Source organism: Variovorax sp. OK605, from assembly GCF_900115445.1.
Lineage (GTDB): Bacteria > Pseudomonadota > Gammaproteobacteria > Burkholderiales > Burkholderiaceae_C > Variovorax.
On the sequence record NZ_FOWL01000004.1, the window covers coordinates 283800 to 396737 of the forward strand.

Sequence of the window (112938 nt, forward strand, 5' to 3'; positions counted from 1 at the left end):
GCCCAGCGGCACACCGAACACCACGCCCAGCACGATGCCCAGCGTGGCCAGCTCCAGCGTGGCCGGAAAGTACTGGCGCAGGTCTTCCAGCACCGGGCGACCGGTCGAGGTCGAGCGGCCCAGGTCGCCCTGCGCCGCGTCGCTCACGTAGCGCACGAACTGCGTGGCGATCGGCCGGTCGAGCCCCATGCGCTGCCTGGCCTCCTGGTAGGCCTCGGGCGAGGCGCGGTCGCCGACCACCTGCAGCACGGGGTCGATGGGCGCGGCCTTGCCGATCAGGAAGGTGACCAGCAGCAGCACCAGCAGCATCAGGACGAAGGACAGGCCAGACCGCAACAGGGTGGCCGGAGCGACCGGAGCGACGCGCTTGCGCATGGCCGTGCTACTTGGTGACGCCGTCGTACTTGATCAGGTCGGCCACCGTGCCCTGCACGTAGCCCTTGACGTTGCTGCGCAGGGCCACCCGGTTCTGCTCCTGGAAGGTGATGATGAACGGCGACTTCGCCTGCACCTCGCGCTGCAGCCCCTGGTAGGCCACGGCGCGCTTGGCCGGATCGACCTCTTTCAGCGCCGCCATGGTCTTGGCCGACAGATCGGGAATGAGCCAGCCGTTGCGCCATGTCGTGGTGCTCTGGTAGGCGCTGTCGCTGTTGTCCACGTTGTACGCGAACGACTTCGCATTGGAATGCGGGTCGAAGAAGTCGGGGCCCCAGTACAGCAGGATGGCCTCGTGCTTGCGGGCTCGGTAGCGGGTGAGCACCTGGGCGCCGGTGCCGGGCAGCAGGTTGAGCTTGATGCCCGCCTTGGCCATGGTGGCCTGCATCGACTGCGCCATGTCCATGAAGCGCTGGGTGTTGATCAGGTCCATGTCGATTTCGAGGCCGCCGATGCCGGCCTTGGCGAGGATGGCCTTGGCGCGCTCCGGGTCGGCCTTGTAGGGGTTGGTGGTCAGCGCACCCGCGAAGCCCACCGGCAGGAAGGCCTGGTGCGTGCGCATCTGGCCCTTGAGCAGCTGCGTCGAGATGCCGTCGTAGTCCACCAGGTAGCGCATGGCCTCCCACAGCGCGGGGTTGCGCAGCTTCTCGTTCTTGAGGTTGAGCGCAATGAAGTGCACGGCGGCCGCGGGGAAGTCCTCGATGCGCACGTCGGTGCGCGCCTTCAGCGCGTCGAGCTGGTCGGCCGCGAGGTCGCGCGCGATGTCGGCGTCGCCGGACTCCAGCAGCAGGCGCTGCGTGGCGGACTCGGCCACGCTCTTGATCAGCACGTTGGCGGTCTTGGGCAGGTTGAAGGCCTTCTTGTTGGCTTCGAGCAGCAGCACTTCCTTGGGCTTGTACAGCTTCAGCTTGTACGGGCCGCTGCCGGCGGAGTTGCGGTTGAGCCACTGGTTGCCCAGGTCGCCCGCCTTCTCGTTGGCCAGCACCAGCTTCTCGTCGACGATGGCGCCGGGCCGCGCGGCCAGCACGCTCAGCACGTAGGCCGGACCGAACTCGCCGCTCCAGCCGAGCACCAGCGTGTCGGCCGCACCCTTGCGCGCCATCTGCTCGATGTTGTCGGCGGTCCAGCCCAGCTGGCTCAGGATGAAGGCCGGCGCCTTGTTCAGCTTGAGCACGCGCTTGAAGGAGAACACCACGTCCTCCGGGCGCACCGGGTTGCCGCTTTCGAAGGCGGCGCCCTTGCGCAGCGTGAACTCGATGCTCTTGCCGTCGGCCGCCGGCTTCCAGCTCGCGGCCAGGCCCGGCTTCAGCTGGGTCGGGTCCGCGGCGTCGTACTGCACCAGGCGCTCGTAGATGTTGGTCACCACCTCGCCGCTGGAGAACTCGAAGGCCTCGGCGGGGTCGAGGCTCACGATGTCATCGATGTTCTTGACCACCACCAGCGTGTCCTTCGGCGTGGCGGCCCACGCGGACAACGAGAAGAAGACGCCTGCAACTGCCGCGCAAATTCGAGGGTTCAAGGTTCACTCCGGGTGAGGATGAGAAGAGGCAAGGAAGGGGATCGGGCGAATCAGGCCGCGCGCCGCGCGAGCCATTGCTCGTACAGCACGAAGCCCCTGGCGGCCAGGCCGCGCGCCTCGAGGCAGGCGTCGAGCACCGGGCCGGTGTAGGCACCGGCGGCGTCCAGCAGGTTCAGGGTGCCCAGCATGCGGGTGCCGTCGAGCACCGGGATGTTGATGACAGCGCCCAGGCCATGCCGCACGATCGTGGGCAGGTCGGAGAAGTGCGGGCCGAAGTCCTCGGGCTGGCTGGCCACGAAGCACTCGCCGCGCTCCATCAGCGCGGTCCACTCGGTGTGGTCGCGCGGCTTCTTGCCGTGCACCGGGTAGGCCTCGGGCTGGGTGGTGTAGATCCGCTCGACGCTGGCCTCGTCGGGCAGCACGCGGCTCACGGTCAGCAGCTTGTGGCCGATGCGCTGCTGGAGCAGGTCGCTCACGGCGGCGAAAGTGACTTCGTGTTCGTACGCAGGGCTGGCGTTCATGCTCGGGTGTCTTTTTTCTTGGAAAGTCGGGCCTTGGCCCTGGCGGGTGCCTTGGCTGGCGCCGTGGCGCCGGACACCCGTGTGGGGGAGCCATGGCTTTGCAGGTCGTGCGCGGCGTGGGGGTCGTCCCCGTCGGCCTTGAACAGCGGCGCGGTACCGACCCACAGCGCCTTGGCGGGCTGGGCGAAGGGGTTTTCCCAGCAATGCGGCGTGGTGGACGGCAGGTGCACCGAGTCGCCCTCGTCCAGCTGCAACTCGCGGCCGCCGAGCGTGTAGCGCAGGCTGCCGCTCAGGATGTAGACCAGCTCTTCGCCGGGGTGGGTGATGGGCGTGGACTTGTGCCCCGCCGGAATCGTCACCACCAGCCCGTTGACCACGCTGCCGGGAAACTGGCCGCTGACGCGGTCGAAGGTCATGTCGCCCGCCTGCAGCTGGAACGGCGAGCGAGCGCTCTGCGGAAAGTGATGGCCGCCGGCATTGCGCGCCTGGAAGAAGTAGTCCAGCTCCAGGCCCAGCACCTCGCCGATGCGCATCAGCGCGGTGAGCGAAGGCGACGCCAGGTTGCGCTCCAGCAGCGAGATGTAGCCGATGCTGAGCTCGCTGCGTTCGGCCACCTCCGCCAGGCTCAGGTGCAGCAGCCGGCGGCGCGCCCGCAGGGCTTCGCCGATGTCGGCGAGAACCCCCGTTTCGCGGCCGGCGGGCGCGGCGCTCGTGGGTTGCGGCTCTTTCGGAGGCTGCGTTTTTTTCATGGTGATGAAAAAGTGTAGCAGTCTCAGTAAAATTGTTTTACTTTTTTAGCGGTACTTTTTAATGGATCGCGCGGCCGGTGGCCGTTCGTGACCGTGAAGGGCGCGGCCGGCGGGTGCGCGTGCCGAAAGTACCGGCAGCGAAGGAGCCGGTGGCTGTCGCGGCCTTGTCAGCCGATTCCCTCCTACCTGCGCTGCGGCTACAGTAGTCGCCCCGATCGGTCATCCAGCCCTTGCGCCAAGAGTCCGCGAAGACTCTGCCAAGGGTCAGGCAAGCGCCAGACCAGGCCACAAACACACATTCAAGGAAACACGCCATGGGCGCCCAATGGAAAGCGAAACACAAGGATCTGGCGGCCAATGCCAAGGGCCGGCTGTTCGGCAAGCTCGCCAAGGAAATCATGATCGCCGCGCGCGCCGGCGCCGATCCGGCCGGCAACTCGCGCCTTCGCCTCGTGGTGGAGCAGGCCCGCAAGGTCTCGATGCCCAAGGAAACGCTGGACCGCGCCATCAAGAAGGGCGCCGGCCTCACCGGCGAGTCGGTGCATTTCGAGCACGTGATCTACGAAGGCTTCGCGCCGCACCGCGTGCCGGTGATGGTCGAGTGCCTGACCGACAACGTGAACCGCACCGCGCCTGAAATGCGCGTGCTGTTCCGCAAGGGCCAGCTGGGCACCTCGGGCTCGGTGTCGTGGGACTTCGACCACGTCGGCATGATCGAGGCCGAACCCGCCAGCCCCGACGCCGACCCCGAAATGGCTGCCATCGAAGCCGGCGCGCAAGACTTCGAGCCCGCCACCGAAGACCACCCCGTGGTGTTCCTCACCGACGCCACCGACCTCGACCTGGTGAGCCGCGCGCTGCCGGCGCAGGGTTTCACCGTGCTGTCGGCCAAGCTGGGCTACAAGCCCAAGAACCCGGTCGACCCGGCGAGCCTGAGCGCCGAAGACCTGGAAGAAGTCGAGACCTTCCTGGCGGCCATCGACGCGAACGACGACGTGCAGAACGTGTTCGTGGGCCTGGCAGGCTGAGCCTTTCGCCCGCATGCTCGCCGGAAAGTGCCTCTGCGGCACCGTCCACTACGCGGTGGCCGACGAATTCGCCTACGCGCTGAACTGCCACTGCTCGGACTGCCGGCGCGCCACCGGCTCGGCGTTCAAGCCCTTCGCGGGCATCGCGCGCGGCAAGCTGGCGATCACGCAGGGCGAAGACCGGCTGTTGGTCTACGGCACCCCGGACGCGGGCGACATCCATTGCGGGCAATGCGGCTCGCTGCTTTGGTCGGTGGTGCGCGACGGGCAGTTCGTGCACGTCACGCTGGGCACGCTGGTCGATGCCCCCGCGATCCGGCCGAGCGCGCACATCTTCGTGGGCTCGAAGGCGCCGTGGTTCACCATCCTGGACGACCTGCCGCAGTACCAGGGGCACGCCGGCGAGGGCTGAACGCCCCGATTTGCCCGCCTCCATGAAAAAAGCCGGCCTCTTTCGAGGCCGGCCTTGCGTCCGGAGCCGGGTTGCCTGGCGATCAGAACGGAATGTCGTCGTCCATGTCGTCGAAGCCCGACGACGACTTGGCCGGAGCCTGGCGCGGCGCCGGTGCCGGCGCGCGGGGTGCTGCCGCCGGTGCGCGCGGGGCGTAGCCGCCACCGCCACCGCCGCCATTGCCGCCCTGCGAATAACCGCCGCCGCCACCGCCGCCGCCGCCTTGCGAGTAGCCGCCATCGTCCTCGGGACCGCCCGACGGGCCGCCCTGGCCCGAACGGCTGCCGAGCATCTGCATCTGGTCGGCGCGGATTTCGGTGGTGTACTTTTCCGCGCCGTCCTTGTCGGTCCACTTGCGCGTGCGCAGGCTGCCTTCGACATAGACCTGCGAGCCCTTGCGCAGGTACTGGCCGGCGATTTCGGCCAGGCGGCCGTTGAAGACGATGCGGTGCCACTCGGTGGCTTCGCGCATTTCGCCGCTTTGCTTGTCTTTCCAACGGTCGGTGGTGGCCACCGTGACGTTCGCGACCTGGTCGCCGCTTGGGAAAGTACGCATTTCGGGGTCGCGCCCCAGGTTGCCGACGACGATGACTTTATTGACCGATGCCATATGCACTGCCCCTGATAAGTAGATGAAGGAGGAGGTTGAAACGAACCCTCGATTGTGCCCGATGCCGCCCCTCCGGCCGAGCCGCCCGCCGCCGCCGCCGTGCCGTCCGGTGGTTCCGTCCCCCTCGCCAGGAAATTCGCCGCGGACTATCATGTCCGGTTGCCCTCGGACGATCGCCCCCTTGAATTCAAAATCCATTGAAAAAGCCGCTGCAGCAGCCCGCGAGGACCAGGCGGACCGCGAACGCGACGCTTACCTCGGCGCGGTGCTGGCGCAGCAGCGCATCAGCATCCGCGGTGCGCGCACCCACAACCTGAAGAACGTCGACCTCGACATTCCGCGCAACAAGCTGGTGGTGATCACCGGCCTGTCGGGCTCGGGCAAGTCGAGCCTGGCCTTCGACACGCTGTATGCCGAGGGGCAGCGCCGCTACGTGGAAAGCCTGTCGGCCTATGCGCGGCAGTTCCTGCAGCTCATGGACAAGCCCGACGTCGACGTGATCGAGGGCCTGTCGCCCGCCATCAGCATCGAGCAGAAGGCCACCAGCCACAACCCGCGCTCCACCGTGGGCACGGTGACCGAGATCCACGACTACCTGCGCCTGCTGTACGCGCGCGCCGGCACGCCCTACTGCCCCGAGCACCACCTGCCGCTGCAGGCGCAGACGGTCTCGCAGATGGTCGACGCCACGCTGGCGCTGCCCGGCGAGCCGCGCCTGATGATCCTGGCGCCGGTGGCGCGCGAGAAGAAGGGCGAGTTCCTCGAGCTCTTCGCCGAGATGCAGGCCGCCGGCTACGTGCGCTTTCGCGTCGACGGGCAGACCTACGAATACAACGACCTGCCCAAGCTCAAGAAGACCGAGAAGCACGACATCGACGTGGTCATCGACCGCCTGCGCGCGCGCGCCGACATGCAGCAGCGCCTGGCCGAGAGCTTCGAGGCCGCGCTGCGCCTGGCCGAGGGCCGCGCCATTGCGCTCGAACTCGGCACGAAGCCGGAGGGCAGCGCCGATGGCGCTGCGGGCGCTCCGGACAAGGAACACCTGTTCAACGCCAAGTTCTCCTGCCCGATCTGCCACTACTCGCTGTCGGAGCTCGAGCCGCGCCTGTTCTCGTTCAACTCGCCCGTGGGCGCCTGCCCCAGCTGCGACGGCCTCGGCCACCGCGAGGTGTTCGACCCGGCGCGCGTGGTGGCGTTTCCGTCGCTGTCGCTGGCCAGCGGCGCCATCAAGGGCTGGGACCGCCGCAACGGCTACTACTTCAGCATGATCGAGAGCGTCGCGAAGCACTACAAGTTCGACGTCGACGCGCCCTTCGAATCGCTGCCGGCGTCGGTGCAGCAGGTGCTGCTGAACGGCTCGGCCGCGGAAGAGATCAAGTTCAACTACGTCATGGAGTCGGGCAACTTCGCGGGCAAGAAGCTCACGAAGAAGCACCCCTTCGAGGGGATCATCCCGAACATGGCGCGGCGCTACCGCGAGACCGACTCGGTCATGGTGCGCGAAGACCTCGCGCGCTTTCGCAACCTGCAGCCCTGCCCCGACTGCGGCGGCTCGCGGCTGCGGCCCGAGGCGCGCAACGTGTTCCTGGTCGACGAGTCGAGCCGCCCCGTCGACGGCAGCGAGCCGCCGCGCATGGCCATCTTCGAGTTGAGCCACCTCACGCTGCGCGACTCGCTGGCCTGGTTCCAGAAACTCCAGCTGCGCGGCGCCAAGGCCGACATCGCCGACAAGGTGGTGCGCGAGATCGGCCTGCGCCTGAAATTCCTGAACGACGTGGGCCTGAACTACCTGAGCCTGGACCGCAGCGCCGAGACGCTGTCGGGCGGCGAGGCGCAGCGCATCCGCCTGGCCTCGCAGATCGGCTCGGGCCTCACGGGCGTGATGTACGTGCTCGACGAGCCCAGCATCGGCCTGCACCAGCGCGACAACGACCGCCTGATCGGCACGCTGAAACACCTGCGCGACATCGGCAACAGCGTGATCGTGGTCGAGCACGACGAGGACATGATCCACGCCGCCGACCATGTGATCGACATGGGCCCCGGCGCCGGCGTGCACGGCGGGCGCGTGATGGCGCAGGGCACCTACGCCGAGGTGTCGGCCAACCCCGACTCGCTCACCGGCCAGTACCTCTCGGGCACGCGCAAGATCGAAGTGCCCAGACGGCGCACCGCATGGCTGCCGGTGGTGAGCAAGCCCGCGTTCAACGAAGGCAAGAAGGCCTCGCGCTTCCCGCCAAGCCCCGCCGCCGAACGCCGCGCCGCGCGCGAGGCCGCGCATCTGGCCACGCAGACCGACCTGCAGGAGATCCGCGTGGTCGGTGCCACCGGCAACAACCTGAAGAACGTGAGCGTGGCCTTCCCGGTCGGCCTGCTGACCTGCGTGACCGGCGTGTCGGGCTCGGGCAAGTCGACGCTGGTGAACGACACCCTCTACACCGCCGTGGCGCGCACGCTGTACCGCGCGCACGACGAGCCGGCCGCGCACGAGTCGGTGGAAGGCATCGAGTACTTCGACAAGGTCATCAACGTCGACCAGAGCCCCATCGGCCGCACGCCGCGCAGCAACCCGGCCACCTACACCGGCCTGTTCACGCCCATCCGCGAGCTGATGGCCGAGACCAACACCGCGCGCGAGCGCGGCTACGGGCCGGGGCGCTTCAGCTTCAACGTGGCGGGCGGGCGCTGCGAGGCCTGCCAGGGCGACGGCGTGGTGAAGGTCGAGATGCACTTCCTGCCCGACGTGTACGTGCCCTGCGAGGTCTGCCACGGCCAGCGCTACAACCGCGAGACGCTCGAGGTGCTCTACAAGGGCAAGAACATCGCGCAGGTGCTGGAGATGACGGTCGAGACCGCGCACGAGTTCCTGAAGGCCGTGCCGACCATCGAGCGCAAGCTGCGCACGCTGCTCGACGTGGGCCTGAGCTACATCAAGCTCGGCCAGTCGGCCACCACGCTGTCGGGCGGCGAGGCGCAGCGCGTGAAGCTCGCGCTGGAGCTCAGCAAGCGCGACACCGGCCGCACGCTGTACATCCTCGACGAGCCGACCACCGGCCTGCACTTTGCCGACATCGAGCTGCTGCTGAAGGTGCTGCACCAGCTGCGCGACGCGGGCAACACCATCGTCGTGATCGAGCACAACCTGGACGTCATCAAGACCGCCGACTGGCTCATCGACATGGGCCCCGAAGGTGGCGCGGGCGGCGGCACGGTGGTGGGCGAAGGCACGCCGGAAGACATCGCGGCGAACGAGGCGAGCCACACGGGGCGGTACCTGAAGCGGTTGCTGTAGCCATGCCTTCTTTCACGCCGCGCCAGCTTGTCCTGCTCGTGCTGTTGACGCTCGTCTGGGGCTTCAACTGGCCCGTGATGAAGCTCGGCGTGGCCGACTATCCGCCGCTCGGATTCCGCGCGATCTCGATCTGGCTGGGCCTTCCGGTGCTGGCGCTTGCGCTGGTGTGGCTCAAGGTGCCGTTTCGCGTGCCGCGCAGCGCGTGGCCCGAGCTGATGTGGCTGGGCGCCACCAACATGTTCGTGTGGCACGCCTGCATCATCCTGGCGGTGAAGGCGCTGTCGGGCGGGCGCGCGGCGATCCTGGGCTACACGATGCCGGTGTTCTCCGCGGTCATCGGCGCGCTGCTGTTCTCGGCCGCGCTCACGCGGCGCGCGTGGCTGGGCGTGGGGGCCTGCGCGCTCGGCGTGGGGCTGCTGCTGTGGCACGAGCTCACCGACTTCGCGGGCCGCCCGGGCTACGTGGCGCTCGCGCTGGTGGCGGCCGCCACCTGGGCGCTGGGCACGCAGCTGCTGCGCCACACGCGCATCGGGCTGCCCACGCTCGCGCTGTCGTTCTGGATGACGGCGCTCACGGCCGTGGTGATGACGGTGCTGTCGCTGCTGTTCGAGCGCGACCAGCTCTACTGGCCGAACCGCGTGACATGGGGATCGATCGGCTACAACGCGGTGCTGATCTTCGGCTTCGCGCACGCCGCGTGGTTCTACCTGGCGCGCGGCCTGCCGCCGATCGCCTCGACGCTGAGCGTGATGTTCATTCCCGTGCTCGGCGTGTTCAGCGGCGCCGTGTGGCTCGGCGAAGTCGTGCACTGGCAGGACGGCGTGGCAGTGGCGCTGATGGTGGTCGCCATCGCCTCGGTGCTGTGGCCTTCGCGCGCCGCGGCGAAAGCCTGAGCCTTCAGGCCTTCAACTGCTTCAGTTGCTTCATTTGCCTCAGGTCGTCGTCTGCACGTGCAGGCGGCTGGTCTTGCAGCGGTGCAGCGCGCGGTAGTGCTCCAGCGGCCGGCCGTTGGCGCCGTAGGCGATCGACTCGATGCGCAGCAGCGGCTCGGGGTGCGGCAGGTTGAGCAGCTGGCAGGTGTCGGCGTCGGGCAGCACGGCATCGATCCAGCGCTCGGCGCGCACCAGCCGCAGGCCGTACTGGCGACGCAGCACGTCGTACAGCGAGCGGTCGTCCAGCCGCGTGCGGTGCAGCCCCGGCGCGAGGTCGGCGGGCACCACGGTTTCCACCAGCAGGCGCAGCTCGCCGTCCACGCTGCGCAGGCGCTTGAGCGCCACCACCTGGGTGTCGTCGGTCAGGCCGAGCGACGCGGCTTCCTGCTCGGTGGGCAGGCGCAGCTCCTGCGTGAGGATCTGCGTGCGCACCGAGCGGCCCTTGCGCTCCATCTCGTCGGAAAAGCCCAGCACGGTGGAGACGAAATCTTCGTCGCGCTCGCGCGCCGACACGAAGGCGCCGCGGCCCTTGATCTTGTAGATGAGGTTGTTGCGCACCAGGTCGGCCAGCGCCTCGCGCACCACGATGCGCGAGATGCCGAACTGCTCGCCGAGCTCGGCCTCGGACGGCAGCTTGGCGCCGATGGGCAACGCGCCCTGCAGGATCTGCAGGCGCAGGGCGTCGCGGAACTGGGCCCACAGGGGGGATTCGGAGCTCCGGTCGAGCACGGTCGAAATATCGTTCGGAGGGTTCACTTTAGGACTGGCCGATGGCCGAGCGGGTCGTCAATGATGCATCGAAAGGTGCGGGCGCATCGGCCGCCACCGGCGAGAGGCGCACGCCATGGCGCTCGCGCAAGGCGCTCGCACAGGCCTGCAGTTCCCTGTGGGCCTGCGCCGCGTCCCAGCCCAGCGCCTCGGCCGCGATGCCCGCCATCTCGGCGAGCGCGGCGTCGGTGACGAGGCCGCGGATCGCCAGCAGCGTGCGGCGGATCACGAGGTCGTCCAGGTGCACCACGCCGGTCTCCAGGCACAGGTAGGACAGCTCGGCGGCCGAGTAGTCGCTCGCATGCCGCAGCGGCACGTCGCCCGAAGCACCCAGGCGCTGCGCCAGCGGCATCGCCTTGGAGCCGTAGCGGCGCAGCAGCGTGTGCGCCCGCGCGCGGTCCACGCCCGAGGACGCCACCATGCGGTCGACGAAGCGCTCCACCGCCTGCGCGTCGGCCGGCAGCTCCGCGCCGCCGCCGATGGGGATCGACTCGGTCGACGCGGTGCGCGGGCGGCCCAGTTGCCGCAGCACCTCGTCAGTGGCTTCCTCGGCCAGCGCGCGAAAGGTCGTCCACTTGCCGCCGACCAGGCCCACGATGGGAATGTCGCGCGTGGCGTTCGGCGCATCGAGCACCACCGAATGGTCGCGCGAGATCTGCCCCGGCTTGTCGGCGTCGGAGCGCGCGAGCGGGCGCACGCCGACGTAGGTGTAGACCACGTCGCCACGGCCGAACGACAGGTTCGGGAACACCTCGCCCAGCACCTCGAGCAGGTAGTCGACCTCGGCCGGCTCGGTGCCGATCTGGTCGGGGTCGTCCACCGGAATGTCGGTGGAGCCCACCAGCACGCGGTCGAGAAAAGGGTAGACGATGCACACGCGCCCGTCGACCGCCTCGAAGTACGCCATGCGGCCTTCCAGCGCGTCGCGCAGCGCGGGGTGGTCGAGCACCAGGTGCGAGCCCTTGGTGCCCATCACGCGCGAGCCCGCGCCGCCCAGCACGGCCGTGCTGCGGTCCAGCCACGCGCCGCTGGCGTTCACCACGGTGTCGGCCGTCACGCGCACCAGCGCGCCGGTGAGCTCGTCGCGCAGCGTGAGGATGTTGCCCGCGCAGCCCATCACGCGGCAGTAGTTGGCCGCGGCCGAGCGCGGCTGGTCGCGGCAGGCGTCGCCGATGAGCTCGAGGACGAGCCACTCGGGGTGGCTGATCCACGCGTCGAAGAAGGTGGCGGTCCAGCGCACGGCGGCGCGGAACAGGCCGCGGTCGGCGGCCGGCACGCGGCTGATGCGGTGGTTGGGCATCACGCGCTGGCGCCGGCCCAGCAGGTCGTACAGCCGCAGGCCCGCGGCCACGGCCAGCAGGCCGCGCGTGCGTTGCGGCGGCGTGCGGCCGAAGAACTTGAGCGCGCTGCTCATCAGCCCGCCGAAGAAGCTCGACAGCGGCACCACCGTCTTCAGCGGCTGCACCAGGTGCGGCGCGTTGCGCAGCAGCAGGTTGCGCTCGCGCGTGGCCTCGGCCACCAGCGAGAAGCTGCCGTTCTCCAGGTAGCGCAGGCCGCCGTGGATCATGCGCGACGGCGCGCTGCTGGCGCCCGCGCTGAAGTCGCCCTTGTCGACGATGAGGCAGTCCACGCGCTGCAGCGACAGGTCGCGGAACACGCCGACGCCGTTGATGCCGGCACCGACGATCACGGTGGAGAAATGGCGGTCGGCCAACGCAGCCGGCCGCACGAAGGGCAGTTGCCAGGCGCTCATCGCACGCCCCCCGCCAGATGGGAAAACACAGGAGACATGGTGTCGATCAGTTCGTTGAAGCCGGCGTTGAAGTCGGCATGGGCGCGCGCCTGCGCGGCGTCGGGTTCGACCGTGTCGCAGGGCGCGAGCAAGGCGCTGCCTTGTCCGGCGCGGTCGATGCCTTGCGACATGGCCGCGTAGAGCGCGGCGCCGCGCGCGCCGGTCTCGTCGTCGGCACAGCGCTCGACCGGGTGGCCGAGCAGGCCGGCCAGCAGGCGCACGAGGCGCGTGTCGCTGGCGCCGCCGCCGAGCACGGTCGAGGCCGACACGGGCAGGCCGCAGGCGGCCAGCCGTGCCGTGTGGCGCGCATGCAATGCCGCCACCGCGTCGACCACCGCGCGCGCCATGTCGCCGCGCGTGTGGTGGCTCTTCAGGCCGACGAAGCCCGCCGTGACGCCACCGCCGCCATTCACGAACGGCAGGAAGCGCAGGCCGCCGGCGCCCAGCGGCACCGACATCGCCAGGTCGACCACGGCGCGCGCATCGGGCAGCCCGAACACGCCGGCCAGCCACGCGATGTTGGCCATCGACGACGGGCTGTTCTCCATGTAGAGCCGCTTGTCCGCGCGGCCGAAATTCACCACCGCCGCCACGCCGGGCTTGGGCTCGAGCACCGGGCCGATCACCGCGTTCACGCACCACGTGCCGAACACCGACACGGCGCGCCCTCGCCCTTCGGCGCAGATGGCGGTCATGGACGCCAGCAGGTCGATGGCGCCCATTGCCACCGGAATGCCGGCGGGCAATCCGCACAGCGCGGCCTCCTTGGGCTGCAGCCGCCCGATCGCCTCGCCGCTCGGCACCAGCGGGCCGAAAGCGCGCGGGCCCAGGTCGGCGATGCCCGAGGCGTCGAAGGCCGCCTGCGACCACGTGCCCGATGCGATCGACACCAGCCCCGCGGTGCTCGCGTCGCTGGCGTCGGTGGCGATCTCGCCGGTCAGCAGAAAGCCGAGGTAGTCCTTGGCGAACAGCAGCCGGCGCACCGCGCCGCGCTGCACGGCGTCGGTGCCCAGCAGCTCGGCCGCGATCACGGTGGGCTGCCCCGGCCACGGCCTGCAGCCGACGTCCGCGAACAGTGCGTCGCCGTGGCTCAGGCCCAGCGAGCGCGCCCGCGCGTCGGCCCGCTGGTCGGTCGAGGCGATGGCCTTCCCGCCCACGAGCTCGTTGCGCGCATCGAGCGCGTAGAGCCCCGCGCCGTGGCCCGTGCAGCCGATGGCGCGGACCTCGGCCACGCGGGCGCCGAGCTGGTGGGCGACGTCGCGCAGCACGTGGGTCAGGGCGGCGCGGATGGCCCCCGCGCCCACCTCGCACCCGCCCCCGGGCAGCCGGTCGTGCGGCAGTGGCATTCGTGACAAGGCGACAGCCCGGCCGCTCCCGGCCTCGAGGGCCAGGGCTTTCAGGCTGCTCGACCCCATGTCGATGCCGATCAGTATGTTTGGCTTCATGTCATAACAGCTTCGACTGAATAAAAGCACCTTGCCAGTAGCGTTTCCCCTAGTTATCCCGTCAAACAGGCAACGCGTACATTCTAGCCTGTCATAACAACTGTCGTGACACCGAGGATCAAAGGGCTGCCTTGAAAAGCAGCATCGCAAGCTGTGCCACTCAACGTGAGGAGACAAAAAATGAGGCGTAATTTCCTGAAGTCCGCCGCGGCAGCCGGCATCGGCCTGGCGGGCGCGAGCGCATTGGCGCAGCAGGCCGCGGCCCCTGCAGCAGGTGCGGCAGGAGCCGCCGGCGGCGGCCTGCGCGGCAACCCGAGCGACGTCTACGTGATGAACGTGATGGTGTCGGGCGTGGAGTACTGGTTTCCGGTCTACGAAATGATGAAGCAGCTCGGCCGCACGCTGGGCGTTCGCACCCGCTACTCGGGCACGCCCGAGTACGACGTGAACAAGCAGCTCGCGTCGTTCGAGCAGGAACTGGCGCGCAAGCCCGCGGGCATCCTGCTGCACCCGATGAACCCCGACCCGTTCATCGAGCCCATCAACCGCGCGGCGGCCATGGGCATCCCGGTGGTCACCTTCGCGGCCGACTCGCCGAACTCCAGGCGCACCTCGTTCGTCACCTCCGACAACGACCGCGAAGGCACGCAGGCGGCCGACGCCATCGCCGCCTCGCTCAACGGCAAGGGCGAATACGCCGTGCTGGAGAACCCCGGCCAGGACAACCACGACCGCCGCATCGCCGCCTTCGTGAACCGCATGAAGGCCAAGCACCCGGGCATGAAGCTGGTCGGCCGCGCCGCCAGCAACCAGGACCCGAACAAGGCCTACCAGGCGGTGCTGAGCCTGGCGCAGGCCAACCCGAACCTGGGCGCGCTGTTCATGCCCGAGGCCAACTCGGCGCTGGGCGCGGCGCAGGCCAAGGTGGAGACCAAGAAGAACATCAAGGTGATGTGCTGCGACGTGAACGCCAAGATCCTGGACATGATCAAGTCGGGCGACGTGTTCGGCTCCATCAACCCCAACCAGGGCATGCAGGGCTACATGGGCATGATGATGCTGTTCCTGGCGAAGAACCCCACGCTCATCGACCCGATGAACGACGCCAAGCGCAACGCCACCAACCCGATGGCCGTGCCCTTCCTGGACAACGGCCTGTCGGTGGTCAGCAAGGCCAACGCCGACGACTTCTACTGGGACAAGTACCTCGCGCGCCGCGGCACCAAGGGAATCGGCGAGTGAGTGAGCAAGACGCAATGAGCCCCCTGCTCCAGTTGCGTGGCATCAGCAAGCGCTTCGGCGCTTCGCGCGCGCTCACGGGCGTGGACTTCTCGCTCGAGCGCGGCGAGATCCACGCGCTGTGCGGCGAGAACGGCGCGGGCAAGTCCACGCTGATGAACATCATCGACGGCATCCACCAGCCGGACGAGGGCGAGATCTCGCTCGACGGCCGCACGGTGGCCATCGACGGACCGGCCCAGGCCATGCGCCTGGGCATCGGCCTGGTGCACCAGGAAATCGCCCTGTGCGGCGACGCCACCGTGGCCGAGAACATCTTCATGCCGGAGATCAACGCCGGCAAGCACGCATGGATGAACTACGCCAGCCTGAACGAGCGCGCCGCGAAGGTGCTGCAGCGGCTGGGGCAGGACGTCGACCCGGCGTGCCTGGTGAAGGACCTGAGCATTTCCACGCAGCAGCTCATCGAGATCGCCAAGGCGCTCACGCTCGACTGCAAGGTGCTGATCCTCGACGAGCCCACCGCCGCGCTCACCGACAACGAATCGGCCGCGCTCTTCAAGGTGCTGCACGACCTGCAGGCGCAGGGCATCGGCATCATCTACATCAGCCACCGCATGGCCGAGATCTTTGCGCACTGCACCCGCGTGACGGTGCTGCGCGACGGGCGCAACGTGCACAGCGGCCCGCTGGCCGAACTCGACGCCGACGGCCTGGTGCGCCGCATGGTCGGGCGCGACCTGGGCAACTACTACCCGCCGAAGCAGGACGACGCAGCCCACGGCGAGCCCGTGCTCGAAGTGAGCGACATCGCCGACGGCGAGCGCGTGCACGGCGTGTCGTTCACGCTCAGGCGCGGCGAGATCCTCGGCATCGCGGGCCTGATGGGCGCCGGGCGCAGCGAGCTGGCCGAGACCGTGTGCGGCCTGCGCGCCGCCACGCGCGGCAGCGTGCGGCTGCGCGGCAGGCCGCTGGCCATCCGCAAGTACAGCGACGCGCTGCGCGAAGGCATCGCCTACCTCAGCGAAGACCGCAAGGCGGCCGGCGTGTACCTGGACCTGCCCATTGCGCAGAACATCGCCTCGATGGCGCTGAAGCGCGTGAGCTCGCGCTTCGGCCTGCTGCAGCGCGCGGCCGAGCACAAGCTGGCGGTGGAGCTGGGCGCCAAGCTCAGGCTCAAGTCCGACGGCGTGGACATCGACGTGGCCAGCCTGTCGGGCGGCAACCAGCAGAAGGTGGCCATCGCCAAGCTGCTGGCCACGCACCCCTCGGTGCTGCTGATGGACGAGCCCACGCGCGGCGTGGACGTGGGCGCCAAGTCGGAAATCCATCACATCCTGCGCGAACTGGCCGGCCAGGGCGTGGGCGTGATCGTGATCTCCTCGGAGCTGCCCGAGATCATCGGGCTGTGCGACCGCGCGCTGGTGATCCGCGACGGCCGGCTCGCCGGCGAAGTGCAAGACGAAGACATGACGGAAGAGGCGCTGCTGCGGCTGGCCTCGGGACTTTGCGAACAGGAAACAGCATGAACTACCCGGCACAACTCGACGCGGGGGCCACCGCAGGCCTGCCGCCACGACAGCAAGGCGGCGGCCCCGCGAAACCTTCCGGCAAGCTCACCAGCATGCGCGAGATGGGCCTGCTGCTCATCATCGCGGTGATGTGCGTGGCCATGAGCTTCGCCTCGCCCTACTTCCTCACCTGGGACAACGTGCGCGCGATGCTGCTGTCGTTCTCCATCGAGGGCATCGTGGTGGTGGGCATGACGATCCTGCTGATCGTTGGCGGCATCGACCTGTCGGTGGGCTCGGTGGTGTGCTTCGCGATGGTGGTGACGGGCAAGCTCTTCCTCATGGGCTTCGACCCGTGGACGGCCGGGCTCATTGCCATTGCCGCGAGCGCGGGCATCGGCGCGATGATCGGCGGCTGCGTCACGCGCATCGGGCTGAACCACTTCATCGCCTCGCTGGCCTTCATGGTCATCGTGCGCGGGCTGTGCCTGGCGCTCACGCAGGGCACGCCTCAGTCGCTGTTCTCGCTGCCGGCCGAGTTCAAGTTCATCGGCCAGGGCACGCTGTTCGGCGTTCCGGCGGTGATCCTGATCTTCCTGGCGATCGTGGTGGTCAGCGACTTCGTGCTGCGCCGCTCCACCTTGCTGCGCCGCGTGTTCTACACCGGCAGCAACGAGAAGGCCGCGCTGTACTCGGGCATCCGCGTGGGCCATGTGAAGTTCTGGGTCACGGTGCTGTGCGCGGCCTCGGCGGGCCTGGCGGGCGTGATCTACACCGCGCGCTTCGGCGCCGCCACGCCCACCTTCGGCATGGGCATGGAACTCAACGTGATCGCCGCCGCGGTGATCGGCGGCGCCAGCCTCAAGGGCGGCTCGGGCACGGTGCTGGGCGCGGTGCTGGGCCTGGCGCTGCTGTCGGTGGTGACCAGCTCGCTGATCCTGCTGGACGTGTCGCCTTACTGGCAGGACGTGATCAAGGGCCTGATCCTGCTCGCGGCCGTGACCATCGACCACCTCATGAACACGAGAAAGACCAAGCGATGAGCAACAGCAACAAGGCATCGATGAAGAAGACCACGCTCGGCCCCTCGGGCATCGAATGCTCGGCCATCGGCCTGGGCACCTGGGCCATGGGCGGCTGGATGTGGGGCGGCGGGGACAACGCCGCCGCCGTGCTGGCGATCCAGGCCTCGCTGGATGCCGGCGTGACCCTGATCGACACCGCGCCGGCCTACGGGCTCGGGCGTTCGGAAAGCATCGTCGGCACCGCGCTGAAGGGCCGCCGCCACGAGGCGGTGATCGCCACCAAGTGCGGCCTGGTGTGGCACACGCAGGAGGGAACGCACTTCTTTGAAGAAGACGGCCATCCGGTGTACCGCTACCTGGGCCGCGAGTCGATCATTCATGAGGCGGAAGAAAGCCTCAGGCGCCTGCAGACCGACTACATCGACCTGTACATCACGCACTGGCAGGACAGCACCACGCCGGTCGAGGAAACGATGGGCACGCTGCTCGAGCTCAAGAAGCAGGGAAAGATCCGCGCCATCGGCGTGAGCAACGTGAGCCCCGAGACGCTGGCCGAGTACCTGCGCTGCGGCCCGGTCGATGCGGCGCAGGAGCGCTACAGCCTGATCGACCGCGAGATCGAGCAGACGCTGGCGCCGCTGTGCACCGAGCACAACGTGGCGGTGCTGGGCTACTCGTCGCTGGCGCTGGGCCTGCTGGCCGGCCCCATCGACCCCGAGCGCCAGTTCACCGGCGACGACCAGCGCGCCGCCAACGCGCGCTTCAGCACGCAGAACCGCGCGAAGCTCAAGGCCTTCTTCGAGGAACTGGAGCCGCTGCGCCAGCACCTCGAATGCTCGTTCGGCCAACTCATGATCGCGTGGACGCTGGCGCGCGGCAGCGTCTCGGTGGCGCTGTGCGGCGCGCGCGTGAGCAAGCAGGCCGTCGAGAACGCGGCCGCCGGCGCGGTGCACCTGCGCGACGACGCACTGGCCCTCATCGACGCGGCCGCGGGCCAGCACCTGCACGCGCTGGCCTGAACGACCCCTTCACTTTCAACACAAGGATTTCTTTCGTATGTCGAAGGACAAGACCGCACGCCTGAACCGGCTGCTGAACAACGGGCGCTGCCTGGACATCGCGCTGGACCACGGCGTGTGCAACGAGCCCTCGTTCCTCAACGGCCTGGAAGACATGCCCGCGATCGTCGAGAAGCTGGTGGCCGCGAGCCCCGACGCCCTGCAGCTGAACTACGGCCAGGCCGACCTGCTGCAGGACCGCCCGGGCCGCGACAAGCCGGCGCTGGTGCAGCGCATCGACATGGGCAACCCCTACAACGCCACCGCGCACCGCGTGATGTGGGCGCTGCTGCAGAACGAGCACGACCCGGTGCTGCCGGCCGTGCAGCGCGACGCCGCCTGCGTGGTGGTGAACCTGTTCATGCTGCCGAACGAGCCCGACCTGTTTCGCCAGTGCGTGCAGAACATCGCGCGCGTGCGCGCCGACTGCGACCGCTACGGCATGCCGCTGATGATCGAGCCGCTGGTGATGCGCCCGCACAGCGAGCAGGGCGGCTACATGGTCGACGGCGACGCCGAGAAGATCGTCACGCTCGTGCGCCTGGCGCGCGAGATGGGCGCCGACATCGTCAAGGCCGACCCCACCACCGACCCCGCCGAGTTCCACCGCGTGGTGCAGGCCGCGCGCTGCCCCGTGCTCGTGCGCGGCGGCGGGCGCGAAGACCTGCAGCAGGTGTTCGCGCGCTCGCGCGTGCTCATGGACCAGGGCGCGGTGGGCATGGTGTACGGACGCAACGTGTACCAGCACGCCAACCCCTCGGCGGTGGTGGACGCGCTGATGGCCATGATCCACCGCGGCGCGAGCGCCAAGGAGGCGTGGGACATCTACGAGTCGGGCGGCACGAAGAAGAAGTGAGCTGGCGCGAGCCGAAGCAGCTGACGCGGCCGAAACGGCGATCTGGCGCCGTTAAAAAAAAGAGGTGGGAGAAGTAGGAGAGGTGGGAAAGGCTGTACGGCCGGCGGCGGATTCGCCGCCGGCCGGGGTGCGCCCTGCGCGCTCGCTTTGACAAGTGAACCTTGCACAACAACCTGGAGGCGACGATGAAGATCCGGTATTTCCTGACGGCGTTGATGGTGCCGTTCGTCACATTGCTGACGCACGCGGCGATCACGGGGGTCAGTCCGATGACGACCCTCAACAACATGGCTTCGGCGGTCTCGGCGGCCGTGGCCGACCCGCGGCCCCTGCAGGGGCCGGGCCTGGGCAACCTCACCTACACCTCGGCGGAGCTGTTCAAGCCGGTGTCGATGATCACCAGCCCGGCGCACCCGCTCGATCCGGCGCACAGCAGCGCCTACGAGTCGCGCGAGGTGCCGGCCACGTACCCGGGCCGCAAGGACTACGGCATGAACGCCGGCATCATGATCAACGGCTACTTCCTCACCTCGTTCGCACCCGACAGCGGCCTCGGCCCGGGCGGCTTCCTGCTGTACGACGTGTCGAACCCGCGCCAGATCCAGCTGGTCAAGAAGATCTACGAACCCGAGGCCCGCACCAAGGAGTTCCGCGAAACGCACTCCTTCGGCACCGCGAAGATCGGCGGCAAGACGTACGTGGTGCTGCCCAGCATCAACGGCGTCGAGTTCTGGGACTTCACCGACGTCAACGACATCAAGCAGGTCAAGAAGCTGGCGCTGCCCGGCGTCAACGGCGGCGACTACGAAGACGTGAGCTGGCAGCTCTGGTGGCAGGCGCCCTACCTGTACGTGGCATCGGCGGGCCGCGGCATCTTCATCGTCGATGCGCGCGACCCGGCCAACGCCGTGGTCGCCAACCGCGGTGCGGGCAAGCCCAACCCGGTGCCCACGGGCGAGCTCGGCAACTTCCGCGTCGGTCCGATCTTCACCATGGGCAACACCATGGTGCTGACCGCGATGGAAAGCAACGGCGGCTTCTCCAGCCTGGACATCTCCGACCCGCTGAACCCCAAGGTGCTCGACGCCATCGTCGGCACCACGCCGTTCTATTACGCCACCTGCTTCGACGGCAAGAACCTGCACGCCTCGGCCCGCAACAGCGGCGCCAAGATGTACAGCTACGACCTGAGCGACCGCACGCACTTCGTCGCGCAGGACAACCGGCTGGTCATCGACGAGCAGCTGTACTGCGCCACGCAGGACAACTACGTGATCCAGGGCGCGCAGACGCGCATCCACAAGGTCGACGTGAGCAATCCGCTGAACCACGTGGAGGTGGGCCGCGGCAGCATCCTGCGCGAGGACGACCCGAACTTCACGCACTCCGACAACGGCCAGGTCGCGATGTTCGGCAACCTGGTCTTCGTGGGCAACGACCACGGCTCGGGCAGCGGCTTCGTGGTGCATGCGGTGGACCCCGACATCACCAAGCCCGAGGTCAAGCAGGTCTCGCCGGCCAACGGCGCCAGGCAGCAGGCGCTGACATCGCGCATCGGCCTGGGCATGACCGACAACATCCGGCCCGAGAGCGTGAACGCCAACACCTTCATCGTGCGCCCGGTGGGCGGCAACACGCTGGCCGGCACCTACAGCGTGCAGCTGGGCATCGTCAACTTCTCGCCCGACCTGCCGCTGTCGCCCGGCACCAGCTACGAGGTGTTCCTGCCCGCCAACGGCGTCAAGGACTATGCGGGCAATGCCATTGCCGCGGACTACCGGTCGACCTTCAACACCGGCAACGCGACCGACATCAACCTGATGCACTACTGGACGCTGGCGGGCAACCTCACCGACCAGATCGGCAACAACAGCGGCACGCCGGGCTCGGACGCGTTCGAGAGCATCGGCCTGAACTTCGCCAACCGCACCGCGGGCGTGCCGCTGAAGAACGATTCGGTGGCCACCGTGCTCGCCGGCACCGCCTCGCTGAGCTTCTACATGAAGACCACGCAGGCGGGCGGCGCCAACTCGTGGACCGCGCCCGGCATCTTCGGGCGCGACCAGGCCAGCGGCACGGACGACGTGTTCTGGGGCTGGATCGACGGCAGCGGGCGCATCAAGCTGTCGGTGGGCAACGAGGCCGGCACCACCTCCACCGCGGTGGTGAACGACGGCACGTGGCACCACGTGGTGCTGACGCGCGATGCGGCCTCCGGCGCGCAGACCGTGTACGTCGACGGCGTGAAGACCGCCTCCGCCGGGCTCACCGGCAACAAGGGCCTTGCGAACAAGTTCAGCGTGCTGGGCCAGATCCAGGGCAACGCGGCGCTCTTCAAGGGCGCGCTGGCGGAGGTGCGCGTGTACGGCCGCGTGCTCACCGACAGCGAAGTGGCCACGCTGCGCGGGCAGGCCATCATCGGCGACCCCGGCATCGGCGGCGGCCCGAAGGTCGTCAACGGCCAGCTGGTGTTCAACCCGGCCACGCTGGGCAGCGGCGGCGCGCAGTTCCGCTGGAACTTCGGCAACGGCACGCAGACGGCCTTCTCGAACCAGCCCAACTACACCTACACCTACACCAGCCCCGGCCACTACACCGTGACGCTGACGGTGAAGGACGCGAGCGGGCGCGAGACCTACCACACCTACAACGTGACCGTCATCGCGCCGGTCACGGCCACCGCGCCCACGCACACCACCAACATCGCGGGCGACGCCAACTCGGTGTACTCGGTCAACCCCGACAGCGGCACGGTGGCCGCCATCGACGCGCAGACCCTGGCCAAGCGCTGGGAGACGCGCGTGGGCGACGAGCCCAAGACGCTGGCCGTGGGACCCGACGGCCGCATCTGGGTGTCGGTGCACGGCGAGGATAAGCTGGTGGCGCTGAACGCGGCCGACGGCGCGATCTCGGCGAGCGTGTCGCTGGCCTACGGCAGCGGCCCCTACGGCGTGGTCTTCACGCCCGACGGCAGCAAGGGCCTGCTCACGCTGGAGAGCAAGTCGGCGCTGATGAGCTTCAACCCGGCCAACGGCAACGCCACCGGCACGGTCACGCTGCAGGGCGACGTGCGCGGCATCGCGGTGAGCGCCGACTCGCAGGTGGCCTACGTGACGCGCTTCAAGTCGAAGATGACCGGCGGGCAGCTGCACAAGGTGAACCTGCAGAGCCTGGGCGCCATCGGCACCATCGCGCTGCCGGTGGACACCACCACCGTGGACACCGAGAGCCGCGCGCGCGGCGTGGCCAACTACCTCAGCCAGGTGGTGATCTCGCCCGACGGCACGCGCGCCGTGCTGCCTTCGAAGAAGGACAACATCGTGCGCGGGCGATTCCGCGACAACAAGGACCTGGTGCACGACCAGACGGTGCGCTCCATCCTGTCGCAGGTCGACCTGCAGCAGGCCAGCGAGAACTTCGGCGAGCAGATCGACTTCGACGACCGGGCGCCGGCGCGTGCGGCGCTGTTCTCTCCGGCGGGCGACTACATCTTCGTGGCGCAGATGGAGGGCAACCGCGTGGCGATCGTCGACACCTACACCCGCTCGGTGCGCGGCGAGATCAACGCCAGCAGCGCGCCGCACGGGCTGTACCTGGACGCGGCGCGCAAGCGGCTGTTCGTCAACAACTTCCTGGCGCGCTCGGTCACGGTGCACGACGTGGCGGCGGTGCTCACGGCCGAGACCAACGCCGCCACCTTCCTGCAGAACGTGCAGACGGTGGCCACCGAGCCCATGGCCGCGGCGGCGCTGCGCGGCAAGCAGGTGTTCTACAACGCCTCCGACCGGCGCATGAGCAAGGACAACTACCTGTCCTGCGCAAGCTGCCACGCGGACGGCGGCGACGACGGCATGGTGTGGGACTTCACCCAGCGCGGCGAAGGCCTGCGCCGCACCATCAGCCTGCAGGGGCGGCGCGGCACCAGCCACGGCAAGCTGCACTGGACGGCCAACTTCGACGAGGTGCAGGACTTCGAGAACGACATCCGCAACGAGTTCGGCGGCACCGGCTTCCTGAGCAACGCCGACTTCACGGCCACCGCCGATCCGCTGGGCGCGCCCAAGGCCGGCAAGAACGCGCAGCTGGACGATCTGGCCGCCTACCTGACCTCGCTGAACAAGTACATGCGCAGCCCGGCACGCGCCGCGGACGGCAACCTCAGCGTGGAGGCGGTGCGCGGGCAGACCGTGTTCGGCACGGCGCAGTGCGCCACCTGCCACACCGGCGGCACCCTGCGCGACGGGCTGCGGCACGACGTGGGCACGATCCAGCTCTCGTCGGGCAAGGGCAGCAACCAGCCGCTGGCGGGCGTGGGCTTCGACACGCCGACGCTGTCGGGCACGTGGAACGCGACCTCGTTCTTCCACAACGGCCAGGCAGCCACGCTGCAGGACGTGCTCAACAGCGGCCACGGCAACGCCAACGGCCTGCCGCCCGCGGACGTGGTGGCGCTGCGCGAGTACGTGCGCTCGCTGGACACGGCGCCGCCGTTCGTCGCGCGCCTGCGCTCCGAGCTCAGCGGCATGTGCGTGAACATCAAGGGCGGCGCCACGGCGAGCGGCACGACCGCGGTGCAGTGGCCTTGCGGCACCGCGAGCCACGAGAAGTTCACGGTGACGCCGATCCTCGGCGGCTACGTGCAGTTCGTGGCCGAGCACAGCGGGCTGTGCCTGGCGCAGAACGGCACGGCGACCACCAACGCGCCGGTGGTGCAGGTGGCCTGCTCGGCGGGCAACACGACGCAGTGGAGCGTGGTGGGCGGCGCGCTGAAGAACCGAGCCTCGGGCTCGTGCCTGGACGTGCCGAACAGCTCGACCACGCAGGACACGGCGCTCATCACCTGGACCTGCAACGGCGGCAACAACCAGAACTGGGCGCAGCTGCCCTGACGGCCGGCATCCGTTAAAAGCCGCCCAAAGCCGCCAGAGAGCCGCCCGAAAGCCGCCCGTTCCCACGGGCGGCTTTTTTTCGTCCGCGCTGCGCGCGCCCCATGACCTCCCACGTCATGGACCGCATGCACCGCATTTGGGAAAGTACCTCCATCGACCCATCAACCAACCAGGAGAAAACACCATGACCGGCTTCAACATCCTTCCCCTCGCAGTCGCCTTGCTGATCGGCGTCGCGGCCCTCGGCTCCTGCCTCGGCATCGGCCTGGTCGGCCAGAAGTTCCTGGAGAGCACCGCGCGCCAGCCCGAGCTGGTCGACACGCTGCAGACCAAGTTCTTCCTGGTGGCGGGCGTGACCGACGGCGCATTCATCATCGCCACCGGCATCGGCCTGTGGTTCGCGACGGCCAATCCTTTCGGCTGACAGCAGCCGGCTTCGGCACCACGAAGTGACACCTTGCACTGGCACCATTCGTGCTAGCACCGTTGACACCGAATTGTTTATGGTTAAAGTATTTAGCTATCAACGGTTCGATGTCGCCGGTGCCGCATGGAGCGGGGCCGGCGCTTCGTTTCATCCTTCCCTGCCGGAGAACCCATGAGCCACCTGTCCCCGAAGTCGCCCGCGCTGCCGCGCACCCTGCTCTCGCTGCTGCTGTGCGGCGCGGCCCTCGGTACCGCGGTGTCGGCCGTGGCCGCACCGGTCAAGGTGGGCTTGGCCCTCGATATTTCAGGGCCATTCGCCGCGCTGGGCGCCGAGGCGCGCGACGGCTTCGCGCTGGGCATCAAGCAGCTGGGCGGCAAGCTCGGCGGGCAGGACGTCGAGTTCGTGCAGGCCGACATGGCCGGCAGCCCCGACCAGGCCAAGCAGCTGGTCGACCGCATGATCCAGCGCGACAAGATCGACATCTTCAGCGGCCCCATCGGCTCCAACGTGGCGCTGGCCGTGGGCCCCACGCTGTTCAACGCCAAGGTGCCGTACCTGTCGGCCAACGCCGGCCCGAGCCAGTTCGCCGGCGCGCAGTGCAATGCCTATTTCTTCGGCACCGCCTACCAGAACGACCAGTTCCACGAGGCCGCCGGCAAGTTCGCGCAAGACCGCGCGTTCAAGAAGATCGTGCTGATCGCCCCCAACTACCCGGCCGGCAAGGACGCGCTGGGCGGTTTCAAGCGCCAGTTCAAGGGCCAGGTGGCCGACGAGCTCTACACCAAGCTCGGCCAGATCGACTACGCCGCCGAGCTCGCGCAACTGCGCGCGTCCAAGCCCGACTCGATCTACTTCTTCCTGCCCGGCGCGATGGGCATCAACTTCATCAAGCAGTTCGTGGGCGCGGGCCTGTCGAAGGACATCACGCTGGTGACCAGCGGCTTCTCGGCCGACGAGGACGTGATCGGCGCCGTGGGCGACCCGATGCTCGGCCTGTTCAACACCTCGCACTGGGCGCACGACCTGGACAACGCGGCCAACAAGTCCTTCGTGGCCGCGTTCCGCAAGGAATACAACGGCCGCTACCCGTCGGTGTACGCGGCGCAGGCCTACGACGCGATCCTCGCGATGGATGCGGCCGTGAAGCAATCGGGCGGCAACGCGCAGAACCGCGAGGCCGTGGTGGCCGCGCTGAAGAAGGCCAACTACGCCTCGACGCGCGGCAACTTCAAGTACGCGAACAACCATTACCCCATCGAGAACTTCTACCTGCGCGTGATCGGCAAGGACGCGCAGGGCAAGGTCACGAACAAGCTGATCAACACGGTGCTGACCAACTACGGCGACTCCTACGCCGAAAAGTGCCCGCTGAAGTAAGGCTCGCCCCCAGGCTCCGCGGCACTGCATGTCGCTTCTCCTTCCCCCTGCCGGGGGCAACACCCGAGGCCCGGCAAAGCCGGTTCCTCGGTGTTTCTTGAATCTCGCGTGGCCAAACTCCTTCTGATCCTATGAGTGGAATTCTTGTTCTCGAGCAGCTGCTCAACGGCCTGGGCTACGGCCTGATGCTGTTCCTGCTGGCCGCGGGGCTCACGCTGGTGTTCGGCATCATGGACGTGCTGAACCTCGCGCATGGCTCGCTCTTCATGGCCGGCGCCTACGTGGCGGCCGAGGCGCACACGCGCACCGGCTCGTTCACCGCGGCCATCGTCATCGCGGTGGCGGTCACGGTGGTGGTGGCGCTGCTGCTCGAAGTGCTGCTGATGCGCCGGCTCTACACGCGCGACCACCTCGCGCAGGTGCTCGCCACCTTCGGCGTGATCCTGGTGGCCGACGACATCGTGAAGATGATCTGGGGGCCCTCGCCGGTGATGGCACCGACACCGGCCGCGCTGTCGGGACCGGTCGAGCTCATGGACGGCCTGCCCTACCCGGCCTACCGCCTCGTCATTCTCGCGGGCGGCCTGCTGGTGGCGCTGGCGCTGTACCTGCTGGTGAACCACACGCGCATCGGCATGCGGGTGCGCGCGGGCGCGTCCGACCGGCCGATGGCCGAGCTCATGGGCGTGCGCGTGGGCCGCATCTTCAACGGCGTGTTCCTGCTGGGTGCGGCGCTGGCCGCGCTGGCCGGCGCGCTGATGGGGCCGATCGTCGCGGTGCAGGTCGGCATGGGCGAGGCCATCCTGATTCCGGCGCTGGTGGTGCTGGTGATCGGGGGCATCGGTTCGGTGCGCGGCGCCTTCGTGGCCGCACTGCTCGTGGGCGTGGTCGACACCGTCGGGCGCGCCTTCGTGCCGATGCTGCTGCGCGCCACGCTGCCGCCGGCCACCGCGGCCGACCTGGGCCCGCTGTTCGCCGAAGTCGCGATGTACGCGCTGATGGTGGTGGTCTTGATCTTCCGGCCCTCGGGGCTGTTCTCGGCGCGCGCATGAAGTCCTCTCTTCTTTCTTCACGCTACCTCGGCGTCGGCCTGCTCTTCGTGCTGCTCGCGGCGTTCCCGCTGGTGGCGCCGCTGTTCGGCCTGGAGTTCTACATCGGCTTCGTGCGGCGCGTGCTCATCGTGGCGCTGGCCGCGGCCAGCCTCAACTTCGTCCTGGGCTTCGGCGGCATGGTGGCGCTGGGGCATGCGGGCTTCATCGGCATGGGCGCGTACACGGTGGTGGCGCTCAGCGACGCGGGCGTCATGTCGGGCTGGATCCTGTGGCCCGCCGCGGCCATCGTCGCGGGGCTGGTGGCCGCGCTGATCGGCACGGTGGCGCTGCGCACGCGCGGCGTGTACTTCATCATGACCACGCTGGCCTTCGCGCAGATGCTGTACTTCGTCGTGGTGTCGCTGCGCAAGTACGGCGGCGACGACGGCTACACGCTCATGTCGCGGCCCACGCTGCTGCCGGGGCTGGACCTGGGCAACGAGTCGACCTTCTACTGGGTGGTGCTGGTGGTCGTGGCGCTGGCGCTGTGGTGGCTGCACCGCGCGACGCAATCGCGCTTCGGCCACGCGCTCATGGGCATCCGCGACAACGAGACGCGCATGCGCGCGCTGGGCTACCCGGTGTTCCGCCTGCAGCTGGTGGCGTTCGCCATCGCGGGCGCCATCGCGGGCCTGGCCGGCGCGCTGCTGGCCGGCGGCAACGGCTTCGTGAGCCCGGCCACCATGCACTGGACGCAGTCGGCCACGCTGCTGGTGATGGTGGTGATCGGCGGGCTCGGCCGCAGCTGGGGCGGGCCGGTGGGCGCCGTCGTCTGGCTGGTGCTCGAGGAGGCGCTGAAGCAGCACACCGAGCACTGGCACATGCCGCTGGGCCTGCTGCTGATCGCTGTGGCACTGTGGGCGCCCAAGGGACTGGCCGCCCTGTCCCGCCGCCGCAAGGCCGCCCTCACCCCGAGCAAGACGACACCATGAGCCTTTTCAGAATCGAAGGGTTGGTCAAGCGCTTCGGCGGCCTGCTGGCGACCGACCATGTGAACCTCACCGTGGAGCGCGGCGAAGTGCATGCGCTGATCGGGCCGAACGGCGCGGGCAAGACCACGCTGGTGAACCTGATCACCGGGCTGCTGAAGGCCGACGCCGGCCGCCTGCTGCTCGACGAGCGCGACATCACCGCGCTGAAGGACCACCAGCGCGTGGCCGCGGGCATGTCGCGCTGCTTCCAGGTGACGCGCGTGTTCCCCAAGGAAACCGTGCACGACAACCTGATGCTCGCGGCGCAGGCCCATGCGGGCAGCAGCCTGCGCTTCATGGCGCCGCGCGCGAAAGAGCGCGACCTGGTCGACCGCGCCGTGGCGCTGGCCGAGCGCGTGGGCCTGGCCAGCGAGCGCGAACGCATTGCCGGCACGCTGCCGCACGGCGCACAGCGCGCGCTCGACGTGGCGCTGGCGCTGGCGGCCGAACCCAAGCTGCTGCTGCTCGACGAGCCGATGGCCGGCATGGGCCCCGACGAGTCGGCGCGCATGGTGTCGCTGATCGAATCGCTGCGCGCGTCGATGGCCATCCTGCTGATCGAGCACGACATGGACGCGGTGTTCCGCCTGGCCAACCGCCTCACGGTGCTGGTGCAGGGCAAGGTGCTGATGAGCGGCACGGCCGACGAAGTGCGGGGCCACCCCGACGTACAGGCCGTCTACCTGGGCACCGAAGCGGAAGGCCACTCATGAGCGCAGCCACCACATTGCTCGAAGCGAAATCCATCGAGGCCGGCTACGGCGCCAGCCAGGTGCTGTTCGGCATCGACGTCGACATCCGCCCCGGCGAGGTGCTCGCGCTGCTGGGCCGCAACGGCATGGGCAAGAGCACGCTGCTGAAGGTGCTGACGGGCACGCTCTCGCCGATGCGCGGCAGCGTGCACTTCGGCGGCGCGGCCATCGGCGGCCACAAGCCCGACGCCATTGCGCGGCGCGGCGTGGCCATCGTGCCCGAGGGCCGGCACGTGTTCCCCAACCTCAGCGTGGACGAGCACCTGCGCGCCTTCGCGCGGCCGCGCCCGGGCAGCGCGCCGCGCTGGACCGTCGAGGCGCTGTACGGGCTGTTCCCGCGCCTCGCGGAGCGCAAGGCCAACGCGGGCAACCAGCTCTCGGGCGGCGAGCAGCAGATGCTGGCCATTGCGCGGGCGCTCTCCACGCACCCGCGCCTGCTGATCCTCGACGAAGCCACCGAGGGCCTGGCCCCGGTGATCCGCGAGGAGATCTGGAACTGCATCGCCACGCTCAAGGCCGAGGGCGAGGCGATCCTGGTGGTCGACAAGTACGTGCAGCGCCTGCTGCCGCTGGCCAACCGCCACGTGATCCTGGAACGCGGGCGCGTGGTGTGGCAAGGCGACTCGGCCGCGCTGGACGCCGACCGTTCGCTGTGGACGCGCTACCTGGGCGTCTAGACCCCATCCCGACGGTCTAGGCTGCGCCAACCGCCGCGGCGTGCCGCGCACCCGCGGTGCGCAGCGCCAGCACCAGGACCACCGCGGCGCAGGCCGCGATGCCCGCCACCATCGGCAGCGGCTTGCCGTTGGCGAACGGCGCAACGAGCGCCACCATCACCGCGCCGCCCGCGAAGTTCATCGTGCCGATCAGGGCCGACGCGGTGCCCGCGAGCGCCGCATGCCCTTCCATCGCCAGCACGAAGGTCGCGGGCACGATCAGCCCGTTGAGGCCGTAGCCCACCATCAGCAGCAGCACCAGCACCGCGAGCCGGTCGACACCTGCCAGCGTCAGCACCAGCAGTGCCCCGACCGCCGCGGCCTGCACCATGACCGCCGTGCGCAGCACGCGCCGGATGCCGAAGCGCGCCACCAGCCAGCCATTGACCTGCGACAGCGCCAGCAGCGACACCGCGTTGAGCGCGAACAGCACCGCATACAGTCGCGGCGACACGCCGAAATGCGCGCTCATCACAAAGGGCGAATTGGCCACGTACACGAAGAAGCCCGACACGGTGAACGACGCCATGAAGGCCAGCGTCATGAAGTGGCGGTCGCGCAGCAGCACGCCGTAGCCGGCCATCGCGCTGCGCAGGTTGCTCGACAGGCGCGCCGCCGCGGGCCGCGTCTCGGGCAGGAAGACCAGCAGCATCGCCAGCCCCGCGAGCCCCAGCGCGGCAACCACGCCGAACACCGCGCGCCAGCCCACCGATTCGGCCACGACGCTGCCGACCAGCGGGGCAAGAATCGGCGACACGCTGTAGACCATGAGCAGCAGCGACATCATGCGTGCCGCCTCGGGGCCGGTGTACAGGTCGCGCACCACGGCGCGCGGCGTGACCATGCAGGCGCAGGCGCCGAGCCCCTGCAGAAAGCGCAGCGCAATCAGCACGCCGACACTCGGCGCCAGCGCGCAGCCGATGCTGGCCAGCATGAACAGCACAAGCCCCGCGACCATCGGCCGCCGTCGCCCGAACATGTCCGACAGCGGCCCCGCCACCAGCTGGCCGGCGCCGACCGCGATGAAGAAGGCCATCAGGCTGGCCTGCATCGCATGCGGGTCGGCGCCCAGCGCATGCCCGATGGCGGGCAGCGCCGGCAGGTACATGTCGATGGCGAAAGGGCCGATCGTGGTGAGCAGGCCCAACACGATGGCGTAGCGGGAAACTTGAGCGTTCGAGGTGGACATGCGCCCATGGTCGCGCTTCGGGCTGAATGATTGAATAATCAACAGCCCGCTTTTCTTCTTCATTCGTACAAAAACCATGGACCCCTTGTCCGATGTGCTGTCGATGCTCACGGTGAGCAGCACGCTGTCGTCGCGCTTCGAGGCGCGCGGCCGCTGGGCATTTCGCTACCCGCGCTACGCCTCGCACATCAAGCTGGGCTGCGTGCTCACGGGCCGGCTGCGCATGCAGATCGACGGCGCCGCCAAGCCGGTGCAACTGGAAACGGGCGATTTCTACCTGCTGACCAATGGCCAGCCTTTCATGGCGTGCACCGACCCGCCGGGCCCGCTGCAGGACGGCGTGCAGGCCAGCCGCGACCACCGGGGCGCCGACGGCGTGATGCGCTTCCGGGGCCAGGGTGCCGAAGTCGACGCCTCGCTCATCACCATGGCCACCGGCCGCTTCACGCTCGCCGGCGAAGCGAGCGAGCTGCTGCTGCGCCACCTGCCGCCATTGATCCACCTGCGCGCCAACGACCCCGGCGCGCGCCCGCTCGAAGGCCTGCTCGACCTGCTGGGCTGGGAAACGGCCGAGCTGCGGCCCGGCGCATCGATCGCGCGAACGAACCTGGCCGCGCTGGTGCTGGTGCAGGCGCTGCGCGTGCACCTGGCGAACGCGCCGCAGCCCGAAGGCTGGCTCGGCGCGATGGCCGATGCGCGCATCGGCGAGGCGCTGTCCCGCATGCACGGCGACATCGCGCAGCCGTGGACCGTGGAGCGCCTGGCGCAGTCGGCCGGCATGTCGCGCACGGCCTTCGCGCTGCGCTTCAAGGCCCTGACGGGATCGACGCCGCTCGACTACCTGGGCGGCTGGCGCATGACGGTGGCGCGCAACGCGCTGCGCCACAGCGACGAGGCCATTGCGCGCATTGCGCAGCGCATCGGCTACCAGTCGGAGACGGCGTTCAGCGCGGCGTTCCGGCGCACGGTGGGAGAAAGCCCGGGGCGCTTTCGCACGCTGGCGCGCGCGCGGCAAGACACCGCGAGCACCGCGGCGACCTGACGCAGCTCAGTCGGGCGCGGCGTCGAGCTGCAGCACCAGGTCGCGGCTGGCCTGGTTCATGCCGATGACGTCCACCGCGCTGCCGTGCTTGCGCAGCCGCTCGACCACCTTCTTCAGCGCGGCCACGGCCGTCACGTCCCAGAAATGCGCCTGCGAGACGTCGATGCGCACCGGCGCGCCGTCGATCTCGCGCACGTCGAAGGCGTCCACCAGCATGTCGGAGGACGCGAAGAACACCTGGCCGCTCACTCTGTAGACGCGTATGCCGTCGTCTTCCTGCGCCGCCTGCACGTGCAGCAGCCGCGCCACCTTGAAGGTGAAGAACACGCCGCTGAGCATCACGCCCGTGGCCACGCCGGCCGCGAGGTTGTCGGTGGCCACGGTGACGGCCACCGTGGCGAGCATCACGGCGCTGGACATGCGCGGGTGCCGCACCATCGCGCGCAGCGAACCCCAGTCGAAGGTCGAGGCCGACACCATCACCATGATGGCGACCAGCGCCGCCACCGGCACCTGCGACACCCAGGGCTTGAGCAGCACCATGAGGATCAGCAGGAACGCGCCCGCGAACAGCGTCGACAGCCGCCCGCGCCCGCCGTAGCGCACGTTGCTCACGGTCTGGCCGATCATTCCGCAGCCGGCGATGCCGCCGAAGAAGCTGGCCGCCACGTTGGCCACGCCGAGGCCGCTGCACTCGCGGTTCTTCGAGCTCGGCGTGTCGGTGAGCTCGTCGACCACGCTGGCCGTCATCATCGATTCGAGCAGGCCGACCATCGCGATGGCGAACGCCGGCAGCGCAATGATGCGCAGCGTGTCCAGCGTCAGCGGCACGTCGGGCAGCGCGAAGGCCGGCAGCGCACCGGGCAGTTGCCCCAGGTCGGCCACCGTCTTCAGCGGCAGGTCCAGCCAGTGGCCCGCGAGCGTCACCACCACGATGCACACCAGCGGCGACGGCACCGCCGTGGTGAGGCGCGGCAGCAGGTAGATGACGGCCAGCCCGAGCCCGACCATGGCCCAGGTCGCGGTGTTGGCGCCGATGAAGTGCGGCATCTGCGCCGCGAAGATCAGGATGGCCAGCGCATTGACGAAGCCCGTGCGCACCGACGACGACACGAAGCGCATCAGCACGCCCAGGCGCAGCAGGCCGAACACGATCTGCATGGCGCCCGCGAGCACACCGGCCGCCAGCAGGTACGGCAGGCCGTGCGCATGCACCAGCGGCGCGGCCACCAGCGCCACCGAGCCGGCCGCGGCCGACACCATGGCCGGCCGGCCGCCCGTGAACGCGATGACGATGCCGATGACGAAGGAGGCGAACAGCCCCACCGCCGGATCGACGCCGGCCACGAATGCGAAGGCGATGACTTCGGGAATGAGCGCGAAGGTGGCGACGGCGCCGGCCATCAGCTCGCGGGGAATGCTCGGGCACCACTCGGTGCGCAGGCGGCTGTGTGGGGAAGACATGAGGAAAAAGGAAAGCAGCCCGCATGCCGCATCGGTGGGCGGGCGGCGGTGCGAGGCGAGGGCAGGACGGCGGGGCCGGCGCGCGGCCCCACGGAGGTTGCGGCGGCCGGGGCCGCCGCGCGTCACTGCGCCCGCGTCAAGGAGGCGTCGGCCGCGAGCAGCCCGACTGCCGGCGGCGAATGGGAAAGCGGGGCATCCTCGGGCACATGGGCCGCGATTGTAGGCAGCGGCCTTTTCCTGCGCCCGTTGTCAGGCTTCAGACCGCGCGCGTGATGCCGCCATCCACGCGCAGGTTCTGACCCGTGATGTAGCCCGCGCCCTCCGACGCGAGGAAGCCGATGACCGCCGCGATCTCGCTGCTCTTGCCGTAGCGGCCCATCGGAATGCGCGAGCGGAACTCGGCCTTCTCGGGCAGGCTGTCGATGAAGCCGGGCAGCACGTTGTTCATGCGCACGTTCTGCGCGGCGTACTTGTCGGCGAAGAGCTTGGTGAAGGCCGCCAGCCCCGCGCGGAACACGCCCGAGGTGGGAAACACCGGGTCGGGCTCGAAGGCGGCGAAGGTCGAGATGTTGATGATCGTGCCGCCGCCCTGCTGCACCATCAGCGGCGCCACCAGCCGCGCGGGGCGCACCGCGCTCAGCAGGTACACGTCCATGCCGCGGTGCCAGTCCTCGTCGGTGATGTCCAGGATGGGCGCGCGCGGGCCGTGGCCGGCGCTGTTGACCAGCACGTCGACGCGGCCCCACTGGCGCACGACGTCGTCCACCAGCCGCTTCACGTCCTCGTTCGACTGGTTCGAGCCGGTCACGCCGATGCCGCCGAGCTCGGCGGCCAGCGCCTCGCCCTTGCCCGAGGACGACAGGATGGCCACGCGAAAACCGTCGTCCGCGAGTTTGCGCGCCGCGGCCGCGCCCATACCGCTGCCGCCCGCGGTGACGATGGCTACCTTCTGATCTGACATGGAGGGTTCCTTGGTTGCGATGAACCCCCGAATTTAGCCAGGCCGGGCCCGCGCCCGCGCGGCCATGGCTATTCGCCGATTTCCCAGCGCGGCTTCACGGGGAAGGCTTCGGCGTGCGGCCGCTCGAAGCGCCGGAGCTCCTCGTCCATCCGGTCCTGCGGGATCAGCGAGGGCACCGGCTCGGCCCGCGCGCGCGGGCCGGCCTTGTAGGGCCGCTGTTCGATCGGCAGGCGGCTCAGGGCCTGCAGCCAGGCCGCGGTGCCTGCGTCCATGAAGGCCGTGACGGCGGCCACGTCGGCGACGACGCGTTCGGCCATCTCTTCTTCCGACAGGTCGGACGCCTCGAGCCAGCTCATGTCGGCGAAGGTCTGCAGGAATTTCGCGCAGACGAAGTCGGAGAACGACGCATGTTCGATGCGGCTCTCCTCGGCGTCGTGCCACACGAAGGCCACGCCCACGGTGTCACCGCCGCCGGTGCCGGTGCCGGTGCCGTCCAGCGGCATCAGGCAGTAGGCGTCGCCCGCGCCCGACTGCGCGAAGGGCAGGAAGCGGCGGCCGTCCTGCCACTTCGCGTCGAGCCATTCGTCGACGGTGCCGGCCGCCTCGGCGGCGTCGATCCATTCGAAGTCGCTGAAGCTGGCCAGCGCGGGCGGGCCGCCGGCCAGCAGCTGCGCGAGCAGCGGCGGAATCTCGATGCCGGTGCGGCGTGACAGGTCGTCGAAACTCATCCCACTCACTCCGCTCACTCCGCTCATTCCATCCACCTCGCTCAGACCGAGGGCATCGTCGCCTGCATCGACGCGCGCTGGTTGAACGCGTCGAACCACTTCGCGCTGTTCGGCGCCTCGGCGCGCCAGTTCACGTCGGGGAAGCGGAAGTCCATGTAGCCCAGCGCGCAGGCGAAGGCGATGGTGCCGATGTCCACGCGCTCGCCGAACGACGGCGCCGCCGTCTCCAGCCATTCGAGGCCGGTGCGCACCTTGGCCAGCTGGCCGTCGGTCCAGTCGGCCCAGCGCAACTCCTCGGGGCGCAGCACGTTCTCGTAGCGCGCGAGCAGCGCGGCGCCGGTCATGCCGTCGGCCAGCGCGAGCTCGCTCAGGCGCGCCCAGCGCGCGGCGCCGTCGGCCGGGAACAGCTTGCCGCCGTGCGTGGCGTCCAGGTATTCGCAGATCACGCGGCTGTCGAACAGCACCTGGCCGTCACCGGTGAGGAAGGTCGGCACCTGGCCGAGCGGGTTCTTCGGAATGATGGTCGCGTCGCGCTTCACCGGGCCGGCCGCGCTGGGCAGCTTCTCGATGCGCTCGGCCACGCCGAGTTCGTGCGCCACGACCATGCACTTGCGCACGAAGGGGGATGCGGGGGAGAAGAAGATTTGCATGAAGAGCTTTTCGTTCGGAAGACGGGGTTCAGACGTTGGCGTGGGTGTTCGCGTCCACAGGGGCGCCCGCATCGGCGCTTGCATCGGTGTTCACGCTGGCGTTCGGGCCGTGGGCCAGGTGCATGCCGGCCACCCAGCCGAAGGTTAGCGCAGGGCCGAGCGTGATGCCCGGCGCAGGATACTCGCCGCCCATGACCGAGTGCATGTCGTTGCCGGCCACATAGAGCCCGGCGATGGGCGCGCCCTGCGCGTCGAGCGCACGCGCGTTGCCGTCGGCGCGGATGCCCAGCGCGGTGCCGATGTCGCCGGGGTACACCTTCACGCCGTAGAACGGCCCCTGCCGCACCGGCGCAAGGCAGGCGTTGGGCTGGTGCTCCGGGTCGCCGAGGTAGCGGTTGTAGGCGTCGCCGCCCTTGCCGAACGCCGGGTCCTGCCCCTGCGCGGCGAGCGGGTTGTACGTGGCCACGGTGCGCGCGAGGCCGGCGGCGTCCACGCCCGCCTGCTTCGCGAGGCCTTCGAGCGTGTCGGCACGGTAGAGATAGCCGGCGCGCACCAGGTGCTCGCGCGAGCGGCCGCCGGGCAGCGCGAGGCCCAGGCCCCACTTCTCCATGAAGGGGCTGTCGCACACCAGCAGCGCCGGAATGCTGGCGGCCTGGCCGTTCGCGCGGTACATGCCGCGCACGAACTCGTGGTACGAGGTCGACTCGTTGACGAAGCGCTCGCCGCGCGCATCGACCGCAATCAGCCCGGGCTTCGCGCGGTCCCACACCAGGTGCGGATAGCGCAGCACGCTGCCGTCGGGCCGCGTGAGCATCGACACCGGCGCCCACAGCGCCGGCCCCGCGTGCCCCGTGCCGAGCACGCCGCCGGCCTGCTGCGCGATCGCGATGCCTTCGCCCACGTTGTCCTGCGGCGACATCGAATACGGCCCGGTCGGCGCCGGATAGTGCTGCCCGCGCATCGCCGCGTTCCACGGAAAGCCACCGGTCGCGATCACCACGCCGCGCCGCGCCTGCACGGTGAGCGCCTTGCCGTCGCGGCGCAGCTGCACGCCCGTGACCTTGCCGCTCGCGTCCTTCTCCAGGCCGAGCGCCGGCGTGTCGAGCCAGAACGGAATGCCCTGCTGCAGCATGCTGTGAAAGAGCCGCCCCGCCAGTGCATTGCCCAGCAGCAGCCGCGTGCCGCGGTGGTGGCCGCCGAGCCGGTCGCCCGCGTAGCGCAGCACCATCTTCACGCCGTGCTTCCACGACGCGAACGAGCGCCACACGCCCAGCAGATGCTTCACGTCGGTCATGTTGACCATCATCCCGCCGAGCACGCAGAACTCGGGCAGCGGATCGCGCAGGGTCTTGAAGTACGCGCCCAGCAGCCGGCCGTCGAACTCGATCGGGTCGAGCGAGCGCCCGCCCATGGCCGCGCCCGCGCGGTCGGGGTAGTAGTCGGGCGAGTAGGTGCGCGCGGCCAGCTTCACGTCGGTGCGCTCGCGCAGGTAGCGCAAGGCTTGCGGGCCCGCGTCGAGGAAGGCGTGGCGCAGCTCCTCGTCGCCGGCCGCGCCCACCGTGTGGTGCAGGTAGGTCAGCGCCTTCTCGCGCGTGTCGGGGTGGCCGGCCGCCTCGGCCTGGTCGTTCAGCGGCACCCACACCGCGCCACCCGAGATCGCGGTCGAGCCGCCGATGCGGTCGGTCTTCTCGACCACCAGCACGTCCAGGCCCTCGAGCTTCGCGGTGAGGGCGGCGCTGAGCCCGCCCGCGCCGCTGCCGATGACGACGACGTCGTACGCGGTCTTTTCCTGTGGCTGAGCCATCACGACCCCGAGCCGCCGAGCGACTTGCCGCCGTCGACGAAGAGCACCTGCCCGGTCACGAAGCAGGTGGCGGGCGACGCGAAGAACACCACCGCGTTGGCGATGTCTTCCGGCGTGCCGGCCGCGCCCGTGGGCTGCAGCGCGAGCTGCGCGGCCAGCCGCTCGGGCGACAGCGCGCGCAGCAGCGGCGTGTCGATGAGCCCCGGCGCAATGGCGTTGACCATGATGCCGCGCGCGGCCAGCTCCATGGCGCTGGCGCGCGTGTAGCCCACCAGCGCGGCCTTCGAGGCCACGTAGTGCGCGTGGTTCTTCGCGCCCAGGTAGGCGCGCGAGGCGATGTTCACGATGCGCGCGCCGTTCGCCATCTTGCGCGCGGCCTCCTGCGTGAGCGTGGCCACGGCCAGCAGGTTCACCTCGTACATGCGGCGGAAGTCGGCCGAGCTCACGTCGAGGAAGGCGCGCTCGTCGAAGATGCCCGCGTTGTTGACCAGCGCCGTGAGCGGCGGCAGCGCCTGCACCATGGCGCGCACCGCGGCCTCGTCGGTGAGGTCGATGGCGCGGCATTCCACGTCGAGGCCCGCGGCGCGCAGCGCCTGCGTCTCGCGCTCGGCGAGTTCGCCGTTGTAGTCGGCCATGACCACGCGCCAGCCGTCGCGCGCCATGCGCTCGACGATGGCGCGGCCCATGCCGCTGGCGCCGCCGGTGACGAGCGCGATCCGTTTGTCTTCACTGCTGTTGTTCATGGTTGTTCCGTTGAAGCGCGGTGCTCAGACCGCCAGGTAGCCGCCGTCGACCGGCAGCACCACGCCGTTGACGTAGCTGGCCATCGAGGACGCGAGAAAGACGACCGGCCCGGCGATCTCGTCGGCCTCGCCGTGGCGCTTGACGGGCACGCGGCTCAGGTACCAGTCGGTGCCGTGCTCGGTCTCGCGCTGGCCCGCCGTCATGTCGGTCACCATGAGGCCCGGCGCCACCGCGTTCACGCGCACGCCGTAGGGCGCCAGATCGCGCGCCAGCACCTGCGTGAGCGACCGCACGCCGCCCTTGGCCACCACGTAGCCGGCCGACGAGATGCCCGCGCCGAAGGCCACGATGGACGACAGGTTCACGATGTTCCCCTGCGTGCGCTTGAGCGCCGGCACGAAGGACTGCGTGACGTTGAACACGCCCTGCAGGTTGACCGACATCACGCGGTCCCAGGCCTCGCGCGCGCCAGGCTCGTCGAACTTCGAACGCTGCGAGATGCCCGCGTTGTTCACCAGGATGTCGATGTCGCCGTGCGACGCCGCAACGCGCGCGGCGAGCGCATCGACCGCCGCCGCGTCGCTTACGTCGACGCTCTCGGCGTCGGCGCGCCCGCCCGCTTCGCGGATCGACGCGGCCACCTGCTGCGCAACGCCGAGGTCGCGGTCCACCACCAGCACGCGGGCGCCTTCGCTGGCCATGCGGCGCGCGATGGCCTCGCCCAGGCCGCGCGCGGCGCCGGTGACGAGGGAGAGTTTGTCTTGATGAAGCATGAAAGATTCCTTCGTTGAAGCGGCGTCTGACGCTTGAATCAGACGCCGAGGTAGGCGCGGCGCACGGCCTCGTCGCTGGCGAGCTGCGCGGCGGGGCCGTGCAGCGAGATCTCGCCGTTCTCCAGGATGTAGCCGTAGCTGGCCACCGCCAGCGCGAGCTGCACGTTCTGCTCGACCAGCAGGATGGTGATCTTCTGCTCGCGGTGCAGCCGTTCGATGATTCCGAACATCTGCTCCACCAGCAGCGGCGACAGGCCCATCGAGGGTTCGTCGAACAGCATCACGCGCGGCCTGGCCATCACGGCGCGGCCGATGGCCAGCATCTGCTGCTCGCCGCCCGACAGCGTGGCCGCCATCTGGCCCTGCCGCTCCTTCAGGCGCGGGAACATCGCGTACACCGCCTCCAGGTCGTTGCGGATGCCCGCGCGGTCGCGCCGCAGATAGGCGCCCAGATCGAGGTTCTCGCGCACGCTCATGTCGCGGAACACCTGGCGGCCTTCGGGCACCTGCACGATGCCGCGCTTGACCAGCGCGTCGGAGCCGAGCCGGTCGATGCGCTCGCCGCCGAGCCGCACCTCGCCCTCGGTGCAGTCCACCAGGTTGGAGATGCAGTTCAGCGTGGTGGTCTTGCCCGCGCCGTTGCTGCCGAGCAGCGCGACGATCTCGCCCTCGGGCACGTCGACCGACACGTTGCACAGCGCCTGGATGCGGCCGTACGCGGCCGAGATGGCGCGCAGGGACAACAGTGCTTCAGCCATGCGCGGCTCCCATCGCGTTTGCATTTGCGTTTGCTTTTCCCTTGCCCAGGTAGGCCTCGATGACCCGCGCATTGCTGCCGATTTCCGAAGGCGTGCCCTCGGCGATCTTCTCGCCGAAGGCCATCACGGTGATGCGGTCCGAGATGGACATCACCAGCTGCATCACGTGCTCCACCAGCAGCACGGTGATGCCGTCGCGCGCCACCAGCTCCTTCAGCAGCCGGTCGAGGCTTTCGATCTCGCGGTTGCGCAGGCCGGCCGCGGGCTCGTCGAGCAGCAGCAGCTTGGGCTTGATGGCCAGCGCGCGCGCCAGCTCCAGCAGCTTCTGGCGGCCGAAGTCGAGGTCGCGCGCGGGCTGGTGGCGCTCGTCGGCCAGGCCCACGCGCTCCAGCAGGTGCAGCGCGAAGTCTTCGGTCTCGCGGTCGGGCCGGCGCAGCAGCCGCCCCAGCGTGTTGGCGCCGCGCGAGTGGGTGCCCAGCAGCACGTTCTCCAGCACCGACAGCTCGGCGAACAGCTCCAGGTTCTGGAAGGTGCGCGCGATGCCCAGCGATGCCATGCGGTGCGGCGACACGCGCGTGAGCTCCTGGCCTTCGAAGGTGACGCTGCCGCTGCTGGGCGTGTAGAAGCGCGAGATGCAGTTGAAGGTGGTCGACTTGCCCGCGCCGTTGGGCCCGATGAGCGCATGGATGCGGCCCTGCTCCACCTGGAACGAGAGGCCGTTCACCGCCTTCAGGCCGCCGAACACCACGCTGATGTCGCGCACGTCGAGGAATGCGGTCGCGCTCATGCGGGCTTTCCTTCGGCGGTCGAAGCCACGGTGACGGAGGTCGAACGCTGCGCCTTGCGCCGCGCCACGAACAGCGAGGCCATGCCCTTGGGCAGGAACATCATGAAGAGCATGAGGATGCCGCCGTAGATGATTTCCTGGTACGACGGGGCCTGGCGCAGCAGCTCCGACGCCAGCCCGAACACGATGGCGCCGGCCACCGCGCCGCGCACCGAGCCGAGGCCGCCCACCACCACCATCGTGAGGATCAGGATGGTGGTCTGGAAGCCCAGGCTCTCGGGATGGATGAACGAGGTGAACAGCGTGTACATGCCGCCCGCCACGCCCGCGAAGGCGGCCGACAGCACGAAGGCCGTGACCTTCACCGTGCGCGTGTTCACGCCCATGGCCACCGCCGCCACGTCGCTCTCGCGCACCGCGCGGAACGACGAGCCCAGCCGCGAGCGCGCGAGCGCCACGGTCAGCCACAGCATCAGCGCCGCGATGGCCACCACGAAGGGATAGGCCTGCAGGTCGTTCAGCAGCTGGTAGCCGCCGAGCGACGCCGGCTTCATCTGCAGCCCGTTCGAGCCGTTGGTGACGGACTCCCAGTTCAAAAATACCCACTGCATGGCCTCGCCGAAGGCGAAGGTGGCCAGCGCCAGGTAGATGTCGCGCATGCGCAGCGCCAGCAGCCCGATGACCCAGCCCAGCGCGGCCGACAGCACCGCGCCCGCGAGGATGGAGACGAAGAACGGCGGCTGCCAGTGGTTGTTGATGAGGCCGGCGGTGTAGATGCCGATGCCGAAGAAGGCCGCGTGCGACAGCGCGAACTGGCCCGTCTCGCCGATGACCAGGTGCATGCCGAGCGCGAGCACGCTGAACACCATCAGCAGGTTGACCACGTACAGCACGTAGCCGCTGGTGGTGAAGGGCAGCACCGCGAGCACCACGGCCATGCCGAGCAGCACGGCGCGGTCCCACCACGGGGAAGCGGCGGAGGAAGCCATGGGGGAGGAAACCGACGACGCGCTCATACCTTCTTCACCTGGGGCTTGCCGCCCAGCAGCCCTTGCGGACGCACCAGCAGCACCACCATGATCGCCACGAAGGGCGCCACCACGATGGCATTGGACGAAATGAAAAGCCCCACCAGGTTCTCGACGATGCCGATGATGAAGCCGCCGACCACCGCGCCCGGCAGGCTGGTGAAGCCGCCCACGATGGCCGCCGCGTAGGCCAGGATCGCGATGTGGCCGATGTCGGGCGTGATCAGGATCTTGGGCGTGATGAGCAGCGCCGAGATGGCCGAGATGACGCCCGTGAGCGCCCAGATCTTCATGCGGATGGTGCCCAGCTTCACGCCCACGATCTGCGCGCCGCGCGGGTTCATGCCCACCGCGCGCATGGCCTGGCCGGTGCGGGTGCGCGTGAACATCAGGTACAGCAGCACCATCACCACCACGGCCGAGCCGAAGATGGCCAGGTCGAGCAGCGTGAGCGAGGCCTGCCCGATCATGATCGGGTCCTGCGGCACCAGCGAGGGCAGCGAACGCGGCGTGTCGCCCAGGCCGGTCTTGCGCACCAGGCCCTTGAGCAGGTACGCGAAGCCCAGCGTGGCGATGACCAGCTGCACGCCCACGCCGCGCGAGGCGGTCACGCGCTGCATCACCACGCGCTGGAACGCCGCGGCCAGCAGTGCGGTGACCACGATGCTCGCGAGCACCGCGGCCCAGTAGGGCCAGCCCCACACCACCAGCGGGAAGAGCGCGGCGTAGCCGCCGGCCATGAAGATTTCGCCTTGCGAGAAGTTCGGCACGTCGGTGGTCTTGAAGACCATGACGATCGCCACCGCGAGCAGCGCGTAGACGCTGCCCGTGACGATGCCGGACAGCACGCCCTGCTGCACAAAAAGCCAGATGTCGGAGAGGCTCATGAATTGCCCGCCGCCCTCAGGGCTTGTACTTCCACACGCTCTTGTAGCTGCCCGGCACCAGTGCCATGTTGCTGCCGTCGAACTTGATGTAGATGGCCGATTCCTGCGCGGCGCGATCGTCGGGGCCGAACTCGATCGGGCCGGCCATCACGCCGGAGTCGAACTTCATGGTCGACAGCGCCGTGAGCACCTTCTCGCGCGTGGGGCTGGGGCCGGCGGCCTTCAGCGCGTTGACCACGGCCATGGCCGAAGGGATGCCGTACGGCATGTAGGCCTGCGGGTAACCGGGCTTGGCGGCCAGCTCGGGGTATGCGGCCTTGTACATGTCGTACACCCACTTGAGCTTGGGACCGCCGGGCACGTCGGCCAGCACTTCCTGGATGTAGACGTTCTTGAAGGCGTCCTTGTTGCCCACGTTCTCCACCAGCTGCTTCAGGTCGGCGGTGGAGTTCACGGCCAGCACGATGGGCTTGTTGAAACCGAGCTCGAAGGCGCGCTTGACGATCAGGCTCACCGGGCGTGCGTAGGTGGTGAGCAGCAGCACGTCGGGGTTGGCCGCCTTGATCTTCAGCATGGGCGCCGTGACGTCGGTGATGTTCGGGTTGACCGACTGCACCTGCAGGTCGATGCCGCCGAGCGCCTTGGCCTGCGCCTGGGCCGACTCGAGGTTCCAGCCGCCGTAGGCGTCGTCGTGGTTGATGTAGCCGATCTTCTTGGCCTTGAGCTGCTCGCTGGCGAACTGCACCATGGAGCCGCCCACGGCGTGCTGCGAGATGGAGAACGCGCCGTAGATGTACTTCGACGGCGGGTACAGCGCGCCGTCGCCCGAGGCGTTGAGCATGACCAGCGGGATCTTCGCGCGCTCCACGTATTCGCGCGCGCCCACCACCGCGGCCGAGCAGGAGCCGCCGTTCAGCAGGAACACCTGGTCCTGCTCGGTGAGCTTCTTCACCGCGGCCAGCAGATCGTTGGCGTTGCAGCGGTCGTCTTCCACCACGAGCTCGATCTTGCGGCCGTTCACGCCGCCTTCCTTGTTGATCTTGTCGTAGTACATCTTCGCGGCGTTGATCACGTCGAAGCCGTAGTTCATCGAGGCGCCCGACATCGGCGAGAACATGCCGATCTTGATGGTCTTGTCGGTGAGGCCGGGTTCGGCCTGCGCCAGCGCCGCGGGGGCGAGCGCGCACAGTGCCGCACCCATGGCCCAGGGTGCCATGGCCGAAATCAGGAAGTTCTTTTTCATGAGCTGTCTCCGTTGGAATGAAGGGGTGGAAGGACTGCGCGGGGTCACTGCATGCGGTAGCCGCCGTTGACGTCGATCACGTTGCCCGTGATGTACGCCGCCTGCTCGGACACGAGGTAGTCGACCGCGCCGGCCACGTCGTCGACCGTGCCGATGCGACCGAGCGGAATGTTGGCCGCCGCCGCCGCGAGCGCGCCGCTGCTCTGCACGGTGCCGCGCAGCATGTCGGTGTCGATGAGGCCCGGGGCCACCGAATTGACGGTGACGCCCATGTGCGCCGACTCGCGCGCCATGGCCTTGGTGAGGCCCAGCACCGCCGACTTGGCGCCGATGTAGGTGGCGCTGGAGCGGTAGCCGCCGAGCTGCGCCGCCACCGAGCCGAAGGTGACGATGCGCCCGTGCGCCACGGGCGCGGCCTCGCGCCGGCGCAGGTAGGCGCGCCCGCACAGGAACACGCTGCGCGCGTTCACGGCGAAGGTGCGCTCCCAGTCCTCCAGCGAGGTGTCCTTGATGAGCGAGCGTTCGCCGCCGGGCATCAGCAGGATGCCGGCCACGCAGACCAGCGCGGCCACGGGGCCGATGCTGCCTTCGATGTCGTCGAACGCGGCCTCGACGGCGGCTTCGTCGCTCACGTCGAACTGGCGGAAGTGATGGAAGCCGGGCTCGGCGCCCAGCGATTGCGCCACGGCGCGGGCGTTGCCGCCGTCGATGTCGGCCACGACGACGCGAAAGCCGCTGGCCGCGAGGCGCCGGCACACGGCCTCGCCGATGCCCCGGCCGCCGCCGGTCACGAGGGCCAGCCGGCCGTGGGGTTGTGCATGATGGTCCGCCATGGGCTGCAAGGTCTCCGGGCCGCTTCGGGGGCGGCTTGAAAGTTGATAGAGGATCGCATTGTGTATACATGACAACATCCGTGCGCCCTCGTTTTCCCTAATAACTTGAACTATCGTCCCAATTTACGGGCATCATGTATACCTGACATGGACACACTCTCCCAACAAGTCACAGAGACGCTGCGCACCTGGATCCTTCACGGGCGGCTCGCGCCGGGCATGCGCGTGGAGGAGGTGCCGATCGCGGAAAGCCTCAAGGTGTCGCGCACGCCGGTGCGCGCCGCGCTGGCCGCGCTGGCGATGGAAGGGCTGATCGACCACCAGCCGAAGAAGGGCTACCTGGTGCGCTCGTTCGCGCTGGAGGACATCCTCGCGGCGTACGAGGTGCGTTCGGTGCTCGAGGGGCTGGCCTGCCGGCGCTTCGCGGCGCTGGGGGTGGACGACGCCACGGCCGCGTTGCTGCGCGAATGCCTGCGCGAAGGCGACGACATACTTGCGAAGGGCCAGCTGCTGCTGGACGACCTGGCGCCCTACCAGCAGATGAACGTGAAGCTGCACAACACGCTGATGCACGGGGCGCGCAACCCGTGGGTGATGCGCTTCGGCGCGCAGGCGCAGGCCGTGCCGTTCGCGTCGGACCGCATCATGCTGTGGAACGACCACGGCGTGATCCTGCGCTCGCACGACGACCACCACCGCATCGTGCAGGCGGTGATTTCAGGGGACTCCGCGCGCGCCGAGCAGCTGATGCGCGAGCACGTGTACTACGCGGGCATCCTGCTGCGCGACAACTACCAGCGGCTGCTGGACGAGCGCAGCCGCGAGGGGCTGCTGCCCACGCTCATGAACGAGCGGCCGGCTTCCTGATGCGCAGCATGCCCTCCTGCGCGGCCGAGGCCACCAGGCGGCCGTCGCGCGAGTAGAGGCTGCCGCGGCACAGGCCGCGCGCGCCGCCGGCGCTGGGCGAGTCGAGCACGTACAGCAGCCAGTCGTCCATGCGGAAATCGCGGTGGAACCACATGGCGTGGTCCAGGCTGGCCGGGCGCACCTGGCCGCTCATGAAGCTCAGGCCGTGCGGCAGCATGGCGGCGCGCAGCAGGCCGTGGTCGGAGGCATAGGCCAGCAGCGCGCGGTGCACCATCGGGTCGTCGGGCAGCGGCGCGATGGCGCGCATCCAGATGGCGCTCTGCGCCGAGGTGGGGCGCGCCAGCGGTGCGATCAGGTCCTCGGCGTCGACCCGGCGGTACTCAATGCCGTGCGGCTGGGTCGCCTTGGCGCGCCAGGGGTCGGGCAGGCGGTCGCCCAGGGCGATGCGCTGGTCGAGCTCGCTCACGAGGCCGTCGGGGCCTTCCACCTCGGGCATGTCGAACTGGTGCTCGACGCCGTCGTCCACGGTCTGGAACGAGGCCGACATCTCGAAGATGATGCGCTCCTGCTGGCGCGCCACCACGTGGCGGGTGGTGAAGCTGCGGCCGTCGCGCACGCGGTCCACGCTGTACTCGATGGGCGCATGTTCGCCCGGCAGCAGGAAGTAGGCGTGCATCGAATGCACGGGGCGCTCGGCGCCCACGGTGAGGCTGGCGGCCATCAGCGATTGGCCCAGCACCTGGCCGCCGAACACGGCGGGGGTGCCGATGTCCTCGCTCTGGGCCAGGAAGCGGTCGCCGCCCAGTGGCTCGAGCTGCATGAGCGCGACGAGTTCGTTGACGAGGTGGGAGGCGGTGGCGGGGTCGATGATCATCGGGGGAACAGTCCGGGGCTGGCAAGAAAGCAACCCTCAACCATAGCAAAGCCCGGGCCCGGGGGCTGTCGCGGGCCGGTCAGCCGGGCTCCAGGCCCGCTCTCCCCCTGCTTTTGCCCCTGCTTTCGCCCCTTGTTTCGCCCGGCCTACTTGTAGAAGCACACGCCCATCAGGCGCGCGCTGCAGCCGGCGTCCGTGCCGCCCTGCACCACGCGCACCGGCACGCCGCCCAGCAGCATCGAGCCGTCGTCGGCATACACCAGCGGCGAGGGCGCGGCCTTGCTGAAAGGGCCGCTGAGGGTTTCCTGCTCGACGTACTTGAGGTACTGGCGCCGCGAGAAATCGACCTTGTCGGCCGACTTCAGCGGTGCCGCCTCGTAGCGCTTGCCGTAGACGGTGCCGAAGTAGCGCAGCGCCGGCCCGGTGCGGTCGCCGTACTTCACGTCGGCCTTCGCGAAACCGGTCTGGACCAGGAAGCTGCGGTCTTCGGGCGTCAGGTCGGCGTCGAAGGCCATCAGCACGTACTGGCCCTCGAAGCTCTGGTTGCGCGCCACCTTGAATTCGCCGATCAGCGCGGGCACGACCTTGGCGCGGCCGTCCCAGCGCAGCAGCGCCGCCACCGAAGGGTCGCCATCGAACACGTAGTGGTAGTTCTCGCCGGCAAGGGCGACCTTGCGGCCGTCCTTGGCCGCCACGAAGCTCAGCAGCCGGTCCTTGCCGTGGACGGGGTCGCCTTCGGGGGTGCTGGCACAGCCCACCTGCAACAGGCCGAGGGCGGCGCAGGACAGCGCCAGGAAGATGCGACGCGCGGGGGTCGGCAACGAAGGGAGGTGCACGGTTCGTCCGGGGTTGGAGTTCATCAAGCCCCGGACTCTAGCGCGCCGCCGCTTCGTCCTGGATTTACCGTCAGCGGTCGAGGTCGGCGCCGTCGGCCGCCAGCTTCGTCTGCAGCGCCGCCACGTCCACGTGGGCGAACGTGCCGCCGCCCAGCGAGGCGGCCGCCGTGCCCGCGGCCTGCCCCATGACGAAGCAGCCGCCGCTGGCGCGCGCGGCCGACTGGCCTTCGTGCGTCATCGACGCGCAGCGGCCCGCCACCAGCAGGTTGTCCACCGTCTGCGGCACCAGCATGCGCCACGGCAGGTGGTTGTAGGCATTGGCTTCGTCGCGCGGGAAGGCCCACTCGATGCGGCCGTCGGCGTGCATTTCCATCGGCCAGGCGTTCAGGCCGATGTTGTCGTCGAACCTGGCCGAACCCAGGATGTCCTCGCGCTGCAGCGCGTACAGCCCCTGGATGCGCCGCGTCTCGCGGATGCCGACCTGCGGCGCGATCTCCACGATGGCCGACTGCGCGAAGCCCGGCACCTCGGCCTGGAGGAACTGGAAGTACGCGGCGATCTGGCGGCGGCCCTCGAGCTCGCCCTCGGTCAGCTCGCGCGCGTCGACGCCGTTCATCGCGTGGCCCTGGGCGTTGCGGATCTGCGTGACGTTGGCGCGCCACTCGCGCGGGTCCTTGTTGGGCCGCAGGATGGCGCCTTCGCGCGGAAACTTGTAGACGCCCGGCTTCTGCGCCTCGGTGCGCGCCATGTAGTCGTTGATGGCCTTGAACTCGCCCACCGCTTCCAGCGCGGCCGGCGCGTCGACCTGGCCGATGCGGAACATGGTGGTCGGGAACAGCCCGCTGCCGTGGCCGTCGCCCACCTCGAAGGGCACGCCCGCGAAGGCGGCCACGTCGGCGTCGCCGCTGGCGTCGACGAAGGCGTTGGCGCGAATGGCCTGGCGGCCCGACTTGGTCTCGACCACCAGCGCGGCAATGCGGTTGCCGTCGCGGATCACCGCGGCCGCGTAGGCATGGAACAGCAGTTTCACGCCGGCGCCGTCGAGCAACTGGTCGGCGGCCAATTTGTACGCCGAGGTGTCGTACGAGCGCACGCAGATGCGCCCGCCCATGCCGTTCTGCGGGTCGTTCATGCCGTTGAGCGCGGCGATGCGCTCGATCAGCTCGTCGACCACGCCGTGCACCAGCTGCGTCATCTCGCCCTTGCGCTTGCCGTACAGGCCCGCGAAGTTGGTCACGCCGCCGGCGGTGCCCATGCCGCCGAGGAAGCCGTAGCGCTCCACCAGCAGCGTGTGGGCGCCATGGCGCGCGGCGCTCACGGCCGCGGCAATGCCGGCGGGGCCGCCGCCGACCACCACCACGTCGTAGTCGCCGAACACCGGCAGCTCGCGCGCCGGCTCATGCAATGTCTGGGCGCTCATCACTGCAACTTGATGCCGCGGGCCGAGATGATCCTGGTCATGATGGCCGCCTCGTCGTTCACGCGCGTGCGCATGCCGTCCGGCGAGGTGCCCACGGCCTGCCAGCCTTGCTCGAAGAGCTTGCGGCGCACGTCCGGGTCCTTCATGACCACTTCGAGTTCGCGGCTGATGCGCGCCTGCGCGGTCTTCGACAGGTTGGCCGGGCCCAGCAGCGCCACCCACACCTCGAGGTTGAAATCCTTCACGCCGGCGTCGGCCAGCGGCGGGATCTCGGGCACCAGCGCGCTGCGCCCGCCCGTGAGGCCGATGGCCTTGAGCTTGCCGGCCCTGATCTGGGGCATGGCCACGCCTGGCGGGATCAGGCCCATCTGCACCTGGTCGCCCAGCATGGCGGTGATGACCTGCGGGTTGCCCTGGTAGGGCACGTGCTCGGGCTTGAAGCCGTTCACGCGGGTCTTGAGCAGTTCCATGCCCAGGTGGCCGACCGAGCCGATGCCCACCGAGCCGTAGTTCCACTTGTCGCCGCCCTTGCGCGCGGCGTCGAAGAAGGCGGTGCCCGAGGGCAGGTTGTTCTGCGCCACCAGCACCAGCGGGGCCGTGGCGATCAGCGACAGGTAGGTGAAGTCCTTGACCGGGTCGTACGGCAGCTTGGGGTACAGCATCTTCGACGACGTGAGGTTGCCGTTGATGACGATGCCCAGCGTGTGGTCGTCGGTGGCCTTGGCCACCTGGTCGGCCGCGATGTTGCCCGAGGCGCCGGCCTTGTTGTCCACCACGATAGGCTGGCCCAGCGCCTTGGACAGCGGCTCGGCGATGGTGCGCGCCGCGATGTCGGGGGTGGAGCCGCCCGGGAAGCCCACCAGCAGGCGGATCGGCTTGGTCGGCCAGGCGGCGTTCTGTGCGCTGGCGGTCATCGGCAACGCGGTGGCGGCGGCCAGGCCGCAGGCAATCAGGAGGGCTCTCTTGGTGGCTTGCATGGAAATGTGAAAAATTGTCAAAAAAACGAAGGGGCCAGCTTAACTGCCGAACGGAACACAGGGCAAGGCGAGCCCCCCGTCACGGCCCTAGTCGAGGCTGATGTTGCCCCTGCGCACCAGCTCGCCGTACACCTTCGACTTGGCCTCGGCATTGCGCTCGATCTCCTCGGGCGACCAGGCCAGCGGCTCGAAGGCGAAGGTGTCGAAGCGGGCGCGGATCTCGGGGTCGGCGATGACCTTGGCCACGTCGGCATTGATCTTCGCCTTGATGGCCGCCGGCACGCCCTTGGGCGCGAGCAGCGACACGAACGAATTGACCTCCAGCGAGGCCGGACCGCCCGCCTCGGCCATGGTGGGCACGTCGGGCATCTGCGGAATGCGCCTAGCCGCGGCCACCGCGATGTAGCGCAGCTTGCCGGCCTTGTAGATGCCCTGGCTCGAGGGAATGCTCGCGAAGGCCCACGGCACGTCGCCGGCGCCCACGTTGGCGTACAGCTGCGACACCTCGCGGTACGGCGCGTGGCGCATGCGGATGCCGGTGAGCGCCTCCAGCTGCTGCGCGCCCAGGTGGCCGGGGCTGCCCACGCCCCAGGAGCCGTAGACCACCGCGTCGGGCTCGGCCTTGGCGGCGGCGATCAGGTCGGCCATGGTCTTCCACTTCGACTCGCTGCCCACGGCCACGAAGAAGGGCGTGCGAAACAGCGAGGCCACCGGGTCGAAGTGCTGCAGCGTCACGAAGTTCTTCGACTTGTACAGGTGCGGCAGCGCGGCGATGTGCTCGCTGTCCAGCTGCAGCAGGGTGTAGCCGTCGGGCGCGGCGCGGCGGGCCTGGTCGATGGCGATGAAGCCGCCGCCGCCGGGCTTGTTGTCGATCAGCACGCGCTGGTTCCACAGGCGCGAGAGCTTGTCGGAGACCAGGCGCAGCACGGCGTCGGGGCCACTGCCCGCGGCAAAGGGCGTGACCACGGTCACGGGCTTGCTGGGGTAGTCGGACTGGGCCAGTGCCCCCGTGGCCGCTGCCAGGCCCCAAAGGCCGGTCAGCAGTGCGCGCGAAAAGTTCATGTCGTTTGTCTCCTGGGCGTTCACCTGAATGGTGGCCTCGTTGGTTATGAATGATGAAAGAAACAGGTGTCAGTGCGGCGAAAGCACCGCGGCAGTCTCGGCGTCGGCCTTGGCCTCGGCCGTCGCCGTCACGGGACGCAGCGCCCCGGGCGCGTCGTCCAGGCAGTGTTCGGGCCGCCAGGCATAGAGCCACTCGACGGCATCGTAGAAGCGTTCGGGCGAGCGCCCCACCCACAGGCTGTTGCGCACCAGGCGCTCCACGCCCTTGGCGTGGTACAGGCGCCCCATTTCGCGCACCGACAGCACCACGCGCGCCGTGCGGGCGACGCGCGCCGCCTCGTACAGCTTGAACGCGGCGGGCATGTCGAAGCCGCAGGCCTTCACGGCCTCGCCGAGGGTCACGGCGTCCTCGAGCGCCATGCAGGCGCCCTGCGCCAGGTACTGCATCATGGGATGCGCCGCGTCGCCCAGCAGCGTGGCCGCGCCGTCGCTCCAGCGGCCGACCGGGTCGCGGTCGGCGGTGCTCCAGCGGCGCCACGAGGTCGGGCGGTCGAGCAGCTGGCGCGGGCGCGCGTGCACGCCTTCGAAGTACGACAGCACTTCTTCCTTGCTGCCGTCGGTCACGCCCCACTCTTCCGCTTCGCGGCTGTGGAAGGTGACGACCAGGTTGTATTGCTCGCCATGGCGCAGCGGGTAGTGCACCAGGTGGCAGTCGGGGCCGGCCCAGACCACGGGCGCGTTCCAGCGCAGGTCGGCCGGCATGCAGTCCGCCGGCACCACGGCGCGGTAGACCACGTGGCCCGACACGCGCGGCGCATCGCCGATGAGCCTGGCGCGCACCACCGACTTCACGCCGTCGCAGCCGACGATGGCGTCGGCCTTGAACTGGCGGCCGTCCTTGGTGACCGCCGTCACGCCCTGCCCGCTCGTGTCGATAGCCTCGACCTGCGCGGAGGTGTGGAAGCGGATCAGCGGATGCTGCTTCACCGCCTCGTGGATCGCGCCGTGCAGGTCGGCGCGGTGGCTCACCGCATAAGGATTCTTGAACCGCGCGCGAAAGGCCTCGCCCACCGGCACCGAGGCGACCTCGGCGCAATCGACGGCGTCCATCATCACCAGCCGGTCGGTGAACACCGAGCCCTTGCGCACCGCCTCGCCCACGCCCAGCGCATCGAGCGCGGCGAAGGCGTTGGGGCCGAGCTGCAGGCCGGCGCCGATCTCGCCGATGGAGGCACTCTGCTCCAGCAGGTCGATGGCCACGCCCAGGCGCGCGAGCGCCAGCGCGGCGGCCATGCCGCCGATGCCGCCGCCGACCAGCAGCACGGTGGGCGGGTTCTTCGTCGTGGATGCGGCGGTGGCGGTGCTGGCGGTCATGGGCGGCCTCTGCTTTCTCTTTTCTTGTGCGGAATCAGTCGATGCGGACCGTGAGCGACGGCAGGCGCTCGATGCTCACCTTGATCGTCTGGCCGGCCTTCACCGCGCCCACGCCTTCGGGCGTGCCCGTGAAGATCAGATCGCCGGGCTGCAGCGTGAAGAGCGTCGACAGGTTGGCGATGACCTCGTTCACCGACCAGATCAGGTGCGTGATGTCGCTGCTCTGGCGCACCTGGCCGTCGACTTCGAGCGTGATGGCGCCGGCGCTGATCTCGCCCACGTCGGCCAGCGTGCGCAGCGGCGCGATGGGCGCGGAGAAGTCGAAGGCCTTGCCGATTTCCCACGGGCGGCCCTGCTCGCGCATCTTCATCTGCAGGTCGCGGCGGGTCATGTCCAGGCCCACGGCATAGCTGTGGATGTGGCTGGCGGCCTGCTCGACCGGAATGTCCTTGCCGCCCTTGCCGATGGCCACCACCAGCTCGGCTTCGTAGTGGTAGTTGCTGGTGAGCGGCGGGTACGGCACGGCGCCGGTCGCGCCTTCGGCCACCGGCACCACCGAGGCGTCGTCGTTCGGCTTGCAGAAGAAGAACGGCGGCTCGCGGTCGGGGTCGAAGCCCATCTCGCGTGCGTGCGCGGCGTAGTTGCGGCCCACGCAGTAGACGCGGCGCACGGGGAACTGCTTGTCGGAGCCGGCGATGGGCAGGCCGACGATGGAAGGGGGCGTGAAGACGAAGGACATGGAGGCTCCTGCCGCGCGGGGCGGCAACGGTCGAACAAAAACGGGAAGAACGAAAAAAGAAGGGGCGCCTGCGTTCAGGCGCCGGGGATCAGGCTTCTTCCAGGAAGGCTTCGCGCAGGATGCCCATGGCCTGCTGCACGGGGCGGTCGGAGAAGCTGAAGAGCACGGTGTCTTCGCCGGGCGACGACAGCCGCAGCGGCGCCCACGACGGCACCACGAAGGTGTCGCGCGGACCGAAGTCGAAGCGCTGGCCGGCGATCTCGGCCGTGCCGTGGCCCTCGACCACGCTGTACACCGTGCCGTCGGTGGCGCGGTGCGTCCTGCCGGCGAAGCCCTGGGGCAGCAGCTGCAGCTGGGTCGAGATGGTGGGCATCGGCGAGCCGCCCGTGAGCGGGTTGATGTAGCGCAGCTTGTGGCCGAGCCAGGCGTCGGGCGCCTCCTGCTTGTGCAGCTGGGCCAGCGCCTCGCGGCTGCGTGCGTACGGGTAGTTGAAGATGGGCGAGGTGGCCGAGACGTGGTCGTGGCGCACCGGCACCATGTTGTGGCCGAAGCGCGCGAGGCTGTGGCCTTCGGGGCGCGACACGTGCTGCACCTTGGCATCGTCGTTCTCGGCGAAGCCGGCGTCGAAGAAGCGCAGCATCGGGATGTCGAGGCCGTCGAGCCACACCACCGGCTCGACCGTGCCGCCGATGCCTTCGTTGCCATGGTCGTGCCAGGCCCACGAGGGCGTGATGATGAAGTCGCCGGGGTACATGGTGGTGCGCTCGCCGCCCACCGTGGTGTACGCGCCCTTGCCGTCGACGATGAAGCGCAGGGCCGACTGCACGTGGCGGTGCGACGGCGCCACCTCGCCCGGCATGATGAGCTGCAGGCCCGCGTAGATCGACTGCGTGATCGACGAGTTGCCCGGCAGCGCCGGGTTCTCCAGCACCAGCACGCGGCGCACGGCCTCCTCGGCGGTGATGAGATCGGCCGACTCCATCAGCAGCGGGCGGATCTCGTCGTAGCGCCACAGCGCGGGCACGCAGGGCGTCTGCGGTTCGCGCGGCACCAGGGCATGCAGCGACTCCCACAGCGGGGTGAGGTGCAGCGGGGCGATGCGGGCGTAGTAGTCGCGGCGTTCGGCCGCATTGGTTGGCGCGGGTTTCATGGCGTGGTGTGTCTCCGTGGCGGCATTCTTCACCCGCACCACTATTTCCTCAAGACCGGTAGCCAATACACGGAATTCGAAATTTCGATAATGGTGTCTTTCGCCTGAAGAAGCCCCTTTCCATGTCCAAGCTCGATCTCGAATGGCTCGCCGTGTTCGACGAGGTCTACAAGACCGGCAACGTCTCCAGGGCGGCCGAGCGGCTGGGCATGGCGCAGGCCGCGGCCAGCACCGCGCTGAACAAGCTGCGCGCCCACTTCGACGACCGCCTCTTCACCCGCACCGCCCAGGGCATGCAGCCCACGCCGCATGCCGAGCGCATCTACCCGAACCTGCGCGAGGCGCTGGCGCAGCTGGCGCAGGCGCAAGGCAACCGCAGCAGCTTCGAGCCCGCGCAGGCGCAGCGGCGTTTTCGCATCTGCATGACCGACATCAGCGAGGTGGTGCTGCTGCCCGGCCTGCTCGACCACCTGCGGCGCGCGGCGCCGGGGGTGCACATCGAGACCGAGATCATCTCCACGATCAGCGGGCGGCGCCTGCAGGACGGCGAGGTCGACCTGGCCGTGGGCTTCATGCCGCAGCTGGACGCGGGCTTCTACCAGCAGACGCTGTTCATGCAGAACTTCGTCTGCCTGGCGGCGCAGAACCATCCGCGCATCGGCGCGCGGCTCACGCGCAAGCGCTTCGAGGCCGAGGCGCACGCGGTGGTGTCCACGTCGGGCACGGGGCATGCCATCGTCGACACGACCATCGCCCGGCTGGGCCTGAAGCGCGACGTGGTGGTGCGGCTGTCGAGCTTCCTGAGCGTGGCGCGCATCGTGGCGCACACCGAGCTGATCGTGGTGGTGCCGCGCATTTTGGGCAAGGTGCTGGCCACGCAGGAGCCGGTGAAGCTGCTGGAGCCGCCCTTCGCCCTGCCGGCCTACGCCGTGAAGCAGCACTGGCACGAGCGCTTTCATGCCGACCCGGGCAACGCCTGGCTGCGGCGCACGCTGGCGCAGTTGTTCAGCGGGAGCTGAGCGCGCACGCCGGGGCGACGGGCGACGACAGGCGGTGATCGGTGCCGACCAGCGGCGACAGGCGGTGATCGGCACCGACCAGCGGCGACAGGCGGTGATCGACGCCGACCAGCGGCGTCTGGGGGGCATCCGGGCGCTCGCATAATCGCGGCTCCCTACCCCCACAGCCCATCGAAAAGGCGGCCTTCCATGTCCTCGATCACCCTGCGATTCCTCGCAGAACCCAGCACCGTCAACTTCGGCGGCAAGGTCCACGGCGGCACGGTCATGAAGTGGATCGACGAGGCCGGCTACGCCTGCGCGACCAGCTGGGCCAAGCGCTACTGCGTCACCGCCTTCATCGGCAGCATCCGCTTCCACCGCCCGATCATGATCGGCGACCTGGTCGAGGTGGAGGCCCGCCTGGCCTACACGGGCAACACCAGCATGAACATCTCGGTGGAGGTGCGCAGCGGCGACATGAAGGGCGGCGTGATGGAGAAGACCACCGAATGCCTGATCGTGTTCGTCTCGGTCGACTCGCACGGCCGGCCGCTGCCGGTGGAGAGCTTCGCGCCCGGCACGCCCGGCGAAATGGCGCTGGCCGAGCGCGCCAAGGCGCACCTGGACGCCAGCCGCGCCGCCGGCGGCACGCCCTGATCGAACTGGCGGTGCGGGCTGTGCCGGCTGCCCAGACTGCAGCCGGCGCGCCACGCGGCTAGGCGGAAAGCTCTAACGGTGGAGGGTCCGGGCGGCTAGAGTCCTGCGCTCGCCCCCTGACTCTTCGCTCCCTTTCCAGGAACATTCCGCCATGGCCTCCTCCTCTTCCGACGACGACAACAACAACGGCAAGTCCTCCGACCGCATCAAGGACTCCGCCCAGCAGATCTGGCTGGCCGGCCTCGGCGCCTTCGCCAAGATGCAGCAGGAAGGCAGCAAGGCCTTCGAGGCGCTGGTCAAGGACGGCGCCGGCATGCAGAAGAAGACCCAGGCGGCCGCCGAGGAAACCCTCGCCCAGGCCCAGCAGCGCATGAGCGGCTTCGCCAGCGAGTTCGGCACCAAGGCCGCCGGCCAGTGGGGCAAGCTGGAGAACATCTTCGAGGAGCGCGTGGCGCGCGCGCTCGAGAAGCTCGGCACCCCGAGCGCCGCCGACATGGCCGCGCTGCAGGCGCGCGTCGAGGCACTCGAAGCGCAGCTGAAAAAGCAGCAGCACGCGCAGGCCGCCGCGCCGCGCAAGACCCCCGCCCGCAAGACGGGCAAGGCCGCCGCGCCGGCCGCCAAGAAGACCCTGCGCCGCAGCAAGGCCGGCTGAGCCCCTGGCCGGCCGCGCCGGACGGCCCGCGTTTGCGGCACTGCACAACGAAAACTGTGTCGCAAAACATGTCCCGCACCGTTCATGGTGCGGTGCACATAGGCTAGAGTGTCCCCAAGAGACCACGAGACATACGGGGGCACCGACATGGCAAAGAAGGCGCCACGCCGCACAGCGCAACGCATCCTCGAAGCCGCCTTGGACCTGTTCAACCGCTTCGGGGAACCGAACGTGTCCACCACGCTGGTGGCGGGCGAACTCAATATCAGCCCCGGCAATCTCTACTACCACTACCCGGCCAAGGAAGAGCTGATCAACAAGCTCTACGAAGGCTACGAGGCCGAGCTCAACGAGTTGCTGCACGCCAGCGAGGGCGTGAACGACGTGGAGGACGCGTGGTTCTTCATGCACACGCTGTTCGAGCTGATCTGGCGCTACCGCTTCCTGTACCGCGACCTCAACGACCTGCTCAGCAAGAACCGGCGCCTGGAGACGCAGTTCCAGCTGGTGCTGAAGAACAAGGCCCGCGCCATCCGCCAGCTGATTGCCGGGCTGAGCCGCGCCGGCCACCTCGAGATCGACGTGCACGAGGTCGACACGCTCGCCCAGAGCATGGTCGTCGTGCTGACCTACTGGCTGAGCTACGAGTACGTGCGCAACCCGCGCGAGGCGCTGGAGCCCGCGCATGCGCAGGGCGCGCTGATGCGCGGCGCCCACCACACGCTGCACCAGCTCGCCCCCTACCTCGAGCGCGAGCAGCGCCGGCATCTGCTGACACTGAGCCACGCCTACAACGGTGAAGATGCCGGCCAGAACAGCAGCGGCAACGGCAACGGCAACGGCAGCAACAACGCGAAACCACCTGTCGACATGGCGGTCTAGACACATGCCCCACCCCGACTTCAAACCGCTCTCGCTGATGTCCGCCCACCCGGTTGTCGCCAACGCGGACCCGTGGACACCCTTCCCCTGGTCCGACGTGCCCCGTTACGACGCCCGCAGCGTGGCCTCTCACTGGCCGCGCCTGCATGCCGGCCACGACCTGCCGGTGCCGCCCGAGAGCTCGGCGCTGGCCGAAGGCTGGGCGCTGTACCACAGCGGCGAGTTCGAGCGCGCCGCCACCGTCGGCCTGCTGCACGGCGCCGAAGGGCTGGCGCTGGCCAACCAGTCGACCGCCGTCTACGCCAACTACCTGGAGCCGCGCGAGGCCGTGCGGCTCGCGATGTTCCGCCAGGTGATCGAGCGCGCGGGCGCGCAGGCCGCGGCCGAACCCGAGAACTGCCAGGCGCTGTACTGGCAGGCCTATGCGCTGGGGCGCTACAGCCAGGGCATCAGCGTGGCGCGCGCGCTGGCGCAGGGGCTGGGCAGCAAGCTCAAGGGCGCGCTGGAACGCGTGATCGAGCTGCAGCCGCGGCACGCCGACGCGCACCTCGCGCTGGCCTCGTTCCACGCCGAAGTCATCGACAAGGTGGGCGCGCTGGTCGGGCGCATGACCTACGGCGTGCGGGCGGAAACGTCGATCGACCTGTTCGAGCGCGGGCTCGAGCTGCACCCGCATTCCGCCGCCGGCATGATGGAATTCGCCCGCGCGCTGCTGATGCTGCACGGCGATTCGCTGATGGGCGACGCAACCAGGCTCTATGAGCGGGCGGCGGCGCTGAAGCCGGCGGACGCGCGGGAGCGGCTGGACGTGGAGCTGGCGCGCGCCGGGCTGAAAGACTGAAGGGCTGAAAGCGCGAAGGGTCGACCTGGTACCGGCGTGTACCGCGCGATTTAAGATGCGCGGTCTGCGTTTTCATTTCCGTTTTTCTCTCATCCGACTGCCATGTCCGACCTCAACGCCCCATTCGAAGCCGCCCAGGCCAACTCCAAGCTGCTCGCCGAGCGCCCCGACAACCCGACACTGCTGAAGATCTACGGCCTCTTCAAGCAGGCCACCGAAGGCGACAACACCGCCAAGAGGCCCAGCTTCAGCGACATCGTCGCGCGCGCCAAGTGGGACGCGTGGACGGCGCAAAAAGGCGCGAGCGCCGACGAGGCCAAGCAGAAGTACATCGACCTGATCGAGTCGCTGCGCGCAGGCTAGGCTCTCCCCCAAGCTGCGCGCACGCCGTGTCGCTGCGCCAACGCCCTTCCGGGGGCGGCACCTGCGGCCCGGCAGAGCCGGCTCCGTGGTGTCTCACGACGCAGAGCCCACGATCCCGCGCGCATGCAGCGCGGCGATCTGCTGCGCGCTCAAGCCGATTTCCTTCAGCACCGCGTCGGTGTCCGCCCCCAGCGCCGGCGCGTTGTACCGGTGGCTGGCCGGCGTGAGCGACAGCTTGGGCACGAAGCCGGGCACCGCGAGCGCGCTGCCGTCGGGCATGCGCAACTGCTGCAGCATGCCGCGCGCGGCGTAGTGCGGGTCGGCCGCGATGTCGGCAATGGAATAGATCCGCCCGGCCGGCACGTGCGCCGCGTCCAGCGCGGCCAGCACCTCCTCGACCGTGCGCTGCGCGGCCCAGTCGCCGATGGCGGCATCGAGCATTTCCACCTGCGCCACCCGTCCCGTGTTGCCCGCCAGCGCCGGGTCGGCCGCGAGGTCGGGCCGGCCGATGCATTCCATCAGGCGGCGAAAGATGCTGTCGCCGTTGCCCGCGACGATGGCGTGGCCGCCGTCCGCGCAGCGGTAGGCGTTGGTGGGCGCAATGCCCGGCAGCGCGCTGCCCGCGGCCTCCCTCACCGCGCCGAACTCGCCGTACTCCGGCAGCAGGCTTTCCATGCAGTTGAAGACCGCCTCGTAGAGCGCCACGTCGATCACCTGCCCCTTGCCCTTCGGATGCTCGGCGCTCACGGTCGCATGGCGGTGCTGCATCGCCATCAGCACGCCGATCACGCCGTGCAATGACGCCAGCGTGTCGCCGATCGACACGCCCACGCGCACCGGCACGCGGCCCGGCTCGCCCATGAGGTGGCGCAGCCCGCCCATGGCCTCGGCCACCACGCCGAAGCCGGGGCGGTCGCGGTAGGGCCCGGTCTGGCCGTAGCCGCTGATGCGCAGCATCACCAGCCCCGGGTTGGCGGCCAGCAGCGCGTCGGGGCCCAGGCCCCAGCCTTCCATGGCGCCGGGGCGGAAGTTCTCGACCAGCACGTCGGCCTCGGCCGCCAGCTGCCGCACGATGGCCTGTGCCTCGGGCTGGCGCAGGTCGAGCGCCAGCGAACGCTTGTTGCGCGACTGCACCTGCCACCACACCGAGGTGCCGTCCTTCAGCAGCCGCCAGGTGCGCAGCGGGTCGCCCGTGCCGGGCGGCTCGATCTTGATGACTTCGGCGCCGAAGTCGCCCAGCGTGCGCGCCGCGAAAGGCCCGGCAATGAGCTGTCCGAGTTCGACGACCTTGAGGCCGGCCAGCGGACCGGCCGCCGGGGAAGAAGAGCTTGTCGTTGTCATGGCGCCCGAGTGTGCCGTGCCCGCGCGCCGCCCTCGCGGCGCCGGGGTGGGCGGGAAAACACCTATGAATTCTTGACCGCGCAATTTCGCCGCCTGCCGCAGCGCAGCAATTGCCGCCCTCATGCGCTCTTCCCCCGAGGAGAAAGAGGTTTGCTGCAGCGCAATGCAGGCCGCCGGGCGCGCCGGCGCGGCCCGCGTCGAAGTCAAAAAAGTATCGGTTTCGCGGCCCATCTCTGGTTGTTGGCGCCGGGAGCGATTCGTACAGTCCGCCCCATGCAACCCGACCTGGAAATCGTCGAAGTCCGCGGTGACGAATCGTTCACCTGCTGGGCGCACGGCTACCCGTACCGCACGGTGCGCTGGCACTTCCACCCGGAGTACGAGATCCAGCTGATCGTGGAAACCCAGGGCGTGTATTTCGTGGGCGACCACGTCGGCCACTTCGAGCCCGGCAACCTCGTGCTGATGGGCCCCGACCTGCCGCACAACTGGATCAGCGACGTGCCCGCCGGCCAGAGCGTGGAGCGGCGCGGCATCGTGATCCAGTTCCCGGCCGCGCTGGTGCAGCACATGTCCGCCAGCTTTCCCGAGTTCCAGCACATCGCGCCGCTGCTGGCCGAATCGGGCTCGGGCCTGCTGTTCTCGGCGCAGACCGCCGCGGCCGCCAAGCCGATCATGGAATCGCTGCTGGAGGCGCGCGGCCTGCGCCGCGTGATCCTGCTGCTGTCGCTGCTCGAGCTGCTGGCCGGCGGCCACGACCGCCAGCGCCTGGCGAGCCCGGCGTTCCGGCCCGACCCGAAGGCCTTCATGTCGCACGCCATCAACAACGTGCTGGCGCACATCACGGCCAACCTGGCCGACGACCTGCGCGAGCCGATGCTGGCCGAGCTGGTGGGCCAGAGCCCGAGCGCGTTCTCGCGCGCCTTTCGCAAGCACACGGGCCAGTCGTTCGTGCGCTACGTGAACCGGCTGCGCATCAGCCGCGCCTGCGAGCTGCTCACCAACAGCGAGAAGCCGGTGCTCGACGTCTGCATGGACGTGGGCTTCAACAACGTGTCGAACTTCAACCGGCAGTTCCTGCTGCACAAGCGCATGCCGCCGACCAAGTTCCGCAACTTCCACCGCATGCAGGCCGCCGCCTCGCGTGCCGCCAGCCCGCCGTAGCAGGGCCCGTCGCGTTCCCCCGTGCCGCTTGCGGCGCGGCGCTCCGGGCGCCGCGCGGGGTGGAGCTTTGCCAGCGTTTGTTCCGCGTTCTTCCACACAGAGACAACCCCCAGGAGACAGCCACCATGACGACACTTCTCAAGGCCATCGCCATCACCGCCGCGCTGGTCTGCGGCGCATCCGCCGCGCAGGCGCAGGCACCGAAGCAGCCGCTGCGCATCGGCATGACCTTCCAGGAACTCAACAACCCCTACTTCGTGACCATGAAGCAGGCGCTGGAGGAGGCCGCCGCCAGCATCGGCGCCACGGTGGTCACCACCGACGCGCGGCACGACGTGGCCAAGCAGATCGGCGATGTGGAAGACATGATCCAGAAGAAGGTCGACATCCTGCTGCTGAACCCGACCGACTCCACCGGCGTGCAGTCGGCCGTGCGCTCGGCCAAGAAGGCGGGCCTGGTGGTGGTGGCGGTGGACGCCAATGCGCAGGGCCCGGTCGACTCCTTCGTGGGCTCGAAGAACACCGACGCGGGCCGCCTGGCCTGCGAGTACCTGGCCAAAAGCATCGGCGAGAAGGGCGACGTGGCCATCCTCGACGGCATTCCGGTGGTGCCGATCCTGGAGCGCGTGAAGGGCTGCCGCGAGGCACTGGCCAGGTACCCCGGCATCAAGGTGGTGAGCACGCAGAACGGCAAGCAGGAGCGCGCCACCGCGCTCACCGTGACCGAGAACATCCTGCAGGCCAACAAGGACCTGAAGGGCGTGTTCAGCGTGAACGACGGGGGCGCGATGGGCGCGCTCGCGGCCATCGAAGCGAGCGGCAAGGACGTGAAGCTCACCAGCGTGGACGGCGCGCCCGAGGCCATCAAGGCCATGCAGAAGCCGGGCTCCAAGTTCATCGCCACCACCGCACAGTACCCGCGCGACCAGATCCGCCTGGCCATCGGCATCGCGCTGGCGAAGAAGTGGGGCGCCAACGTGCCGGCCGCGGTGCCGGTCGACGTGAAGCTGATCGACGCCGAAGGCGCGAAGACCTTCACCTGGTGAGCCGCGGCACACGTTGCACACACGGCAGCAGACCACCATGAACGACACCGCCGAAATGCTGCGGCTCGAAGGCGTCTCCAAGCGCTTTCCCGGTGTGAAGGCGCTCTCGGGCATCGACCTCTCGATCCGCAAGGGCGAGGTGCACGCGCTGCTCGGCGAGAACGGCGCGGGCAAGTCGACGCTGATGAAGATCCTCGGCGGCATCTACCGGGCCGACGAGGGCCGCATCTTCATCGACGGCAGCGAGCGCAGCTTCGCGGGCTACAGCGACGCCATCGCGGCGGGGGTGGGCATCATCTTCCAGGAGTTCAGCCTCATCCCGCACCTGAACGCGGTGGAGAACATCTTCCTGGGGCGCTACCTGAAGAACCGCTTCGGCCTGATGGACACGGCCGCGATGAAGCGCTCGGCGCAACAGCTCTTCGACGAGCTGGGCGTGCGGATCGACCTTGGCGTGCCGATCTGCCAGCTCTCGGTGGCGCAGCAGCAGTTCGTGGAAATCGGCAAGGCGCTGTCGCTGAAGGCGCGGCTGCTGGTGCTCGACGAGCCGACCGCCACGCTCACGCCGAACGAGGCGGGGCACCTGTTCAAGATCATGCGGGAGCTGCGCGCCAAGGGCGTGGCGATGATCTTCATCTCGCACCACCTCGACGAGATCTTCGAGGTGTGCGACCGCATCAGCGTGCTGCGCGACGGCGCCAACGCGGGGCATGCGGAGGTCGGCGCGACCGACGTCGACGCGCTGGTCGAGATGATGGTGGGGCGGCGCATCGAGCAGAACTTTCCGCCCAAGCCGGTGCCCGCGCCTCATGCGGTCCACGCGCGCAAGCTGCTGGAGGTGCCGCACATCCAGCTCGCGAAGGGCGGGCCGGTGAACGCCTTCGAACTGCACGAAGGCGAGATCCTCGGCTTCGCCGGCCTCGTGGGCTCGGGCCGCACCGAGCTGGCGCTGGGCATGATGGGCGCCGACCGCGCCCACCGCAAGACGGTGCTGCGCAACGGCAGGCCCGTGCGCCTGAACGACCCGACGCAGGCACTCGAAGCCGGCATCGGCCTGCTGCCCGAAAGCCGAAAGGCCGAGGGGCTCATCACCGACTTCACGATCCGCTTCAACATCTCGCTGAACAACCTCGCCCGGCACCGCAGCGCCGGGCTGGTGAGCCAGGCGTCGGAGAAGCAGGCGGCCGGCGAACTGTCGCGCCGCGTGGGCGTGAAGGCGCCGGGCGTGGAGACGCGCGTGGCCACGCTGTCGGGCGGCAACCAGCAGAAGGTGGTGATCGCGCGCTGGCTCGGCCACGACTGCGAGGTGCTGATCTTCGACGAGCCCACGCGCGGCATCGACGTGGGCGCCAAGGCCGAGATCTACGGCCTCATGCGCGAGCTCACGCGCCAGGGCAAGGCCATCCTGATGATCTCCAGCGAGCTGCCCGAGATCGTGGGCATGTGCGACCGCGTCGCGGTGTTCTCGGGCGGCGCCATCGTGGCGACGCTGGAGGGCGACGCCATCAACGCGGGCGACATCATGCGCCACGCCACGTCAACCTCCATCACCTCCGGGAGCTTGCAATGAACGCAACCGCCACCCATCCCGTGCCGCCGGCGCCCGCCGGCGGGCTCTTCACCCGGCTGCGCCGCTCCACGGCCTTTCTTCCGCTGGTCGGACTGGTCGCGATCTCGGTCTTCATGATCGTGGCGACCGACAACTTTCTGTCATGGGGCAACCTGCAGAACATTGCGCTGCAGTCGTCGATCAACGCGATCATCGCGGTGGGCATGACGGCCGCCATCCTCACCGGCGGCATCGACCTGTCGGTGGGCGCGGTGGTGGCGCTGTCGGGCACGCTGGCCTCGGGGCTGATGGTGCAGTTCGGCCTGCCGCCGGTGCTCGCGGTGCCGCTCGGGCTGGCGGTGGGCGTGGTGATCGGCCTGTTCAACGGCTACTGCGTGGCCTGCCTGCGCATGCCGCCGATCATCGTGACGCTGGCCACCATGGGCATCGCGCGCGGCATTGCGCTGATCTACACCGGCGGCTACCCGATCGACGGCCTGCCCGAGTCGTTCGCCTTCCTGGGCGGCGGCGTGCTCGCGGGCATCAAGGTGCCGATCCTCATCATGCTGGCGACCTACCTCGTGGCCTACGTGCTGCTGAACATGGCGCCGTTCGGGCGCTATGTGTATGCCATCGGCGGCAACGAGGAGGCCACGCGGCTGTCGGGCGTGCGGGTGTCGCGCTACAAGCTGCTGGTGTATGCGCTGAGCGGGCTGACCGCCGCCGTCGCGGGCATCGTGCAGGCCTCGCGCGTGACCAGCGGACAGCCCGGCGTGGGCGTGGGCTTCGAGCTCGACGCCATCGCGGCGGTGGTGATGGGCGGCACCTCGATCGCGGGCGGCCGCGGCGCCATCGTGGGCACGCTGGTGGGCGCGCTGCTGCTGGGCGTGCTGAACAACGGTCTCAACATGATCGGCGTGTCGCCGTACCTGCAACTGATCATCAAGGGCGCGATCGTGCTGCTGGCCATCTTCATCAGCCGCGAGGCCAAGCGCTGAGCCTCTTCGTCGCCTGTCTTGCTCCTTCCCCTCCGGGGGAAGGCTGGGATGGGGGCAGGCAGAGCGTGCCCAACGGTGACGCCGCTTGCCCCCACCCCTGCCCTCCCCCAGAGGGAGAGGGAGCCCACACCGACACCAACACCAACACCCTCTTCGACCACAAGGAACCCATGTCTTATCAAAAGCTCCAGCCCGGCGCATCGGGCGCCATCGCTGAACTCGCCGCCATGCAGGCCGTCGTCTGCCACGGCCCCAAGGACTACCGGCTCGAAACCGTCGCCCTGCCCGCCATCGGCCCGAACGAGCTGCTGATCTCCATCGCCGCCTGCGGCATCTGCGCCTCCGACTGCAAGTGCCACTCGGGCGCGAAGATGTTCTGGGGCGGCGACGGCCAGCCCTCGTGGGTCAAGGCGCCGGTCATCCCCGGCCATGAATTCTTCGGCTACGTCGAGGCGCTCGGCGAAGGCGCGGCGGAACACTTCGGCGTGGAGAAAGGCGACCGCGTGATCGCCGAGCAGATCGTGCCCTGCGGCAAGTGCCGCTTCTGCACCACCGGCAAGTACTGGATGTGCGAGGTGCACAACATCTTCGGCTTCCAGCGCGTCGTGGCCGACGGCGGCATGGCCGACTTCATGCGGCTGCCGTCCACCTCGCGCGTGCACAAAATCCCCGACGGCATCCCGCTGGAAGACGCGGCCATCATCGAGCCGCTCGCCTGCGCGATCCACACCGTGAACCGCGGCGACATCCAGCTCGACGACGTGGTGGTGATCGCCGGCGCCGGCCCGCTGGGCCTGATGATGGTGCAGGTGGCCGCGCTGAAGACGCCGAAGAAGCTGATCGTGATCGACCTCGTGCCCGAGCGCCTCGCGCTGGCGAAGCAGTACGGCGCCGACGTCGTCGTCAACCCGAAGACCGAGGATGCCGGCGCCGTCGTCAAGGGCCTGACCGAAGGCTACGGCTGCGACGTGTACATCGAGACCACGGGCGCGCCCATCGGCGTGACGCAGGGCCTGGACATGATCCGCCGGCTCGGGCGTTTCGTGGAGTTCAGCGTGTTCGGCGCGGAAACCAGCGCCGACTGGTCGATCATCGGCGACCGCAAGGAGCTCGACGTGCGCGGCGCGCACCTCGGTCCCTACTGCTACCCCATCGCCATCGACCTGCTGGCGCGCGGCCTCGCCACCTCGAAGGGCATCGTCACGCACGACTTCCCGCTGACCGAATGGGAGCGCGCCTTCGCGCTGGCAAACTCGCTGGATTCCATCAAGGTGCTGCTCAAGCCGCAGCCCCGATCCTGAGAGACGACACCCATGAAATACGTGATCGGCGTCGACATCGGCACGCAGAGCACCAAGTGCCTGCTGGTCGGCATCGACGGCAAGGTGCATTCGCAACGCAGCGTGGCCTACCAGCCCGAAACCCCCAAGCCCCTGTGGGCGCAGCAGGACTGCGCGGTGTGGTTCGACGCGGTGTGCGAGAGCGTGCGCGCCTGCGTGGCGGCCAGCGGCGTGGCCCCGGCCGACATCGCGGCGATGTGCGTGAGCAGCCTGTACGGCGGCGCGGGCATTCCGGTCGATGAAGCGATGCAGCCGCTGCACCCCTGCCTGATCTGGATGGACCGCCGCGCCACCGACGAAGTGGCCTGGGTGAACGCGAACGTCGACGTGCCGCGGCTCGAGGCCATCACCGGCAACGGCGTGGACAGCTACCACGGCTTCACCAAGATCCTGTGGGTGCGCGAGCACCTGCCGCGGGTGTGGGAGAACACGCGCCACTTCCTGCCGCCGAACAGCTACATCAACTGGCGGCTCACGGGCGAGCTCGCGGTGGACCACAGTTCGGCCGGAAACATCGGCGGCGTGTACGACGCGCAGCGGCGCCAGTGGTCCGGCGAGGCGATGGGCATGCTCGGCATTCCGGCGCGCATGATGCCGCCGCGCCTCGTGGAGTCGAGCGACGTGGTCGGCGGGCTGAGCGCCGAATGGGCCGAGAAGCTGGGCCTTGCCGAAGGCATGCCGCTGATGGCGGGCGGCGTCGATGCGGCGGTGGCCACCTTCTGCGCGGGCGTCACCGGCAGCGGCGACCACGTCGCGATGATCGGCACCAGCATGTGCTGGGGCTTCGTGAGCCCGACGGTCGATGCGCGGCACCGGCTCATCACCATGCCGCACGTGTACCGCGGCGCCGACCGCAGCTATGTGTTCGGCGGCGCGATCACCGCGGGCGCGGCCATCACATGGTTCCGCGAAGCCTTCTGCCAGGCCGAGGTGGCCGAGGCCGCGCGCACCGGCGAGGACGCGCACGCGCTCATCGAGCGCAAGGCCGTCGACGTGCCGCCGGGCGCGCAGGGCCTGGTGTTCCTGCCCTACCTGATGGGCGAGCGCAGCCCCATCTGGGACGCGCAGGCCAAGGGCGCGTTCATCGGCCTGTCGCTCGCGCACAGCCGCGCGCACCTGTACCGCGCGGTGCTCGAAGGCGTGAGCTTCGCGCTGCAGCACAACATCGAGGCGGGGCGGCAAAGCGGCCAGCCGCTGGACGACCGGCTCATCGTGGTCGGCGGCGCGGCGCACTCCGACCTGTGGATGCAGATCGTGGCCGACATCACGGGCTACCCGGTGTTCACCATCGAGGAAGAGGTCGAGGCGGCACTCGGCGCGGCCATGCTCGCCGCGCTGGGCGCGGGGCTGGTCGATGCGGCGACGGCCGAGCGCGGCTGGGTCACGCTGGTGGAACGCGCGCGGCCCGAACCCGCGGCGCAGGCGGTGTACCGCGAGCGCTTCGAGATCTACAAGTCGCTTTATCCGGCGTTGCGCGATGCGATGCATCGGCTGAAGTGAATGGCTGCGCCCCGAGCACGAACGCCCATCGCGATGCATTCGACATGACAACCTCCTTCGACTTCTCCAACAAACGAGCGCTGGTGACGGGCGCAAGCAGCGGCATCGGCCGCGCGGTGGCCGCGCGCCTGGCGCAGGCCGGCGCGCAGGTCACGGCCGTGGGCCGCAACGCCGCGGCGCTGGCGGCCCTGCACATGGAAGCCGGCTGCACGCCGCTGGTGCTCGATGTGGCCGACACAGGCGCGCTGGAAATCGCACTGGCGGCATTGCCCGCATTCGACCTCGTGGTGAATTGCGCAGGCATCGCATTGCTCGAGCCGGCCGTCGACCTGCGGGCCGACAACTTCGACGCCGTGATGGCCGTGAACGCGCGCGCCGCGGCGCTCGTGGCCTCGCGCTGCGGCAAGGCAATGATCGCGGCCGGCGTGCGCGGCAGCATCGTCAACGTGTCGAGCCAGGCCGCGCTGGTGGCGCTCGACGCGCACCTTTGCTATTGCGCGTCGAAGGCCGCGATGGACGCGATCACGCGCTCGCTGTGCCTGGAGTTCGGGCCGCATGGCATCCGCGTGAACAGCGTGAACCCGACCGTCACGCTCACGCCGATGGCCGAGCAGGCCTGGGCCGATCCAGACAAGAGCGCCGCGGCCATCCGCGGGATTCCGCTGGGCCGCTTCGCGCAGGTCGAGGAAGTGGTGGCGCCGGTCCTGTTCCTGCTGAGCGACGGCGCGTCGATGGTGAGCGGCGTGGCGCTGCCGGTGGACGGCGGCTACACGATCGCCTGAACGCTGCGGTGCCCGGTCGGGTCAGGTCAGGTCAGGCGAGGCGGGTGCCGCCGCGCCGGGATTCGAGCATCGCGTCGAGGTTGCGCGTGATCTTCTGCTCGATCATTTCGCTGAAGCTGCTGAACAGGAAGCCCAGCGTCGCGTCGAGCTTGAAGGTGCTCTCGGTGACCTCGACGGTGCCGTCGATGCCGGCGCGGGTGAAGGTGGCCACGTCGAGGCCGTCGCCCTGGGTGTAGACGCATTCGAGGCCGAACTCCTGTTCGGCCTGCTGGATCCATTTGTGCGCGACGGCGCGCGCGCCGGCAATGCCCAGCGTGTGGTTGCGTTCGATGTGGATGTCAGGCACCGTGATCTCCGATTTTGTGTTCCGGGCTGGAATGGGTTTGCAGGACGCCGCTGGCCGCCTGGAGCGCGCTGCGGCGCTGCGCATCGGTCGGCAGCGCGGCAATGCGCTTGACTGCAGTGTAAAAGCGCGGCCAGTCGCGGCCTTCGCGGTCGAACAGCGCCTCGAAGCCGGGCACCATGTCGTCGTAGGCGCCCTGCGCGCCGAACGCCGCGTTGTTGGCGCGCGCCACCCAGGCGTCGTAGGCGTTCTGGCGCGGGCCGCTCCAGGCGGCCTTGAGCTTCTGGTAGCGATCGCGGAAGTCGGCCATGGCGGCCTGCTTCATGGCTTCGACCCTGGTCCAGTCCTCGGCCTTGGCTTCGGGCGACTCGTAGACCTTCGTGAGCGCGCGGCGGGTGTCCAGCGCGAGCGCCCGGAAGTCCTGCCGCTGGCCGTCGAACTGTGCGTACTCGCGCCGCGCCGGCTCGCCGGCCTCGCGCTGCAGCCACATCGCGCCGCCGATGCGCTCGACCGCGGTGGCGTACGACTCGTTGAACACCGTGTCGCCGGCCACGTAGAGCACCTGGTGCGCGAGTTCGTGGAACACGAGGCGCGCCAGCTCGCCTTCGGGGTAGCCGATGAAGGTGGACAGCAGCGGATCGCCGCCGGCCCAGTTCATCCAGCCGAGCGTGGAGTACGCGGGCACGGGGTACACGGCCACTTCCATGCCGTTCGTCTTCTGCGTTTCGGCTTCGGCCTTGGCCGCCGCCTCGTCGTAGTAGCCGCGGTAGCCCACGCAACCCGCCACCGGGAAGCACCAGCTCTTCAGCGTGAGCGAGTACGGCGGCGCGGCCACCACGTTCCACACGGCGGCGGCACGGTGCAGGTCGGCGTACGACTTGTAGCTGGGGTTGTCGGGCAGGCCCAGCTGCGACGAGGCGAAGGCGCGGATGCGCTGCGTGAGTTCGAGCTTGGCCTTCAGCGCCGCCGACACGGCCGGGTCGGCCAGCCACTCGGGCACGGGCTTGGCCGCCCGCATGATGCCGATGTGGCCGCTGGCCGACTGCCAGTAGTAGCCCAGGTCGGCGCAGCCGCCCAGCAACAGCGGGCCGGCCAGCGCGAGGGCTGAAAGAAGCCTCACGCCTTCTCGACCTCGACCAGGCAGTCGTAGAAGGTCGGGCCGCGGCCGATGTCGGTCAGGCGCTGGCTGGTCAGCTCGTTGACGTTGGTGCCGTCCATGCCGAGCTTGCGCCACCAGATGCCCATGCCGTGCACCACGCCCTGGCGCGCGCGGCGCGACACCTCGGCGCGGCAGCGGTGCTCGCCGCGCTTGTTGAACACGCGCACGAGCGAGCCGTCCTCGATGCCGCGGGCGGCGGCGTCTTCCGCGTGGATCTCCAGCAGCGGCTCCACCTCGATGGCGCGCAGGCTGGTCACATTCACGAAGGTCGAGTTGAGGAAGTTGCGCGCCGGCGGCGAGATCATGGCCAGCGGGAACTCGGTCGAGCTGCCGGCCGGCTCCCAGTTGGGCACGTGGTCGGGCACGCCGTTCATGCCCATGGCCTCCAGCCGGGCGCTGAAGAATTCGCAGCGGCCCGAAGGCGTGGGGAACTTGCCTTCGGCGAACGGGGCCTCGGGCAGCTTCACGCTGGTGAAGCCCTGTTCCAGCAACTGGGGAAAGTCGATGGCGTTCTCGGCGAAGGCGGTGCGGCACAGCGCCTCGTCGGAATCGGAGAAGCAGGGCTCGGTGAAGCCCATGCGGCGCGCCAGTTCGCGGAACACCCAGGCGTTGCTGCGGGCCTCGCCGCGCGGCGCCACGGCCGGGCGGTTCAGCAGCACGTCGGTGTGGCCGTAGCTGCAGTGGATGTCCCAGTGCTCCAGCTGCGTGGTGGCGGGCAGCAGGTAGTCGGCGTAGTCGGCGGTGTCGGTGCGGAACTGCTCCAGCACCACGGTGAACAGGTCTTCGCGCGCGAAGCCCGCCGCCACCTTGGCCGACTCGGGCGCCACGGCCACCGGGTTGCTGTTGTAGACCACGATGGCCTTCACCGGGTGGGCGGTGTCCAGCAGCGCGTCGCCGATGGTGCTCATGTTGATGGTGCGCGGCCGGCGCCCGGCCAGCAGGTCGGGGCGCTGCAACGCGGCGCGGTCCACCGGGTAATGGCCCGAGCTGCTCAGCAGCAGGCCGCCCGCGCGGTCGCGCCAGGCGCCCACCAGCGCCGGCAGGCAGGCGATGGCGCGCGCCGCGTTGCCGCCGCCGCGCACGCGCTGCATGCCGTAGTTCAGGCGGATGGCCGCCGGCTTGGTGGTGCCGTAGGCCTGGGCCAGCGCCACGATCTGCGCTTCGGGAATGCCGCAGACCTCTGCCGCGCGCGACGGCGGCCACTGCAGCGCGCGCTCGCGCAGCTGCTCCCAGCCCAGCGTGTAGCTGGCGATGTAGTCGTGGTCGAGCCAGTCGTGCACGATGAGCTCGTGCATCAGCGCCAGCGCCAGCGCGGCGTCGGTGCCGGGCAGCAGCGCGACGTGCTCGTCGCACTTGTCGGCGGTTTCGGTGCGGCGCGGGTCGATGCACACCAGCCGCGCGCCGGCGCGTTTGGCGGCCTGGGCGTGGCGCCAGAAATGCAGGTTGCTGGCGATCGAGTTGCTGCCCCAGATCAGGATCAGCTTGGCCTCGGCGAAGAACTCGATCCGCATGCCGACCTTGGCGCCCAGCGTGTAGACCATGGCCTCGCCGCCGGCCATGGAGCAGATGGTGCGGTCCAGCAGGGTGGCGCCCAGCTTGTGGAAAAAACGACGGTCCATCGACTCGCCCTGCACCAGACCCATGGTTCCCGCATAGCTGTAGGGGACAATGTCTTCGGGTTTTCCCTGTAATACTTCAAGATGCCTGGCGATGTCGTCCAGCGCGTCGTCCCAGCTCACCGGCTCGAACTGGCCGGAACCCTTGGGGCCGACGCGCTTGAGTGGCTGTACCAGCCTTTCGGCATGGTCGTTGCGCTCGATGTAGCGCGACACCTTGGTGCACAGCACTCCCCCGGTATGCGAATGCGCGGCATTGCCCTGCAGCTTCACGGCCACCCCGTCCTTGACGGTGGTGACCAGGGCGCAGGTGTCCGGGCAGTCGTGGGGGCAGGCGCCCAGCACCGTGGAAACGGTGGCGGGCAGGGGTGCTTCTTCGAGCAGGGAATCCGGTGCGTGGGGCATCGGGCAAGTCTAATTTGTGCGCGAGACAGCGCGCGGGAGGGGGTTTTGAACATGACGATGAATCGACGACATTTTTCTTTGGCCGCAGGCGCGGCGGCGCTGGGCGGCTTCGGCATCGCCCGCGCGCAGGGCGACACGCCACTGGTGCTCGGCCAGTCGGCGCCTTTCACCGGCCCGGCGGCACAGCTGGGCGTGCAGTTCCACCAGGGCGCCAAGCTGTTCCTGGACCAGTACAACGCCCAGCCGGGCCGCCGCAACGTGGTGATCAAGAACCTCGACGACGGCTACGAGCCCGACCGCTGCGCGGCCAATACGCAGAAGCTCATCGACGAGGACGTGTTCGCGCTGTTCGGCTACGTCGGCACGCCGACCAGCCTGGCCGCGCTGCCGCTGGCGGTGAAGGACCGGGTGCCGTTCATCGCCCCGCTCACCGGCGCGATGTCGCTGCGCGAGCCGTTCCAGAAGAACGTGTTCCACCTGCGCGCCTCGTACAACGACGAGACGGCGCTGATGGTCAAGCAACTCACCCACCTGGGCCTGAAGAAGATCGCGGTCTTCTATCAGAACGACGCCTACGGCAAGGCCGGCCTCGACGGCGTGACGCAGGCGCTCGAGCAGCAGCAGCTCAAGCCGGTGGCGCTGGGCACGGTGGAGCGCAACTCGTCCGACGTGGCCCAGGCGGTGAAGAACATCATGGACGCGCGGCCCGACGCCGTGGTGCAAGTGGGTGCTTACAAGGCCTGCGCCACGTTCATCCGCGAGGCGCGCAAGGCCGGCTTCGGCGGCACCTTCTTCAACCTGTCGTTCGTGGGCACGCAGGCGCTGTCGGACGAGCTGGGCAAGGACGCCTCGGGCGTGATGGTGACGCAGGTGATGCCGTCGCCCTTCAACCCCGCCAACGCGCTGGCGCGCGAGTTCACCGAGGCGGTGCGCAAGGCCGGCAACGGCGCCACCGCCAATTTCTCGGGCATCGAAGGCTACCTGGCCGCCAAGGTGCTGACCGAAGGCCTGCGCAAGGCGCCGGGCAAGCCCACGCGCGAGAGCCTGATCGCCGGACTGGAAAGCATCGACCGCCAGCCGTTCGGCGGGTTCGAGGTGTCGTTCTCGCCGAAGAGCCACGTGGCGTCGAAGTTCGTGGAACTGTCGATGCTCACTGGCGACGGCAAGGTCCGGACCTGAAGACCTGAAAATCTGAAGACCGAGGAACGGACCCGCAAAAGGTCCGGGTCTCGGGATGCGATCAGGCGGCGGTGCCGCTCAGGCCGTTCACGGCCTGGAACATCGCCTGCCTCGCCTGGCTGACGATCTGCCCGCGCCAGGCGTCGGTGTCCGTGTAGAACGCCTCCAGCATCCGCGCCCGGATGCCGTCGGCCAGGTCGGCCGGCGCCTGCGGGTGCTTGTGCAGCCAGTGGTCGGCGCGCAATGCGCCGGTCACCTCCAGGATGGGCAGCGTGCCGTATTCGAGCGCGATGCCGGTGTACTCGGCCTGCGGGCACTCTTCGTACACCGAGTCCCACATCAGCCCGCGCAGCAGCGCCGAGGTGGAAGAACCGTCGTAGATCGAGGTCACCGGCGCCGCCGGCGTACCCCACCACGCGTTGGCGCGGCCATAGGCGGTCTTGTCGTCCTTGCCGGCGTAGATGCGCTCGCCCAGGCCGTTCGGCCCGAGCCCCGTGTGCAGGTCGATCCAGGCGATGCGCCGGGCGCGGCCCGCGTGCCGGCGCAGCACGCCGCGAATGGTCTTGTTGCTCCAGGTCGGCGCCTTGCCGCCGAAGAACAGGCCGTCGTCGAACTGGTACTGCCCGCTGGTCACGGCCGCCTGGTAGGCGGTGGCGCCGTGCCTGTCGATCCACTTGGCCACGCCCGCCTGGTTCTCGGGCGTGGGCGGCCAGGTGGCGGGCAGCAGCAGCTCGTGCAGCTTGGCGTAGGGCTCGTTCACCGGTACCGGCTTCGAGAAGTCGATGAAGTTGCGATTCAGGTCGACGTTCTCGTGCGTCACGCGCCGGCCGTGCGAAAAGCCGTGCGGGTTGAGCGCGTGCACGTACAGCACCGCCACGCCCTGTGCCCTGGCCTTCTCGCGCCATTCGGCGTCGTGCAGCGCGAACACCTGCACGCCGCTGCCGCAATGGCCCTCCACGCCGTGGCAGGCGCTGGTGACCACCAGCAGGTTGTCGGCATCGGCGTTGCCGTCGAGCGCGACGTCCATCGACAGTTCCTCGCCGTCGCGCCCCTTGAGCGGGTGCGCATGCGGTTCGACCGTGAGGCCGGCGCTCACGCAGCCCTGCAGGAACTTCTGGCGCGCCTGGGCGTAGCGCGAAGAAAAGGCCTCGGCGATTCCGATCATCTGGCGATCACCTCGCTACGGATTAGGGACCAGGGACTGCGAACTCTGCGACTCGGCGAACAACGCGCCGGTCAGCCGGCCGCGCCGGGCTTGAGGAACTGCTCGGCAATCTGCACCCAGCAGGTCGCGCCCAGCGGGATCAGGTCGTCGTTGAAGTCGTAGCTCGCGTTGTGCAGCGTGCACGGGCCTTCGCCGTGGTGCACGTCGCGGTGCGCGCCGTCGCCGTTGCCGATGAAGGCATAGGCGCCGGGCTTGGCCTGCAGCATGAAGGCGAAGTCTTCCGAGGTCATGGCGGCCTCCTGCCTGAGCACGTTGTCGGGGCCGACGATCTCGCCCATCACGCGGCGCGCGAAGTCGGCCTCAGCCTCGGTGTTGATGGTCGGCGGGTAGTAGCGCTCGAAGCGGAAGTCGCAGGTGGCGTCGTGCGCCGCGCAGATGTGCTCCGAGATCTGCTTCATCTTCGCCTCGATCATGTCGAGCACTTCCAGCGAGAAGGTGCGCACCGTGCCCGTCAGCTCGCAGTTGTCGGGAATCACGTTGTTGGTTTCGCCCGCGTGGATGGTGGTGACCGAGATCACGGCCGAATCGGTCGGCTTCATCTTGCGCGTGAGGATGGTCTGGAACGCCTGCACGATCTCGCAGGCGATCGGCACCGGGTCGACGCCGGTCTGCGGCAGCGCGGCGTGACCGCCCTTGCCGATCACGTTCACGTGGAACTTGTTGCCCGAGGCCATCACCGGCCCGGGGCTCACGGCGAACTGGCCGGCCTTCATGCCGGGCCAGTTGTGCATGCCGAACACGGCGTCCATGGGGAACTGCTCGAAGAGCCCTTCCTTGATCATCTCGCGCGCGCCGCCGCCGCCCTCTTCCGCCGGCTGGAAGATCAGGTAGACGGTACCGTCGAAGTTGCGGTTCTTCGCCAGGTGCTGCGCGGCCGCCAGCAGCATGGCGGTGTGGCCGTCGTGCCCGCAGGCGTGCATCTTGCCGTGGTGCTGGCTGGCGTGGGCGAAGGTGTTGAGCTCGGTGACGGGCAGCGCGTCCATGTCGGCGCGCAGGCCCACGGCGCGGTGGCCGGTGCCGTTCTTGATGATGCCCACCACGCCGGTGGTGCCCAGGCCGCGGTGAATGGGAATGCCCCATTCGGTGAGCTTGCCTGCCACCACGTCGGCGGTGCGGACTTCTTCGAAGCAGAGTTCGGGATGGGCGTGGAGGTCACGTCGGACGGCGGCGATGCCGGCCGCCTGCGTGACGAGCGAATCGATGAGTTTCATGTTTCACAGTCTAGGCTTTGCCACGACACCCGCAAAGACCGTGCCGGGTAATTCCTACTCCTGCGCTCTCCTGCGCCCGCCCCCAAGCTGCGCGCGTTTCGTGTCGCTTCGCTCCCCCCTGCCGGGGGCAGCACCTGCGCCCCCGCAAAGCCGGTCGCGCGGTGTTCCTCCCCAAAAGATTCAGCGCCCGATGCTCTTCAGGTAGTCCGCGCGCGCGGCCAGCGCGGTGTCGGTGAAGTCGGTGAACACGCCGTCCACGCCGAGCTTGTAGTACACGCCGTATTCGTTCCTGCCGTCCTTGTTGTAGTCGGCCGCCAGGCGGCGCGACTCGTTGCGGAAGGTGAAGGGGTGCACGAACAGGCCGGCCTTGTGCGCGTCGGCGATCAGCGAGGTGGGCGCGGTGGAGGTGGCGTCGGCGTCGTTGATCTTGCCGTCCTTGTTCACGTCCACCGGCTTGCCGTCGGCGCCGATCGTGCCCTTGATGCTCACGATGTAGCGCTTCCACGGCCCGATGCCGTCGGCATAGGTCTTGATCTCGGCCAGCCCCGCGGGCGTGACCATGGCGTCGAAGTTGCGCTTGTCGCCGGCCTTGGTCCAGTCGTAGGGGCGGTCGCTGGGCACGGCGAAGGTCACGGCGCCGGTCTTCAGGTCGACGCTGTCGCCGTCGATCAGCTGGATGAGCCGGGTGTTCAGGCCCTTGCTCTTCATGTACTTCAGGCTGCCCGGCTCGAACGACTGCACATAGATGGGCGCGGTCTTGCTGTTCCAGCCGGCGGCGTTGATGGCGGCGATCATCTTGTCTTCCAGCGGCAGGCCCAGGTCGCGGAAGTAGGTCGGGTTCTTCGATTCGGGATAGATCGCGATGGTGCGGCCGGTTTCCTTCGACTTGGCCTTGGCGAAGTCGATGATCTCCTGGAAGGTGACGATCTTGTACTTGCCGTTGAATTCCTGCGGCCGCTCGGCGTCGGTCGAGATGCCGCCCAGCGTCCTGATCTCGGCCAGCGTGAAGTCGTTGCTGAACCAGCCGGTCTGGGTCTCGCCGTCGACCTTGATGGTCTTCTTGCGCGAGGCGAAGCGCGGGTGCCTGGCCACGTCGGTGCTGATGGCCAGGTTGGGGTCGTGGCGGGCGATGAGCACGCCGTCCTTGGTGGAGACCAGGTCCATCTCGATGACGTCGGCGCCGAGCTCGATGGCGCGCGTGTAGGCCTCGAGGGTTTCCTCCGGCAGGTAGCCCGAGGCGCCCCGGTGGGCGATGACCAGCGGCGGCTTGCCGTCGAGCGTCATCGGCTTGTTGGTGGAACCGGTGGGGCCGCTGGTGCTGCAAGCCGCAACACAAAGGACGGTGGTGGCCGCCAGGGCGAATTGAAGGGTGCGCATGGTCTTGGGCTCTCCATCCAAAAGAAGCGCAGGGTACCCGCTGCGCGTGACAGCCGCGACTCGCGCGCACACGCGGCGCGGACTTCCGGGAGAATGCGCCGCATGCTCCATACGCTTTCACCCCAAAGCCTTCTGATGGCCCAGACCCTGGTGCGCATGAACACCGTCAGTGCCAACAGCAACCTCCAACTGATCGACTTCGCACAGAGCCACCTCGCGGGCCTGGGCGTGAAAAGCCGCATCACCTACAACGCCGAGCGCACCAAGGCGAACCTGTTCGCCACGCTGGGCGAAGGCAAGCCGGCCGGCGTGATCGTCTCGGGCCACACCGACACGGTGCCCTGGGACGGCCAGGACTGGAGCGTCGACCCGCTCTCCGCCGTGGTGCAGAACGAACGCCTGTACGGGCGCGGCTCGGCCGACATGAAGAGCTTCATCGCCATTGCGCTGTCGAACGCCCACCGCTTCCTGGAAAGCGACTCGCCCTTCGCGGTGCACTTCGCCTTCAGCTACGAGGAAGAGATCGGCTGCTTCGGCGTGAAGGAGCTCATTGCCGACATGCGCGAAGCCGGCATCAAGCCGCTGGCCTGCATCGTGGGCGAGCCCACCAGCATGGTGCCGGCCATCGCGCACAAGGGCGTGTACCGCTACAAGTGCTGCGTGCGCGGCAAGGAAGCGCATTCGTCGCTCACGCCGAAGTCGGTCAACGCCATCGAGATGGCGGCCCGGGTGATCGGCAAGGTGCGCGACATGGCCGAGGACTTCGAGCGCAGCGAGCCGCGCTACGAAGGCTTCGACGTGCCCTTCAGCACCGCCAGCGTGGGCCAGTTCCACGGCGGCATCGCCGACAACGTGGTGCCGCGCGACGCCGAATTCCGCTACGAATTCCGCGACCTGCCCACCGCCGACGCCAAGCGCATGCAGGCCGACGTGGTGGCCTACGCGGGCAGCCTGGAGCCGGCCATGAAGAAGGTCGCGCAGGACACCGGCTTCCAGTTCGAGACCATCTGCGAGATCCCCAGCTTCCTGGGCTCCGCCGACGACCCCATCACGCTGCTGGCGCAGCGCCTGGCCAGCGAAGACCGCACCACGCTGGTGGCCTTCGGCACCGAAGCGGGCCTGTTCAAGAACGCCGGCATCCCCACCGTGGTGTGCGGCCCCGGCAGCATCGAGCAGGCGCACCAGCCCGACGAGTTCGTGAGCCTCGAGCAGCTCGCGCGCTGCGAGCTGTTCATGGAGCGCCTGGCGTCCAGCCCCACCATCGGTTGAGATTGGCCGAAGGCAACGACGCACTGCAGCGCATGAAGCGCGTCGCGCTCGGCCTGCTGTGCGGCGCGGCGCTGCTCTATGCGCTGGCCAGCGCGCTGCACGCGCAGCATCCGGCCTGGGGCTACGTGGCGGCCTTTGCCGAGGCCGCCATGGTCGGCGCCATTGCCGACTGGTTCGCGGTGGTGGCGCTGTTTCGCCATCCGCTGGGCCTGCCGATTCCGCACACGGCCATCATCCCCAGCAACAAGGACCGCATCGGCGCCAAGCTCGCCGGCTTCATCTGCGACAACTTCCTGAGCACCGCGCAGGTGCTCGACAAGGTGCGCCAGTTCGACACCGCCGGGCGCATTGCCGGCTGGCTCGCGCGCCCCGCCAGCGGCCAGAAGCTCGGCGAATGGGGCGTGGCCGCCACGCGCTACGGCCTCTCGGCCTTCGACGACGAACGCGTGCGCGACTTCATGGGCCGCGCCGCCGCGGCGGGCCTGCAGAAGATCGACCTGTCGCGCCTCACCGGCCAGGCACTCGACGCGCTCACGGCCGGCGGGCGCCACCAGGCGCTGCTCGACGACGTGCTGCAGCAGGTGGCCGGGCTGCTCGAGGGCGACGAGCTGCAGGCGCACATCACCGAGGCCATTGCGCGCGAGATCAAGACGCTGCGCTACGTGGGCCTGGACCAGGTGGCGGCCAAGCTGGCCACGCGCAAGATCGTGGCCGCCGTGGCGCGCACCATCGGCGAGCTGGCGGCCGAGCCCGACCACCCCATGCGCAAGCGCTTCGACCATTTCGTGGACGACTTCGTGGTGCGCCTGAAGCTCGACCCCGAGTTCCAGCAGCGCGGCGAGCAGATCCGCGCCGAGCTCATCGCGCACCCCGCGCTGGGCGACTACCTGCACGGGCTGTGGGGCGAGCTGCTGGCCTGGCTGCACGACGACCTGGGCCGCGGCGACTCCACCATCCGCCAGCGCATCGCGTCGATGGCCGGCGCGCTGGGCACGCGGCTGCAGGGCGACGAGGCCATCCGCCGCTGGATCAACGAGCAGGTCGAGGCCGCCGCGCCGCTGGCCATCGAGCGCTACCGCGAGGACATCCGCCGCTACATCGAGGAGCGCGTGGGCGAGTGGAACGCACAGGAGATGACGGTGGAGCTGGAGCGCCACATCGGGCGCGACCTGCAGTTCATCCGCATCAACGGCACGCTGGTGGGCGGGCTGGTGGGGCTGCTGATCCACGCCGTCACGCAGCTGCTGCGCGGCTGACCCGCCGGCCGGACGACGGCCCGCGCAGGCCCGGGTAATCCACAGCGGACGAAAGTCCGCATCGTGTCCCCCGAGAGACTTCAGGGCCGCGGCCTCCTCCTAGACTGCTTCGCGCACCCAGCATCAACAGAAGAGGAGACACGCACCATGCCCCGTCGAAGCCTTCGCGCGAACCTGCAAGCGAGCCTGCAAGCGAACCTGCGAGCCGCCGCGCTGACCGCCACCCTCACCCTGCTGGCCGCCTGCAGCAGCCTCTCGCCACCGCCCACGCGGCCCGCCGCGTGGGCCGCGCCCAAGGTGCTGGTGGCGCCCTCGTCCTTCGCCGGCGTGCACGGCCTGGCCATCGACGCCAAGGGCCGCCTGCTCGCGGGCTCGGTGCTGGGCAACACGCTGTGGGAGGTCGACCGCAGCACCGGCGCGGCCAAGGTGCTCGTCGATGCGCCCGAAGGCCAGGCCGACGACATCGCCGTGGGCCCCAAGGGCGAGCTGGCGTGGACCAACTACCTCATGGGCATGCTGCGCTACCGCGAGAACGACGGCGCGCCGCTGCAGGTGCTCGCCAAGGACCTGCCCGGCCTCAACTCGCTCGACTTCGACCGCCGCAACGGCAAGCTCTACGCCTCGCAGGTGTTCCTGGGCGACGCGCTCTGGGAAATCGACCGCGCGGGCCAGAAGCCGCCGCGGCTCATCAAGAAGGACATGGGCGGCTTCAACGGCTTCGAGGTCGGGCCCGACGGCCTGCTCTACGGCCCGCTGTGGTTCAAGGGGCAGGTGGTGAAGATCGATCCGGCGAACGGCAACATGACCGTGATCGCCGACGGCTTCAAGATTCCGGCCGCGGCCAACCTCGACGGCAAGGGCAACCTCTGGGTGGTCGATGCGCGCAGCGGCGAACTGGTCAAGGTGGACCTGGCCACCGGCCGCAAGACCGTGGCCAAGCAGCTGCGGCCCTCGCTCGACAACCTGGCCATCGCCAAGGACACGCCCGACGGCACCATCTACGTGTCCAACATGGCCAACAACGAGGTGCAGGCCTTCAACCCCGCCACCGGCGAGCTGCGCACGCTCACCAGCGGCAAGGTGGCGGTGCCGGCCGGCATGAAGATCGACGGCAACGACCTCTGGGTGGCCGACGTGTTCGGCTTCCGCCAGGTCGACGTGCGCACGGGCGAGGTGCGCGACGTGTTCCGCATGCAGCGCGAGCCCGAGCTCGACTACCCGTTCGCGGTCGGCCTGTCGCCCCGGTTGTTCGCGCTGACCTCGTGGTTCACCGGCACGGTGCAGCTGGTGGACCGCCAGACGCTGAAGACCGTGGAAATCGTGCACGGCCTGAAGGCCCCGTTCGACGCCATTCCCATGCCCGACGGCAGCCTGGTCTACGCGGAGATCGCCACCGGCAGCATCACGCGCGCCAGCGGTCCGAAGTTTGCCCAGAAGTCGGTGCTTGCCAGCGGCCTGAACGGCCCGGTGCAGATGGTCATCGGGCAGGACGGCGCGCTCTACGTGACCGAGGCGGCCGGCAAGCTGCTGCGCATTCCGCTGGACGCCAGCGCGCCGCTGCGCACCGTGGCCGACGGGCTCGCCCTGCCCGAGGGCCTGGCGCAGACGCCGTGGGGCAGCTTCATCGTGGCCGAGAGCGCGGCGCGCCGACTGGTCGAGATCGACCCCGCCACCGGCAGCCGCCGCACGGTGGCCGAGAACCTGCCGATCGGCCTCGCCCCCGGGCCCGGCCTGCCGCCGCCGTACGTGGTCACGGGCGTGGCCGTGGGCCGCGACGGCACGGTCTACATGAGCGCCGACAAGAACAATGCGATATATCGGATTCGCGCCGTAAGGTAGGGTAACAAGAAGTGTAATTACCTGTTTACTTTTTAAAACAAACATTACAGACTGGCCGGGACGCCCTGCGGTGTCCCGGCTGCAATCCGGCCGTCGGGGGTCCGCGAAGCGTTCTTTCTCGAAAGGAAAACGCATGACTCCGCTCGTCGTAGGCCAGTTGCTGTCGCCCGAGTACACCCCGGGCATGGTGGCGCTCTCCTTCCTCATCTCCTTCGCGGGCTCGCTGGTCGCCCTCATCTGCGCCGGGCGCATGGTCGGCCCCGACGGCAAGCCCAACCTGGCCATCGTGGCCTGCGCCGCGGTGGCGCTCGGCGGCATCGGCATCTGGTCGATGCACTTCATCGGCATGCTGGCGTACCGCCTGCCGATCGCCATCTCGTACAACATTCCGCTCACCGTGGTGTCGCTGGTGGCGGCCATCCTGATCTCGGGCATCGCGCTGTACATGGCGGGCGGCCAAAGCCGGTTCAGCCGCTCGGGCTGGCTGGGCGGCAGCCTGCTGGCCGGTGCCGGCGTGTGCGTGATGCACTACATGGGCATGTTCGCGATGAACATGCGCGCCTCGATGGACTTCGACCTCGCGCGCGTCGCCCTGTCGGTGGTGATTGCCGTGAGCGCGGCCGCGGCGGCGCTGTGGCTGGCCTTCAACCTGCGCAAGTTCACGCACAAGGTGGCCGCGGCCGCCGTGATGGGCGTGGCCGTGTGCACCATGCACTACGTGGGCATGAGCGCGGCCGGCATGGTGTGCACCGCCGCCGCGCCGATCGACGCGCTGGCCATCGGCGGCAGCTCGATGGGGCTCACGGTGTTCGGCACGGCCGGCGCGGTGCTGATCTTCATCTACTGGGTGGTCACGGGCAGCAGCCTGGACACCACGCCGGCCGCGGGCGTGCGCCGCCCCCACACCAGCTAATTGGCACAAGCGGGCGCGGCACCCGCCTCCTACAGTCTGTGCAGAGCGACAACAGCGACCTGCACAGACCTTCATGCCCCTCATCGAATCCCGGCTGCACGCGGCCAGCGACACCTTCCAGGCCAACCGCGCCAGCATGCTCGCGCTGCTCGGCGAGGTGCGCGCGCACGAGGCCCGCGCCGCGGCCGCCTCGAACGCCTCGGCCGAGCGCTTCGCCAGGCGCGGGCAGCTGCTGCCGCGCGAGCGCCTCGCGCTGCTGCTGGACACCGGCGCGCCCTTCCTGCCGCTGGCCTCGCTCGCGGGGCTGGGGCAGGACAACCCCGACCTGTCCAGGAGCGTGCCGGGCGGCGGGCTGCTCTCAGGCATCGGCCGGGTGGCGGGCGTGCGCTGCATGGTGAACGCCTCCGACTCGGGCATCGACGCCGGCGCGCTGCAGCCCATGGGGCTGGACAAGCAGCTGCGCGTGCAGGAGATCGCGCTGGAGAACAAGCTGCCCTACGTGCAGCTGGTGGAAAGCGCCGGCGCCAACCTCATGCAGTACCGCGTGCAGGACTTCGTGCGCGGCGGCAACATCTTTCGCAACCTCGCGCGCCTGTCGGCCGCGGGGCTGCCGGTGGTGACGGTGACGCACGGCTCCTCGACCGCGGGCGGCGCCTACCAGACGGGCCTGTCCGACTACATCGTGATGGTGCGCGACCGCACGCGGGCCTTCCTGGCCGGGCCGCCGCTGCTGAAGGCCGCCACCGGCGAGATCGCCACCGAAGAAGAACTGGGCGGCGCCGTGATGCACACGCACATCTCCGGCCTGGGCGACTACCTGGCCGAGGACGACCGCGACGCGATCCGCATCGCGCGCTCCATCCTCGGCGGCATCGACTGGGCGCGCGACGAAGCGCCGCGCACGTTCGCGCCGCCGCGCTGCGACGCCGAAGACCTGCTGGGCCTCATGCCCAGCGACGGCCGGCGCCCGGTGGACATGCGCGAGGTCATCGCGCGCATCGCCGACGGCTCGGAGTTCCTCGAATTCAGCGCGCACTACGGCAGCGCCACCGTCTGCGGCCACATCCGGCTCGAGGGGCATGCGGTGGGCCTCATCACCAACAACGGCCCCATCGACTCCGACGGCGCCACCAAGGCCACGCACTTCATCCAGGCCTGCTGCCAGTCGCGCACGCCCATCGTCTACCTGCAGAACATCACCGGCTACATGGTGGGCCGCGCGCACGAGGAGGCCGGCATCATCAAGCACGGCGCCAAGATGATCCAGGCCGTGACCAGCGCCACGGTGCCGCAGATCACGCTGCACTGCGGCGCCTCGTACGGAGCGGGCAACTACGGCATGTGCGGGCGGGGCTTTGCGCCGCGCTTCTGCTTCAGCTGGCCCAACGCGCGCACCGCGGTGATGGGCGGCGAGCAGGCCGCGAAAACCATGGCCATCGTGATGGAGACGGGCATGGCCAGAAAAGGTGCTGTCGACCACGCGAAGATCGACGCCATGCAGCAGCAGATCGTCGAGCGCTTCGAGCGCCAGATGAGCGTGTTCACCACCAGCGCGCTGCTGCTGGACGACGGCGTGATCGACCCGCGCGACACGCGCGCGGTGCTGGCCGAAGCGCTGTCCGTGTGCCGCGACGCCGACGCGCGCGTGCCGCAACCCATGCAGTTCTCGGTGGCACGGCCATGAGCGCATTTCACAAGATCCTGATCGCCAACCGTGGCGAGATCGCGGTGCGCGTGATGCGCACCGCGCGCGCCATGGGCTACCGCACGGTGGCCGTGTACTCGAGCGCCGACGCCGATGCCGAGCACGTGCGCCAGGCCGACCAGTCGGTGTGGATCGGCGAGCCGCTGCCCACGCAGAGCTACCTGGACATCGCCGCCATCGTCGAAGCCGCGCGCATCAGCGGCGCCGACGCGGTGCACCCCGGCTACGGTTTCCTCGCCGAGAACGCCGCTTTCGCGCAGGCCTGCCGCGATGCGGGCCTGGTCTTCATCGGGCCGTCGCCCGAGGCCATTCGCGCCATGGGCGACAAGGCCGGCGCCAAGCGGCTGATGCAGGCGGCGGGCGTGCCGTGCATTCCGGGCTACCAGGGCACGGACCAGAGCCCGCAGAAGCTGGCGGCGGAGGCCGCGCGCATCGGCTGGCCCGTGATGATCAAGGCCACGGCCGGCGGCGGCGGGCGCGGCATGCGCCTGGTCGGCTCGGCCGCGCAGTTCGGCGAACTGCTGCACAGCGCGCAGTCGGAAGCGCTCAATGCCTTCGGCGACGCCACCGTGATCCTGGAGCGCGCCATCGTCGCGCCGCGCCACATCGAGATCCAGGTGTTCGCCGACCGGCACGGCAACGCCATCCACCTCGGCGAGCGCGACTGCTCGGTGCAGCGCCGGCACCAGAAGGTGATCGAGGAAGCGCCCTCGCCCGCGGTGTCCGGCGCCCTGCGCGAGCGCATGGGCGCCACGGCCGTCGCGGCGGCGAAGGCGATCGCGTACGAAGGCGCGGGCACGCTCGAATTCCTGCTCGACGCCGAAGGCCAGTACTGGTTCATGGAAATGAACACGCGCCTGCAGGTCGAGCACCCGGTGACCGAGGCCGTGACCGGGCTCGACCTGGTCGAGCTGCAACTGCGCGTGGCGGCCGGCGAGCCGCTGCCGCTCACGCAAGAAGACGTGCGCATCGACGGCCATGCGATCGAGGTGCGCCTGTGCGCCGAAGACCCGCGGCAGGGCTTCATGCCGCAGAGCGGCACCTTCGCGGCCTGGCGCCCTTCACCGTCGCTGCGCACCGAACACGCGCTGCGCGACGGTGCGGCCGTGCCGCCCTACTACGACTCGATGGTCGCCAAGCTCGTGGCGCACGGCCGCACGCGCGATGAAGCCAGGCACCGGCTCGTCGCGGGCCTGCAGGACACCGTCGCGCTCGGCATTGCGACCAACCAGCCACTGCTGCTGCGCGCGCTGTCGCACGAGGTGTTCGCCAGCGGCGCGGCCACGACGGCCTTCATTGCCGACCATCTCGATGCGCTGCTCGCGCCCGACGCCGCCACCGATGCCCACGCGGCGCTGCTGGCCGCGCTGCTGCTGCAACTCGGCCAGCACGGATGGCCGTCGCCGCTGGCGCACACGCTGCCCAATGCCTTGCGCTTCGCACTCGACGGCACGGTGCACACGGCCCGCGTGACGCCGCGCGGCAAGGGCGCCTTCGATGTCGCACTCGACGACCGCGACGCCGTGCAGCTCACGCTGCTCGCGTGGCAGGACGACGGCACCGTGCGCTTCTCGTGCGGCGGTCTCTCCGAACAGGCGCTTGCCGTGCGCGAGACAGAACACGCGGGCGATCGCGTCCTGTTCCATTGCCGTGGCCGCGCCTTCCGGCTCGACAACCTCACGCACGTGGCCGTGGCCCGCGGCGGCAACGCCGGCGCCGACGGCCTGCTGCGCGCATCGATGAACGGCCGCGTCATCGCCCTGCTGGTGGCCGAGGGCGACGCCGTCGCCGCCGGGCAGCCGCTGGTCACGCTCGAAGCGATGAAGATGGAGCACGTGCACTGCGCGCCGCGCGCCGGCCGGGTCGCGCTGCATGTCGCGGTGGGCGCGCAGGTGGCGGCGCGCCACGTGGTCGCAGAGATTGCCGAGATCGCCGGCGCCTGATGCGCGCCCCCCCAAATTTCCGAAAGCCTGTCGCATGAACACTCCGTCGTCCCGCTATCGCTCCGTCTTCACGCCCGGCCTGTTCGACGGCCAGGTCATCGTCGTCACCGGCGGCGGCTCCGGCATCGGCCGCTGCACCGCGCACGAACTCGCCGCGCTCGGCGCGCACGTCGTGCTGGTCGGGCGCAAGCAGGAGAAGCTCGACACGGTGAGGGCAGAGATCGAGGCCGCCGGCGGCAAGGCCGGCACGCAGGCCTTCGACATCCGCCAGGAAGAGGCCGTGCGCACGGCCGTGGCCGCCATCGTCGCCGCGCAGGGCCGCATCGACGGCCTGGTGAACAACGCGGGCGGCCAGTACATCACGCCGCTGCACGCCATCTCGGCCAAGGGCTGGGAGGCGGTGATCCACACCAACCTCACGGGCGGCTTCCTGGTCGCGCGCGAGTGCTACCTGCAGAGCATGCAGGCGCGCGGCGGCGCCATCGTCAACATCGTGGCCGACATCTGGGGCTCCATGCCCAACATGGGCCACAGCGGCGCGGCGCGCGCCGGCATGGTGAGCTTCACCGAGACGGCCGCCGCCGAATGGGCCGTGAGCGGCGTGCGCGTGAACGCGGTGGCGCCCGGCTACATCGCCTCCAGCGGCATGGACCACTACCCGCCCGAGGCCGGCGACATGCTGCGCGCCATGCGCAAGACCCTGCCCGCGGGCCGCTTCGGCACCGAAGCCGAGACCTCCGCCGCCATCGCTTTCCTGCTGTGCCCGGCGGCCAGCTTCATCAGCGGCACCGTGCTGCGCGTGGACGGCGCACGGCCGCAGGTGCGCATGGGCTGGCCGATGGAGCTGCCCGATGCGCAGGCGCAGCAGCGCGCGGCCGTGAAGCCTTTCGACGGCTTTCACCTGGCGCAGACGCCGCGCGTGTTCCAGGACAACTGAAGAACGACGACAGACGGAGACACCCCATGCACTACACCCACGAACACCTCGAGATCCAGAAGACCCTGCGCCGCTTCATCGACGAAGAGATCAACCCGCATGTGGACGAATGGGAAGAGGCCGAGATCTTTCCCGCGCACGAGGTCTTCAAGAAGCTCGGCAACCTCGGGCTGCTGGGGCTGAACAAGCCCGAGGCCTTCGGCGGCGGCGGGCTGGACTATTCGTATGCGATGGCCATGGCCGAGGCACTGGGCCACATCAGCTGTGGCGGCGTACCCATGGCCATCGGCGTTCAGACCGACATGTGCACGCCCGCGCTTGCGCGCTTCGGCAGCGACGCGCTGCGCCGCGAGTTCCTGGCACCCGCCATTGCCGGCGACATGGTCGGCTGCATCGGCGTGAGCGAGCCCGGCGCGGGCAGCGACGTGGCGGGCCTGAAGAGCCACGCGCGCAAGGACGGCGACGACTACCTCATCAGCGGCCAGAAGATGTGGATCACCAACAGCCTGCAGGCCGACTGGATGTGCATGCTGGTCAACACCAGCGACGGGCCCGTGCACCGCAACAAGTCGCTGGTGATGGTGCCGATGGACAGCCCCGGCATCGAGAAGGCAAAGAAGATCCGCAAGATCGGCATGAACTCGAGCGACACCGGGCTCATCTATTTCGACAACGTGCGCGTGCCGCAGCGCTACCGCATCGGCGAGGAGGGCCAGGGCTTCATCTACCAGATGCAGCAGTTCCAGGAAGAGCGGCTGTGGGCCGCCGCGAGTTCGCTCGAGTCGATGGAAGACTGCATCGCGCAGACCATCGAGTGGGCGCAGCAACGCCAGATGTTCGGCGCCACGCTGGCCGACCAGCAGTGGGTGCAGTTCAAGCTGGCCGAGCTCAAGACAGAGGTGGAGGCGCTGCGCGCGCTCACCTACCGCGCCTGCGACCTGCATGTGCAGGGCGAGGACGTGCTCGAACTCGCGTCGATGGCCAAGCTCAAGACCGGGCGCCTCACGCGGCAGGTGGCCGACACCTGCCTGCAGTTCTGGGGCGGCATGGGCTTCACGCTGGAAAACCGCGTGTCGCGCCTGTACCGCGACGGCCGGCTGGGCTCCATCGGCGGCGGCGCGGACGAGGTGATGCTGGGCATCCTCGCCAAGACCATGGGCATCGCCAAGCGGCCGCCGCGCGGCTGAGCACCGCCGCATGAACGCCGAACTGCAAGCCGACCGCGCGGCGCTCGCCGACACGGTGCGCCGCTTCGCCGAGAACGAGATCGCGCCGAACGTGCAGGCCTGGGACGACGCGGGCGAGTTTCCGCGCGCGCTGTACACGCGCGCCGCCGAGCTCGGCCTGCTCGGGCTGAGCTACCCCGAGGAGCTGGGCGGCACGCCCGCTTCGTATTCGCTGAAGCTGCCCGCATGGGTCGCGCTCGCGCGCCACGGCAAGAGCGGCGGCGTGCTCGCCAGCCTGTTCTCGCACAACATCGGCCTGCCGCCGGTGGTGCTGCACGGGAGCGACGCGGTGCGCCGCGAGGTCGTGCCGCCGGTGCTGCGCGGCGAGAAGATCGCGGCGCTGGCCATCACCGAACCCGGCGGCGGCTCCGACGTGGCCGCGCTGCGAACCACCGCGCGCCGGGAAAGCGGCGGCGGCGGCGGCAGCGATGGCGATCACTACGTGGTGAACGGCGAGAAGACCTTCATCACCTCCGGCATGCGCGCCGACTGGATCACCGTGGCCGTGTGCACCGGCGAAGGCCGCGGCGCGGGCGGTATCTCGATGCTGCTGGTGCCGGGCGACACGCCGGGCCTTTCGCGCACGCGCCTGGCGAAGATGGGCTGGCTGTGCTCGGACACCGCCACGCTGCACTTCGACAACGTGCGCGTGCCGGCGCGCTACCTGCTCGGCGACGAAGGCGCGGGTTTCCGCATGGTCATGGGCAACTTCAACGGCGAACGCATCGGCCTGGCCGCGGGCGCGCTGGGCTTCGCGCAGGCCTGCCTCGACGAGGCGCTGGCCTGGGCGCGCGAGCGCAAGACCTTCGGCCACGCGCTCATCGAGCACCAGGCGGTGCGCCACAAGCTGGTCGACATGCAGATGCGCATCGCCTCCACCGAGGCGTGGATCGAGGCCGTGTCCACCGAGGGTGATGCCCTGGAGGCTGCCGGGCGCTTCAACACGCCGGAGTGGGTGGCGCAGATCTGCATGCTGAAGAACCACGCCACGCAGACCATGCAGTTCTGCGCCGACCAGGCGGTGCAGATCCTGGGCGGCATGGGCTTCATGCGCGGCACGGTGAGCGAGCGCATCTACCGCGAGGTGAAGGTGATGATGATCGGCGGCGGGGCCGAGGAGATCATGAAAGAGCTGGCCGCCAGGCAGATGGGCTGGTAGGCACGGGGGCTCCAGCGGGGCCTTTATTCGCGCCGGGGCGGAACGCCGCCGCGCGCCGGGTGTCCAACGCTCCAGCACTCTCGCTGGGTCGCAGGAGACCGACATGCTCTCTTTCACCTCCGGCATTGGCGCCGTCGTCATCGTCCTGTTGGCGGTGCTGCTTTTTTGCGCAATCTGGATCTTCCGGGAATACGAGCGCGGCATCGTTTTCACCCTGGGGCGCTTCTCGAAAGTGTCGGGGCCCGGGCTGGTGCTCGTGATCCCGGGCATCCAGCAGGTGGTGCGCGTCGACCTGCGCACCGTGGTGCTCGAGGTTCCCACGCAGGACGTGATCTCGCGCGACAACGTGTCGGTGAAGGTCAGCGCGGTCGTGTACTTCCGCATCGTCGACGCCGAGAAGGCCATCGTCGAGGTGAAGGACTTCTTCAACGCCACCAGCCAGCTGGCGCAGACCACGCTGCGTTCGGTGCTGGGCAAGCACCAACTTGACGACATGCTCGCCGAGCGCGAGAAGCTCAACCTCGACGTGCGCGAATCGCTCGACGTGCAGACCGCCTCGTGGGGCATCAAGGTGTCGAACGTGGAGATCAAGCAGATCGACCTGACCGAGTCGATGGTGCGCGCCATTGCGCGGCAGGCCGAGGCCGAGCGCGAGCGGCGCGCCAAGGTGATCCATGCCGAGGGCGAGCTGCAGGCCTCGGAAAAGCTGTTCCAGGCCGCGCGCGTGCTGGCGCAGGAGCCGCAGGCCATCCAGCTGCGCTACCTGGAGACGCTCACCGTGATCGGCGCGGACAAGAACACCACCATCGTGTTCCCGCTGCCGGTGGACCTGCTCACGAGCTTCCTCGGGCCGCGCGGCTGATGCGCCTGGCAAGCCCGCCGCGGATCACGCACATCACGCACATCACGCAAACGGAAAACTGTTCTTCACCGGCGAGCCCGGCGGTGCATGGCGTTTCGCGCGCGGCGTGCTTACCATCGCCCGGACACCCCCAGCAGGAGCCCGCGTGATCTTCGTCTTCCATCTTCTCGACAAGCCCGATTCGGCCGCGCTGCGCACCGCGGTGCGCCCCGAACACAAGGCCTGCATCGCGCAAGTGGCCGAACGCATGGCCTTCGCCGGCCCGCTGCTGGCCGACGACGGCAAGACCATGCTCGGCAGCCTGCTGGCCATCGACTTCGACAGCCGCGCGGCCGCCGAGGCATGGCAGGCGAACGAGCCCTTCACGCGCGCCGGGCTCTACGCCAGCAGTTCGGTGCTTGCCTTCACGAACCTCTGGCCGCAGAAGGTCGGCTTCGCGCCCGCCGAATGAGCGAGCGCGCCGCCTCCATGTTCAAGCACATCGTGATGTGGGACCTGCGTGGCGACACGCCGGAAGAAAAAGCGCGGGCCCGCGACCTGCTCAAGCGCCGGTTCGAATCGCTGCGCGGTCAGATCCCCGGCCTGCTGCACCTGGAAGTGGGCGTCGACTCGAGCCGCGTGGGCTATGCCTGCGACGTGGTGCTCTACAGCGAGTTCGACAGCCAGGCCTCGCTCGACGGCTACGCCACGCACCCGGCGCACCTGCGGGTGCGCGAGGAGCTGGGTGACCTGCGTATCGCGCGGCACCAGGTGGACTACGCGGTGGACTGAGCCGCCTCGGCTTGTGCGAGTTCGACGCAGAACGCCCGCACCAGTTGCAGCGCGGGTGCCTCGGTGCGGCCTTCGAGGGTGACGAAGGCGAACTGCGCGCTGAGCCCCGCCGCGGGGTTCACCTTCAGCTCGGCCAGTTCCCCGTTGTCCTGCAATGCGCGCGTGGCCGCCAGCACACCGAGAAAGACGGCATCGGTGTTGCGCACCGCCTGCACCAGCGCGCCGATGTCCTCCGATGACACGTGCAGCCAGCGTTGCGGGCTGGCGTCGCTGCCGTAGCGCTCGACCAGGCTGCGCGCCACGTCGTCGCTCACCATCGTCGAGATCACCGGAAAGCGCGTGAGCTCGTCGAAGCGCACCGGCTTGCCGCGGCGCTGCGTCAACAGCGGATGGCCGCACCGGCAGACGAAGCCCGAGCGCATGGTCGGCAGCACGTCGATGTGCAGGTCTTCGCGCGGCGGCACCGCGCGGTAGGTGAGCACCAGCGCGTCGAGCGTGCGCGCGCGCAACGCCGCCAACTGGAGCTCCGGGCTGCCGCCATGCAGCTGCAGGCCCACGCGCGGATGGCGGCTGAGCATCTCGACCAGCAGCGGCCCCGAGAACAGCGCGCCGGGCGCCGCGCCGAGCCCCAGCCTCACGGAGCCGGCCTGCCCGTCGGCCAGCAGCGCGGCGGCGCGCTTGAGCTCGTGCGTTTCCGTCGAGATGCGCTTGGCGCGCGCCAGCACCATCGCGCCGAAGGGCGTGAGCTCGTTGCGCTTGCCGATGCGGTCGACCAGCGGCATGCCCAGCTCCTGTTCCAGCATCTGGATGCTGCGGCTGAGCGCCGGCTGGGTGAGGTGCACCTTCTCGGACGCGCGGCTGAAGGAGCCGGTTTCGGCCAGCGCGAGCAGGTGGTCGAGTTGTTGCAGGTTCATGGGAAGCCGTTGGTGGTCATATGCATGAGACGAACTCATGGTAATGACAAAAACAATGCATTGGACGGATGAAAGCCCGATTCCTAGCATCCAGCAACTCCCACTCTGGACGCAGGAATTCCCCATGAAACGGTTCGCTCGATGGCTCTGCACGCTGGCTTTTCTAGGCTGTGGCACTGCGGCGACGGCACAGGCGCAGATGCAGATGCAGATGCAGCCGCCTGCATTCCCCTCGAAGGTCGTCACGCTGATGGTCCCCTACCCGGCCGGCGCGGCCAGCGACTTCACCGCGCGGGCCTTGAGCGAGCCGTTCGGCAAGGCGCTCGGCGGGCCGGTCATCGTGGAGAACATCGGCGGGGCGACCGGCGCCATCGCCGCGGCCAAGGTGCTGGCCGCGCCCGCCGACGGCCACCACCTGTTCCAGGGCTCGCCCAACGAGCTGATCCTGTCGGGGCTGGTCAACAGGAGCACGCGCTACAGACCGGAAGATTTCCAGTGGATCGCGCCGGTGGCCACCTCGCCGCTGGTGCTGGTGGTCAACAGCAAGCTGCCCGTGCATTCGCTCGACGAGTTCGTGGCGCTGGCGCGATCGCGCAAGGACGCCCCGCTGAGCTACGGCACACCGGGCCCGGGCACGCTGTACCACCTGCTGGGCGAGCTCTTCACCAAGCGCACCGGCGCGCCCGTCACGCATGTGCCCTACAAGGGCGGCGCACCGATCATCCAGGACCTGCTGGGCGGGCAGATCGACTTCGCCTTCATGCCGTACCAGGCCTTCTATGCCGACTACGTGAAGCAGGGCCGCCTGCGCCTGATCGGTTCGCTCTCGCCGGGCAAGCCGCTGCCCGCACCGTTCGACGCGCTGCCCACGAGCGCGCAGAGCAAGGACATGAAGGAGTTCGACTTCGGCATCTGGACTTCGTACATGGTGCGCAAGGGCACGCCGGCGAGCGTGGCCGAGCGGCTCAACGCGGCCATCGCGACCGCGCTGAAGAACCCGCATGCGCGCGCGCAACTGGCGTCGCAGGCCAAGACCGTCTTCGAGCCGATGAGCCTGGAGGCGGGCGAGAAGTTCTACGCGAGCGAGATCGCGCGCTACCGCGAACTGGTCAAGACCATCGGCTACGAGTCGCCCTGACACCCCGTCCATTCCCGGAGACGCATTCATGAAGACGAGACACATCCACGGCCTGGCACTGCCACTGGCGTTCGCGCTGTCGCTCTCCGCTTGCGGCGGGGGTGGCAGTGGTGGTGGCGCGGGGTTCGGCGGCATCGCGCTGCCGCCAACCGCACCGGCACCGGCAGCGCCCCCCGCAGCGCAAGACCTCACGGTCGCGGTGACCGCCGAAGGAAAGGTGGCGGGCACCGCCAGTACGGACACGGTGGCCTTCCTCGGCATCCCCTACGCGCAGCCGCCGGTGGGCGATCTGCGATGGGCACCGCCCCAGCCGCCGGCCGCGCACGCCGCCACGTTGCAGGCCACGGCCTTCGGCAACGCCTGCCCGCAGGCGCCCGGCGCGGTGGCCGCGCCGATCGCCGAAGACTGCCTCCACCTGAACGTGTGGAAGCCGGCGGGCACGAAGCCCGGCGACCAGTTGCCGGTGGTCTTCTACATCCATGGCGGCGCCTTCACGCTGGGCTCGGGCGAGATGGGCCCCAGCCCGCTGGCCAGCCGCGGCGTGGTGGTGGTCAGCCTGAACTACCGGCTGGGCGCGCTCGGCTACCTCGCGAACCAGGCGCTGCGCGCGGCCAACAAGGACGGCAGCCTCGGCAACTTCGCGGTGATGGACCAGCTGGCGGCACTCGGCTGGGTGCAGAAGAACATCGCGGCCTTCGGCGGCGACGCGAGCAACGTCACGCTGTGGGGCACCTCGGCCGGCGCAACGCAGAGTTTCTCGCTGCTGCAGTCGCCCAAGGCCAAGGGACTGTTTCATCGCGCGGTGATGCAAAGCGGCGGCGCGGCCGAGTACTCCAACCCGAGCGTGGACACCTCGCTGGCCGTGGGCGACACCGCGGTGAAGAACCTCGGCTGCGACAAGCGTGCCGCGGCCGACGTCGTCGCCTGCCTGCGTGCCCTGCCCGTGTCGGCGCTGCTCGCGCAGGGCGGCCTGAAATGGCGGCCCACGGTGGACGCGCAGGTCCTCACGCAGGTGCCGGCGCGCGCCTTCGCGACCGGCAACTTCAACCAGGTGCCCGTGATGATCGGCGGCGTGTTCGACGAAGGCACGCTGTTCGTCGACACCAAGCTCAGCGCCGGCTACTACCCTCTGTACCTGCGCGGCCTGGCGCCGGCCGGCTACGACACCACGGCCATCGAGGCGGCCTACCCGATCGGCGACTACGCGGTGCCGGCACAGGGCGTGGCACGGGCCATGGGCGACGCGATGTACGCCTGCGGCAACAGCGCGCGGCGCGACGCGCTCGCGGCCTGGGTACCGGTGTACGGCTGGGAAATGACCGACCCGCAGCTGTCGTTGCCGTCGCCGAAGCCGGTGGGTTTCTACTACGGCACGGCGCACGGCATGGACAGCTACTACCTCACCGGCACGGTCGACGCGCTGCCCGGCTATCCGTACTTCGACCCCGGACGCGCCACGCCCGACGCCGCCACCACCGCGCAGCGCAAGGCGCTGTCGGCGCAGATGGTGGCGTACCTGCTCAACTTCGCGAAGAACGGCGATCCGAACAGCGACTCGAACAGCGACGCGCGCAACCTCACGACGCGCTGGCCGCGCTTCATGGGACCGGCGGACCGCGCGCTGATCGACTTCAGCTACCCCGCCGTCAAGACGTCGAGCAACGTGTTCGAGCACACGCACAAGTGCGACACGCTGTGGGGGCCGGGCGTGTTCCCGCCCCTGTACTGACGGCCATGAACACCCTTTTTGCAAGCTCTGCCTCTCCCACACGCACGCTCATGAACGAACCACACCCCGTCATCGACCACCTCCGCGCCCGCGAGCCCGAGATCGTGGGCTGGCTCAAGGCCTTCCTGCGCATTCCCAGCGTGAGCGCCGACCCGGCCTTTGCGCCGGGCATGCGCGAGGCGCGGCGCTTTCTGCTGGAGCGGATGGAACAGATCGGCCTGGCCGGCGTGCGCCTGCTCGACGGCGGCGGCGAGCCCGCCGTGTACGGCGAATGGAACGGCGCGCCGGGCCGGCCCACGCTGATGGTCTACGGCCACTACGACGTGCAGCCCGCCGACCCCGTCGAGCAATGGCGAACACCGCCGTTCGAGCCGACCGAGGTGGACGGCCGGCTCTACGGGCGCGGCACGTCGGACGTGAAAGGCTCGACCACCATCGCGCTCGAGGTGATCGCCTCGTTCCTTGCGATGCAGGGCGCGTGCCCCGTGAACATCAAGGTGTTTCTCGAGGGCGAGGAAGAAACGGGCAGCCCGTCGCTGCGCACCATCGTCGAGCGCCACCGCGCGCTGCTGCAGGCCGACGCGGTGCTGTCGGCCGACGGCGGCCGCGCCAGTGCGAGCGTGCCGACGCTCAACACCGGCGCCCGCGGCAACGCGCAGCTCGAAGTGCGGCTGCGCACCGCGCACAAGGACCTGCATTCGGGCCGCTACGGCGGCAGCGTGCGCAACGCGCTGCACGACATGGCGCGGCTCGTGGCCTCGCTGCACCATGCCGATGGCGGCGTGGCGGTTGACGGTTTCCATGACGGCGCCGTGCCGCCCACCGAACGGCAGCGCGCCGACACCGCGGCGTTTCCGTACGACGAGGCCGGGTTCTTCTCGGACGTGGGCGGCAGCGCGCACGGCGAGCCCGGCTACAGCGCGCGCGAACGCGTCACGCTGCGGCCCGCGCTCGACGTCAACGGCCTGTGGGGCGGCTACACCGGTGGCGGCGGCAAGACCATCGTGCCGTGCGAGGCGCAGGTCAAGCTCACTCCGCGCGTGGTCGAGGGGCAAGACCCGCGCGCCGTAGTCCGCGCCGTGCTGCGCCACCTGCAGGCCCATTGCCCCGCGGGCTGCACGCTCGACGTGGTGGCCATGAACGACGGCTCGCCCGCCTCCACACTGGCCCCCGGCCATCCGCTGGTGCGCGCGGCCGAGGCGGTGCTCGAGCGCGAAACGGGCCGCCGGCCCATCCACGTGCGGCTTGGCGCGAGCGTGCCGGTCACGTCGATCTTCAAGGAGATGCTGGGCATCGACACGCTGATGTTCGGCTTCAACCTGCCCGACGAAGACGTGCACGCGCCCAACGAGTTCTTCAGGCTGCAGTCGATCGGGGAAGGCACGCGGGCGTGGACACTGCTGCTGGCGGAACTGGCGACGCATTCGCCGGCGTCGTTCCATGCGGCGTAGCGGCGGCGACATGGCGGGGATCTCGGCCGAGGTCGATGGCTCGGCCCTCGTCCTTCGCCTTGGCCCTTCGCCCTTCGCCCTCCTCCGGAGGGCAGTAACATCCCGCCGTGATCCGCCGTCCCACCCTCGCCGGACCCTCATGAGAGAAAAGCAATGGTCCAGGGTGTCACCCCGAAATGGAGCACCCCGATGTGGAGCATCCTGGCCGATCTTTTCATCGGACTCTTCGAATTCATTGCCGATGTCTTCCTGTTCCGGAGGCTGCGCCGCACGCACGGCCGCCAAGGCCGCAGCGTCACCGAGGACACCCTGGCAGTTGCGCGCTTCGATTTCGTCACGCTCGTGCTCATCGCACTGGTGAGCGCCGCATTGATGCTCGTCCTGTCGTTCGGATTCGGCGTGCCGGCGGGCTGGAGCGTGGGCATCGGGATCACGGTGGGCGCGATCTGGGGCGTCTGGCGCTACCGGCAATTGGTTCACGAGTGATCGGGGCGATCGGGGAAGGCACACGGGCGTGGACGCTGCCGCGGGCCGAGCTGGCGAGGCACCCGACGGCCTCGCCTCACTCCTCGTTCCTCGCCGCGTAGCCGCGGCGGCGCTCAGCGCTCGGCGTCGTTGCCGCCTTCGCGCCCTTCTCGCTCTTGCGCGGCCTTCGCCGCGGCACGCAGCTTGTCCTTCTTGCTCGGCCGCGCGCCCTTCACGCCACCCGTGCCCGACGCGTCCACCACCGGCGGCGCCACCTCGGTCGGCTCGAAGCCCTCGACACGCTCGCGCGGCAGGCTCAGGCCCTGGCGCTTCTCGATCAGGCGGAAGTGCGCCTCGGTCGAGGCGCTCACGAAGCTGATGGCCAGGCCGCTTTCTCCCGCGCGGCCGGTGCGGCCGATGCGGTGGATGTAGTCGGTCGGCGAACGCGGCAGGTCGTAGTTGATGACCACGGGCAGCTGCGCGATGTCGATGCCGCGCGCCGCGAGGTCGGTGGCGATCACCACGTCCCAGCGGCTCTGCTTGAAGTCCGACAGGATGTTGGTGCGCGTGCCCTGTGCAATGTCGCCGTGGAAGGGCACGGCGTAGATGCCGTTCTTGTAGAGCTTCTCGGCCACGGTCTGCGCCGCATGCTGCGTGGCGACGAAGACCAGCACGCGGTCCCATTCGCCTTCGTGCTGCTTGAGCAGGTGGCGCAGCAGCTGCGTGCGGCGCACCGGGTCGACCTCGATCACGCGCTGCACGATGTTGGGCTCGGTGCCCGGCTCGCCCTGCACGTCGATCACGGCGGGTTCGCGCAGCATGCCGTCGGCCAGCGCCTGGATGGCGGGCGGGAAGGTGGCGGAGAACAGCAGGTTCTGGCGCTGCGCGGGCAGCAGCGCGAGGATGCGGCCGAGCTCTTCGGCAAAGCCCAGGTCGAACAGGCGGTCGGCCTCGTCGAGCACCAGCGTCGACACGGCGTTGAGCTTGAGCGCATTGTGGTCGGCCAGGTCGAGCAGGCGGCCGGGCGTGGCAACCACGATGTCGGCGCCGCCGCGCAGGCTCATCATCTGCGGGTTGATCGACACGCCGCCGAAGGCGACGACGATCTTCAGGCGCTCCGGCAGGTGCTGCGCCAGGCTGCGCATGGTCTCGCCGACCTGGGCCGCGAGTTCACGCGTGGGCACCAGCACCAGCGCGCGCACGCGGCGCGAGCCCTGCGCGGGCTCGGCCGCCAGGCGCTGCAGCAGCGGCAGGGAAAATGCGGCGGTCTTGCCGGAACCGGTCTGCGCCGAGCCCCGCACGTCGCGACCTTGCAGAATCGCGGGGATGGCCGCGGCCTGGATGGCGGTCGGCGCGGCATAGCCGCTTTCGGCGGCAGCGTGCACGAGCGCGGGCACCAGGCCCAGTGAATCGAATGGCATGTGAGCAGACAGAGAGAAGAACCCGGGTCGAAGAAGGAAAAGAAAGACGCAACGAATGTCGACGATGAAACAGCGCAATCAGGCGGGCAGCACCCTGGTCTATTCCACCGAGGCGGGCGGGCGCATGTGCCCCGGCTGCGGCGAGCCCGTGGCCCAGTGCCGCTGCAAGGAACTCAAGGCGCGCATGCCCGCCACCGACGGCATTGTCCGCGTATCGCACGAGACCAAGGGACGCAAAGGCAAGGGCGTGACCGTGGTGAAGGGCGTTGCACTTGACGCGGAAGGCCTCGTGGCGCTCGGCAAGCAGCTGAAAACGGCCTGCGGCTCGGGCGGCACGGTGAAGGACGGCGTGATCGAGATCCAGGGCGACCACCGCGAAACTGTGATCGCAGCCCTGGTGAAGCAGGGCCACACGGTCAAGCGGGCGGGAGGCTGAGCGCGCGATGAAACCCGAAGACCTGCAACGCCTGGTGACGCTCCAGATGCCTTTTGGCAAGCACAAGGGAACGCTGATTGCCGATTTGCCCGGAAATTACCTGACCTGGTTCGCACGCGAGGGTTTTCCCTCAGGAGAAATCGGCCGACTGCTCGAGCTGATGCATGAAATAGACCACAACGGGCTCTCGGATCTGCTCAAACCGTTGCGAAACCGCCCGGCGGGACAAGGTGTTTCTCAATAACACACGAATTTCCCACAATTTTTTCAATTCGCACTGGATAATCCGGCCCACGTGTCTGTGAGCTTTGTCTCCCGTGCACGTAATTCGGTGATCGGTCAGTTTCGCGCCACAGCGCACTTGTTTGTTGTGATTCTGGGACTCCATCGCTTTGTCTTGTTGGTTTGAATTAGGAGTCCCTCAATGGGCAAGAAACTCTACGTAGGCAACCTCGCCTACTCCGTGCGTGACAACGACCTGGAACAAGCTTTCGGCGAGTTCGGCGCAATCGTCAGCGCAAAGGTCATGATGGAACGTGACACCGGCCGTTCGAAGGGCTTCGGCTTTGTCGAAATGGGTTCGGATGCTGAAGCACTCGCAGCCATCGAAGCCATGAACGGCCACTCGCTGCAGGGCCGCGCCCTGACGGTGAATGAAGCTCGTCCGATGGAAGCTCGTCCCCCCCGCACCGGTGGTGGCGGCGGCTACGGCGGTGGTGGCGGCGGTGGCGGCTACGGCGGTGGTGGTGGTGGCGGCGGTTACGGCGGCGGCGGCGGTGGCCGCAGCGGTGGTGGCGGCGGTTACGGCGGCGGCGGCGGTGGCCGTGGCGGCTACTAAGCCCTCCCCTGCACTCCGAGAGCTTCGGCTCTCTGAATGAAAAGAAGCTCCTTCGGGAGCTTTTTTCGTTTCTGCGCCCTGTGCGAAAGCCCTGGTCAGCTGGCCCTAATGAAAACCCGGTAAGCAATAGTCCGTACAGCCGCGGTCAGCCAACGGTCAGCCGCGCAGAACGACCCTCACCCCTCCATACAAGAGGGGCGAGACAATGCGTATCAAGAGTCAGGCGGACTTCTTTTCAGGAGTCATGTTCACCAGCGTGGGGGGCGCTTTCGCGATAGGCGCGACCACCTACACCATCGGCGACGGGGCCCGCATGGGGCCGGGTTATTTTCCGTTGATGCTCGGCATCCTGCTGTCCATCCTCGGCGCGATCATCATGTTCCAGGCGCTGGTGGTCGAGACCACTGACGGCGACCCGATCGGCAAATGGGCCTGGAAGCCGCTGGCCTTCGTGCTCGGCGCCAACCTGGCCTTCGGCGTGCTGCTGGGCGGCCTGCCCAGCATCGGACTGCCGGCCATGGGGATGATCATCGCGATCTACGCGCTGACCATCATCTCGAGCATGGCGGGCGAGCACTTCAAGCTGCGCGACGTGCTGATCCTGTCGACCATCCTGGCGGCCGGCAGCTATGTGGCCTTCATCTGGGCGCTGAAGCTCCAGATCCAGGTCTGGCCCACTTTCATTTCGGGCTGAGGAGCACGCACCATGGACCTGATCCACAACCTTTCCATCGGTTTCGGCGTTGCCTTCACCTTCACCAACCTGCTGTACTGCCTGCTGGGCTGCATCCTGGGCACGCTGATCGGCGTGCTGCCGGGCATCGGCCCGGTCGCGACCATCGCGATGCTGCTGCCCGCCACGTACGCGCTGCCGCCCGTGTCGGCGCTGATCATGCTGGCCGGCATCTACTACGGCGCGCAGTACGGCGGCTCGACCACAGCCATTCTGGTGAACCTGCCGGGCGAGTCGTCGTCGGTGGTCACCTGCATCGACGGCTACCAGATGGCAAGGCAGGGCCGCGCAGGCCCGGCACTGGCCGCGGCCGGCCTCGGCTCGTTCTTCGCCGGTTGCGTGGGCACGCTGATCCTGGCCGCCTTCGCGCCGCCGCTGACCGAGCTGGCCTTCAAGTTCGGCCCCGCAGAGTACTTCTCGCTGATGACCCTGGGCCTGATCGGCGCGGTGGTGCTGGCTTCGGGCTCGCTGATCAAGGCGGTGGCCATGATCGTGCTGGGCCTGCTGCTGGGCATCGTGGGCACCGACGTGAACTCGGGCGTGGCGCGCTACAGCTTCGACATTCCCGAGCTGACCGACGGCATCGGCTTCGTGGTGATTGCCATGGGCGTGTTCGGCTACGGCGAAATCATCGGCAACCTCTCGCAGCCCGACGACGAGCGCGAAGTGTTCACGCACAAGGTGAAGGGCCTGTGGCCCACCAAGGAAGACTTCAAGCGCATGACGCCCGCGGTGCTGCGCGGCACGGCGCTGGGTTCGGCCCTGGGCATCCTGCCCGGCGGCGGCGCGCTGCTGGCCTCCTTCGCCTCGTATGCGCTGGAGAAGAAGATCAAGATGCGCCCCGGCGAAGTGCCCTTCGGCAAGGGCAACATCCGCGGCGTGGCGTCGCCCGAGTCGGCCAACAACGCCGGCGCGCAGACTTCCTTCATCCCGCTGCTGACGCTGGGCATTCCGCCCAACGCCGTGATGGCGCTGATGGTGGGCGCCATGACGATCCACAACATCCAGCCCGGCCCGCAGGTGATGACCAGCAACCCGGAACTGTTCTGGGGCCTGATCGCCTCGATGTGGATCGGCAACGCGATGCTGATCATCCTGAACCTGCCGCTGATCGGCATGTGGATCAAGCTGCTGACGGTGCCCTACAAGTTCCTGTTCCCCGCCATCGTGCTGTTCTGCGCGATCGGCGTGTACTCGACCAACAACAACACCTTCGACGTATGGATGGTGGCGGCCTTCGGCTTCATCGGCTACCTGTTCATCAAGCTGCGCACCGAGCCCGCGCCGCTGCTGCTGGGCTTCATCCTGGGCCCGATGATGGAAGAGAACCTGCGGCGCGCGCTGCTGCTGTCGCGCGGCGCGTGGAGCGTGTTCGTCACGCGGCCGCTGTCGGCGGGGCTGCTGGTGGCCGCGGTGATGCTGCTCGGGATCGTGCTGCTGCCCGCCATCAAGGCCAAGCGCGAAGAGGCATTCGTCGAGGAGTGAAGACGCCTTGCGGTCTTGCAGGAAGCCCCCATCCGGGGGCTTTTTTCATTCCGGCCTGCGAGCCTGGCGCCCCCGGCCGGGACCGCGCTTGGAGCTGCTACCGCAGGAACGCGTCGTAAGCCGTCTTCAGGATCAGCGCGCTCACCACCACGATGAACACCACCCGCACGAAGCCCGCGCCGTGCTTCAGCGCCACGCGCGTGCCCAGCAGGCTGCCGGCCACGTTGGCCACCGCCATCACCAGCCCGTAGTGCCACCACACGTGGCCCTTGGCGGCCAGCAGGATCAGCGCGGCCGCGTTGGTCAGCGTGTTGATGATCTTGGCGGAGGCCGAGGCGTTCAGGAAGTCGTAGCCCATCCAGCGCACGAACAGGAACACCAGGAAGCTGCCCGCGCCCGGGCCGAAGAAGCCGTCGTACAGCCCGATCGACAGGCCGATGGTGCAGGCTGCCAGCGTTTCGGCCCGGCCGCTGAAGCGCGGCGCGTGCAGCCGGCCCATGTCCTTGCGCGCCAGGGTGTAGAGCAGCACGCCCAGCAGGATGACCGGCAGCGCCCGGCGCAGGAAGTCGCCGGGGAACATGGTGACGCCCCAGGCGCCCAGCATCGCGCCGGCGAAACCGAGCAACGCGGCAGGCCACAGGGCACCCCAGCGCATCTGCACGCGCTGGCTGAACTGGGCCGCGGCGGCGGCCGTGCCCCAAATGGACGCACTCTTGTTGGTGCCCAGCAGGGTCGCTGGTGGTGCGCCCGGAAACACGGCAAACAGCGCCGGCACCAGGATCAACCCGCCTCCACCCACGATCGAATCGACAAAACCCGCGAGCAGCGAGGCACCCGTGACCACCAGCATTTCCATGGCGGCGATTGTCGCACCCGCAGAACTATCAAAAAGATAGCTGCATTCGCACGTGCGACAAGCGCAGGAGGCCGATTTCGCTTGAGGAAAATGCCTGCCGCGCACGCGGCGAGCGGGCATAAAAAAGGCGCCGACCAGCGGCGCCTTTCAAGTTTTGACCAGGCATCTCGTACGGAGCCTTTGAGCATTTTTCTTGTTGATCGGGAATTTGTCTCCTCGGACCCTCGGCAGTACGAGCAGGGCCCGTTCGCGAGTGGGCAGACTTTAGGGCGTGCACCGCGCCAGTGCATTGGGAATTACCCGCTTTGCCTTACGTTCGAAATGCATTTCGCGTACGAAAGTGTTTCCGAGCGTTAACGGCATGGCACGACTTGTGCACGTAAGGCCTCAGTCCGCAACTCGAAGAAGACAACCGCCATGGCCTTGGCTCCCCAAGCCTCCATCAACGCGGCAGACACCGCGTGGATGATGACCTCGACCGCGCTGGTGCTGCTCATGACGCTGCCCGGCATCGCGCTCTTCTACGCGGGCATGGTGCGCCGCAAGAACGTGCTGGCCACCATGGCCGCCGTGGTGGCGATCGCCGCGGCGGTGTCGCTCACCTGGTTCGCGGTGGGCTACTCGCTGGCCTTCACGCCCGGCTGGCCCTGGCTGGGCGGCCTCGGCCGGCTCTGGTTCTCGGGCTTCGAGTACCTGAAGGACGCGGGCCAGGTGGCGGTGAGCCACGTGGCGCCCAACATTCCGGAGTCGGTCTACGCGATGTTCCAGCTGACCTTCGCGATCATCACCACCGCGCTGGTGCTGGGCGCCTTCGTCGAGCGCATGCGCTTCTCGGCGGTGCTGTGGTTCGCGCTGCTGTGGAGCGTGCTGGTCTATGCGCCGGTCGCGCACTGGGTGTGGGAGCCGGGCGGCTGGCTCGCGCAGATGGGCGCGCTCGACTTCGCGGGCGGCTCGGTGGTGCACGTCAACGCGGGCATCGCGGGGCTGGTGTGCGCCTATGCGCTGGGCCCGCGCAAGGGCTACGGGCGCGAGGCCTTCGAGCCCTACAACCTGGCCTTCACCATGGTGGGCGCGGGCCTGCTGTGGGTGGGCTGGTTCGGCTTCAATGCGGGCTCGGCGGTGGCGGCCGACGGGCGCGCCGGCCTCGCCATGCTGGTGACGCACATCGCCGCGGCGGCGGGCGCCATGAGCTGGATGGTGGGCGAGTGGACCGTGCGGCGGCGCCCCTCGCTGCTGGGCCTGTGCTCGGGCCTGGTGGCCGGGCTGGTGGCCATCACGCCGGCGGCGGGCTTCGTCACGCCGCCGGCCGCGCTGGCCATCGGCGCCATCGCGGGGCTGGCCTGCTATTGGGGCGCCACGGGCCTGAAGCACCTGCTGGGGGCGGACGACTCGCTGGACGTGTTCGGCGTGCACGGCATCGGCGGCATCGTGGGCGCGCTGCTCACGGGCGTGTTCGCCGACCCTCGCATCTCGGGCGCCGGCGGCGACGTGCTGACCCAGGCCATTGCCGTGGGCAGCGTCGCCATCTACAGCGCCACCGGCACGGCGGTGGTGCTTCTCCTGGTGCACCTGCTCGTGGGCCTGCGCGTCGACGCCGAGAGCGAACTGGCGGGCCTCGATCTTGCACAGCACAGGGAACACCTGGGGAGTTGATCCACCGACGGAGGGAACCGCCATGCCATCCATGTCCGAAAGCGAACGCATCGCCCTCGCCGCCCGCCTGCACGTGGCGCTGCGGCGAAAGCACGGGCGCGTGACCGACACCGAGTGGATGGCGACCAACGCCGAGTACGCCGCCGAGATCGTGCGCATGACCCGCGCGCACGCGGCGGACACGAAGGACGAAGAGCTCTACCTGCTCGCCACACGGCTCGAGCAGGCGATGGAGCCGCTGGCCCGCGCGGCGCGGTTGGCGGCGCGGCAGCCGGACGGAAATCCGCCTACGCCGCCGCCGCGCTACGTGGGCGGGCTGCGCTGACTCTTTCTTGCTGGCGCATTGTTCAAGGTGCGCGCGTCTCGGGGCGTCAGCGCTCGACGCTGCCGTTCTCGCGGCGCCGCGTGCACCGCCCGGAACACCGCTCTTGACGGAACTCCCGAACCGGGACGCATCATTGCGCCGCGGAACCGGCAGGCGCTGACGCACGATGCGGTCGCGCCAGACCTGCGCGGAGCAGCATCGCATTCCCGTTACACCTTGACCGAGAAACCGTGGATCCAACGCCATAGAAGGCGACGGTTCAATGCCCAGTCTTGTGACCAAGAACTGTGCGGCTCCAGCGGCGGTCCGCGGAGATTCAGTTGATGCGCGCGTTCCTGAATTCCGTGTACTCAAAGCTGCTGCCCGTGAAATCAACCTGTTTGCCTCGGAGATCAATCGCTTCGACTCGCGTGCCGGTGCAGCCCAGCACGTCGACACCAGACCAATGGGCCGAATCGAAGTTCAGGTCGTCCCAGGTGCACAGGTTGAATTTGCAGGCGGTGAGTCGACTTCGGCGAAACTGAGATTTGGCAAAAGTGCAGTTGCTGAAGGTGCAACCTGTGACAACGACGCCCTCGAAATCACAAGCGCTGAAGACGCATTTGGTGAACTGGCATGTCGTCCACTCGGCTTGTTTGAAGGTGGTCGAAGCAAAGCTGCTGCCGCTGAATGTGCTGCCAGCAAACGTGATCAGGTTCAAATCCAGGCCCGCATAGGCATTGCTGTCGCTCTCACCGGTCACACCAGCCAACGCACCGCCGACACGTTTGCGCCACTTGTCATGGTTCAGGATGAGTTTTTCCGCGCTCATGTCACTCTCTCTGCTTCAAGATATTGAGATGTCATATGAGGCCGCCTCACACGCCCATTTCCGTGGAAACATCCCGACGGCCTTGTTGAAGGTGGCCGCTCGCAGTCGTGGGAGAAACCGCCGGGTCCATGCCCATCAACTTCTGTCGAACACGCGCCGATAACGCACATGACCGCCAAGTTCCCGGCGCGTCTTGTTGGTGACAAGGCGCACGGCGCCGCTGGTCACGAGGTCTTCCATCGCCAGCAACTGTTCGCGGTCGGCATCGGTGAGTTGAGGGAATTCGTCCGGATGGGTCTTCTGGTATTCCCATATGCGCCGCTCCAGTTCGGAAAGCGATCGCGCTTCGTCCATCGGTGGCAGCGGCCCACGGACAGCACCTGGAGGCAGGATGAGTGTCGCGCTCGTATCCTTTACCCACGCGATGTGCCGTCGGGTGATTTCGACCTTCTTCTCGATCTGCTTGATCTTCTCTTTGCGATCGAAGGCTGTCACCGGTCCTACCATGTAGAAGGAGGCATGCGAGTCGTGCACCAACTCGTCGAAGAAACGATTGGCGGCCGTCGGCAACTTGCTCGCAGGAGCGTTCGTAGAGAACTCCTGGTAGATGCGCAAGAAATCCTTTTGCACTGCTGAAAGAGCAGAAGTCCCGCCAGACAAAGGCTCCGTCCGCGCGAGATCGGCTTCCATTCTTTTTTGCCCGAGTGCGGCAGCCACGTCCGACGCAAAGTCGGCATCGCTTTCGCGCATGTCGATACGGTCCTGTTCGGAAGCACGCTGGTAGCTCGGGAGCTTGGGCACGCTGTTCATGTGCATCAGCCGCCAGCGCCAGTACAGTTGCATATGGCCGTGCTGTGCTGCCTCGATGCTGCCGCCCACGCCGCTGCGAGCGGACCATTCGCGGTAGGCATTGAACAGAACGATGCTCTCGTCATCCATTTCCAGATCGCTGGCGACTGCGGCACCGGCGGCACCAAGCGCCTTGAGCTTTTCGATACTCAACAGCGGCACTGCGCTAATGCGCGCCTCGTTGTACATGTCCAGCAACGGCATCTGAGACAGCAGCTTGGCACGCGCGCCCACGGCCTTTCCCTGGCAGCCCGGATCGTAGCCGCCGCCAACATTCGAGTGGGCGCCCGGGTATACCTTCTCGACGCAGTTGAGTGGGTACTTGTTGTCGCGCTGGCGGCCAGTCGATAGTGGAAAGTTGATGCGGATTTCATGCGCAGCGCACAGGTGCACCGTGCGCTCCACGCTGGGCGCAATGTCCAGCGTGCCGTTGGCCCACCCGCCAAGACCTCGCCAGAAGGGCGAGCTGTCTGCCAACCCGACAGAGGCCACAGAGTCGAACAGACCGAGAAACTGAACGCGAAACGGCACGTCCGCCAGCGTGTAGCCGCCGTTCTTTTCTCTCAGAAGCAGATGGTGCAAGAAGTGGCAGAACGCCCGCGCCTGCGCCGCACCCCGTGAGAAACCAAACACGGAAAGATTGACTTGCACCAGCTTCTTCGGTGGCTTGCTTTGCAGGGCCTTTTTCAGTTCCCCGAGCTTGCCACCGGGTTCGGCGTCCAGCCCGGTCGCACGGCCGACGAAGTACACCCGTTTTCCGGACATGTTGGGGCCGGCGCTTCCGACGTGCAGCGGTTGCTTGGTGGCCAAACGGCCCGCCTCCTCATTTTTTACCAGCGGCTCGCTCATGATGGACCGATGCATCGCATTGAGCAGTTGGATCAACGCCCAATTGATCCGTGCATCCCCACCTGTGGCCTTGGCCTTGCCGTCAGGAGTTTCCGTCTTCTCGCCGATCTCCGGAAAAGGAGTTCCGACACCGGGAACGTAGAACCGGTAGTAGCCCTCCTTGGCATTTCCTTGAAAGGCGTCGTGCAGCACTACTACATTGCTGTGGCTGCATTTGTTGAGAGCTTTTGGATCCCCATCCAAGACATCCAGTTGATCGCGCTTCTTGTTGTTATTGGTGCCGTCAAAGAAGATTCCGACATGAATCATCGATGCGCAAAGCGCAGTTTTGTCGCCACGTTCGATGCAGCTCACGGCCGCAGCACGTTGCACCTGCTCTTTAAGACTCAGGCGGCGGTCGCCTGGCAGAGCAGGCGGCATGAATTGAACTGACATTACTTGACACTCCCTGGTTTTCTATTTGCTGATTGAAGGCTTTTCCGGATAGGCCATGCCCGAAGGATGTTCTTCGTGCCCTAAGTCATAGTCGGAGACATAAACCTTGATCTCGTCGTTCGGCAAGAAGAACACTTGCACTACGCCTCCTTCTTTGCCATAACGCTCAATAGGAACTGTCTTGGCCAACGAACGGCGATCCAGACAGCATTCAATCGCCTCTTTGATACTCATTGCCTGAATCTTTTCGATTGGCACAGCCCAGTGTCCCGTGATCCAACTTACTTCGACAGTCAATCCAGGACTCCATTCAACGGACAACGATACGCAGCACGACAGCGATCCTCCCCCTCCATAGGGAGGCAGATTCGAGCCACGTTGGCCGTTCACGTAATAGTCCTGCACACCTTCACTGGTGAAGTTGTAGCCCGTGATTCCGACGACCATAGGTTCCGGCGGCTTGGGCTCGCATCCACTCGCCCCAGCCAATAGCAGCGCAGTCATTAACCCTCGAAGCAACCACCTCGCAAGCAGTTGAACCAGGGTTCTGTGATCCGGCGTCATAGACCCATTCCTTTCAGGATGCGGGCGGCGCGTTCCTCGGTCTGACGCTTGGCCAAGTTCCGCTGAAGATGCTCGATGGCGCCCCACTCGATGTCGCCCCAACGTTCAATGCGTTTGCCCAAAAGGGTCGCGCCTTCGCCCACATCGCGCCAGGTTTGTCCAAGTTCGTCCAGCGCTTCGAAGCCGTCAGGCGCCTCCAAGGCCAGTACTGCAAACATCACCTGATCCGTCAGCCGTACCAGTCCCAATGCCTCGGCGCGTTCCATGACTTTTCCCAGCCACGAATGCAGTTCGGCCGAAGTGCGGGGATCGCGCGAGTCGGGCAATGCGCGACGCACTTCCACATGCAGGATGTCGACGGCAGCGTCGGCAAGCAAGGCCGCGTACTGGGCATCGCTGATGCAGCACTCCTCTGTCGGAACGGAAGACGCAGGCCCGCCGTCCGATTGCGCGACGTGTACTGCGGATGCCCGGTCGAACCAGATCCACTCCTTGACCGCACCCTGCATGACGGCATCCTGCTCGGGAGAGAGGTGACTGATGAGGCTGCGTAATACGCGGGTGTCGCCGATGCGCAGGTACAGCGGCAATCCGTCTTCGGCAACGACACCGCTCAGCCAGGTCAACGTGTGGGTCAGGAGTGCCAATGAGTTGTTCGTGCGCACGAAGCTCAACCCAGGTCGCCCTGAAAGGACTGCGCGCAATGTCTCCGCCGAATCCTTTTCTATGGCACGCGACAAGGGCCACAGCAAAAGACCGAGCTCCTCGTAGTCGGCCAACGACGTGTTGTCGAAGGCGCGAATGGGATCGCCGTAGGCGGTTCGCAAATCTTCCAATCCTTGTGTGTCAAGAATGGCTCCGTCTGCGATGACCCATAGCGTGTCCCGGGGTGCTTCGATGGCAATCCTCTGATTCCAGTCCACGATGAATTGAATCTTTTCGCGCGGCAGAGCATCCTGCAGATACAGGCGCTCCATCAGCGACGCCCCAAGGGCGAAGCGGCGGCCAGGGCCTTGCGCAGGCATTCCTTGCAAACTGCTTCGGGAAACTTGAACTCCGGCAGGGGCAGGCTTCGAGGGCCGATCAGCGAATGGGTGGCCGCATGCTCGATCCATGCCCCCTTGGTCCCGTGCGTAATTCCTTGTGCCTTCCAGTGGGTGAAGCTGCCTCCGCCATTGACGATGACCTCTTCCTTGGCGGTGATCTCGATGCGGTTGGCGGTGAGGGTGATGTCCAGCTTGGCGAGCAGCTTGAGGTTTTTCTCCAGTGCCTGAATGTCAATGTCGCCCTGTGCGGCCACGAGGCGCATGCCGGCCTTGTAGGCAAACAACCGGATTGCGCCCTTCACGCTTGCCAACAAACTGGCGCCTGCGCTCAAACTGGTATGCCCGGCGCTGGTCAACGCAATGTGCTCGCCGCTGGCCACATGGGTGCTGCCGGGCGTGCTGGCCTCGATGCCGGCAGGACTCGCCAGCACCAGATGCGGCGCGCTCAGCTCCGGGAAGCCGCCCTGTTGGCTTGCCCCTTGGGCGAGCCCGGCAATGTCTTCGTTCTGCGATTTCAGGACTGCGGCAACATCGCTCTGGTCGCCGTCGGCGTCTTGTGCTCGGGCCTGCCGGGCTGCGTCGGCGAGGCTCTCGTGTTGTTCGCGCGCCTGCGTCAGCCGCGTCACCGTCTCGCCCAGATCCTTGGCGTGCTTGACTGCGTTGGTTCGCGCTTCGGTGGTGATGAGCAGACCGTCCTTGGCTCGAATCGCTCCATGCCCGTCGGTGCGCAACTCGAACCCTTCGCCTCTGGCATCTTTGCGCCCGGCGTTGTCTTCGATGCGTGTGATATGCCCGAGCGAGAGCTGGCTGTGCTGGTGATCGCTCTTGAGCTGAACCTGAATCCTCGAAGCCGTGTCATCCATCAGCAGGTGGTTGCTGCGACCCGCTGCGCTGTTGCCACCTTCCTTGCCGAGTTCCCGGCTGCGAAAGCCGCTGAGAGCCGACTGATCGGGCAATGCCCAAGGCGGCAGGTTCGCCTGGTTGTGCACACGGCCCGTGCAGATGGGCAGATCAGGGTCGCCGCCGAAGAAGTCGACGACCACTTCCTGCCCGATGCGGGGGATATGAATGCCGCCCAACTGGTTGCCCGCCCACGGCGAACTGACACGCAGCCAGCAGGTGCTGTGCTGGTTCTTCTGGCCAATGCGATCCCAGGGGAACTGAACCTTGATGCGGCCCAGCGCGTCAGTCCACAGGTTCTGTCCTTCGGGGCCGACGACCAGCGCGGACTGCGGACCACCGGTCTGCGGTTTGCTGCGCGTCGGTACAGGGCGCAAGGGCTCGTTGACCGGATGGGCCGTGAAGGCCACATGAACGCGCCATTGTTGCTGCCGGTCTTGAACCGCGTCCTTGTTCTGGCTGTCTTGCGCGACGTCCTCGACGACGAAGTGGGTGTCCAGGATCAGGTACTCGGCATTGGCTCTCTCGCGGGGATGCTTCGCCAGCCTGAAGGTACAGCCCGGCACCATGCCGCGCAGATTGCCGCGGCCCTCGGCACGCTCGCCATGTGTGCGCAGGGCCTGCATGCGCAGCAAGGCCAGTTGTCGCCCTTCGTCGTGGGGATCATTGGCCTCGGCGATGCCGGCGAGCGGCTGGGCGTAGTGGCTGCCTGCATGGGCCGAATGCCATTGGTAGACCTCGCCGTCGGCCAGCCCTGTGGGCCTCGGGGCCTTGCGGTCCACGCTCAGGTCGGCCCGCGGTCTCGTGTAGTCGTAGTCCCGGGTGCTGTACTGGCCGCTCGTGAGATGGCTGCGCGGAACGAAGCTGCTGATGTATTCGGCATCGGTTTTCCAGCCGGGCACGTGGTACTCGACCTCGCGGTATGCGGCACTGTCGGCCTGTTTGTAGGCGCCCATGGCATCCGAGAGGACCAGCCGGTGTTTGTCCTCGGCAGACTCGAAGTGGTAGCTGATTCCCCATTCTTCGCACAGGCGGCTGAAGAAGTCGAAATCGGACTCGTTGTATTGCGTCTGGAATTCGCGCTGGGGGTATGTCTCGAACAGGCGCTTTTCGACGGGGAAGGCATAGTCGGCCAGCAGCTCTTCGAAGATCTGGATGACGCTCTTGTTCTGGAAGATCTTGCAGTTGGCCGTGAGAGTGGCCCGATGCAGCCAGGGACGCAGCGTGAGCTTGTATTGGATGTGCCGGCCTTCTTCGCCCCACATGGCGGCATCGGTGATCAGGGCGTTGATCTGGCGCACGCCGGCGCCGATCTGGCCAGAGCTTCGACCGGCGATTCCGGGAAGCAGTGCGCCCGAGCCGTCGAGCTCGATCCGGCAACTGATCTCGCGGCCGACGAACGCATCGAGATCGAAATCGGCCGCGCCGCTCGCGGCAACGTTCAACGCATCGGGGGTCTTCAGCAGCAGTTCGTATTCGAAGAGGCTGTTGATGCCCTCTCGGCCCGACAAGCGAACAGGCGCCAGCGCAGGCTGGCCCAGCACAAGGGGAATCGCGGGCGATTGAACAGTGAGAGTTCGCAACATGGACCACTGACTGGTTGGTGATCCAGGAAGTTTGGAGCGCCCCCTCGTCGCAGCTTTGCGAACAATAGTCAATCAGCCTTCAACGCCGAATGCAACCCGAAGGAACGCGACAAATTCACGATGAACGAAACGCCGCGCGAAGACCGGGCGCCCCGTCGGCGTGATTGCGGCCCGTCCCGCCCCAGCTAATTCGCCGCCAGCGCCGCCTTGCGAATCGACTGCAGCGTGCTGCCCGGCGTGATCGCCTCCGGGTCCAGCAGGCAATGCAGGATGGCCGGCTTGCCGCTGGCGCGCGCGCGGGCCAGCGCCGGGCCGAATTCGTCGGTGCTGGTCACGCGCTCGCCGTGGCCGCCGAACACCTCGGCGTAGCCGCGGAAGTCGGGGTTCTTCAGCTGCGTGGCGCTGATGCGGCCGGGGTAGTGCTTCTCCTGGTGCATGCGGATCGTGCCGTACATGGCGTTGTCCAGCAGCACCACGATGATCGGCAGGCCGTACTGCACCGCGGTGGCGAACTCCTGGCCGTGCATCATGAAGTCGCCGTCGCCCGCGAACACCACCACTTCGCGCTGCGGCCACAGCCGCTTGGCCCCCACGCCGGCCGGCAGGCCGTAGCCCATCGAGCCGCTGGTGGGCGCCAGCTGGCTGGCGAACGCACGGAACGGCCAGAAGCGATGCACCCAGGTCGCGAAGTTGCCCGCGCCGTTGCAGAAGATGGTGTCGGCCGGCAGCACCTCGCGCAGGTGCTGCATGACCTCGCCCATCTGCAGCGGGCCTGGAATGCGGATGGGCGCCGGGTCGCTCCAGCGCACAAAGTCTGCGCGCGCGACGATCGTTTCCGGCTGCCAGACCGGCGTTTGCGCAGGGCGCAGCGTGGCCACGGCTTCGGCAAAAGCCTGCGGCGTGGCATGGATGCCCTGCGCCGGGCGGTAGAGCTTGCCGAGCTCGTCGGCGTCGGCATGCACGTGCACCAGTGCTTGCTTCGGTTGCGGAATGGCCAGCAGCTCGTAGCCCTGCGACGGCACCTCCGACAGCCGCCCGCCGACCAGCAGCACCAGGTCGGCATGGCGGATGCGCTCGAGCATGCGCGGGTTGCCGCCCAGGCCCAGGTCGCCGGCATAGCTGGGGTGCTCGGCCGACATCAGCATCTGGCGGCGGAACGAGCAGTACACGGGCAGCGAGTACGCGGCCGCGAAATCCGCGAACTGCTGCGTGGCCTTCTCCGACCAGCGGCTGCCGCCCAGGATGACGACCGGGCGCTGCGCCTGCGACAAACGCTGCTGCAGTTCGGTGATCTGCGCCGCGCCGGGGTGTGTTTCGGTGACGGCGTAGGGCAGCGCGTCGGCCACGGTGGCGGCCTCGGTCAGCATGTCTTCGGGCAGCGCGATCACCACCGGGCCGGGCCGGCCCGAGGTGGCGACGTGGAAAGCGCGCGACACCAGTTCGGGCACGCGCGCGGGGTCGTCGATCTGCACGACCCACTTGGCCATGGTGCCGAACACCGCGCCGTAGTCCAGTTCCTGGAAGGCCTCGCGGCCCAGCGCTTCGCGCGCGACCTGGCCGACGAACAGCAGCAGCGGCGTGGAGTCCTGGTGCGCGATGTGCACGCCGGCCGCCGCGTTGGTGGCGCCGGGGCCGCGCGTGACGAAGCACACGCCCGGCTTGCCGGTGAGCTTGCCCTGCGCCTCGGCCATCATCGTGGCGCCGCCTTCCTGGCGGCACACGGTCACGTCGATCGATGCGTCATGCAGCGCGTCGAGCACGGCGAGAAAGCTCTCGCCGGGCACGCAGAAGAGCTGCTGGACGCCGTGGGTGATGAGCTGGTCGACCAGGATCTGGCCGCCGGTGCGGGGTGAGGTCATGAGATTTCCAAGGGCGTGAAAGTGTGAGGTCTTGCGCCTTCCCCTCCCGGGGGAAGGCTGGGATGAGGGCAAGCGGCGTTCGATACGCCGACAGCAATTGACATGCCGCGAGCCCCCACCCCTGCCCTCCCCCGCAAGGGGAGGGAGAAATGCGGGGTCATTCGAGGGCGTCGCACGCGGCAATGATGCGCTGGCACGCCTCTTCCAGCTGCGACATCGACGTCGCATACGAAATCCGGAAATACGGCGCCAGCCCGAACACGCTGCCCGGCACCACCGCCACCTCGAAGTCCTGCAGCAGGTAGCGGCAGAAGTCGCTGTCGCTTTGCAGCAGCGTGCCGCCGCGCGTGCGCTTGCCGAGCACGCCGGCGCAGCTCGCGAAGGTATAGAACGCGCCCTCGGGCACGCGGCAGTGCAGGCCCGGCGCGCGGTTCAGCGCG

102 protein-coding genes (2 of these 102 running past the window's edge) are annotated in these 112938 nt (G+C 68.7%); 55 read left to right on the forward strand and 47 right to left on the reverse strand.

The genetic code is table 11. From position 1 onward, the window contains the following. The 4 genes in view from BM013_RS12820 to BM013_RS12835 are tightly spaced (at most 50 nt apart) and all read right to left on the reverse strand, a layout consistent with a single transcriptional unit that may run on beyond the window. Positions 1–375 carry the 5' portion of an ABC transporter permease gene (locus BM013_RS12820; RefSeq protein WP_093127431.1) on the reverse strand. Its footprint begins 657 nt before the window's first position, so the window shows 375 of its 1032 coding nt (coding positions 1–375); the start codon lies at positions 373–375; its stop codon lies off the left edge, out of view. A gap of 7 nt (positions 376–382) precedes the next feature. Then, on the reverse strand, positions 383–1954 hold the full coding sequence (locus BM013_RS12825) for an ABC transporter substrate-binding protein (RefSeq protein WP_093127433.1): 1572 nt from the start codon (positions 1952–1954) through the stop codon (positions 383–385). Between the two features lie 50 nt (positions 1955–2004). After that, positions 2005–2475 (reverse strand): hypothetical protein, encoded by a 471-nt coding sequence (locus BM013_RS12830; RefSeq protein ID WP_093127435.1) that lies wholly within the window; start codon positions 2473–2475, stop codon positions 2005–2007. Beyond that, positions 2472–3224: a helix-turn-helix domain-containing protein gene (locus BM013_RS12835; protein WP_093127438.1), complete on the reverse strand. Its 753-nt coding sequence runs from the start codon at positions 3222–3224 to the stop codon at positions 2472–2474. The genes BM013_RS12830 and BM013_RS12835 overlap by 4 nt, the downstream gene beginning before the upstream one ends. Positions 3225–3538: 314 nt before the next feature. On the opposite strand from BM013_RS12835, the gene BM013_RS12840 reads away from it, so the two are divergent. Then, positions 3539–4252, forward strand: a complete 714-nt coding sequence (locus BM013_RS12840) for a YebC/PmpR family DNA-binding transcriptional regulator (protein WP_093127441.1) — start codon at positions 3539–3541, stop codon at positions 4250–4252. Positions 4253–4265: 13 nt separating this feature from the next. Continuing rightward, positions 4266–4664 carry a GFA family protein gene (locus BM013_RS12845; protein ID WP_093127443.1) on the forward strand — a complete coding sequence of 133 codons (399 nt, stop codon included), beginning with the start codon at positions 4266–4268 and terminating at the stop codon, positions 4662–4664. 82 nt (positions 4665–4746) lie between these two features. Here BM013_RS12845 and ssb read toward each other — a convergent pair whose 3' ends face one another. Then, a complete protein-coding gene (gene ssb, locus BM013_RS12850) occupies positions 4747–5313 on the reverse strand; it encodes a single-stranded DNA-binding protein (protein ID WP_093127445.1) in 567 nt (188 codons plus the stop codon). A gap of 151 nt (positions 5314–5464) precedes the next feature. On the opposite strand from ssb, the gene uvrA reads away from it, so the two are divergent. Further along, on the forward strand, positions 5465–8605 hold the full coding sequence (gene uvrA / locus BM013_RS12855; protein WP_093127446.1) for an excinuclease ABC subunit UvrA: 3141 nt from the start codon (positions 5465–5467) through the stop codon (positions 8603–8605). A 2-nt stretch (positions 8606–8607) separates the two neighbouring features. Continuing rightward, positions 8608–9498 carry a DMT family transporter gene (locus tag BM013_RS12860; RefSeq protein WP_093127449.1) on the forward strand — a complete coding sequence of 297 codons (891 nt, stop codon included), beginning with the start codon at positions 8608–8610 and terminating at the stop codon, positions 9496–9498. A gap of 39 nt (positions 9499–9537) precedes the next feature. Here the strand turns inward: BM013_RS12860 and BM013_RS12865 are convergent, their stop codons facing one another. From BM013_RS12865 to BM013_RS12875, 3 genes are read right to left on the reverse strand one after another with little or no spacing between them, the layout of a single operon-like run. After that, entirely contained in the window at positions 9538–10293 is a 756-nt protein-coding gene (locus tag BM013_RS12865) for a GntR family transcriptional regulator (protein ID WP_093127451.1), read from the reverse strand. Position 10294: 1 nt separating this feature from the next. Then, positions 10295–12058, reverse strand: coding sequence for a glycerol-3-phosphate dehydrogenase/oxidase (locus BM013_RS12870; protein ID WP_093127454.1), 1764 nt, complete (start codon positions 12056–12058; stop codon positions 10295–10297). Beyond that, positions 12055–13542, reverse strand: coding sequence for an FGGY family carbohydrate kinase (locus BM013_RS12875; protein WP_093127456.1), 1488 nt, complete (start codon positions 13540–13542; stop codon positions 12055–12057). The genes BM013_RS12870 and BM013_RS12875 overlap by 4 nt, the downstream gene beginning before the upstream one ends. Before the next feature lie 180 nt (positions 13543–13722). On the opposite strand from BM013_RS12875, the gene BM013_RS12880 reads away from it, so the two are divergent. The 12 genes from BM013_RS12880 (at position 13723) to BM013_RS12935 (ending at position 29415) form a co-directional block, all read left to right on the forward strand. After that, positions 13723–14784, forward strand: a complete 1062-nt coding sequence (locus tag BM013_RS12880; protein WP_093127458.1) for a substrate-binding domain-containing protein — start codon at positions 13723–13725, stop codon at positions 14782–14784. 14 nt (positions 14785–14798) lie between these two features. Continuing rightward, a complete protein-coding gene (locus tag BM013_RS12885; RefSeq protein ID WP_093127461.1) occupies positions 14799–16310 on the forward strand; it encodes a sugar ABC transporter ATP-binding protein in 1512 nt (503 codons plus the stop codon). Next, positions 16307–17335 carry an ABC transporter permease gene (locus tag BM013_RS12890; RefSeq protein WP_093127463.1) on the forward strand — a complete coding sequence of 343 codons (1029 nt, stop codon included), beginning with the start codon at positions 16307–16309 and terminating at the stop codon, positions 17333–17335. The genes BM013_RS12885 and BM013_RS12890 overlap by 4 nt, the downstream gene beginning before the upstream one ends. Further along, on the forward strand, positions 17332–18336 hold the full coding sequence (locus BM013_RS12895; protein WP_256221486.1) for an aldo/keto reductase: 1005 nt from the start codon (positions 17332–17334) through the stop codon (positions 18334–18336). Before BM013_RS12890 ends, BM013_RS12895 begins: the two co-directional genes overlap by 4 nt. A 37-nt stretch (positions 18337–18373) precedes the next feature. Next, positions 18374–19231 (forward strand): class I fructose-bisphosphate aldolase, encoded by an 858-nt coding sequence (locus BM013_RS12900; protein WP_093127466.1) that lies wholly within the window; start codon positions 18374–18376, stop codon positions 19229–19231. A 185-nt stretch (positions 19232–19416) separates the two neighbouring features. Then, a complete protein-coding gene (locus BM013_RS12905; RefSeq protein ID WP_093127469.1) occupies positions 19417–24120 on the forward strand; it encodes a LamG-like jellyroll fold domain-containing protein in 4704 nt (1567 codons plus the stop codon). Between the two features lie 184 nt (positions 24121–24304). Next, positions 24305–24544: a F0F1 ATP synthase subunit C gene (gene atpE, locus BM013_RS12910; RefSeq protein WP_012745530.1), complete on the forward strand. Its 240-nt coding sequence runs from the start codon at positions 24305–24307 to the stop codon at positions 24542–24544. A 174-nt stretch (positions 24545–24718) separates the two neighbouring features. Further along, the gene (locus BM013_RS12915; protein WP_093127473.1) at positions 24719–25924 is read left to right on the forward strand and encodes an ABC transporter substrate-binding protein; all 1206 of its coding nucleotides are present in this window, start codon (positions 24719–24721) and stop codon (positions 25922–25924) included. A gap of 131 nt (positions 25925–26055) precedes the next feature. Beyond that, positions 26056–26976, forward strand: a complete 921-nt coding sequence (locus tag BM013_RS12920; RefSeq protein ID WP_093127476.1) for a branched-chain amino acid ABC transporter permease — start codon at positions 26056–26058, stop codon at positions 26974–26976. Beyond that, a complete protein-coding gene (locus tag BM013_RS12925; protein WP_093127479.1) occupies positions 26973–27947 on the forward strand; it encodes a branched-chain amino acid ABC transporter permease in 975 nt (324 codons plus the stop codon). The genes BM013_RS12920 and BM013_RS12925 overlap by 4 nt, the downstream gene beginning before the upstream one ends. Beyond that, positions 27944–28699, forward strand: a complete 756-nt coding sequence (locus BM013_RS12930; protein WP_093127481.1) for an ABC transporter ATP-binding protein — start codon at positions 27944–27946, stop codon at positions 28697–28699. Before BM013_RS12925 ends, BM013_RS12930 begins: the two co-directional genes overlap by 4 nt. Then, positions 28696–29415, forward strand: a complete 720-nt coding sequence (locus BM013_RS12935; RefSeq protein WP_093127484.1) for an ABC transporter ATP-binding protein — start codon at positions 28696–28698, stop codon at positions 29413–29415. The genes BM013_RS12930 and BM013_RS12935 overlap by 4 nt, the downstream gene beginning before the upstream one ends. A 16-nt stretch (positions 29416–29431) precedes the next feature. On the opposite strand, the gene BM013_RS12940 is transcribed toward BM013_RS12935, so the two are convergent. Beyond that, entirely contained in the window at positions 29432–30643 is a 1212-nt protein-coding gene (locus BM013_RS12940) for a multidrug effflux MFS transporter (protein ID WP_093127486.1), read from the reverse strand. Positions 30644–30719: 76 nt separating this feature from the next. Between BM013_RS12940 and BM013_RS12945 the strand changes: the two genes are divergently transcribed. Beyond that, complete coding sequence (locus BM013_RS12945) at positions 30720–31685, forward strand: AraC family transcriptional regulator (protein ID WP_093127488.1); 966 nt, start codon at positions 30720–30722, stop codon at positions 31683–31685. Between the two features lie 6 nt (positions 31686–31691). On the opposite strand, the gene BM013_RS12950 is transcribed toward BM013_RS12945, so the two are convergent. The 13 genes from BM013_RS12950 to BM013_RS13010 form a co-directional block, all read right to left on the reverse strand. After that, a complete protein-coding gene (locus BM013_RS12950; RefSeq protein ID WP_093127491.1) occupies positions 31692–33149 on the reverse strand; it encodes a SulP family inorganic anion transporter in 1458 nt (485 codons plus the stop codon). 256 nt (positions 33150–33405) lie between these two features. After that, entirely contained in the window at positions 33406–34110 is a 705-nt protein-coding gene (locus BM013_RS12955; protein WP_093127494.1) for an SDR family oxidoreductase, read from the reverse strand. A 68-nt stretch (positions 34111–34178) separates the two neighbouring features. Continuing rightward, positions 34179–34838 carry an SMI1/KNR4 family protein gene (locus BM013_RS12960; protein WP_093127497.1) on the reverse strand — a complete coding sequence of 220 codons (660 nt, stop codon included), beginning with the start codon at positions 34836–34838 and terminating at the stop codon, positions 34179–34181. 41 nt (positions 34839–34879) lie between these two features. After that, on the reverse strand, positions 34880–35488 hold the full coding sequence (locus BM013_RS12965) for a glutathione S-transferase (RefSeq protein WP_093127500.1): 609 nt from the start codon (positions 35486–35488) through the stop codon (positions 34880–34882). 28 nt (positions 35489–35516) lie between these two features. Continuing rightward, positions 35517–37292 carry an FAD-dependent oxidoreductase gene (locus BM013_RS12970; protein ID WP_093127503.1) on the reverse strand — a complete coding sequence of 592 codons (1776 nt, stop codon included), beginning with the start codon at positions 37290–37292 and terminating at the stop codon, positions 35517–35519. Further along, on the reverse strand, positions 37292–38035 hold the full coding sequence (locus tag BM013_RS12975) for an SDR family NAD(P)-dependent oxidoreductase (RefSeq protein WP_093127506.1): 744 nt from the start codon (positions 38033–38035) through the stop codon (positions 37292–37294). Before BM013_RS12975 ends, BM013_RS12970 begins: the two co-directional genes overlap by 1 nt. Positions 38036–38059: 24 nt before the next feature. After that, positions 38060–38809 (reverse strand): SDR family NAD(P)-dependent oxidoreductase, encoded by a 750-nt coding sequence (locus tag BM013_RS12980; protein WP_093127509.1) that lies wholly within the window; start codon positions 38807–38809, stop codon positions 38060–38062. Between the two features lie 38 nt (positions 38810–38847). Beyond that, the gene (locus tag BM013_RS12985) at positions 38848–39567 is read right to left on the reverse strand and encodes an ABC transporter ATP-binding protein (protein ID WP_093127511.1); all 720 of its coding nucleotides are present in this window, start codon (positions 39565–39567) and stop codon (positions 38848–38850) included. After that, positions 39560–40354, reverse strand: coding sequence for an ABC transporter ATP-binding protein (locus tag BM013_RS12990; protein WP_093127514.1), 795 nt, complete (start codon positions 40352–40354; stop codon positions 39560–39562). The genes BM013_RS12985 and BM013_RS12990 overlap by 8 nt, the downstream gene beginning before the upstream one ends. Next, on the reverse strand, positions 40351–41343 hold the full coding sequence (locus BM013_RS12995) for a branched-chain amino acid ABC transporter permease (protein WP_093214495.1): 993 nt from the start codon (positions 41341–41343) through the stop codon (positions 40351–40353). Before BM013_RS12995 ends, BM013_RS12990 begins: the two co-directional genes overlap by 4 nt. A 23-nt stretch (positions 41344–41366) precedes the next feature. Continuing rightward, positions 41367–42269, reverse strand: a complete 903-nt coding sequence (locus BM013_RS13000; protein ID WP_081270710.1) for a branched-chain amino acid ABC transporter permease — start codon at positions 42267–42269, stop codon at positions 41367–41369. A 16-nt stretch (positions 42270–42285) separates the two neighbouring features. Next, entirely contained in the window at positions 42286–43512 is a 1227-nt protein-coding gene (locus tag BM013_RS13005) for an ABC transporter substrate-binding protein (protein WP_093127520.1), read from the reverse strand. Positions 43513–43556: 44 nt separating this feature from the next. Continuing rightward, the gene (locus BM013_RS13010) at positions 43557–44345 is read right to left on the reverse strand and encodes an SDR family NAD(P)-dependent oxidoreductase (protein WP_093127523.1); all 789 of its coding nucleotides are present in this window, start codon (positions 44343–44345) and stop codon (positions 43557–43559) included. Positions 44346–44492: 147 nt separating this feature from the next. On the opposite strand from BM013_RS13010, the gene BM013_RS13015 reads away from it, so the two are divergent. After that, positions 44493–45212 carry a GntR family transcriptional regulator gene (locus BM013_RS13015; protein ID WP_093127526.1) on the forward strand — a complete coding sequence of 240 codons (720 nt, stop codon included), beginning with the start codon at positions 44493–44495 and terminating at the stop codon, positions 45210–45212. Here the strand turns inward: BM013_RS13015 and BM013_RS13020 are convergent. From BM013_RS13020 to gtdA, 8 genes are all read right to left on the reverse strand, one after another. Next, the gene (locus BM013_RS13020; protein ID WP_093127529.1) at positions 45187–46086 is read right to left on the reverse strand and encodes an acyl-CoA thioesterase; all 900 of its coding nucleotides are present in this window, start codon (positions 46084–46086) and stop codon (positions 45187–45189) included. The genes BM013_RS13015 and BM013_RS13020 overlap by 26 nt on opposite strands. 146 nt (positions 46087–46232) lie before the next feature. Next, positions 46233–46922 carry a hypothetical protein gene (locus BM013_RS13025; RefSeq protein WP_256219907.1) on the reverse strand — a complete coding sequence of 230 codons (690 nt, stop codon included), beginning with the start codon at positions 46920–46922 and terminating at the stop codon, positions 46233–46235. 70 nt (positions 46923–46992) lie between these two features. Next, positions 46993–48342, reverse strand: coding sequence for an FAD-dependent oxidoreductase (locus BM013_RS13030; protein ID WP_093127535.1), 1350 nt, complete (start codon positions 48340–48342; stop codon positions 46993–46995). Further along, positions 48342–49319: a Bug family tripartite tricarboxylate transporter substrate binding protein gene (locus BM013_RS13035; RefSeq protein ID WP_093127537.1), complete on the reverse strand. Its 978-nt coding sequence runs from the start codon at positions 49317–49319 to the stop codon at positions 48342–48344. The genes BM013_RS13030 and BM013_RS13035 overlap by 1 nt, the downstream gene beginning before the upstream one ends. Positions 49320–49406: 87 nt before the next feature. Next, positions 49407–50381 carry a Bug family tripartite tricarboxylate transporter substrate binding protein gene (locus BM013_RS13040; RefSeq protein WP_093127540.1) on the reverse strand — a complete coding sequence of 325 codons (975 nt, stop codon included), beginning with the start codon at positions 50379–50381 and terminating at the stop codon, positions 49407–49409. 69 nt (positions 50382–50450) lie between these two features. Further along, positions 50451–51755 (reverse strand): 3-hydroxybenzoate 6-monooxygenase, encoded by a 1305-nt coding sequence (locus BM013_RS13045; RefSeq protein WP_093127543.1) that lies wholly within the window; start codon positions 51753–51755, stop codon positions 50451–50453. Between the two features lie 34 nt (positions 51756–51789). Beyond that, positions 51790–52494, reverse strand: coding sequence for a fumarylacetoacetate hydrolase family protein (locus BM013_RS13050; protein WP_093127546.1), 705 nt, complete (start codon positions 52492–52494; stop codon positions 51790–51792). Between the two features lie 88 nt (positions 52495–52582). Beyond that, a complete protein-coding gene (gene gtdA / locus BM013_RS13055; protein WP_093128098.1) occupies positions 52583–53644 on the reverse strand; it encodes a gentisate 1,2-dioxygenase in 1062 nt (353 codons plus the stop codon). A gap of 122 nt (positions 53645–53766) precedes the next feature. Between gtdA and BM013_RS13060 the strand changes: the two genes are divergently transcribed. From BM013_RS13060 to BM013_RS13085, 6 genes are all read left to right on the forward strand, one after another. After that, positions 53767–54663 (forward strand): LysR family transcriptional regulator, encoded by an 897-nt coding sequence (locus BM013_RS13060; protein ID WP_093127549.1) that lies wholly within the window; start codon positions 53767–53769, stop codon positions 54661–54663. A 189-nt stretch (positions 54664–54852) separates the two neighbouring features. Then, positions 54853–55302 (forward strand): acyl-CoA thioesterase, encoded by a 450-nt coding sequence (locus BM013_RS13065; protein ID WP_093127552.1) that lies wholly within the window; start codon positions 54853–54855, stop codon positions 55300–55302. A 151-nt stretch (positions 55303–55453) separates the two neighbouring features. Then, entirely contained in the window at positions 55454–55954 is a 501-nt protein-coding gene (locus tag BM013_RS13070; protein ID WP_093127555.1) for a phasin family protein, read from the forward strand. 147 nt (positions 55955–56101) lie between these two features. After that, the gene (locus BM013_RS13075; protein WP_093127557.1) at positions 56102–56836 is read left to right on the forward strand and encodes a TetR/AcrR family transcriptional regulator; all 735 of its coding nucleotides are present in this window, start codon (positions 56102–56104) and stop codon (positions 56834–56836) included. 4 nt (positions 56837–56840) lie between these two features. Next, positions 56841–57677 (forward strand): tetratricopeptide repeat protein, encoded by an 837-nt coding sequence (locus BM013_RS13080; RefSeq protein ID WP_177225470.1) that lies wholly within the window; start codon positions 56841–56843, stop codon positions 57675–57677. Positions 57678–57779: 102 nt separating this feature from the next. Next, a complete protein-coding gene (locus BM013_RS13085; protein WP_093127560.1) occupies positions 57780–58040 on the forward strand; it encodes an acyl-CoA-binding protein in 261 nt (86 codons plus the stop codon). A 93-nt stretch (positions 58041–58133) separates the two neighbouring features. Here BM013_RS13085 and BM013_RS13090 read toward each other — a convergent pair whose 3' ends face one another. Beyond that, positions 58134–59381 carry a CaiB/BaiF CoA transferase family protein gene (locus BM013_RS13090; protein ID WP_093127563.1) on the reverse strand — a complete coding sequence of 416 codons (1248 nt, stop codon included), beginning with the start codon at positions 59379–59381 and terminating at the stop codon, positions 58134–58136. A gap of 273 nt (positions 59382–59654) precedes the next feature. Between BM013_RS13090 and BM013_RS13095 the strand changes: the two genes are divergently transcribed. From BM013_RS13095 to BM013_RS13125, 7 genes are all read left to right on the forward strand, one after another. After that, positions 59655–60545: a helix-turn-helix domain-containing protein gene (locus tag BM013_RS13095; protein WP_093127566.1), complete on the forward strand. Its 891-nt coding sequence runs from the start codon at positions 59655–59657 to the stop codon at positions 60543–60545. Positions 60546–60670: 125 nt separating this feature from the next. Further along, positions 60671–61591 carry an ABC transporter substrate-binding protein gene (locus BM013_RS13100; RefSeq protein ID WP_093127569.1) on the forward strand — a complete coding sequence of 307 codons (921 nt, stop codon included), beginning with the start codon at positions 60671–60673 and terminating at the stop codon, positions 61589–61591. Positions 61592–61628: 37 nt separating this feature from the next. After that, entirely contained in the window at positions 61629–63161 is a 1533-nt protein-coding gene (locus BM013_RS13105; protein WP_093128102.1) for a sugar ABC transporter ATP-binding protein, read from the forward strand. Beyond that, the gene (locus BM013_RS13110; RefSeq protein WP_093127571.1) at positions 63158–64138 is read left to right on the forward strand and encodes an ABC transporter permease; all 981 of its coding nucleotides are present in this window, start codon (positions 63158–63160) and stop codon (positions 64136–64138) included. Before BM013_RS13105 ends, BM013_RS13110 begins: the two co-directional genes overlap by 4 nt. A 170-nt stretch (positions 64139–64308) precedes the next feature. Then, positions 64309–65439, forward strand: coding sequence for an alcohol dehydrogenase catalytic domain-containing protein (locus BM013_RS13115; protein ID WP_093127574.1), 1131 nt, complete (start codon positions 64309–64311; stop codon positions 65437–65439). Between the two features lie 12 nt (positions 65440–65451). Beyond that, positions 65452–66978 carry an FGGY-family carbohydrate kinase gene (locus BM013_RS13120; RefSeq protein ID WP_093127576.1) on the forward strand — a complete coding sequence of 509 codons (1527 nt, stop codon included), beginning with the start codon at positions 65452–65454 and terminating at the stop codon, positions 66976–66978. Positions 66979–67022: 44 nt separating this feature from the next. Beyond that, positions 67023–67760, forward strand: a complete 738-nt coding sequence (locus BM013_RS13125; protein ID WP_093127579.1) for an SDR family oxidoreductase — start codon at positions 67023–67025, stop codon at positions 67758–67760. Between the two features lie 31 nt (positions 67761–67791). On the opposite strand, the gene BM013_RS13130 is transcribed toward BM013_RS13125, so the two are convergent. The 3 genes from BM013_RS13130 to BM013_RS13140 are packed head-to-tail and all read right to left on the reverse strand — an operon-like array spanning position 67792 to position 71283. Further along, a complete protein-coding gene (locus tag BM013_RS13130; RefSeq protein ID WP_093127581.1) occupies positions 67792–68106 on the reverse strand; it encodes a polyhydroxyalkanoic acid system family protein in 315 nt (104 codons plus the stop codon). Then, the gene (locus tag BM013_RS13135) at positions 68099–69223 is read right to left on the reverse strand and encodes an aminopeptidase (RefSeq protein WP_093127584.1); all 1125 of its coding nucleotides are present in this window, start codon (positions 69221–69223) and stop codon (positions 68099–68101) included. The genes BM013_RS13130 and BM013_RS13135 overlap by 8 nt, the downstream gene beginning before the upstream one ends. After that, positions 69220–71283 carry a molybdopterin-containing oxidoreductase family protein gene (locus BM013_RS13140; protein WP_093127586.1) on the reverse strand — a complete coding sequence of 688 codons (2064 nt, stop codon included), beginning with the start codon at positions 71281–71283 and terminating at the stop codon, positions 69220–69222. Before BM013_RS13140 ends, BM013_RS13135 begins: the two co-directional genes overlap by 4 nt. A gap of 51 nt (positions 71284–71334) precedes the next feature. Here BM013_RS13140 and BM013_RS13145 point away from each other — a divergent pair, with 51 nt between their 5' ends. Further along, positions 71335–72462 (forward strand): ABC transporter substrate-binding protein, encoded by a 1128-nt coding sequence (locus tag BM013_RS13145; RefSeq protein ID WP_093128103.1) that lies wholly within the window; start codon positions 71335–71337, stop codon positions 72460–72462. Positions 72463–72523: 61 nt separating this feature from the next. On the opposite strand, the gene BM013_RS13150 is transcribed toward BM013_RS13145, so the two are convergent. From BM013_RS13150 to BM013_RS13160, 3 genes are all read right to left on the reverse strand, one after another. Next, positions 72524–73627: a M14 family metallopeptidase gene (locus tag BM013_RS13150; protein WP_093127588.1), complete on the reverse strand. Its 1104-nt coding sequence runs from the start codon at positions 73625–73627 to the stop codon at positions 72524–72526. A gap of 71 nt (positions 73628–73698) precedes the next feature. Next, positions 73699–74898: a M20 aminoacylase family protein gene (locus BM013_RS13155; protein WP_093127590.1), complete on the reverse strand. Its 1200-nt coding sequence runs from the start codon at positions 74896–74898 to the stop codon at positions 73699–73701. Positions 74899–75078: 180 nt separating this feature from the next. Beyond that, positions 75079–76275, reverse strand: coding sequence for a glycerophosphodiester phosphodiesterase (locus BM013_RS13160; protein ID WP_093127593.1), 1197 nt, complete (start codon positions 76273–76275; stop codon positions 75079–75081). A 102-nt stretch (positions 76276–76377) separates the two neighbouring features. Here BM013_RS13160 and argE point away from each other — a divergent pair, with 102 nt between their 5' ends. The 12 genes from argE to BM013_RS13220 all read left to right on the forward strand — a co-directional run bounded on the left by argE (position 76378) and on the right by BM013_RS13220 (position 90155). After that, positions 76378–77544, forward strand: a complete 1167-nt coding sequence (argE, locus tag BM013_RS13165) for an acetylornithine deacetylase (RefSeq protein ID WP_093127596.1) — start codon at positions 76378–76380, stop codon at positions 77542–77544. Between the two features lie 2 nt (positions 77545–77546). Continuing rightward, on the forward strand, positions 77547–78800 hold the full coding sequence (locus BM013_RS13170; RefSeq protein WP_256221487.1) for a DUF445 domain-containing protein: 1254 nt from the start codon (positions 77547–77549) through the stop codon (positions 78798–78800). A gap of 147 nt (positions 78801–78947) precedes the next feature. Beyond that, positions 78948–80639, forward strand: coding sequence for a hypothetical protein (locus tag BM013_RS13175; protein ID WP_093127598.1), 1692 nt, complete (start codon positions 78948–78950; stop codon positions 80637–80639). A 133-nt stretch (positions 80640–80772) separates the two neighbouring features. Next, complete coding sequence (locus tag BM013_RS13180; RefSeq protein WP_093127601.1) at positions 80773–81552, forward strand: MHYT domain-containing protein; 780 nt, start codon at positions 80773–80775, stop codon at positions 81550–81552. Positions 81553–81625: 73 nt separating this feature from the next. Further along, complete coding sequence (locus BM013_RS13185) at positions 81626–83236, forward strand: acyl-CoA carboxylase subunit beta (RefSeq protein WP_093127603.1); 1611 nt, start codon at positions 81626–81628, stop codon at positions 83234–83236. Beyond that, positions 83233–85200 carry an acetyl/propionyl/methylcrotonyl-CoA carboxylase subunit alpha gene (locus tag BM013_RS13190; RefSeq protein ID WP_093127606.1) on the forward strand — a complete coding sequence of 656 codons (1968 nt, stop codon included), beginning with the start codon at positions 83233–83235 and terminating at the stop codon, positions 85198–85200. Before BM013_RS13185 ends, BM013_RS13190 begins: the two co-directional genes overlap by 4 nt. A gap of 34 nt (positions 85201–85234) precedes the next feature. Continuing rightward, on the forward strand, positions 85235–86137 hold the full coding sequence (locus tag BM013_RS13195; RefSeq protein WP_093127609.1) for an SDR family oxidoreductase: 903 nt from the start codon (positions 85235–85237) through the stop codon (positions 86135–86137). Positions 86138–86163: 26 nt separating this feature from the next. Then, positions 86164–87324 carry an acyl-CoA dehydrogenase family protein gene (locus BM013_RS13200; protein WP_093127612.1) on the forward strand — a complete coding sequence of 387 codons (1161 nt, stop codon included), beginning with the start codon at positions 86164–86166 and terminating at the stop codon, positions 87322–87324. 10 nt (positions 87325–87334) lie between these two features. Then, a complete protein-coding gene (locus tag BM013_RS13205) occupies positions 87335–88522 on the forward strand; it encodes an acyl-CoA dehydrogenase family protein (protein ID WP_093127614.1) in 1188 nt (395 codons plus the stop codon). 103 nt (positions 88523–88625) lie between these two features. Continuing rightward, the gene (locus BM013_RS13210) at positions 88626–89384 is read left to right on the forward strand and encodes a slipin family protein (protein ID WP_093127616.1); all 759 of its coding nucleotides are present in this window, start codon (positions 88626–88628) and stop codon (positions 89382–89384) included. A 145-nt stretch (positions 89385–89529) separates the two neighbouring features. Next, positions 89530–89835 (forward strand): YciI family protein, encoded by a 306-nt coding sequence (locus BM013_RS13215; RefSeq protein WP_093127619.1) that lies wholly within the window; start codon positions 89530–89532, stop codon positions 89833–89835. A 17-nt stretch (positions 89836–89852) separates the two neighbouring features. Then, positions 89853–90155, forward strand: coding sequence for a Dabb family protein (locus tag BM013_RS13220; RefSeq protein ID WP_093128107.1), 303 nt, complete (start codon positions 89853–89855; stop codon positions 90153–90155). On the opposite strand, the gene BM013_RS13225 is transcribed toward BM013_RS13220, so the two are convergent. Beyond that, positions 90140–91069, reverse strand: a complete 930-nt coding sequence (locus tag BM013_RS13225) for a LysR family transcriptional regulator (protein WP_093127621.1) — start codon at positions 91067–91069, stop codon at positions 90140–90142. The two genes, BM013_RS13220 and BM013_RS13225, sit on opposite strands and share 16 nt — an antisense overlap. A 124-nt stretch (positions 91070–91193) precedes the next feature. Between BM013_RS13225 and BM013_RS13230 the strand changes: the two genes are divergently transcribed. The 4 genes from BM013_RS13230 (at position 91194) to BM013_RS13245 (ending at position 95873) form a co-directional block, all read left to right on the forward strand. Continuing rightward, positions 91194–92207, forward strand: coding sequence for a tripartite tricarboxylate transporter substrate binding protein (locus BM013_RS13230; RefSeq protein WP_093127623.1), 1014 nt, complete (start codon positions 91194–91196; stop codon positions 92205–92207). 28 nt (positions 92208–92235) lie between these two features. After that, positions 92236–93936, forward strand: coding sequence for a carboxylesterase/lipase family protein (locus BM013_RS13235; RefSeq protein WP_093127626.1), 1701 nt, complete (start codon positions 92236–92238; stop codon positions 93934–93936). Between the two features lie 50 nt (positions 93937–93986). After that, positions 93987–95387: a dipeptidase gene (locus tag BM013_RS13240; protein WP_093127628.1), complete on the forward strand. Its 1401-nt coding sequence runs from the start codon at positions 93987–93989 to the stop codon at positions 95385–95387. A gap of 189 nt (positions 95388–95576) precedes the next feature. Beyond that, positions 95577–95873: a hypothetical protein gene (locus BM013_RS13245; RefSeq protein WP_093127631.1), complete on the forward strand. Its 297-nt coding sequence runs from the start codon at positions 95577–95579 to the stop codon at positions 95871–95873. A 113-nt stretch (positions 95874–95986) separates the two neighbouring features. On the opposite strand, the gene BM013_RS13250 is transcribed toward BM013_RS13245, so the two are convergent. Further along, positions 95987–97273, reverse strand: a complete 1287-nt coding sequence (locus tag BM013_RS13250; protein ID WP_093127632.1) for a DEAD/DEAH box helicase — start codon at positions 97271–97273, stop codon at positions 95987–95989. 55 nt (positions 97274–97328) lie between these two features. Between BM013_RS13250 and BM013_RS13255 the strand changes: the two genes are divergently transcribed. From BM013_RS13255 to BM013_RS13275, 5 genes are all read left to right on the forward strand, one after another. Beyond that, positions 97329–97709 carry a translation initiation factor Sui1 gene (locus BM013_RS13255; protein WP_093127635.1) on the forward strand — a complete coding sequence of 127 codons (381 nt, stop codon included), beginning with the start codon at positions 97329–97331 and terminating at the stop codon, positions 97707–97709. 7 nt (positions 97710–97716) lie between these two features. After that, positions 97717–97953: a DUF3820 family protein gene (locus BM013_RS13260; protein ID WP_093127638.1), complete on the forward strand. Its 237-nt coding sequence runs from the start codon at positions 97717–97719 to the stop codon at positions 97951–97953. A 180-nt stretch (positions 97954–98133) separates the two neighbouring features. Continuing rightward, entirely contained in the window at positions 98134–98547 is a 414-nt protein-coding gene (locus BM013_RS13265) for an RNA recognition motif domain-containing protein (protein ID WP_093127640.1), read from the forward strand. Positions 98548–98752: 205 nt separating this feature from the next. After that, positions 98753–99241, forward strand: a complete 489-nt coding sequence (locus tag BM013_RS13270; protein WP_093127642.1) for a tripartite tricarboxylate transporter TctB family protein — start codon at positions 98753–98755, stop codon at positions 99239–99241. A 12-nt stretch (positions 99242–99253) separates the two neighbouring features. Continuing rightward, on the forward strand, positions 99254–100765 hold the full coding sequence (locus BM013_RS13275) for a tripartite tricarboxylate transporter permease (protein ID WP_093127645.1): 1512 nt from the start codon (positions 99254–99256) through the stop codon (positions 100763–100765). Positions 100766–100862: 97 nt separating this feature from the next. On the opposite strand, the gene BM013_RS13280 is transcribed toward BM013_RS13275, so the two are convergent. Beyond that, positions 100863–101621 carry a TSUP family transporter gene (locus BM013_RS13280; protein ID WP_093127648.1) on the reverse strand — a complete coding sequence of 253 codons (759 nt, stop codon included), beginning with the start codon at positions 101619–101621 and terminating at the stop codon, positions 100863–100865. 417 nt (positions 101622–102038) lie between these two features. Between BM013_RS13280 and BM013_RS13285 the strand changes: the two genes are divergently transcribed. Both BM013_RS13285 and BM013_RS13290 read left to right on the forward strand, forming a co-directional pair. Beyond that, complete coding sequence (locus tag BM013_RS13285) at positions 102039–103274, forward strand: ammonium transporter (protein ID WP_093127650.1); 1236 nt, start codon at positions 102039–102041, stop codon at positions 103272–103274. A gap of 22 nt (positions 103275–103296) precedes the next feature. Continuing rightward, a complete protein-coding gene (locus BM013_RS13290; protein WP_093127653.1) occupies positions 103297–103599 on the forward strand; it encodes a hypothetical protein in 303 nt (100 codons plus the stop codon). A 316-nt stretch (positions 103600–103915) separates the two neighbouring features. Here BM013_RS13290 and BM013_RS13295 read toward each other — a convergent pair whose 3' ends face one another. From BM013_RS13295 to BM013_RS13325, 7 genes are all read right to left on the reverse strand, one after another. Then, on the reverse strand, positions 103916–104410 hold the full coding sequence (locus tag BM013_RS13295) for a pentapeptide repeat-containing protein (protein WP_093127655.1): 495 nt from the start codon (positions 104408–104410) through the stop codon (positions 103916–103918). 135 nt (positions 104411–104545) lie between these two features. Continuing rightward, complete coding sequence (locus tag BM013_RS13300) at positions 104546–106543, reverse strand: T6SS phospholipase effector Tle1-like catalytic domain-containing protein (protein WP_093127658.1); 1998 nt, start codon at positions 106541–106543, stop codon at positions 104546–104548. 21 nt (positions 106544–106564) lie between these two features. Beyond that, a complete protein-coding gene (locus BM013_RS13305) occupies positions 106565–107107 on the reverse strand; it encodes a Tli1a family immunity protein (RefSeq protein ID WP_093127660.1) in 543 nt (180 codons plus the stop codon). Continuing rightward, positions 107104–108132 carry a DUF4123 domain-containing protein gene (locus BM013_RS13310; protein ID WP_093127663.1) on the reverse strand — a complete coding sequence of 343 codons (1029 nt, stop codon included), beginning with the start codon at positions 108130–108132 and terminating at the stop codon, positions 107104–107106. The genes BM013_RS13305 and BM013_RS13310 overlap by 4 nt, the downstream gene beginning before the upstream one ends. Next, positions 108084–110639, reverse strand: coding sequence for a type VI secretion system Vgr family protein (locus BM013_RS13315; protein ID WP_093127667.1), 2556 nt, complete (start codon positions 110637–110639; stop codon positions 108084–108086). The genes BM013_RS13310 and BM013_RS13315 overlap by 49 nt, the downstream gene beginning before the upstream one ends. Positions 110640–110824: 185 nt before the next feature. Further along, positions 110825–112498: a thiamine pyrophosphate-binding protein gene (locus tag BM013_RS13320; RefSeq protein ID WP_093127669.1), complete on the reverse strand. Its 1674-nt coding sequence runs from the start codon at positions 112496–112498 to the stop codon at positions 110825–110827. Between the two features lie 157 nt (positions 112499–112655). Next, a protein-coding gene (locus BM013_RS13325) for a pyridoxal phosphate-dependent aminotransferase (protein ID WP_093127671.1) crosses the window boundary here: on the reverse strand, positions 112656–112938 show its end. It continues 947 nt past the right edge of the window; 283 of the gene's 1230 nt are visible here — the last part of the coding sequence; its start codon lies off the right edge, out of view — the gene reads right to left on this strand; it ends in the stop codon at positions 112656–112658.

What these genes read in the sequence shown, in the direction of transcription:
- BM013_RS12830 (WP_093127435.1), bottom strand. Translation starts at nt 2,475, where the DNA reads ATGAACGCCAGCCCTGCGTACGAACACGAAGTCACTTTCGCCGCCGTG.
- BM013_RS12835 (WP_093127438.1), bottom strand. Translation starts at nt 3,224, where the DNA reads ATGAAAAAAACGCAGCCTCCGAAAGAGCCGCAACCCACGAGCGCCGCG.
- BM013_RS12840 (WP_093127441.1), top strand. Translation starts at nt 3,539, where the DNA reads ATGGGCGCCCAATGGAAAGCGAAACACAAGGATCTGGCGGCCAATGCC.
- BM013_RS12845 (WP_093127443.1), top strand. Translation starts at nt 4,266, where the DNA reads ATGCTCGCCGGAAAGTGCCTCTGCGGCACCGTCCACTACGCGGTGGCC.
- ssb (WP_093127445.1), bottom strand. Translation starts at nt 5,313, where the DNA reads ATGGCATCGGTCAATAAAGTCATCGTCGTCGGCAACCTGGGGCGCGAC.
- uvrA (WP_093127446.1), top strand. Translation starts at nt 5,465, where the DNA reads ATGTCCGGTTGCCCTCGGACGATCGCCCCCTTGAATTCAAAATCCATT.
- BM013_RS12860 (WP_093127449.1), top strand. Translation starts at nt 8,608, where the DNA reads ATGCCTTCTTTCACGCCGCGCCAGCTTGTCCTGCTCGTGCTGTTGACG.
- BM013_RS12870 (WP_093127454.1), bottom strand. Translation starts at nt 12,058, where the DNA reads ATGAGCGCCTGGCAACTGCCCTTCGTGCGGCCGGCTGCGTTGGCCGAC.
- BM013_RS12875 (WP_093127456.1), bottom strand. Translation starts at nt 13,542, where the DNA reads ATGAAGCCAAACATACTGATCGGCATCGACATGGGGTCGAGCAGCCTG.
- BM013_RS12880 (WP_093127458.1), top strand. Translation starts at nt 13,723, where the DNA reads ATGAGGCGTAATTTCCTGAAGTCCGCCGCGGCAGCCGGCATCGGCCTG.
- BM013_RS12885 (WP_093127461.1), top strand. Translation starts at nt 14,799, where the DNA reads ATGAGCCCCCTGCTCCAGTTGCGTGGCATCAGCAAGCGCTTCGGCGCT.
- BM013_RS12890 (WP_093127463.1), top strand. Translation starts at nt 16,307, where the DNA reads ATGAACTACCCGGCACAACTCGACGCGGGGGCCACCGCAGGCCTGCCG.
- BM013_RS12895 (WP_256221486.1), top strand. Translation starts at nt 17,332, where the DNA reads ATGAGCAACAGCAACAAGGCATCGATGAAGAAGACCACGCTCGGCCCC.
- BM013_RS12900 (WP_093127466.1), top strand. Translation starts at nt 18,374, where the DNA reads ATGTCGAAGGACAAGACCGCACGCCTGAACCGGCTGCTGAACAACGGG.
- BM013_RS12905 (WP_093127469.1), top strand. Translation starts at nt 19,417, where the DNA reads ATGAAGATCCGGTATTTCCTGACGGCGTTGATGGTGCCGTTCGTCACA.
- atpE (WP_012745530.1), top strand. Translation starts at nt 24,305, where the DNA reads ATGACCGGCTTCAACATCCTTCCCCTCGCAGTCGCCTTGCTGATCGGC.
- BM013_RS12915 (WP_093127473.1), top strand. Translation starts at nt 24,719, where the DNA reads ATGAGCCACCTGTCCCCGAAGTCGCCCGCGCTGCCGCGCACCCTGCTC.
- BM013_RS12920 (WP_093127476.1), top strand. Translation starts at nt 26,056, where the DNA reads ATGAGTGGAATTCTTGTTCTCGAGCAGCTGCTCAACGGCCTGGGCTAC.
- BM013_RS12925 (WP_093127479.1), top strand. Translation starts at nt 26,973, where the DNA reads ATGAAGTCCTCTCTTCTTTCTTCACGCTACCTCGGCGTCGGCCTGCTC.
- BM013_RS12930 (WP_093127481.1), top strand. Translation starts at nt 27,944, where the DNA reads ATGAGCCTTTTCAGAATCGAAGGGTTGGTCAAGCGCTTCGGCGGCCTG.
- BM013_RS12935 (WP_093127484.1), top strand. Translation starts at nt 28,696, where the DNA reads ATGAGCGCAGCCACCACATTGCTCGAAGCGAAATCCATCGAGGCCGGC.
- BM013_RS12940 (WP_093127486.1), bottom strand. Translation starts at nt 30,643, where the DNA reads ATGTCCACCTCGAACGCTCAAGTTTCCCGCTACGCCATCGTGTTGGGC.
- BM013_RS12945 (WP_093127488.1), top strand. Translation starts at nt 30,720, where the DNA reads ATGGACCCCTTGTCCGATGTGCTGTCGATGCTCACGGTGAGCAGCACG.
- BM013_RS12950 (WP_093127491.1), bottom strand. Translation starts at nt 33,149, where the DNA reads ATGTCTTCCCCACACAGCCGCCTGCGCACCGAGTGGTGCCCGAGCATT.
- BM013_RS12955 (WP_093127494.1), bottom strand. Translation starts at nt 34,110, where the DNA reads ATGTCAGATCAGAAGGTAGCCATCGTCACCGCGGGCGGCAGCGGTATG.
- BM013_RS12960 (WP_093127497.1), bottom strand. Translation starts at nt 34,838, where the DNA reads ATGAGTTTCGACGACCTGTCACGCCGCACCGGCATCGAGATTCCGCCG.
- BM013_RS12965 (WP_093127500.1), bottom strand. Translation starts at nt 35,488, where the DNA reads ATGCAAATCTTCTTCTCCCCCGCATCCCCCTTCGTGCGCAAGTGCATG.
- BM013_RS12970 (WP_093127503.1), bottom strand. Translation starts at nt 37,292, where the DNA reads ATGGCTCAGCCACAGGAAAAGACCGCGTACGACGTCGTCGTCATCGGC.
- BM013_RS12975 (WP_093127506.1), bottom strand. Translation starts at nt 38,035, where the DNA reads ATGAACAACAGCAGTGAAGACAAACGGATCGCGCTCGTCACCGGCGGC.
- BM013_RS12980 (WP_093127509.1), bottom strand. Translation starts at nt 38,809, where the DNA reads ATGCTTCATCAAGACAAACTCTCCCTCGTCACCGGCGCCGCGCGCGGC.
- BM013_RS12985 (WP_093127511.1), bottom strand. Translation starts at nt 39,567, where the DNA reads ATGGCTGAAGCACTGTTGTCCCTGCGCGCCATCTCGGCCGCGTACGGC.
- BM013_RS12990 (WP_093127514.1), bottom strand. Translation starts at nt 40,354, where the DNA reads ATGAGCGCGACCGCATTCCTCGACGTGCGCGACATCAGCGTGGTGTTC.
- BM013_RS12995 (WP_093214495.1), bottom strand. Translation starts at nt 41,343, where the DNA reads ATGGCTTCCTCCGCCGCTTCCCCGTGGTGGGACCGCGCCGTGCTGCTC.
- BM013_RS13000 (WP_081270710.1), bottom strand. Translation starts at nt 42,269, where the DNA reads ATGAGCCTCTCCGACATCTGGCTTTTTGTGCAGCAGGGCGTGCTGTCC.
- BM013_RS13005 (WP_093127520.1), bottom strand. Translation starts at nt 43,512, where the DNA reads ATGAAAAAGAACTTCCTGATTTCGGCCATGGCACCCTGGGCCATGGGT.
- BM013_RS13010 (WP_093127523.1), bottom strand. Translation starts at nt 44,345, where the DNA reads ATGGCGGACCATCATGCACAACCCCACGGCCGGCTGGCCCTCGTGACC.
- BM013_RS13015 (WP_093127526.1), top strand. Translation starts at nt 44,493, where the DNA reads ATGGACACACTCTCCCAACAAGTCACAGAGACGCTGCGCACCTGGATC.
- BM013_RS13020 (WP_093127529.1), bottom strand. Translation starts at nt 46,086, where the DNA reads ATGATCATCGACCCCGCCACCGCCTCCCACCTCGTCAACGAACTCGTC.
- BM013_RS13030 (WP_093127535.1), bottom strand. Translation starts at nt 48,342, where the DNA reads ATGAGCGCCCAGACATTGCATGAGCCGGCGCGCGAGCTGCCGGTGTTC.
- BM013_RS13035 (WP_093127537.1), bottom strand. Translation starts at nt 49,319, where the DNA reads ATGCAAGCCACCAAGAGAGCCCTCCTGATTGCCTGCGGCCTGGCCGCC.
- BM013_RS13040 (WP_093127540.1), bottom strand. Translation starts at nt 50,381, where the DNA reads ATGAACTTTTCGCGCGCACTGCTGACCGGCCTTTGGGGCCTGGCAGCG.
- BM013_RS13045 (WP_093127543.1), bottom strand. Translation starts at nt 51,755, where the DNA reads ATGACCGCCAGCACCGCCACCGCCGCATCCACGACGAAGAACCCGCCC.
- BM013_RS13050 (WP_093127546.1), bottom strand. Translation starts at nt 52,494, where the DNA reads ATGTCCTTCGTCTTCACGCCCCCTTCCATCGTCGGCCTGCCCATCGCC.
- gtdA (WP_093128098.1), bottom strand. Translation starts at nt 53,644, where the DNA reads ATGAAACCCGCGCCAACCAATGCGGCCGAACGCCGCGACTACTACGCC.
- BM013_RS13060 (WP_093127549.1), top strand. Translation starts at nt 53,767, where the DNA reads ATGTCCAAGCTCGATCTCGAATGGCTCGCCGTGTTCGACGAGGTCTAC.
- BM013_RS13065 (WP_093127552.1), top strand. Translation starts at nt 54,853, where the DNA reads ATGTCCTCGATCACCCTGCGATTCCTCGCAGAACCCAGCACCGTCAAC.
- BM013_RS13070 (WP_093127555.1), top strand. Translation starts at nt 55,454, where the DNA reads ATGGCCTCCTCCTCTTCCGACGACGACAACAACAACGGCAAGTCCTCC.
- BM013_RS13075 (WP_093127557.1), top strand. Translation starts at nt 56,102, where the DNA reads ATGGCAAAGAAGGCGCCACGCCGCACAGCGCAACGCATCCTCGAAGCC.
- BM013_RS13080 (WP_177225470.1), top strand. Translation starts at nt 56,841, where the DNA reads ATGCCCCACCCCGACTTCAAACCGCTCTCGCTGATGTCCGCCCACCCG.
- BM013_RS13085 (WP_093127560.1), top strand. Translation starts at nt 57,780, where the DNA reads ATGTCCGACCTCAACGCCCCATTCGAAGCCGCCCAGGCCAACTCCAAG.
- BM013_RS13090 (WP_093127563.1), bottom strand. Translation starts at nt 59,381, where the DNA reads ATGACAACGACAAGCTCTTCTTCCCCGGCGGCCGGTCCGCTGGCCGGC.
- BM013_RS13095 (WP_093127566.1), top strand. Translation starts at nt 59,655, where the DNA reads ATGCAACCCGACCTGGAAATCGTCGAAGTCCGCGGTGACGAATCGTTC.
- BM013_RS13100 (WP_093127569.1), top strand. Translation starts at nt 60,671, where the DNA reads ATGACGACACTTCTCAAGGCCATCGCCATCACCGCCGCGCTGGTCTGC.
- BM013_RS13105 (WP_093128102.1), top strand. Translation starts at nt 61,629, where the DNA reads ATGAACGACACCGCCGAAATGCTGCGGCTCGAAGGCGTCTCCAAGCGC.
- BM013_RS13110 (WP_093127571.1), top strand. Translation starts at nt 63,158, where the DNA reads ATGAACGCAACCGCCACCCATCCCGTGCCGCCGGCGCCCGCCGGCGGG.
- BM013_RS13115 (WP_093127574.1), top strand. Translation starts at nt 64,309, where the DNA reads ATGTCTTATCAAAAGCTCCAGCCCGGCGCATCGGGCGCCATCGCTGAA.
- BM013_RS13120 (WP_093127576.1), top strand. Translation starts at nt 65,452, where the DNA reads ATGAAATACGTGATCGGCGTCGACATCGGCACGCAGAGCACCAAGTGC.
- BM013_RS13125 (WP_093127579.1), top strand. Translation starts at nt 67,023, where the DNA reads ATGACAACCTCCTTCGACTTCTCCAACAAACGAGCGCTGGTGACGGGC.
- BM013_RS13140 (WP_093127586.1), bottom strand. Translation starts at nt 71,283, where the DNA reads ATGCCCCACGCACCGGATTCCCTGCTCGAAGAAGCACCCCTGCCCGCC.
- BM013_RS13145 (WP_093128103.1), top strand. Translation starts at nt 71,335, where the DNA reads ATGACGATGAATCGACGACATTTTTCTTTGGCCGCAGGCGCGGCGGCG.
- BM013_RS13150 (WP_093127588.1), bottom strand. Translation starts at nt 73,627, where the DNA reads ATGATCGGAATCGCCGAGGCCTTTTCTTCGCGCTACGCCCAGGCGCGC.
- BM013_RS13155 (WP_093127590.1), bottom strand. Translation starts at nt 74,898, where the DNA reads ATGAAACTCATCGATTCGCTCGTCACGCAGGCGGCCGGCATCGCCGCC.
- BM013_RS13160 (WP_093127593.1), bottom strand. Translation starts at nt 76,275, where the DNA reads ATGCGCACCCTTCAATTCGCCCTGGCGGCCACCACCGTCCTTTGTGTT.
- argE (WP_093127596.1), top strand. Translation starts at nt 76,378, where the DNA reads ATGCTCCATACGCTTTCACCCCAAAGCCTTCTGATGGCCCAGACCCTG.
- BM013_RS13175 (WP_093127598.1), top strand. Translation starts at nt 78,948, where the DNA reads ATGCCCCGTCGAAGCCTTCGCGCGAACCTGCAAGCGAGCCTGCAAGCG.
- BM013_RS13180 (WP_093127601.1), top strand. Translation starts at nt 80,773, where the DNA reads ATGACTCCGCTCGTCGTAGGCCAGTTGCTGTCGCCCGAGTACACCCCG.
- BM013_RS13185 (WP_093127603.1), top strand. Translation starts at nt 81,626, where the DNA reads ATGCCCCTCATCGAATCCCGGCTGCACGCGGCCAGCGACACCTTCCAG.
- BM013_RS13190 (WP_093127606.1), top strand. Translation starts at nt 83,233, where the DNA reads ATGAGCGCATTTCACAAGATCCTGATCGCCAACCGTGGCGAGATCGCG.
- BM013_RS13195 (WP_093127609.1), top strand. Translation starts at nt 85,235, where the DNA reads ATGAACACTCCGTCGTCCCGCTATCGCTCCGTCTTCACGCCCGGCCTG.
- BM013_RS13200 (WP_093127612.1), top strand. Translation starts at nt 86,164, where the DNA reads ATGCACTACACCCACGAACACCTCGAGATCCAGAAGACCCTGCGCCGC.
- BM013_RS13205 (WP_093127614.1), top strand. Translation starts at nt 87,335, where the DNA reads ATGAACGCCGAACTGCAAGCCGACCGCGCGGCGCTCGCCGACACGGTG.
- BM013_RS13210 (WP_093127616.1), top strand. Translation starts at nt 88,626, where the DNA reads ATGCTCTCTTTCACCTCCGGCATTGGCGCCGTCGTCATCGTCCTGTTG.
- BM013_RS13220 (WP_093128107.1), top strand. Translation starts at nt 89,853, where the DNA reads ATGTTCAAGCACATCGTGATGTGGGACCTGCGTGGCGACACGCCGGAA.
- BM013_RS13225 (WP_093127621.1), bottom strand. Translation starts at nt 91,069, where the DNA reads ATGAACCTGCAACAACTCGACCACCTGCTCGCGCTGGCCGAAACCGGC.
- BM013_RS13230 (WP_093127623.1), top strand. Translation starts at nt 91,194, where the DNA reads ATGAAACGGTTCGCTCGATGGCTCTGCACGCTGGCTTTTCTAGGCTGT.
- BM013_RS13235 (WP_093127626.1), top strand. Translation starts at nt 92,236, where the DNA reads ATGAAGACGAGACACATCCACGGCCTGGCACTGCCACTGGCGTTCGCG.
- BM013_RS13240 (WP_093127628.1), top strand. Translation starts at nt 93,987, where the DNA reads ATGAACGAACCACACCCCGTCATCGACCACCTCCGCGCCCGCGAGCCC.
- BM013_RS13245 (WP_093127631.1), top strand. Translation starts at nt 95,577, where the DNA reads ATGTGGAGCATCCTGGCCGATCTTTTCATCGGACTCTTCGAATTCATT.
- BM013_RS13250 (WP_093127632.1), bottom strand. Translation starts at nt 97,273, where the DNA reads ATGCCATTCGATTCACTGGGCCTGGTGCCCGCGCTCGTGCACGCTGCC.
- BM013_RS13255 (WP_093127635.1), top strand. Translation starts at nt 97,329, where the DNA reads ATGTCGACGATGAAACAGCGCAATCAGGCGGGCAGCACCCTGGTCTAT.
- BM013_RS13260 (WP_093127638.1), top strand. Translation starts at nt 97,717, where the DNA reads ATGAAACCCGAAGACCTGCAACGCCTGGTGACGCTCCAGATGCCTTTT.
- BM013_RS13265 (WP_093127640.1), top strand. Translation starts at nt 98,134, where the DNA reads ATGGGCAAGAAACTCTACGTAGGCAACCTCGCCTACTCCGTGCGTGAC.
- BM013_RS13270 (WP_093127642.1), top strand. Translation starts at nt 98,753, where the DNA reads ATGCGTATCAAGAGTCAGGCGGACTTCTTTTCAGGAGTCATGTTCACC.
- BM013_RS13275 (WP_093127645.1), top strand. Translation starts at nt 99,254, where the DNA reads ATGGACCTGATCCACAACCTTTCCATCGGTTTCGGCGTTGCCTTCACC.
- BM013_RS13280 (WP_093127648.1), bottom strand. Translation starts at nt 101,621, where the DNA reads ATGGAAATGCTGGTGGTCACGGGTGCCTCGCTGCTCGCGGGTTTTGTC.
- BM013_RS13285 (WP_093127650.1), top strand. Translation starts at nt 102,039, where the DNA reads ATGGCCTTGGCTCCCCAAGCCTCCATCAACGCGGCAGACACCGCGTGG.
- BM013_RS13290 (WP_093127653.1), top strand. Translation starts at nt 103,297, where the DNA reads ATGCCATCCATGTCCGAAAGCGAACGCATCGCCCTCGCCGCCCGCCTG.
- BM013_RS13295 (WP_093127655.1), bottom strand. Translation starts at nt 104,410, where the DNA reads ATGAGCGCGGAAAAACTCATCCTGAACCATGACAAGTGGCGCAAACGT.
- BM013_RS13300 (WP_093127658.1), bottom strand. Translation starts at nt 106,543, where the DNA reads ATGTCAGTTCAATTCATGCCGCCTGCTCTGCCAGGCGACCGCCGCCTG.
- BM013_RS13305 (WP_093127660.1), bottom strand. Translation starts at nt 107,107, where the DNA reads ATGACGCCGGATCACAGAACCCTGGTTCAACTGCTTGCGAGGTGGTTG.
- BM013_RS13310 (WP_093127663.1), bottom strand. Translation starts at nt 108,132, where the DNA reads ATGCCTGCGCAAGGCCCTGGCCGCCGCTTCGCCCTTGGGGCGTCGCTG.
- BM013_RS13315 (WP_093127667.1), bottom strand. Translation starts at nt 110,639, where the DNA reads ATGTTGCGAACTCTCACTGTTCAATCGCCCGCGATTCCCCTTGTGCTG.
- BM013_RS13320 (WP_093127669.1), bottom strand. Translation starts at nt 112,498, where the DNA reads ATGACCTCACCCCGCACCGGCGGCCAGATCCTGGTCGACCAGCTCATC.